Origin of the sequence: Cellulosilyticum sp. ST5 (genome assembly GCF_046529625.1) — a bacterium.
GTDB lineage: Bacteria > Bacillota > Clostridia > Lachnospirales > Cellulosilyticaceae > Cellulosilyticum > Cellulosilyticum lentocellum.
Window position 1 is genome coordinate 4304217 of the sequence record NZ_CP132338.1, and the last position, 115343, is coordinate 4419559.

Sequence of the window (115343 nt, forward strand, 5' to 3'; positions counted from 1 at the left end):
ACCTGAATGCTAACATTATATGTATTTGCTTATACAAAAAAGGAATAGACTAATAATATTATTAGGGCTATTCCTTTTTTTGTTTTTTTACTCATTTTCCGTACCTTGTCTTGTGATCTCTAAGTAGTTATATAGGGTAAATTTAGAGATGTTTAAGAATTCACAAACACGATCCCCAGATTTAGTAATAAGGAAGGCTCCCTTACTATCTAAGAAGCGAATAATTTGCATTTTCTCATCTTTATTAAGATGATTCATTGACTTTTCAAACATGTTTTCACATTGGGTAAGAAGATTGTCCATGAGCTGATTAACATCTGTGGTGAAAAGCTCATTGGAAGAAGGTGATGGTGTAGAATATCTATTGAACTGTTTAAGGTATTCTTCACATTTAAGTGTATCTGTAATATCCATGTTGATACAAATGGCACCAATATTTGTTCCAGCATCATCTTGTATAAACATAGAGGAGCCACGAATAATTTTACCATTTCTCATATGTACTATTTTATTATAGATGTGTGTATCAGAGGTCATCTTGCTCAGTACCTCTAAGCCCCAGTTACCACCACAATCACCAATCTTGCGGCCTGTAATATAGCCATTACGAATATCTACTATGCTATGTTCATATTCTTTAGTATTGTCATGAAGTACGATCTCACAGCTAGTACCAAGATGATTTTCTAATAAATCTAAGATACTTGTAAACATCTCAATATTATCATAAATGGTTTGCATAGTTACCCCCTATAGTATGATTTATAACCATAAGTATAGCATAATTGGTGCACAAATAAATAAAAAAGTATGATTTTGTCTAAAAATAATAATACATTAAATAAAGAATAATAAGCAAATTATTAAGGATGATTTTTAAAATAAATAAAAATAAGTAAGAAATATAAAATAAAATATTAGAATCGTGACGAATACGTAGCAATTTATATCAAAGTTTATATAAATCGCCAACATACGTCTTAAAAAAAGTGTTAAAATAACTATACATATAAAAAATAATAATATATAATTTGATTATAATCAAAATAGTTAGATTTAACTTAATTGAACAAAATAATTTAGGAGTCTACAAGGAGGCAGGGGTAATGAGTAACGTTCTTGAACAAATTGGTGCATATGGTATTGTGCCAGTAGTAGTAATTAATAAAATTGAAGAAGCAAAACCACTTGCGAAAGCATTATGTGATGGAGGTCTTCCAGTTGCTGAAGTAACATTCAGAACAGCATGTGCAAAAGAAGCTATTAGCATTATGGCAAAAGATTTCCCAGAAATGTTAATTGGAGCAGGTACAGTTCTTACAACTGAGCAAGTTGATGAAGCAGTAGAAGCTGGTGCTAAATTTATCGTAAGTCCAGGACTTAATCCAAAAGTAGTGAAATACTGTGTAGATAAAGGTATCCCTGTTACACCAGGTTGTGCTAATCCTTCAGATATCGAGCAAGCTATCGAGCTTGGTCTTAATGTTGTAAAAATCTTCCCAGCTGAAGCAGTTGGTGGTATTAAACTTATTAAATCAATGGCTGGTCCATACACAAACATGAAATTCATGCCTACTGGTGGAATCAATGCTAAAAATCTTAATGATTACTTATCATTTGATAGAATCATCGCTTGTGGTGGTAGCTGGATGGTAGATCCAAGCTTAGTAGCAGCAGGTGAATTTGATAAAATCACAGAAATGACAAGAGAAGCTGTAACACAAATGTTAGGCTTTGAGCTTGCACACGTTGGTATCAATGCAGAATCAGAAGCAGCAGCTTCAGAAATCGCAGCTGGTTTCGATGGTTTATTCAATACATCAATCAAAGAAGGTAATAGCTCAATCTTTGCTGGTAAAGGTATTGAAGTTATGAAATCACCATACCTTGGCGCAAAAGGTCATATTGCATATAAAACAAACTACATTGAAAGAGCAGTAGCTTACCTTAAAGCAAAAGGTGTTAAAATCAATGAAGAGTCAGCTAAATATAACGCAAAAGATAAACTTGCAGCTATTTACTTAGAAGAAGAAATCGGTGGATTTGCTATTCATTTATTACAAAAATAATAGCTTTCTAAAACATAAACAAGCAATTTAAAATGCTTAATTAAAACACTTAATTAAAACACAAATTATAAAAGACGTGACTAACAACAAAGAGTCTTTTAACTTATCTAAACACTGTTAATTAACTCACTAACAATGACAACTAAGACTAGATAAAGTACTAGTACTATAAAAAGTGATTCTTAGCTATTGGACTCTAAGGAGAAGCGGCTATAGTATGAGTAAACTTAATCAATAAATTTTAATTCAATAAAATAGGAGAATGAACCATGAACAATAAAGTAGTAACTTTCGGCGAAATTATGTTAAGACTTGCACCAAACGGATATTTAAGATTTAATCAAGTAGATCAATTCCAAGCTACATACGGCGGTGGAGAAGCTAACGTAGCAGTTTCTCTTGCTAACTATGGTGTAGATGCAGAATTCGTTACAAAATTACCAGCACACGAAATCGGTCAAGCAGCTATCAATGACCTTCGTAGATACGGTGTAGAAACAAAACATATCGCTCGTGGTGGAGAAAGAATCGGTATTTACTTCTTAGAAAAAGGTGCTTCTCAAAGACCTTCAAAAGTAATTTATGACAGAAATCACTCTGCAATTATGGAAGCAACAACAGCTGATTTCAACTGGGATGAAATCTTTGAAGGTGCGACATGGTTCCACTTTACAGGTATCACACCAGCATTAGGTGACAATGCAGCAGCTATCTGTTTAGAAGCATGTAAAGCAGCTAAAGCTAAAGGCATCAAAGTAAGCTGTGACCTTAACTACAGAAAAAAACTATGGACTAGAGAAAAAGCTGGTCAAGTAATGGCTGGACTTATGGAATATGTAGATGTATGTATTGCTAACGAAGAAGATGCAGCAGACGTATTCGGTATTCACGCAGCAAACACTGACGTAACAAAAGGTGAAGTTAACCATGATGGTTATAAAGATGTAGCTAAACAACTTAAAGATAGATTTGGATTTGAATATGTAGCAATTACTCTTAGAGAGTCAATCTCAGCTAGTGATAACAATTGGGCAGCAATGTTATACAATGGCGAAGATTACTTCTTCTCTAAAAAATATGCTGTACGTATTGTTGACCGTGTAGGTGGAGGAGATTCATTTGGCGGTGGTCTCATCTACTCATTAGTTAACAACTATGAACCACAAGCAGCAATCGAATTTGCAGTTGCAGCTTCATGTTTAAAACACACAATCGAAGGCGACTTCAATCGCGTATCAGTAGCAGAAGTTCAATCTCTTGCTGGTGGAGACGGTTCTGGACGTGTTCAAAGATAAGTTATTAGCGAAACATATTACCCCTTATCTTAGTGCAATGCACTAAGGTCTCTATACTAACAGTACCATATAGAGACACTCCTAAAGAATTAGGGTGCATACCCTTATTATGCACCCTAATTATGAAAGACGATTAAAACACACAGAAAAATGAAATGTGGCTTTAGTCGTATTTTTTTTGACAATTAATAGACAATGTTACATTAAATGAAACAAAATCGTGGGCGAATGGAATAATTTTTATAGTAACAAACATGTTTGGAAGATATTTAAGGAGTAGACATCATCGTACCTAAATATAAAAGCTAGTGGACTATAAACTATTACCAATATAAAAAAATAGGAGGACGTAAAATGTCAAAAGTAATTTTAGTAGGGGAACCTATGGCATTATTTATTGCAGAAACAGAAGGCACTTTAGATACAGTAACAAGTTTTACAAGATCAGCAGCAGGAGCTGAAATGAATGTAGCCATAGGTCTAAAAAGACTTGAACATGAAGTATGTTACATTACTAAATTAGGGAGGGACCCATTCGGCAAATACTTAATTGATTTCTTAAAAGGTGAAGGCATTGATACAAGTTTTATCTGTTTTGACGATCATTACCCAACAGCATTCCAACTTAAAGGGAAAACTTCAGTTGGAGATCCAGATGTAGCTTACTATCGTAATGGTTCTGCGGCTTCTAATTTAAAAGTGGATGATGTAGATGAAATTGATATGTGTGGTTTCAATCACTTCCATTTAACAGGTATTTTCCCAGCTATTTCAGATATTTCAAGAGCCACACTACTTTACCTTATAGAGAAAGCAAAAAATAATGGTTTAACAACTTCATTTGATCCAAACTTAAGACCAAGCTTATGGAAAGATTCAACTGACATGGTAGCTACTATTAATAAAATTGCATTTAGATGTGATACAGTACTTCCTGGTATTTCAGAAGGGAAAATCTTAACTGGCTTTGATCATGAAAAAGATATTGCAGATTTCTATTTAAGCCATGGTGTAAAAAATGTAGTTATTAAGATGGGACCAAAAGGTGCATACGTAAAGACTCAAACAGAGGAAGCATACATAGATGGTTACCACGTTGAAAAAGTAATCGATACAGTAGGCGCAGGAGATGGTTTTGCTGTTGGTTTCATCAGTGGGCTTTTAGAAAATAAAGATGTACGCGAATGTGCAGACAGAGCTAATGCTATTGGTGCACTTCAAGTTATGCATAAGGGAGACAATGAAGGTCTACCAACAAGAGAACAGCTATTTGGGTTTATGGAGAAAAAATCTTTATAATACTTTTACTTTTCGACAGGGTAAATCATAAAGAGTCTCTTAAACATATAGGAGTAGTAACATTTAAATTAGTAATCTATGTGAAGTCTCTTTATTTTAGAAGATCTTATTCTAAAATAAAGAGACTTTTGCCGTGCAAAAATAGCTTAGTTGACAAAAGGGGATAATTCTAACTAAACTTATATTAGTAGAAAGAAGAGTTATTTAAATTACAAATCAAGATAAAGCAGTACAACTAAAAGACAAGAGAGGAAAAGTCATGAATAACATATTAATTTTACTAGGATATCTCCTATTAGTGAATATTTTAGGCTATGTAACGATGTGGTCAGATAAACAAAAAGCAAAAAAAGGAGAATATCGCATTTCAGAAAAAGCTTTATTTACAGTAGCTATTCTAGGAGGAAGTATCGGCAGTATAGCTGGCATGAAGAAATTCAGACATAAAACAAAGCATTGGTATTTTAAATACGGCATGCCAGCCATTCTTCTTTTACAACTTATAGCAGCATTTTATTTGGGGACGGTTCTTAATGGGTAGCAAGTAGGGACGGTTCTTAAAATAAAGGCGTTTAAAAAGCGAATGATTAGTTTTATTAAAATTATATGTATACAAAATCATAAGTAGCAAATAATACCTACAAGAGGTGATTTTGATGCAAGATAAAAAAGATACATTCGAAAAATACAAACAAGATGTACAAAACATGGCTCATCATGTAATGGATGATGCTGAGGATCTAGGTCACAAAGCGTTAGGTAGCATTGAAGACTTAGGACACAAAGCCATTGCAGGAAGTGAATATCTTAGCCAAAAAGCAACTGCAGGCGTAAAAGCTATGAAAAAAGGTGCTGAAAAAGCTATTGATAAAACAATGCAAGGCATAGGAAATCTTGAGAATAAAATGAAACACAAATAGTGTATTATTGGAGTATGCTTAATTGGCGAAGTCAAGATGATATGAGAATAAACTAAATAAGGTAGTCTATAAAACACTAAAATAAATAAAAATTAGCAAACAAATAATAGGCATAGCCATTAATGTATAAACATTTAAAGGCTATGCCTATTATTTTTACGAAACGTCTAAAATAAGCCTATAGGTTATTTGCAGTCTAAGGAGCGATACTTAGAAGGGGACATTCCAGTAATTTGTTTGAAAGCCTTGCAGAAGTTACTTTGGTCACAAAAACCTAATAAAGTAGCAATTTCTAAAATACTATAGTCTGTACCTGTTAGTAAAACCTGTGCGCGTTCTATTTTAATCTTTTTATTATAATTCATGATAGACATGCCCAAAGCCTCTTTAAAACACTGGCACATATAGCCTATAGAAAGATTAACGGCAGCAGCCATATCGGATAAGATAATTTTGTCTTCAATATGTAGATAGAGATAACTAATCATTTTATTAACCATGGTATGTCCAGCAGCTTCTAAAGAGTGAGTGAGAATATCAAAGTAGGAATGAATCATTTTACACTCGATATCTTGAAGCTCAGCTAGAGAGGAAAGTAGTTGAATAGACTTATAGTACTTATTATAAACAGGATGAAGATATTGTTTGGATACACCATTTTTAATGATTTCCTGAGTGTACAAGACATTCCATATGAGTAGGTCGTTACGTTTAGTCGAAGCAGATAAGTTGTCTTGGATTTCCCAGCTATGCTTTTGTTTGACTAGCTTTAACAATTTCTCTTTATCTCTTGTCTCCATAATAAGAGAAACCTCTAGATTAAAAAAATAGTCGTCAGAAACAAATATTTCTCGCATAATTCTCGTCCTTTACTTGGTATGTTCTTTTTCATAAAGTTAATTTTATTAAACCAATCGCTATTTCAATATAAGTTATTTTTAGTATACATCTTTTAAGTTAAATGAAAAAGAAACAAATTATATAAATTATAAACAAAAATACAAAGGTTACTTTGTTATAATCAAATCAAATTCAAACCAATCGGGGGAAAAGAAATGAATAAATATGCTATTTACCATACAACAGATATACCTTATGCCTATGGCAAAAATAAAGATACTTTAGCACTTCGTTTAAGAGCAGCTAGAGGCGACTTAAAAGCGTGTAATGTATACTTTAGAGACCGTTACGATGATAATGGTGAATTTAAAAAGAAACCTCTAGAACTTTATACAAGTACAGAACTCTTTGATTTTTGGAATGTAGACATCTCTTGCTTTAGAAATAGATATAAATATTTCTTTGAGCTTATAGATACACAAGAGAAAATAGTCTTCTTAGATGAGCGTGGTCAAGAAGAGGTCAGCTCTTTTGAATACTTAACACCATTTCAGTATGCCTATATTTGTGAAGGGGACTTATATAAGGAGGAAGAATGGTTGCAACAAGCTGTTGTGTATCAAATCTTTGTAGATCGCTTTGATAACGGAGATGAAACAATTAATCCGGAAAATACCTTACCTTGGGGCAGCAAGGTTGGACTTAGAACTATGTTTGGTGGAGATTTAAGAGGCATTATCAATCATTTGGATTATCTAGAGGATTTAGGGGTTAATCTCTTATATTTAACGCCTATCTTTGAATCTAATTCAAATCATAAGTACAATACTAAAGATTATTATAAGATTGATCCTCAGTTTGGGGATGTAGAAATTGCTAAAGAGCTTGTGAGAAAGTGCCATGAGCGTGGTATGAAAATTGTTTTTGATGCAGTGTTTAATCATTCTGGAGATGACTTCTTTGCATTTAAAGACGTTATAGAAAAGGGAGAGGATTCACCTTACAAAGACTGGTACCATATAGATAACTTACCTATTGATCAAGAAAAAGTTAATTATTACACCTTTGGAGCTTGCCATAAAAAAATGCCTAAGTTTCAAATACATAATCCTGAAGTAGAAGCTTACCTATTGAAAGTAGCTAAATACTGGATAGAAGAAGTGGATATAGATGGTTGGAGATTAGATGTTTGTGATGAAGTAGATCATGAGTTTTGGAAAGCATTTAGAAAGGTAGTTAAATCCGTTAAAAAGGATGCCATTGTCATAGGCGAAATTATGCATGAAGCAGCTTCTTTTCTAAAGGGAGATCAGCTAGACGGTATCATGAATTATCCTTTCAAATGGGCAGTAACAGATTTCTTTGCTAGAAGAAGTATTAGTGTAGAACGCTTTGATCATGTTCTGGCAGAAAATAGAGCGATTTATATGGAGAGTATTACAAGGCAACTCTGGAACCTTTGTGATAGTCACGATACAAAACGATTTTTAACAGAAGCAAGTGATAATAAAAAACGTATGCTTCTTATGCTTGCCTTTCAATTTACTTACATTGGCGTACCCTATATTTACTACGGAGATGAAATTGGTTTAAATGGCGGAGATGATCCAGAATGTAGAAAGTGTATGGAGTGGGATCCTAAGAAGCAAGATCAAGAGCTTCTAAGCTTTTACAAACAAATGATTAGACTTAGAAAAACACATGCAGCACTTCAGACAGGAGATTATAAAACTATCCTTTGTGAAAATAACTGTCTAGGTTTTACAAGAAATACAGGCTCAGAGAGCATTCTAGTTCTTTTAAATAATAGTGATGACCATGAGCAAGTAAGATTGCCAAAATCATTAAAAGGAATAGACCTTTTCACAGATAAGGAAGTTAAACTAGCTTCAACCATTACTTTAACTCCAATGACAGCCCAGATAATCAAACTTATATGATTTTACTATGGGGACGGTTCTTAAGAATAAAAAGGGACAAACAAATGGGGACGGTTCTTCAAATAACTAAATATGACGAGATAATTAAATATGGGGACAGGTCTTAAAAATTGCTTTTAAGACCTGTCCCCATAGTATTAGATGAGTGATATCGTTTCATCTAAACCAAGCATAATATTCATGTTTTGAACAGCAGCGCCAGAAGCACCTTTACCGAGGTTGTCTAAACGCGTAAGGAGCAAGATTTGCTCATCATTACCGAAAACAAAGATTTCCGCATTATTTGTGCCGTTACATGCAACTGGATTATAGAAATTTTCATCTAAACATTGTGAAGGGTTAAAAGGCATTACCTTTACAAAATTTTGGCCTTCATAGTGCTTAGCCAAGTAAGTATGTACATCAAGTGGAGTCACTTTTTTACCTAGTAGTCTTGTATGAATTTGAGTAGCTACAGCTAACCCTTGATAGTAATCAGCAATAATAGGTGAGAAAATAGGTGGATAGGTTAATCCTACTTTTTGCTGCATTTCTGGTACATGTTTATGATGAAGTCCTAAAGCATAATGTCTAGGTGTACCATAGGTAGGGTAAAGCTCATCTCTGTGAGGGTCAGTATATTCTAATATAGCTGACTTGCCAGCACCACTATAGCCAGATATACCATGAGAAGAGATGGGATAATCTGCAGGAATGATGCCAGATTGCACTAGTGGATATAGAGGTAAGATAAAAGCACTCGCATAGCAGCCAGCCACAGTAGTACGTGTAGAATGACTAATTGCTTCTCTTGCCTGGGCGCTTAATTCAGGAATACCGTAGGTCCATTCTGGATGAGTACGGTGAGCTGTACTAGCATCAATGACTTTAGTGCGTGTGTTAGCAGGGTCAATCATTGAGACTGCTTCTATAGAAGCAGCATCAGGAAGGCATAGAAAAACGATATCAGCAGCGTTAATCATTTCTTTACGAGCAGCTGGGTCTTTTCTTTTATCTTCATCAATCTTAAGAATATTAATATAGGGGTGAAGTTTTAAACGTTCATTTATCTTAAGGCCAGTTGTACCAGCTTGCCCATCCACATAAACATTAAACTTTTGAGTATCCATAGCATCCTCCTTATGAATAAAAATTTAAAATATATAATATTTATTCATTATATATTAAAAAATAAACTATTTCAATGAAAAATATTCGAAAAAGTAAAACTACTATTTCTAAACTCTTTTTAAGGTACAAACCATAAATAAGCTTCATAATATAATATAGATAGGGAAGGAGGTACATTTAAATGTCAGATTCTACAATGAAACTCGCTAATTATCAGTTGATAGAAGTTCAAAAAGAAGTATATAAATTACCTAAAGGAGTAGATTTGATAGGGGCCTCAAAGCTATGGGAACAGGGAGAAAAAGGACGAGGAGTTACTATTGCTGTTATAGACACGGGGTGTGATACAGAACATATAGAGTTAAAGGATAGGATTATTGGTGGAAGAAATTTTACAGAGGAGGATGAAGGAAATGCAAATATATATAAGGATTATAATGGTCATGGTACCCACGTATGTGGCACAATTGCTGCTAGTATGAATGGGACAGGTGTGGTCGGAGTGGCGCCAGAAGCTAGTTTAATTATTTTAAAAGCCAGTAATAAAAAAGGGATAGCTCGATACAGCTCAATTATTAATGCAATTTATTATTCTATAAAGATTAAGGTGGATATTATTTCTTTATCGCTAGGAGGAGAAGCAGATAATGAAATGCTTCATGAAGCTATTAGAGAAGCAATTAGACATAATATTTTAGTTGTATGTGCGGCAGCAAACGAAAATGCGGATGGTCTACCTATGATATCTTATCCTGCAGATTATGATGAGTGTATTTCTGTGGGTTCTGTAGATTATGGAAACCTTAATAAACAAATGAAGAGAGAGCGCCATTTGGATCTGGTGGCACCAGGAGTAGGCATTTTGTCTACTTATCTAGATGGAACTTATGCCAAGATGTCTGGTACTTCCATGGCTGTACCTCATGTAACAGGGGCGCTAGCGCTTTTAATGAACTATTGTAAGAAAGAATTTGGTAGGAAACTAACTGAAAGTGAAATGTATGCCCAACTTATTAAAAGAACAATTAATTTTGGTTATACACCGGCGGAAGTAGGTAATGGTTGCATTTTCCTAACAGCAATAGACTTAGTACGTGATTGTTATAATCAGACACTGAATGATATAGAAAAGTGTAAAAAAGATTCCTCCAAATCAGATAAGAGCACATAAGATTTTTATGTAAAAATGATAATATAAAATAAAGACAAAATATTTTATAATGAAACGATAAATACTATATGAGTAGAGGTGGATAAATGAAACACTTTGAGAAAAATATTACTATAAAAACTGAAGGGGCTTCAGAAAATACGGCAAGACTATTAGCATATATTCCAGATACGCATGAAGCACAAGGAATATATCGTATTCGCCCAGCGGTCTTGATACTGCCTGGAGGTGGCTATGAATATACCTCTGAAAGGGAGGGCGAACCTATAGCACTTAAATTTTTAACAGAAGGCGTATGTGCTTTTGTTTTACACTATAGCCCAGCACCAGCACGTTTTCCACAAGCTTTATGTGAAGCTTTAACGGCTATTGGTTATATTAGAGAGCATGCAGAAGAATGGAAAATCGATAAAGATCAAATTGCTGTATGTGGTTTTTCAGCTGGAGGACATCTATGTGCAAGCGTAGGTACATTTTGGAATAAGTCTTTTCTAGAATCCTATATTGGAACTGATCGTGAAAAAGTAAAGCCTAATAAACTTATCTTATCTTATCCAGTAATTACAAGTGGAGAATTTACTCACCAAGGTTCTATGGACAACTTATTAGGGAATAATAAAGAAGCAGAGCTGCTAGAGCTTGCATCATTAGAAAATCAAGTTACAAAAGATGTGCCTCCAAGTTTTATATGGCATACTTATGAAGATGAGACAGTACCTGTTCAAAACGCTTTACTCTTTGCTAGTGCATTAGTTAAGGAACAGGTTCCAGTGGAATTACATGTGTATAGAAGAGGTGGCCACGGCCTATCTTTAGGCAACCACTTAGTACAAGGAGAAATGCAATACGGAGAAACTCATATATCTAGTGATTGGATTGATAAGGCCATAAGATTTATTTTTGATTAAAGAGTGGGAGAAAGGCTTGATGAGAAGAGTATTAAATTTTATTTTTAGTCGAATGGTTATTGTAGGGCTGTTAATTCTTTTTCAGCTTGCTTTAATCATAGGGGTTATTTGGAAATTAAGTAACTATTTTATTTACTTCTATGCTATTTCGATATTGATTAGTACAGTTGCAGTAGTTCATTTAGTAAGTAAACAGGATAATCCATCTTATAAATTAGCTTGGGCCATTCCTATTATGTTATTTCCTATGTTTGGTGGGTTCTTTTATATTTTAGCTGGCAATAATAGATTGGGTAAAAAGCTAACGAAACGTTTAGAAGTGATTTACTATCGTACTGCGCCTCAGCTTAAGCAAGATCCTAAGATTATTGAGGAATTAGAGAGAAAAGATAAGCAAATTGCTAATCAAACAAAGTATATTAAAGACTATGCACTTTTCCCGGTGCATCAAAATACAACTACTAAATACTTAAGTCCCGGAGAACGTTTTTTTGATAGCCTTATAGAGGAACTAGAGAAGGCAGAACATTTTATTTTTATGGAGTACTTTATCATTCATGAAGGGAAGATGTGGGATACCGTTCTAGAAATCCTAGAAAGAAAGGCAAAAGCAGGTGTTGATGTTAGAATACTTTATGATGACATAGGTTCCTTACAAACCTTACCTTATAAGTATGAGGAAAAAATAAGGAAGAAAGGCATTCAGTGTGTTGTCTTTAATCCTCTTGCGCCTGTACTTAATGTTATTCTTAATAATCGAGACCATAGAAAAATAACGGTTATTGATGGATACATTGGATATATGGGAGGTATTAATCTAGCAGATGAATATATCAATGCCATTGATAGATTTGGTCACTGGAAAGATGCAGCCATTATGCTCAAGGGAGATGCAGTATGGAATCTTACAATGATGTTTTTGCAGACATGGAATTTCAGTACCAATAAATATGATGATTATGAAATGTTCAAGCCTCATACCTACCACCCAGAGCCATTTGAATCTGATGGTTATGTGCAACCCTATGGTGATAGTCCATTAGACCGTGAAACAGTAGGTGAAAATGTGTACCTGAATTTACTACATAAGTCAAAGGATTACGTGTATATCAGTACACCGTATTTAATTGTAGATAATGAAATGGTCACAGCCTTAAGTTTGGCTGCTAAAAGTGGAGTGGATATAAGAATTGTAACACCGCATAAAGAAGATAAGTGGTATGTGCACATTGTAACAAGAGCTTATTATAAACAGCTTATTGAAGCTGGTATTAAAATCTACGAATATACGCCTGGTTTTATTCATTCTAAAACAGTGGTTTCAGATGATGAAGTGGCTATAGTGGGTAGTATTAATTTTGATTATAGAAGCTTATATTTACACTTTGAGTGTGCTACTATGGTTTATCAAAATAAAACTGTTTTTGAAGTTAAAGATGATTATTTAAAGATGTTAGAGATTTGTACACCTATTACACTGGAGGATTGTAAGAACGTTAGCATATGGACTAGATTAATGCGTTCCATTTTACGTTTATTTGCACCACTAATGTAATAAAAAACAGGTAATAAGAGAGGTTGCTTAAAAGTAAAAGCAATCTCTTTTTATTTAATAAGTGAAATCATATTCGTGTGAATCGTTAGAGTTCTAATCTAAAAAGTGCCTTGTAGCTTTTTAAAAAAGTTTTTAACAAGCTTTTTAAAAAGCTATATATGAAAAAACATGAATAAAAACTGAAATTTTAGAGTAGTAGTTTACCTTTATGATGAAGTGTGATAAAATTCTCGTATATTTAGTGAAAGGATGTGGTCAGTATGATAAAAATAACAAGTCTAAACGAATTTTATATTTCATCTGTGACTACATCAAATAGGTATACTTGTATCTTGTAATGGGGTAGAGATATGCTGTATAAGTACCTCAAAAGGTCCTGAGTAGTCACATCTACTTGAGGGCTATTTTTTATGCCCGAAATAAAATGGAGGGAAAATGACTTATACACAATTATTAAATGAAACGATTACCTTATATTGTGAAGAAAAATATCTGGAAGCTTATAGCTTCCTTACGGAAAACTATAAAGAAGTGCAAGGTAATATGGCTCAAATTTATAATTTTAGATATGCCATAGCTAGTAAAGCAGGTTTATATGAAGAAGCAATCAAACTTATGAAAGAAGCTATATTAGAGAAAGGTCATTGGTATAGTTATAGCTACTTGCAAGGGGACGAAGACCTAGATGCCCTAAGAAGTCATGAACTATTCCATCAGCTTTGTGACATATGCAAGAAGAGAGAAGAATTAGCAGTAAAGCAAAGCTTACCTCAGCTGAAGCTGGTTGAACCAAGCCATCAGCAAAAGGCGTATCCCCTTGTAATAGGGTTGCATGGTAATGAAGAAAACATGGCTATAGCGGAGTACTATTGGAAGAATTTCAAAGAGAAAGGCTATCTTTTAGCCTTGCCACAGTCTTCAGAAATCAAATTTGATGGAGGCTATTATTGGAATGATATAGAGAAAGGTTATAAAGAACTGGGGAGCCATTATACTACCATAGTAGAAAATTTTAAAGTGCAACAAGAGAATGTCATTTTAGGAGGCTTCTCTTCAGGAGCAAGAGTAAGCTTGTATTTTGCTTTACATAGCAAAGTAAAAATTAAAGGACTGATACTAATAGCACCATGGCTGCCTGAAATAGAACAATGGTTACCTCTCTTAGGCAGATTAAAAGAAACAAAAGTCTATATTGTTTGCGGAGAAGACGACGTAGATTGCTTAAGTGAGACTGAGGCACTTGTTAAAGCACTGGAGCAAACTCAAATAGATTATATATATGAAAAGGTAGCACATTTGGGACATGATTTTCCTATAGATTTTAATACATATATAGAAAAAATATTAACTTTTACTAGGGAGTCTACTTGCAGCCCACATATATAGAAGTGTAAAAATAAATCAAACAACTTCCACGGCATAATCACCGCAGCTTCAACTTGAGGAACTGACCGGGTCGACCAAGTCTCAATCTGTCGTTACAGGTACCTCTGGCTCTAAGGAAAATGTTCACTAGTGCGCTGGCAGGGAGGCGCCATTTATAAGTTGTCAAAACGTTTTTACATTTATCATTACCAAATAAAGTTTTAAGCCAGAGTCTTAAGGTCTGAGCTTCCTAGCATAGGGTGCACCGGCTAAGACTTTAAGGAGCTCCTCACTCATTGGCTTGGCTTTCATAGTTGCTCTTAGTAGGCGCTATTCTAAATCATAGAAGTGCTGAGGAGCCATTTTATGCCTCGAATAAGGTTTACTTAAGTAGCCATGAAAGTTCATTTCAGGAGTCTGGAGCGAAAAAGGGGATGTAAAAAAACTCCCCTAACGAAAAAATCGCTGAGGTCGTAAGACTTCAGCGATTTTTTTGGTATAATTTATTTATGCTACTAAACAAAAATACCAATGATAATTTTACACCAAGACAGCTAAAATTACCATTGGATATCGAAAAAATAATTGATATTTCAGATCCAGTATATACTTTATGCGAAGTAATGGATCACATTGACCTAACACGATATTTTGTAGAGAAGGACTGCAAAATAGGTCGTCCAAGATGTGATTCAGATAAAATGCTTAAGATTATACTTTTCACTTTTATGGAGCATGGCATTAGTTCTTTAAGAAATATTGAAAAACTCTGCCGTACAGACATCAGATATATGTATCTTCTTGACGGAATGAAAGCTCCATCTTTTGCTACTTTCGGCAACTTTATTCGTAATGAATTAACGACTTCAATTGAACAAATCTTCATTGATATCAATTCTTATATTTTTGATCAAGAGCATGTGGATTTACATCACACTTACATCGATGGAACAAAGATCGAAGCTAATGCTAATCGCTATACCTGGGTATGGAAGAAATCTTGCATCAAAAATAGAAACAAAGTGTTCGAAAAGATCTCATTACTCATCGATACAATGAATTCAGAGATTCTTAGTTTTCTTAATGTGAAGTTAGAAAAAAGAGATGAATATGCGATTGATTACGTTGAGGCATTGCTTGAAAGTTATCAGAAGGCAATAAATCTAGAGGTTTCAAAATTTGTTTCCGGAGCTGGGCATAAGAAAAGTATCCATCAAAAACAGTATCAGGAAATGCAGGGGTATCTAGAACGCCTCAAGAAATATGCAAAGCACATCGAAGTATGTGGAGAGCGAAGAAATAGTTATTCAAAAACTGATTACGATGCAACTTTTATGAGAATCAAACGTGATTATATGGGAAATGACCAACTCCTTCCTGCTTACAATATGCAGGCTGCCATATGTGATGAATATATAGCTGTAATAGACGCAAAACCTTATGCTTCAGACATGGAATGTTTTCAACCCTTAATGGAAAAGTTTAATGCTACTTATGGTCATTATCCAACGTATCCTGTTGCTGACGCAGGATATGGTTCTTATAACAATTATCTTTATTGTGAGGAACATGGCATGGAAAAATATATGAAATTTACTATGTTTGAGAGGGAAACTAAGAATCAAAAATATCATTATGATCCATATCGTGCAGTAAATTTCAAAAGAGATGAACACGGAAACCTGATCTGTCCTAATAATAAAAAGTTTATATATAAATGTGATAGGCATATATATAAAAATCAATATGGTAGAACAGAAGAAATATATGAATGTGAAGACTGTGCAGGATGTCTATATCGTAGTGAATGTTGCAAAAGAGCACATGGAAATAGAACAATACGCCTTAATCGAGAATTAACAGAAATACATAAGGAAGTAATAAATAATCTAGAATCAATTCATGGTGCCTTATTGTGTATGAACAGAAGTATTCAATCAGAGGGGACATTTGGGATAATTAAGTGGGATAGATCTTATAAAAGATTATTTCGGCGAGGTGAAAAAGCTGTCATTTTAGAATTCACGTTAATTTCTTGTGGATACAACCTCTATAAGTATCATAACAAGAAACATCGGACATCCATAGCTGCATAAAAAACGGATATAATATCATCATTTAAAGCCTATAAAACCATAGGCTTAATAAGTGACTTCTAATTTTGTGATAATGACAATAAATCTATAAAAAAACAAGGAGCAGGTCGCTACAGGCGACCTGCTCCTTGTTTCGAGGCTGTTTTTTTACAGCCCCTTTTTTGTTGCTCAAATATTAAATCCAATCCATCCTCATCATAGAGCAGCTAGCTGCTGCATTAAGTGCATAATGAGCATAGATAATATTTAGTGAGTTTACCTATACAGTATACTGACCAATTTGCGTCTCCAAATACTGCGAGCTTTGAGTTAAGCTTTCAGAGGTTGAAAGAAGTTCTTGCAGGGTAGCAAATTCAATATTACCATAGTCTTCACTAGAATGAGTGAGGTTAATGATTTTTTCAGCAATATGAAAGATAGTTTGCATGTCTACATGGATAACGTCTTTGGTGAGGCTAACGGAAGTTAAGATATCATTAACAGCTTTAATGGATTGCTCAACTAAGGTGGTAGCCCCTTCAATGGAATCAAATTGTTTTTGAACTTCACCTAAAACATTTTCGGTAGTTTGCTCAGCAAGGATAACTTGCTTCATATTATTAGAAACATAAGAAACGGATGCAATATTATCCTCTACGATGGTTTGAATATTTTGTGTGAAGCTAAGGGCAGTATCAGCTAATTGTTGCATCTCTTGTGCAATAACGGAGAACCCATTGCCTTGTTGACCAGCTCTAGTAGTTTCTATAGAGGCATTAAAGGCTAGAAGGTTGATTTTTCTGGAGATAGCTTGAAGGGTGATAAGTATAGAAGCAATCTGAGAAGATTTTTCTCCTAAATCTTTAACCTTAATACGAAGCTCATAAAGCTTGTCACGTTGTGTATTAATGGCAAGTGTAAGGTCCTTAGAAGTTTGAAGACCTTGTTGCACATAGGAAATGACGTAAGTAGAGTGCTCATTAAGTTGTTCTTTGATCGTATCCCCATTTTCGCATTGGCAATGAAGTGTAGAGATGGAAGCAATAGCATCTGTAACTTGGGTAATCTGTTCTTTAGCACCCGCCTTAATTTCGTTTATAGCATTTAAAGTAGCGGTGGCATAATGATTACATTGTGTACTTACTTGATCGACAGCAGAAGCATCCTTTAGCAGCGAACCGGAAGTTTTCTTTAAATCATGGATAGAGGTACTTAGATGATGAGTAAGTTCGTTAGTAGCAAGGGCAATTTCTAATAAATCCTTTGTTTTGATTTTACTAGTATCAATATGAATGTTAAGGTCGTTGGCTTTTAATTTAATTAGTGTGTGTACAATATATTGAAGTGGTTTTAGGAATCTTGTAGTATAAATGAGTCCTATAATGAGTGAAATCATGAAGATAATCGTAATAGATAAAACAAGAGGCTGAAGCATATCTACAACTAGACTATTTATTTTATCTTCAGCAATATAGGTGATAAAATTCAATTGATTAATGGTTTGACCACGATAAAAATAATAAGGAATATCTTTAAAGCTTGCTGAAAACTCCTCATCATGAGTATTGACGATGTGATATCCCCCGGGAAGTAAAACAAGCTTTGTATTGATAGCTTCACCAGCTGTAGAGGCAAGAATATTACCATTAGAAAGATAAATCATGGATTCTAAGGGAAAATGACCTTTATACTTTTCCAAAGCAGAATTAAGATACTCAGAAAAAGTACCCATACTGATATCAAGATTAATTGCTCCTAGAAATTCATTAGAATTGTTTAAAATAGGAGAGGTTATAGTAATGACAAGTTCTTTAGATAAACTATCAAAATAAGGGGCTGATACAGCAGTCTTCTTATTTTTTTTGGCTAATTTATAAAAATAGGTACCATCTAAATCCTTACTGGTAAGCTTACCTTGTGTATTATCAGGGTAAGAAAAAGATTCTTCTTGATCCTCCGCTTTAAGAGAAATACCAGAAATAAAAGGACTCTCATCTACAATATATTTAAGCTTATTAGTAGTGAACTCTTTAGCATTGTTAGAATCTTCATAGTTAAGTAGTGAGGTATCATTACTTAATACAGTAAGGACAGAGGATTCATGTTCTAAAAGTGTTGCTAAAGTAGAAGAGGTTATATCGTTAATTTGTATGGCGGTATTAGTTATGTCACGTTTTAAGTTTGAAGAGGTATTTTGAATAATGGTAGAAATCAATAGAAAAATAGGGAAAATGGAAATCATAAAGATGAGTATGATAATACGACTCATTAAATTGAAACGCACTTTTTTTGAAGAATGACATTTCCATAAAGGTACATGTTTGATGAACTTTTTCATAAAATCTCCTTGAATATTTTTAATTGGGTAAGTAAGAGTATTGTAAAGAAATAGCATCAAACTAGTATTAAATTAAGGTTAAATCTATCTAAAATTAGTAAAATTAGGGACAAAATTAGGGACGGTTCTTAAAATAAAAAGAATAAAGAGGAATAAAGAGGGACAATAAAGAGGGACAGGTCTTGTGAATAAGAGGATAAATGTGATTGAAATTGGGGACAGTTCCTAAAATTAGTCGGCTATCTGTGGATAAAATAAAAAGAGGAGATAGTAATCTCCTCTTTTTATGGTTAAACTATTTGTTTAATGGTTTCTTTAAGAATCCAAGAATGACAGCACCTACTACTGAGCCAACTACTAATGATACAAAGTACCAAAGTGGCTGACCGATTACTGGAAGTACGAAGATACCACCATGAGGTGCATTAAGTGTACATCCAAAGAATGATGAAAGTGCACCGGCAATACCTGAACCAATAACACAAGCAGGAATAACCTTTAATGGATCAGAAGCCGCAAAAGGAATTGCACCTTCAGTGATGAAGGAAAGTCCCATAATGTAGTTAACAATACCTGATTGACGTTCTCTTTCTGTAAATCTATTCTTGAAGAAAGTAGTACAAAGTGCAATAGCTAATGGAGGTACCATACCACCGATCATTACAGCAGCCATAAGAGAAAGATTACCAGCCTCTAAAGCAGCAATACCTACCACATAAGCAGCTTTATTAAATGGACCACCCATATCAATAGCCATCATAGCAGCAAGAATAGTACCAACTAATACAGCACTTGTTGTACCCATATTTAAAAGAGTATCTGTAAGCCAAGTGTTAACAAAAGCAACTGGTGGGTTAATGATGAATGTAATAGCAACACCAATTAGACCAACACCAAGGACAGGGTATAGTAAAGTTGGTTTAAGTCCTTCTAGTGATTGTGGTAAAACAGATAGTACTTTTTTGAGGCCAACCATTAAATAACCACCAGCAAAACCAGCAATAAGTGCACCTAAAAAGCCTGAGCCTCCTGAGTTAGCTAACATACCACCGACAAAACCGACTACAAGGGCAGGACGCTCACCAATACTCATAGCAATATACCCTGCAAGGACAGGTAGCATGAATCCAAAGGCAGCGTCACCAATAGATTTAAACCACACAGCCGCAGCGGCATTAGAACCAAGGGCATCTGTATAACCAAGTAAAGAATCAATTAAGAAAGCAAGTGCAATGAGGATACCGCCCCCAATAACGAATGGCAGCATATGAGAAACACCATTCATTAAGTGTTTGTAAAGTTGACGGCCAAGACCTTCGCTTGTTTGTGTTTCACTATCACCAGCAACTCCAGCAACTCCAGCATTTTTAGCATGATAAATAGGTGCATCACCTTGAGAAGCTTTGGTGATAAGTTCTTCAGCTTTATGGATACCATTAGCTACTTTAGTGATGATTACCTTTTTACCATCAAAACGGTTCATCTCTACGTTTTTATCTGCAGCTACGATAATACATGTTGCATTTTTGATGTCTTCATCAGTAAGTGCATTTTTAATACCGCCAGATCCATTTGTTTCTACTTTACATGAAATACCCATTTCATCTGCTTTGTTTTGAAGTGCTTCAGCAGCCATATAAGTATGCGCGATACCAGTAGGACAAGCTGTAACGGCAAGGATAGTATAACCCTTAGTTTCTTTGGCATCATTACTAGAAGTAGAGGTCTTGGCTGTATCTACTACATCACCAAATTTTTCAGTTTCTTTTACGTTAATAAGTTTTAAAAATTCTTGTGGACTATTAGCATGAATAAGTTTTTCTCTAAACTTAGCATCCATAAGAATTGTAGATAATCTAGAAAGTACATCTAGATGTGTATTATTAGCTCCATCTGGAGCAGCAATCATAAAGAATAAGTGTGAAGGAGCTCCGTCTAAAGCTTCATAATCAACACCATCTTTACTTACAGCAGCTACAAGTGTAGCTTTTTTAACAGCACTTGTTTTGGCATGAGGAATAGCAATGCCCTCTCCTATACCAGTTGTGCTTAAATCTTCACGTGCTAAAATAGCTGATTTGTAAACTTCTTTATCACTGATATTACCAGTAGAATACATTAAGTCTACTAAATGATTAATTGCTTCTGATTTAGAATTTACTTTAAAATTCAAGTCGATACTTTCGGTCGTAAGTAAATCTGTAATTCTCATTATAGCCTCCGAGTTTTATTATTATAGCTTAGAAAGTAAGTCATCAATTTTATCGCTAGTAGCAAGCCATGTAGAAAAGGCAGTTGCACTACCAGTTGCTGTAGCGAATTTAAGAGCTTGTTTTAAATCTTTAGTTTTAAGGTAGCCAGCAATAAATCCTGCTACCATAGAATCTCCAGAACCTACGGTATTAATTACGGTACCTTCAGGAACAGAGATTTTAACTACTTCACCTTCATTGGTGATTAAGATAGAACCGTCCCCACCCATAGAGATAAGTACATTTTGAGCACCCATTTCTTGTAGTTTTCGAGCATAGGTAACAATATCATCATCTGAACTTAATGTGACATTGAACATCTCAGCTAGCTCAATATGATTTGGTTTAATAAGGAATGGTTTGTATTGAAGTACATTAAGAAGCAAATCTTTAGTAGCATCTACTACCACATTAATATTTTTATTAGCTAGCATTTTCATGATGTCTTTGTAAATACTATCAGGGACACTTTTTGGAATGCTTCCAGCTAAGACTAAGAAGTCGCCTTCTTCGATTTGTTCTAATTTGACATAAAGGTCCTTTAAATCACTAGGTGTAATTTGAGGTCCCATACCATTAATTTCAGTTTCTTTATCTGCTTCAAGTTTTACATTAATTCTAGAAATACCACGATCGAGCAAGATGAAATCAGTGTCTCCACCTAATTGCTTCATGACATTCTCAATTTCTTTCCCTGTAAAGCCAGCAATAAAACCTAGTGCTTTATTAGGAATACGTAAATTATTAAGTACAATTGAGACATTAATACCCTTACCACCAGGATAAATCTCTTCTTTATTACTTCTATTAACACAGTGAGCATTCATTTGGTCTAAATGCATGACGTAATCTAAAGATGGGTTTAAGGTTACGGTATATATCATTTAACTATCCTCCTTGTATAAAAAACTAAAAATGTAAATAACTTCAAAATAGGGCCGTAGCTACAATTATAATAATTGTGTTTGTATAAGTAAAGAAAAAAATAAGGCTAATTATTAAATTTATTTTAACATTTATCTTATATAACTCTATAGTTCCCATTAGAAAAAAATTATATGAAAACAAATAGAGGCATTAATAGAAGAATATAGAAAATTAATAAGCAGAAAGATTTTATGAAAAGTAAAGTTTTACAAGGTTGGAAACGATGCAACATAAAAACAATGTACAAAATGAACAATAAATTGGAATGATATTTTCTGTAAAAATATAATAAATTAATGAAAAGTAGTTGATTTTTAGATTAAAGTAGTTTATTATGATATTGAAAACGGTACCGATAAGGGTACCGGACAGCAAAGTATACTAAACTTCAGACAATAATTAAATTGAAAGAAAGATAAGTTAATAAAAGATTGGGAGAAATGCCTATGAACATTAAAGACATAGCGCAAATTGCCAATGTTGGTGTGAGCACTGTATCTAGAGTGTTAAACGGGCATCCAGATGTAAAGGATGAAACAAGGGCGAAAGTGCTAGAGGTTATTAAAAAGAACAACTATATTCCCAATAATAGTGCTAGAGTATTAAAACAAACCAACACAAGAAATATTGGCATTTTAGTAAAAGGTGTTTTTAACCCTTTCTTCTCTGAAATCTTAAAAACAGTAAGTACAGGAGTAGAAAATGCGGGATACACAATGATTTTACAACATCACAATAATGAAAATGATATTGATACATTACTAGGCTTTATTAAAGAAAAGAAACTTCAAGGTGTTATTTGCCTAGGTGGAAACTTCTTAGATTTAACAGATGAAGTATTAGCAGAAATAAGTGCAGCCATTGTACTGGTGTCAGTAGATTCAGTTACTAGAAAAAACTTGAAAAGATGTTCCTCCATTAGTATCGATAATCAACAAGCATCCTATATGGCAGTTAACTATTTAATTAATAATGGACATCATGAAATAGGACTTATGTTAGGTGAGGTAGTTGACTTTGGAATTGGCAAAGAACGTTATGAAGGATATAAAAAGGCCTTAGCAGATCATCAGATTCCTTTTAACGAGAAATATGTTCTTTATGGAGGTTTTGAGTGTAAAGGGGCATATGACAAAACAATAGAATTTCTAAAAAAGGAAAAACAAATCACAGCCATTTTTGCTATATCAGATATTATGGCTGTTGGAGTAGCTAAAGCAACAGCTAATCTTGGATATACAATAGGAAAAGATATTTCCATTATGGGATTTGATGGAATGGATTTTGCTACATATTATGAACCATCAATTGCAACAATAAAGCAGCCTAAACAAGATATGGGATTACGCAGTGTAGATTTACTTCTCAAGCTGCTGTCTGGTAAGGCTGAGAATGCACACATTTTCTTAGATGTTAAGTTGGTTGAGGGAGGATCTTGTCAATCAATTTAATATATATAATTTTATTATTTCTCAAATGAGAGAGGGGAATGAATATGAAAAAGAAATTTATTAGTGTATTATTAGGAACAGCAATGTTATCAACAATGCTAGCAGGATGTGGCAATAGCAATAATGCAGGTAATAATGCAGCAACTAGTTCACCTTCAGCTAGCGCAAGCACAGAAGCTTCAGAGGCGCCAGCTACAGAAGAATTAGCAGGTGGAGAAAAAGTTGATCTTTACATTTTACAATATAAAGTAGAGATTCATGATGCATTACAAGCAGCAGTAAATAAATATATGGAGCTTCATCCAAATGTAAACATCACTTTAGAAACTGTTGGTGGTGGAGATGATATCGGTGTTGTTTATAAATCAAAAGCAGCAGCAGGGCAAATGCCAGATATCTTTAATGCTATTGGGCCAGAAGAATGTGGCACATACATGGAATACTTAGAAGATTTATCAGATCAACCTTGGGTATCTCACGCTAACGCAGGTATGTTAGACCTTAATACTATTGATGGTAAAGTATATGGTCTTCCAGTATCAGCAGAAGCATTTGGTCTTATCTATAATAAAGCTATTTTTGAAGCAGCTGGAATCGATGCCAGCACACTTACATCATATGATGCAATCGATTCAGCTTTCGCTACATTACAAGCAAAAATTGATGCTGGTGAATTAAAAGATAAATTCCCAGATCTTAAAAATGTAACAGCAGTTCAAGGTGCTGAAAAATGGGTACTTGGTGACCATGCTGTAAATGTTGCCTTAGCTCCAGAATTTAATGAAGATGTATTTGCTGTAGCAAACGCAAAAGAACTTCAATTTAATTTTAAAGATGCTTACAAAGCATATATGGAATTACAACTTAAATATTCTGCAAACAAAGATGATTACAAAGGTGCTGTAGCAGTTGATTATAGTACAGCTGTAAAAGAATTATTAGGTCTTGGTCAAGTTGCAGTTATCCAACAAGGAAACTGGATCTATGGCGACGTATCTAGTATTGATCAAGAAGTTGCTGATAACTTAGCATTCTTACCAGCTCCAATTAAAGGTTACAAAGAAGATAGTATCATCACATTAGTTGCGAACTACTGGTGTGTAAATTCACAATCAGATGCTAATAAGAAATTAGTTGCTAAAGACTTCTTAAATTGGTTATATCAATCAGATGAAGGTAAACAAATCGTTGTTAATGAATTTGGTTTCTTACCAGTATTCGATAACTATGGTGATTTAGCTCCAGCAGATGGTTTATCAAGATCAATCCTTGATTTTGCAGCTCAAGGTAAAGCTGTAAGTGCTGTATTCAAAGGAACACCAGGTGCATCTTGGTTACAAGACGTATTCGGTGCAAAAGTACAAGGTTTCTTAACAGGAGACTTAACTTGGGATCAAGTATTTGATGAATCAGCAGCTGAATGGGCTAAAATGAGACAATAATAGTCTAAATGGTGATAATGTAGCATTACTAGAGTAACAATTAGTGGGTGTGATAACAAATAAGAATCGCACCCACTAATATTACCTAGTAAATATAAAAGACATAATAATTTAGTCTGAAATGTATAAAGAAATATATAGGTAATACCAAGTAAATATGGCCCCAGGTGATACAGCTTATGTAGTGTCTAAAGAAAATTTAAGTTACATAAAGGGGTTAAGAAGTAAGACAGAAAGAAGAAGCAAATAAGAGAGGGGATGTGCTTATATGAAACGCTCAAAAGTAGGGTTTTGGCTGTTTTTAGCACCATGTTTATTAGCATTTTTAACAGTAGTATTTATACCTATGCTTGGTGGATTTTACTATTCATTCACAGACTGGGATGGTATGGCTTCAAGTGTTAATTTTGTAGGTCTTGATAACTTTGTTAGGCTATTCACTGAAGAAAAACAGTTTTGGATATCCTTTAAATTTACAGCATTATTTACTTTAGCTTCAGTTATCCTAATTAACATTGTAGGTTTTGCATTAGCATTACTTGTTACAAAGAGATTTAAAGGTGCAAACTTATTAAGAAGTATATTCTTTATGCCAAACTTAATCGGAGGATTACTCTTAGGTTTTGCATGGCAGTTTATTTTCACAAAAGTATTTCCAGCTACAGGAATTCCTTTCTTACAAAACTGGCTTACTAATAAAGAAACAGGTTTTATGGCTCTTTTAATCGTAATGGTATGGCAAATGGGTGGATACATGATGATTATCTATGTGGCAGCTCTCCAAGGTATTCCAGATACAGTATTAGAAGCAGCTGAATTAGATGGAGCAAAAGGTCTCACTAAATTAAGAACCATTATTATGCCAATGGTATCACAAGCATTTACAGTAGGTTTATTCCTAATGCTTTCTAACTCATTTAAGTTATTTGACCAAAACTTAGCTCTTACTGGTGGTGGTCCTAACCGTTCAACAGAAATGCTAGCTCTTAATATTTATCAGACAGCATTTAGTGGTAATGAGATGGGATATGCACAAGCTAAAGCTTTAGTGTTCCTAGTTACTATAGCAATTATTTCAATTATTCAACTTACAATTTCAAAGAGAGCAGAAATAGAAGCCTAATAGTAGGTAGTGGAGGGAGGTAATTTTTATGGAAGAAAGAGAAAATGTGGTATCAAGAACAATCAAGATTGTTATAGGCTGTATTTTAGCTGTATTATACCTTGTACCAATTATAATGCTATTATCCGCAGCATTTAAAACACAAAAAAATATTTTCAAAGATATATTTGGTTTTCCAGATCCTATCGTATGGACTAATTTTGGCGAAGCCATGGCACGTATGGATTACTTAAGAGCATTATTTAACTCTGTATTTTTCACCGTTATATCAACAATTTTAATCATTTTCTTTGCCTCTATGGCAGCATGGGTACTTGTACGTTATAAAACAAAGATGTCAAACTTCATCTTTACATTATTTGCAATCTCCATGCTTATTCCTTTCCAATGCGTTATGTTACCAATGATGAGCATTATGGGAAAATTGAATATGTTAAATCCAGTAGGTTTAATATTTGCTTATGTTGGGTTTGGATCTGCATTATCTATTATGCTTTTCCATGGATTTATAAAAGGAATACCAGTAGAGTTAGAAGAATCAGCGATGCTAGATGGATGTAGTATGTTTGGTGTTTATAGACAAATTGTGCTTCCATTATTAGGACCTATCGTAACAACAGTAGGTATCTTAAATATCATGTGGATTTGGAATGACTACTTATTACCAAGTCTTGTAATTGGTTCGAACATAGAGTGGCGTACTTTACCACTTAAGACTTTCTACTTCTTTGGTCAATTCTCAAGTCGTTGGGATTATGCATCAGCAGCACTTATCTTATCTATGTTACCAATCGTAATCTTCTACGTATTTGCACAAAAGAAAATTATTAAAGGTGTTGTAGATGGCGCAGTAAAATAAGAGCTAGTAGGGACGGTTCTTAAAGTAGTAGGGACGGTTCTTATGCTTAAAACTCAAAAATAAATAGTTTCAAAATAAAATTTTCGAAAAATACGATTAAGTAATTGTGTTTTTCGAAAATTTAATATATAATAACTGAAAACGGTACCAATAGCATAAATCAAGGATTTAGCAAGAGGTATAAACTAGAAGTTAAACATATAAGCATCAAGATTAATCATACATTAAATTGGGAGCGTGATTAGCAGTGAGCAGAAAAAGCGGTATTATAATGCATATATCTTCCCTTTCAGAAAAATATGGTATTGGTAGCTTTGGTAAAAAGGCATATGAATTTGCTGACTTCTTAAAAGAAGCAGGACAAAGTTATTGGCAGATACTACCATTAGGACCTACAAGCTATGGAGATTCTCCTTACCAATCATTTTCAGCTTTTGCAGGAAATCCTTACTTTGTAGACTTAGAGACCTTAGAAAAAGAAGGGTTATTAAAACCGGAAGATTATGTAGATGTTGATTTTGGAAGTGACGAATATGTAGATTATGAAAAATTATTTACAGAAAGAAATAAGGTATTACATATAGCTTATAAAAATTCAAAAGGTAAGCTAACAAAACAAATCGAAGCGTTCAAGAAGGAAAATGCATCTTGGCTTAAAGACTATGCAATGTATATGGCCATTAAATTTAAAATGGAACTTCGTAGTTGGCAAGAATGGGATGAGGATATTAAACTCAGAAAGCCAGAAGTTATGAAGGCATATGAAAAAGAGCTTAAAGATGAAATTGAATATTGGATTTTTGTTCAATATGAATTTTATAAACAATGGGAAGCTCTTAAAAGCTATGTAAATAGTTTAGGTATTAAAATTATTGGGGATATTCCTATCTATGTTTCAGCAGATAGCTCAGATGCTTGGGCCAATGATAAACTTTTCAAATTAGATGAGAATAAAAATCCAATTTTTGTTGCAGGTTGTCCACCAGATGCTTTCTCTGATGATGGGCAATTATGGGGAAATCCAATTTATGATTGGGACTACCTTGAAGAAACAGGTTATGAGTGGTGGATTGAAAGACTTAAAGCTAGTTTAAAACTTTATGATGTAATCCGTATTGATCACTTCAGAGGTTTTGAGTCTTACTGGCAAATTCCATTTGGTCATAAAACAGCTAAAAAGGGTAAATGGGTTAAAGGACCTGGCATCAAGCTCTTTAAAGCAGTTAAAGAAAAATTAGGAGACATCGATGTTATAGCAGAAGATCTAGGTTATATGACAGATAAAGTGATTAACTTTAGAGACAAAACAGGTTATCCAGGTATGAAAGTGCTTCAATTTGCTTTTGATACCAGAGAAGAAAGTGATTATTTACCACATAACTATACTAGAAACTGTGTTGTATATACAGGAACTCATGATAATGACACAGTTATGGGATGGATTGATACAACTGGTAACCCTGAAGATGTTAAGAATGCAAAACATTACTTGAAGTTAGATATTTGTGAAGGCTATCATTGGGGCTTCATTAGAGGTGCTTGGAGTAGTGTAGCAGATACAGCAATAGCTCAAATGCAAGATTTCCTTGGGTTAGGTAATGAGGCACGTATGAATTTACCTTCAACATTAGGTGGAAACTGGCAGTGGCGTATAAAAGACGGCGCACTTACAAAAGAACTTGCAAAGAGAATTTATGACTTAACCAAAATGTATGGAAGATTAGAGGAGGATTTAAATGAATAAGGAAGCACTTAAAAATAGCATAAACAAATATTGTAAAGTTAAATATGGAAAATCTTTGGCAGAAGCAAAAGATTATGAAATTTTTAATGCGCTATCTTTAGCGTTACTTGAAGAAGTAGTTGATGACTGGAGTGAAACAAAAGCATTATACAACCAAGGGAAAAAAGCATACTACTTATCAGCTGAATATTTAATGGGTCGTGCACTTGGTAACAACTTAATCAGCATGGGTGTATATGATGAAGTTAAGGAAGTACTTAACGAACTTAACATTGATCTTAATGCTATTGAAGAAATTGAAGAAGATGCTGGACTTGGTAATGGTGGTCTTGGTAGACTTGCTGCTTGTTTTATGGATTCAGGAGCAACAACAAACATCCCACTTCAAGGATACGGAATCCGTTACTCTAACGGTTTATTCAATCAAAAAATGGTTGATGGAGCTCAAATGGAAGAGGTTGATACATGGCTTAAATATGGTGATCCATGGAGTATCCGTAAAGATGACGAAGCTGTTATTGTAGAATTTAGTGATTACAGTGTAAAAGCTGTACCTTATGATATGCCAATTATTGCTTATGGTTCTAAAAATGTAAACACACTTAGATTATGGCAATCAGAGTCTCTTGAAAGCTTTGACTTTGACCTATTTAACAAACAAGAATATACAGAAGCTTTAAAATGCAAAAATGATGCAGAAAACATTTCAAGAGTACTTTATCCAAATGACTCAAAAGAAGCTGGTAAACTTTTAAGACTACGTCAACAATACTTCATGGTAAGTGCAAGCTTAAAAGATATTATCCGTACACATAAAGCTAAATTTGGTAGAGACTTTAGCAGCTTTGGCAAAGAACATGCAGTTCAGCTTAATGATACTCACCCAGTTCTTGCTATCCCAGAATTAATTAGAATCTTAGTTGACGAAGAAAATGTAAAATTTAAAGATGCTTTAAGTATTGCCAAAACAGTATTTGCTTATACAAATCATACAATCTTAGCTGAAGCTTTAGAAAAATGGGATGTCAAACTTATTGAAAAACTTTTTCCACGTATTCTTGAAATCATCCGTCACATTGACTTTGTTTTCGTACAAGAATTAGAAGATAAAGGTTATGATAAAGAAGCAATCAATGAATTTAAAATCGTAAATTACAACCAAGTAAGAATGGCTAACTTAGCGATCTATGTTGGTTTCGCTGTAAATGGTGTTGCTGCACTTCATACAGATATCTTAAAAGATACAGAATTACACAACTGGTATGAATTATATCCAGAGAAATTCCAAAATAAAACAAATGGTATCACCCCAAGAAGATGGATGAGACTTTGTAACCAAGAATTATCAGCATACATCACTGAGCTCTTAGGAACAGAAAGCTGGGTAAATAATTTATCAGAGCTTAAACAATTAGAAAAATACATCGATGATGAAGCTGTACTTAATAAACTTATGGCTATTAAGAAAACTAAGAAAGAACAGCTTGCAGCTTACATTAAAGAAGTAGAAGGCGTAGAGCTTGATCCAAACTCATTGTTTGATATCCAAATCAAACGTTTACATGAGTACAAACGTCAATTACTTAACGCATTTTATATCTTAGATTTATATAATAGACTTAAAGCTAATCCATCAATGGATATTCCAAATGTTACATTTATCTTCGGTGCAAAAGCATTCCCAGGTTATGTAAGAGCAAAAGCTATCGTTAAATTTATTGGAGAAATTGCTAAGAAAGTTAACAATGATCCAGTAATCGGTGGCAAAATGAAAGTTATCTTTGTAGAAAACTACCGTGTATCTTATGGTGAGAAACTCTTCCCAGCTGCAGATATTTCAAAACAAATTTCAACAGCAGGTAAAGAAGCATCAGGTACAGGTAACATGAAATTCATGATGAATGGTGCTTTAACATTTGGAACATACGATGGAGCAAACGTAGAAATCGTTCAAGAAGCAAAAGAAGAAAATAACTTCATCTTTGGTCTTCGTGTAGAAGATATCGAACAAATTGGTGGTAAATACAATTCAAAAGAATACTACGAAGCAGACCTGTCCCTTAAAACAGTAGTAGATGCATTAGTAGATGGTACATTCTGCGATGGTGGTACAGGTGAATTCCAAGATTTATATAATTCATTAGTAAACGAAGGAGATACTTACTTCTTATTAGCTGACTTTGTAGCATTTAAAGAAGCTGAAGATAAAGTATTTGCAGCATATAAAGATCAAAAACATTGGGCACAAATGAGCTTAATGAACATTGCAAACTCAGGTATCTTCTCAAGTGATAGAACCATTATGCAATATGCTAACGAGATTTGGGGTATTACACCAAAAACAGTTAAGTAATAATTTCCAAAAGTAACAAAAGAGGAACTAAGTTAAAGAACCGTCCCTATGTAAAATATGGGGACGGTTCTTTAACTTAGTTAGAAAGAGAAATAGTTAACAATCTGAAAAAAGTATGCTAGAATAACTTAACAGTATATGTACCAATAGGCAAAAGGGTATTAATTAAACAGGAAGAGTAAAATTCCAGAAAGGAAAGAGGATACATCAGATGGGGATGACAATAGTTGATATTGCTAGGATAGCAGGGGTAGGGGTAAGTACGGTTTCTAGAGTAATAAACAATCATCCAGACGTAAAATATGAGACCAGAGAAAGAATACTAGATATAATACGTGAGAATAATTATATTCCAAATAACAGTGCTCGGGTACTAAAGCAGACAAACACAAATAATATAGGAATACTCATTCGAGGGGTTTTCAATCCTTTTTTTGCTGCGCTATTAAAAAATATCAGTATGAGTATAGAAAAAGCAGGATATTCAATTATTGTACATTATCATAATAATGTGGATGATGTCTCTACATTGGTTGGTTTTGCAAAAGAAAAGAGACTTCAAGGGGTTATTTGTTTAGGAGGAAACTTTATAGGGGTAAATGAAGAAAGTTTTCAGGGGTTAGACATAGCAATTGTTATGATAAGTGTAGATTTTAAGCAGCCGAAGACCTGGAAGAACTTTTCTACGGTAAGTATTAGTAATGAGAAAGCAGGTTATAAAGCCACTTCTTATTTAATTGAGAAAGGGCATAAAGAAGTAGCTATTATTTTAGGTAATAAACAGGACTATAGTATTGGAAAACTAAGATATGAAGGCTATAAAAATGCTTGTAAGGATTATAAGATTAAACATAACTTAAATTATGTTATTTATGGTAACTATGATACGGCTTTGTCCTATGAAAGAACAAAAAAGTTTTTAGCAGTTAATCCTCAAATAACAGCTATTTTTGCAACTGCAGATACAATGGCTATAGGAGCAGCAAAGGCTATAGTAGATTTAGGATATAAAGTAGGAGATGATATATCCGTAATGGGATTTGATGGTATTGATATTGCAAGCTACTATAATCCTAGTATCACAACTATTGAACAGCCACAAGATGAACTATCAGCAGTGAGTGTAAAGTTATTAATTGGACTTTTAGAAAATAAGGTAGAAAACCAACATATTGTTCTAGAAACAAAATTAGTAGAGGGCGATAGTGTTAAAGAAAAGAAAAATTAGAAATTAAAAGAGAGGGACGGTTCTTAAAATGCATAAGCATTTTAAGAACCGTCCCTCTCTTTTTGCATAAAAATTACTTAATTACAGATAATGGTTATGTATATAGAATTGATTTTGATAAAAAGGGGTGTAGGGTATGACACAGCTGAGTGGCTTATTTTCTGTTTATATAGATAGTATTATGCTAGTTATTGGATTATATATGGCGTTTGTTCAGAGTAATAACTTAATACGAGTAGATCACATGGATAGAGAGGGAAGGTTCTCAAAAGTGGTGGGTTGGATCTACATCATTGTAGGGATACTGGGATTCATAATCACCAGTATTTAACTAGATTAAGGAGGTGTAGCATGATTGAAGAAAAAAAAGAGGTTAAAGCAAGTAACGAGGATAAATTTCATGACCGGGATAATAAAATATCCTTAGAGATATTCACAGATTTAGATGAAAATATAAAGTGTATTGAATACTTATTTCATGACTGTATGGATGTTGTTAAAAGAGAAGTAAATATTTGCAAAGATGCCAAATTTAGAATATATGGTGTTTATGTAGATGGTCTTGTAAATCGTGATATTCTAGAAAACTATTTGCTTAGTAAGGTGTTTGAGTACAAAAATCTAAATGGAGAGGTATTTGATGCAAAAATTACACCTACGAAGTTGGTAATGCAACACTTTTCAGCAACATTTGATGTAAAAGAAGTTGAAGGCATGGATGCTATGGCAAATGCAGTACTATCAGGAGATAGTGCTATTTTTGTAGAAGGTTCAAAAACAGGACTTGTAATTGCTACTAGAGGATGGCCCGCTAGAGGTGTAAGTGAACCTGCTACGGAAAGCGTAGTAAGAGGTCCAAGAGATGGGTTCACAGAAACCATACGATTTAATACAGTTTTAGTTAGAAGACGTATTCGTGATACTAAACTAAAAATAAAAATGGTCAGTGTAGGCACTAGGAGTCGAACTGATGTAGCTATTGTTTATGTAGATGACATTGTTAGGCCTGAACTAGTTGAAACAGTGGAAAAAAGAATTGATAAATATGTTATAGACGCCATTTTCGATAGTGGCTATATAGAACAACTTATTGAAGATAGTTGGAAAAGTCCATTTCCACAGACGCAAGCGACAGAAAGACCAGATAAGTTTGCAGCGAGTTTGTTGGAGGGAAAGGTAGGAATTTTAGTAGATAATTCTCCTTTTGGAATTATAGTACCAGCTACACTTAATGCATACTATCAAGCCTCCGAAGATTATTATCAACGCTGGCAAATCATGACTTTTACTAGAATATTAAGATATATAGTTTCTTTTCTTTCTTTTGCACTTCCGGGACTTTATATTGCTACACTTAATTTTCAACCCCAAATGTTACCAACATCTTTTGCGATATCCATCGCTGCATCTAGGGAAGGTATAACCTTTTCTACAGTTATGGAGATTATAGTCATGGAGCTTATTTTTGAATTGTTTCGGGAAGCTGGTATACGAGCGCCTGGGGCAATAGGACATGTTATTGGTTTGGTGGGTGGTATTGTTATAGGGCAAGCTGCTGTTGATGCCAACATTATTAGTCCAATGATTATTATCATCATTGCATTTACTGCTATATGTACTTTTGCAATACCTGATTATAGTTTAACTTCAGCATTTAGGTTGATTAGGTATTTATTTATTGCCTTCTCTGCAGTATTTGGTTTATATGGATTTTTAATTGCTGCATTATTAGTATTAACACATCTCTCATCTTTAGAGAGCTTTGGAATTCCGTATTTAGCGCCATATAATATATCTGATCAAAATGATTCTAGAGATTTAAAGGATACAATTTTAAGATTTCCTACATTTATGCAGACTACAAGGCCTATTTTTGCAAGACATACACAACGAACAAGGTTAAGAGTAAAATCGGGAATTAATGCGCAAGATGTGGCACCAGGACCTAATAGTGGAGTAACTAATGGTCAAGTTAAGGATAAAAATAATAAGAATGGTGGAGGTGAGTAAATGTTTACCCATAATGGAAAGATATCGGTTAGACAGGTTACTATGCTACTTGTCTTGCAGATGTTTAATATGACTATTCTTATATTACCGAAGATGGCAGCTGATTTTGTAGGAAGAAATGGATATATATTGCCTATAGTAGCCTTAATCTTTGGTGTGATTTATGTGTGGTGTATTACAGGATTGACTAAAAATTTCCCAGGTGATACTTTGGTAGAATTTACGCCTAAGGTTGTGCCTAGATTTGTAGCATATATTATCGTCATTGCATTTGCTATAAAACTTATTGTAACAACAGGATTAGAATTACGTATGTTCGGAGAAATGATTACTCAAGTGATGTTACCTAAAACACCTTTAGTAGTGATTATGTTGGTTATGCTTTTATCAACAGCTTACCTTGTGAAATCAGGAATGGAAGCAACAGCCAGAATGGGAGAAGTTTTAGTTTATTTTGTATTTATTCCTTTAGGAATCGTTTTTTTTAAAATTCTTATAAGTGCAGATTATAAGCAAGTTATGCCTTTTTTTCAGACTAACCTCACGCAGGTGGGTTGGGGAAGCTACTATATTAGCTTAAGTTTTATGCCTATTGAATTTATGTTGATGATGACTGGATTAATGGAAAAACCAAAGAAGGCAAGCCGAGCAGCATTTAGGGCTATTCTTATTATTGCAATATTAGAGGTGCTTATTATTCTGCTAACCATATGTAGTATTGGAATTGGTGAAGTTGATAGGCAGATATGGCCAGTATTAACGCTTATGCAAAGTATTGAAAATGCCGGAAGAATCATAGAAAATCAAGAGATTTTTATGATGACAGGCTGGATACTCAGCATATTTATGTATATTAGTTCAGGTCTTTATTTTACTTCACTTATAGGAAGCAGAAGCTTCAGATTTAAAAGAGAAAATGTATTTGTATTACCTCTTGTGCCAATAGTTTATTTCATAGCAGTATGGCCTACAAGTTTAGTTCAAACATACGATTACTATATTAAGTTCCAGCGCTGTTTTGGAGCATGGTTTTTAATATCTGTCCCTCTTTTATTATGGTTAATTGCTAAAGTGAGGAGAGTTGGTTATGATCATTAATAAATTAAAATATATCATAATTATCTTTTTACCTTTTATTTTAACAGGGTGCTGGGATAGTGTAGAGATTAATGAGAGACATGTGGTTTTAGAGGTTGCAATAGATAAAAATGACGCTTTAAAACAAAGTAGTACAGAAGCACAAGATAAACGATATGAAGTCACCTATACAATACCAGATATAGCAAAGTTATCAGGCCAAGATAGTTTATCAGAAGATGTAAAAACAGCGATAATAACAAAAAGCTCAACGATAGCCACAAGTGTTGATGAAGTAGAACGTAAAACACAAAATACAGTTACCTTCAGCCATACTAAAGCTTTAGTATTGGGAGAGGAATTGCTAAAAGATAAGGAACTGTTTAAAGCAACTATTGATGGGCTTATTAGAAATATGCAGATAGGGAGAGGAACAAGCATTTTAGCTGTGAAGGGAAAGGCTGGAAAGTTAACACAAGCTAAAAATCCTCAGAATCCTATCATAGGACTTTATGTTATGAAATTCTTTAATAATTCAGAACGGCCAACTAGCTATGCAAAGCAACAAACGTTAGGCAATCTGATAAAAGAGTTGCAAAATACAGGCGTAACCACCATTCCTGTAATAAGTGATCAAGAAGGGACGGTTCTTATTCAAGGTGCTGCAGTAATTAAAGATTATGAGTTAGCAGACTGGATAAACAAGGAGCAAGTAAGAGGAGAATTGTTCGTTGAGGGAAAGATTAAAGAAGTGCCTATTGTTGTGAAATATAAAGGGGAGAACTTGACCTACAATATAGAGGAAGAAGAATCTAAAATTTCCTTTAATGCAAATAATGGTGAATGGTGTGCAGAGATAGAAATAAAAGTAAAAGGAAATATAACAGAGTTTGTATCATCAGAGCAGAACGAATTGTTTAATGAATCAAGCATAAGAGAAATAGGCAGTTTAATTAAAGCAGAAATTAATAGGCAAACACAAGAGAGTATTGTCTATTCAAAAGAAATAAACGTGGATTTTCTAAATATAGGATTAGAAATGTATCGTAAGCATCCTAAAGTATGGGAGTCTTATAAAAATCAATGGCTGATAACAGGATATAAAAATATACCAATTAAAGTAGTAACAATAGTCACTATTCATAATACGGGAATGCTTGAATAAAAGTTGAGTAGGGACAGGTCTAAAAGATTAAAAATTATTTTCTTAGTCAATACTTCTTCTAAACAATAGAATGGAAGGAGTATTATACATGCCTAGAAAAGCTAGAGAAAAAGCTGAGTGTAGTATCTATCATATTAGTGTTCGTGGGAATAATAAGCAAAGTATTTTTCTAGATGATGATGATCGAATAGAATATCTAGCAAGATTAAGAAGATATAAAGAAAGCTATAAGGTATGTATATATGCTTATTGTTTGATGACAAACCATGTTCATTTGCTAATATTTGATAATGGTCAAGATATATCTAGATTTATGCAAGGTTTGAATCTAAGTTATGCCATTTATTTTAATAAGAAATATAAATGTTCAGGACACTTATTTCAAGATAGATACACTAGTAGTATAGTTAAGAATGAAGCATACTTTGTAAATGTATCTAAATATATACATCTAAATCCAGTAAAAGCACAACTTGTACAAAAGCCAGAGGAATATGAGTGGAGTAGTTATTCTGTATATATAGCAGATAAGAAAGATGATATTGTTGATGTTGAGTTGCTACTGAGCTATTTTGCACCTCAATATACACAGAGTAAAATTTTATATAAACATTATGTAGAAGAAAAAGAATTGGTAGATGAAGAAGTAGCAAGTACAGAAGAAGATAAAATAAATGATATTTGTTTAAAGGGAATGATTAAGTTAGAGCATGAGGAACTCATGAATAGATTATCTGGTCATTGGAAAACAAGTGTTGGAGAAATAATGTTCAATAGGATTCAAGGATTTAGGAAGGAAATGTTAATTTATTTCATAGCATTGATTGAAAGACTTTCTTACAAAAAGATTGGACAATTGTTAAATATGAGCGATGTATATATATCCATGAGTATTAAGAAAATAGTAGAAGCAATGATTAATGACAAAATGATAATGAACGAAAGGGATGCTATAATAGCATCTCTACAAAAATAAATTAATATAAAATAATAAACATTTGTATAATAAATAATAAGCTGGCAATAATTTAGTTACACAAAACTTATAAAATAAATTATTGGCGGTGAATATAATGAAAAAAGTAAGTAGAACGAATACGATAAAACAAAAATACAGAGAATTTATTAAAGAAGATGAAAGAATGATTCGAATTAGTTTTATTATGCTTATGAGTCTGATACTGGTAACTATATGCTTGACGGTGGCTGTGAGCTATTCTAGTACTACCACGAGTTCTTTAGCTGATAAAGTTATTAGGTTTCATGTCGTAGCTAATAGTGATTCGACGCAAGATCAACTTTTAAAACAACAAGTAAAGGACGAGGTTATAGCTTATATGGAACCTTTGCTTAAGGAGTCAACAAATATAGAAGATAGCAGGTATATTATAAAAGAATCCATTCCACTTATCAAAGAAGTGGCGGAGGAAGTGGTTGCTAACTGGGGAAAAAATTATTCGATATATGTTGCACTTGACCAAGCTAACTTTCCAACAAAGTCTTATGGTGATGTAGTGCTACCGGCAGGAAAATATGAAGCATGTAGAGTAGTTATTGGTGAAGGAAAGGGAGAAAATTGGTGGTGTGTTATGTTCCCACCTTTATGTTATCTAGATGCTTCAACAGGAGTAGTGCCGTTAGAAGGGAAAGAACAATTAGAACAGCAGTTAAATACAGAACAATACAAATTAATTACTAGTAAAAGCAGACCTTATCAAATACGTTTTAAGCTAATAGATGAAATAAACTCCTTCTTTAATCCATCTGATTATAAGGAGATTAAATAGGACACATGTAAAGGTTGTTGCTGTTACACATAATTAGGCAATAACCTTTTTATTTGCAGTTAAAAATAAGACCTGTCCCTAACATATACTAAGACCTGTCCCTAAAACAATTATTGAATATTGAAGGATTAAGTAATAAAATATAGTAAGCAATGAAGTTATTAAGGAATATGATATGGTTAGAGGATATAACTAGGAGGATAATAATGAAGAAAAGTGTTTTACTACTATTTGGAGGTTGTTCATCTGAACATGAGGTATCTCTGAAGTCAGCAACTACTATCTTAAATAATATTGATAGAAGCATATATGAAGTACATCCAGTAGGTATTACTAAAGAAGGTAAGTGGTTATTATATACAGGAACTAATAATGATTTATCAAATAATGAGTGGCAAAAAAGCGGTATTTCTGCTTTTTTAAGTCCGGATGCAACTCAAAAAGCATTATGGATTTTCAAAGGTGAAGGCCAAGAATCTATCAAGATTAATATAGACATTGTATTTCCTGTATTACATGGTAAGAATGGAGAAGACGGAACTATACAGGGCTTATGTCAGCTTGCACAAATTCCTTTTGTGGGTTGTGGTGTTTTAGCCTCAGCAGTATCTATGGATAAGGCGTTTACAAAAATAGCAGTGGCAACTAAAAATGTTCCTCAAGCACGTTTTGTTTTAGTTAAAGAGCCAGATTTAAAACATATGGAGGAAACTATTAAGAAAATAGAATCAGCCTTTTCTTATCCTTATTTTATCAAGCCAGCTAATGCAGGGTCTTCAGTTGGTATTTCAAAGGCAAATAATAAAGAAGAACTCATTAGTGGACTATATGAAGCAGTTAAACATGACCGTAAAGTATTAATTGAGGAAACTATAATAGGACGTGAAGTAGAAACGGCAGTTATGGGAAATGATGAGATTATAGTCTCAGGTGTTGGAGAAATTTTAGCAGCGGCAGAATTTTATGATTTTGATGCTAAGTATAATAATGCGGAATCCAAAACAGTAGTAGATGCAGATTTGCCAAATGAGATAAAGGAAAAAATTCGAGGTTATGCCAAAGATGTATTTGATGCAGTAGAAGGAAAAGGACTATCCAGAGTAGATTTCTTTGTTAAAGAAAACGGTGAGGTTATTTTTAATGAAATTAATACACTTCCTGGATTTACGTCTATCAGTATGTATCCAATGCTATTTACGGCAACAGGACTTAGTGTAAAAGAAATCATTACAAAATTATTAGAGCTAGCCAGTCTATAATATATGTTCAACTATTGTGATAGTTTATTAGTAGAATATGTATATACTATAAGAAAATAATAAGATGTATAAGTAAGGTTATTTGTGGGCAGGAAAGTCGCAAGTAACCTTATTTATAACTAAGCTTATACTCAATAAAAGGAGGGTGAAATGAAAGAAACACAAATTACAGTATATGACAAACAAGTATATCCAACTCATAGTGATGAAGCTGAAAATAAGTTTTCAGGAAATCTTACTTTTAAGAATGAGAGCATTTATATTACCTATAAAGATCAAGAACAAGGTATAACTACAGTCATAAAAACTAGGGATAACATGGTTTCGATTAAAAGGCTAGGTGCAATGAAAGGAAACTTAGAGTTTGATAGTAATAAGCCACATAAAACACTTTATAGTACTCCCTATGGAGATATGGAGATAGAAATTATTACAAATAAATGTGATATATATTTCCTAACAAAAGGGGTAAAGATATACATCGAATACAAGATTATGATGCAAGGTGAAAAGGTTAGTGATAATATATATTTAATAGTGGCTAACTAATATAAAAATATACTAGTTAGATAAAAATAGAAGTATAAACTAAATGGAGAGAAATAAGGGGGATATAATGAGTAAAATAAGAAAAGCAATCATACCTGCAGCAGGATTAGGGACAAGGTTTTTACCTGCTACTAAAGCACAGCCAAAAGAAATGTTACCAATAGTAGACAAACCAACAATTCAATATATAGTAGAGGAAGCTGTTGCATCAGGAATAGAAGATATTATTATCGTAACAGGAAGAACTAAAAAAGCAATAGAAGACCATTTTGATAAATCGGTAGAATTGGAAATGGAACTAGAGAAGAAACAAAGTAAAAAGCTTTTAGAAATTGCAAGGTCAGTGTCTCAAATAGCTAACATTTATTATATACGACAAAAAGAACCAAAGGGCTTAGGTCATGCAGTCCTAACAGCTAAAACTTTTGTGGGAAATGAGCCATTTGCAGTACTACTTGGTGATGATGTCATTGATTCGGAGAAGCCAGCGCTTAAGCAAATGATAGATGTATATGAAAAATATAATGCCTCTGTTTTGGGTGTCCAAACAGTAGAAAGAAAAGACGTCAATAAATATGGAATAGTAGATGGAGTTCAATTAGATAGTCGTATTTATGAAGTAAAAAATATGGTGGAAAAACCACCTATAGATGAAGCACCAACCAATGTAGCAGTACTAGGAAGATACATTATTACTCCTAGAATATTTGACTACCTTGAAAAACAGGAAATAGGAGCAGGTGGAGAAATCCAACTTACAGATGCACTTAATAAATTGGCTAAAGAAGAGCCGATGTATGCATATGATTTTATTGGACATCGCTATGATGTAGGTAATAAAATGGGATTCCTCCAAGCAACTGTTGAATTTGCGTTAAAAAGACCAGAACTAAATGAAGAATTTAAAGCATATCTAAAAGAAATTGTAAAAACATTTTAAAGGATAAGGATAGTCTCCTTATCTTTTTTATTATCCAGCCATAATGAAGCCACATAATTAGATCCATAATTAAGACCTGTCCCCATAAGCTATGTCCCCATAAGTTAGGCATGAGTAAAGACCTGTCCCTATAAAACAACATAATAAATTGAGACCTGTCCCTAAAGAAAGTAAAGAAGCAAGTCGATATAAATGTTAAGGTTAGTTTTACTTAGGAGGAATCAAAAATGGGAAAACGTTGGTGTTACATACTGGGGACAGTTATTTTAAGCGTTGGTATGGGTATGACAACATTTGCAGAGATACCTGCATATCTTACAGAATCAGAATACAATGATATGTTATATGATAATTATACAGAAGATAGAGGAATCGTCGTAGAAAATTATCCAGAGCTAGGATATTTAGTATATAAGAATAGCCAAGGTAGAGAGATAACTTGTAATTACTATAAAGATGAATTAGTAGTTGAAAAGCAACCCTACTATGAGATGGAGGATAGGATAGGATATATTGATGAGATGTTTCCTAATTTTGAATATGACCCTAGAGATTCATCTATAACAAGTATTCAAGCAGGTGACAGCATTTATATTAGATTAAATAAAGATGGAATTGCAACTTATATCAGCGCATACAATGACTATTTAGTGCGTTATGGTAAGGTTGTTTCTTTCCAATATAATACAGGAGAAACAGCAAGTTTGCAGCTTCAGGATGACCAAGGAAACGTCTATGTTTATGATGTAGGACTTAATACACCCGTAACTAAAGGTAGTACATCAACTGCTTTAAGTGCTATTAAAACTGGAAGTTGGGTGAAAGTATTAGTCTGTCAAAAGATTTTAGGGGAAGGCATTATAGATGAGACTGTTCAAGAAATTGTAATTGATAATGATACAAGATACATTTCTAATATTTATAGGGGCCAGGTTACCTCTGTAGATACATTTAAGAAGATGCTTAACTTAAAAAATGCTCAGGCATTAGGGAAAACTAATTGGGGAGCATATAATAGTTTACTACGTATAGGAATAGATACTACTAATGTAGCAGCGTACCTTATTGGAAATCGTGTATCGCTAGATTATGTAAGTAGAAGCTTAAAAAATGCGGATGGATATGTGTATGTAGCAGCAGAAAACTATAAAGGAAAAGAAAATGCAATCAAGCTAAATTTCCAGAGTAAGCTTCAAACTACATTAGAACCGTCCCTAGTAACCTATGCTTCTGCAAATACGGTGAAATTATTATCAGGAGAAACCATTTATATCGCAGAAGATGCTATTGTAGTAAGAGATAAACGTTTAGTTGATGGTAACAGCATTATGGTAGGAGATACCTTGCAGGCTGTTGTTACTGGTGAGAACAAGCTAGCCATTGGAAATATAATGAGTGAGAAAACAACAGGTTCTTTAGAGGTATTTAGAGGAAGAATTAAACAAATTAAAGAAAGAGAGTCTTTCCAATTTGAAACTTTCTCATTACTACAAGATAATACATGGTACTATCATCCAACACCACATACTTTCTCAATAGATGCTAATACTAAGTTCTATACAGCAGAGGGTATTGTAGAAGATGGAATTGAGGCATTCCTAGATTATGGAGATAAATCAGAAGTAAGTAATGTTTATACAGTAGTGGCTATAGGCGATAAAGCTTATATGATTATTGATATGCCATATATAACGGAGTCTGTTAAGGGACAGGTCTATAAGGCTGCTGATGGTAGCATTCAAATTAAAGATGCATATTATTACCATAAACAGCAAAAGAAATGGGTTCAATATAGCAAGAAAAATACAGGGGCTACTATTAATCTTCAGTCTAATACTGTTATTTTAAAGGATGGTAAAGTAGTTCCAGCCCGTAGCCTAGAAGAAGGCGATATCATCAGTGCTATGGTTGAAACTAACTTAAAAGATTCTGCAGGCACGGTAAATGGTTATATCATCATTGTAGAGAACTAGGAGGTCAAAATGAAAAAAATACTAACACTGGGAATAAGTTTTATGTTATTTGCAACCTCGACCTTTGCAGCCGAAGGTGAGATGGGAAGCTTTGGTGGGATTACACCAGGGGTTAAATTAGAAACTTTAACTTCTATGGCGCAAACAAGTAAAAAATCCACTACGTCAAAATATACTTTACCTTATAAAGAGAATATTTATTTGACTGGCAAGGCAGAATTAGTAGAAGGAACAGTAACTATTTCGCCGGGCAAGGGTGTAGATAAAGAAAAAGCTGAAGGAACATATACTGAGAGATATGTTATGGAAGCTGCTAATACAGATGGTACAGTAAAGCTGACTAGAGATATTACTTTTGAAACGCAATACATATACGAAGCCAATAGAAAACAGACTACAAAAGTTACCAAAGCTAAAAAGTGGAAAGAAATTATTACAGTAAAAGGACAAAGCTATACCTTAGATAATACAAAATCTCAATACTCCAAGAGTGTATTAGAAGATGAAACACCAGGTGTACTTTACTATAGAGGTGATGTACACTATGAAGCTGTTTATGAAGGTGTAGGGAATCCAGGAGAAGAAAAAAACATTGTAATAGCAGTTAATGCACCTGTTTATGGTTACGAACAAGCATTTGCAAAAACAGAAACACAAAAGAGAGAGATAACCATAGATTTAGCTAGTGGTAAAGGCTATGCGGTAGAGGAAACACCAACAGTTACTGTATATAGAGATATACAATATGGGGCTAATGAACCAACTGCTATAAGCATGGCAGGAAACTACAAAGAAATTATCAGAAGCGAAGGTGCACTAAGTTATAATGTTTTACAAGGTAATATTGGGTTATATGATGATGAACTATCTGGCATGATGAATATAGAAAGTAGCCCTACAGTGGAACAACTTTCTATACCGACATCACTCAACCTTAAAGGACATCCAGCAGAAACTCAAATTAAGAAAATGTATAGCATGAAGATCTTTGATGAAAATCCACTTACTTTTTCACCAAATCAAATTGTGACAAAGAAAGAATATATAAAGATGCTTGTAAAAGCTCTTCAAATCCCATTGCCAGAAGAAAACAGCAAAAGTACACGTAGTTCCTCTAAAAAACAAGTAGAACCGTCCCCATTTAAAGACATTAGTGAAGGGGATAGTTATTATCCATATGCTGTTGCAGCTTATAAGGCAGGTCTTATTGATGGAGGATATTTTAATGGCAATACGAGTATGACCAGAGAACTTATGTATTTACTTAATGTAAAAGCAATAGGTTTAGAAAGACTAGGACTAGGAACTATGGATAGCTACACACCATTTGTAGACGATGGACAGATTTCTAGTTGGGCTAAATCTTCTATTTATGCAGCAAGTAATTTAGGTATTATTACACCTAGTAACGGCTATATACTTCCTAAAAAGTTAGTAACTAAAGCAGAGTGCGCTACTTTCTTAGATCAGTTAATTAACTATTTAAGATATGAATTGCAAAAAGACTATAATGATAAAATGCTAATAGGTTAATGAAATAATATAGTAATAAAATAGAAAAAGAGGGACGGTTCTTAAATTTTACATTTAAGAACCGTCCCTCTTTTTGTCCCTCTTTTTCTATTTTAATTAGTTAGTTTTTCAAGCGTATTAATGAGTTCTTCAGGAGACATAGTATTAGGAACATTAATTCGCTTTAAATTAGAAGCATCAAGAACCGTCCCTCTTTTTGCAAGTTTGGTAATTTGAAGATCAATGCCGAGTTCGGATAAAAGCTTTCTTGTGTATCTGGTGTTACGAAATTGTGGGTAGGCTACCACAAATACATCGCGTGGGCCTAGATTCTTTTCTATAATCCCTTTAGAACGTGAGATATGATATTGTACATCTTTTAAAGAAAGATAAGGAAGAGGGGTGTGATTATAACCGTGTGATTGAATATCGATTAAACCACTGTCTTCCATTTCTTTAGCAGCCTTCCAACCAAAGTGCCTTTCTGTATTTTCTTCTTCCATGAAATAGGGAGAAACAAAGAGTGTAGCTGGAATATTATATTTCTTATAAATAGGATAAGCGTTTGTATAGTTGTTTAAGTAGCCATCATCCATAGTGATTAAAATAGGCTTTTCGGGTAAACCGCTTACGCCATTTATATAGTCGTAAAGTACTTTGAAATTAATAGGTGTATATCCGTTATCTATCAATGTTTTCATTTGAGCATCAAATAATTTAGTTTCAACACAACTATTATTCTCTTCCTTAGCCACTATATCTGTAACTGTATGATACATCAAAATAGGAATATAATTTGCGCCGTACTCAGGTTGGTCACTAAGTGGAAAATCTACTAAAGTACGTTTGGCGCGTGAAATTGAATTTTCATTTTGAAATGTTAAGTCTACACTTTGTACTTCTATGACTTCACCAGCATCATTATAACCAAGAGCTTTAAGTCTCGTTATGCCGTTGGGCTCCATAGTTGTATCTATTTTAACTACATAAGGATAATAATTTTGCATAGTTATTTCTTGTTCTTCTAATCTGTAGTTTATATAGCTAAGTGTAGAAGAAGTATCGACTTGCCCGGAAGAGAAGGGAGAAAAGGTTGATTCAGGGGAAAGAAGAATTTCTTCTGTACCAGTAAGCGTATCATAACTATTTAACAAGGTATAAGGCGAAACAGAGGCTAAAGGAACATCTTTGATAGTAAGCCAAGGTTCAGCTAATAAACGGCCATAGATACTTTGATAGATAGTGTAATTAGGATTCGAAGGTTTAAGAGAAAAGTCATTTTCTAACCCTAGAGGATTCTTCATAAAAGAAGAAAAAATTTCAGTGCATTGAGGATAGCGAATAGCCAATAGATAGTAAAATGCATTAATTCCTTTTGAAGCTTCTAGCGTGTTATCTTTATAAGCACCTATAAAATCTTCTCTTACATATAGTTTCTTTAATCCTTTGAAATGTTCATAAACACTAGTTAATCTATTTAAATCTTCCAAAGAATTAATATTGATCCCGATGCTATATGTTAGCTCTAACGCATTGTACTGTTGAAGCTGAGACAAATTCTGAGGATATAAAATGAACTCTATTTTAGAAAGTGCTTGTTGATCTAGAAGTGTATATAATTTTTCATATAAATTAATATAAGCTTGTTCATCTAAAGATGAGCTTGCCAATAAAGAAACGGTTAACTTAGAAACATAAGGAGATAGAGTGGATAAATGATTAGCAACGGCCTCTAAAGCAGTTTCTTTTATATCAACAGCGATATTTATATTTTGTACAGTTACCTCCTTCTCATTATCAAAAGCTACAGATTCTAAAGTATCTATAAGTTGATTCTCTAAATTTGTTGTATAAAGTAATTGTGGCTGGAGGCTAAATACGGGAGTAACATTCTGATTGAGTCTCATAACTTCTAAAGTATCTTCATTATTACGAGGAGGTAGAGAGATGGTGTAACGTATAATTAATCCAATTATTCCTAATGAGAAGAATAAGAGAATGATGTATTTATATTTGAGTAATCTGTTAATTAACATAGCGCCTCCTTTGATATTAAGCATTTATCTTCTATTATAAATCATTTCTAGTCAAAAAATATAAAGAGAGAGTGAATATAGACAAAGAGAATGTAGCATGGTAGGTCAATATATTAAATAAATATTAAAATTATTAAATGAAACGTAATAAATAACGGGTGGTAAAATATTTTTAATTTACATAATTAATTACTTTAGTTACAAATAAATATTAATAAAATAAAATATAAAGAATAATTAGAAGTATTAAAAGGAAGTAAAAACCAATAAATTCCTGTTGAAAAAACTTGATATAATGTATATAATAACATTATCGACTTAAACAAACGAGGTTTTGGTTGAAGATAAATTAGTTCATATAAAGAGTTTTGAAATGCTAATTTATTAACATAACTATTTTACAAAGTTATATTACATATTTATTAAATGACAATAATATATTACATAATCAGGAGGATTTGACAATGAAATTACGTCAAAAATTAGCAGTTGTTTTAGCATCTGCAATGGTAATCACTTCAGTTCCAGTAGTAACTATGGCTGCATCTAACACATCAGTGTCTAAAGTTATTACAGTATCAAACGAAAATGTATTAGGAAGCACAGCTCCAACATTAAAAATCGAATTAAAAGATGCTGTAACATCAGGAACACAATTTTACCTTACATTAGAAAATGCTAAATGGGATGGAATTGGTACAGCAACAGATGTAAAAGCTGATGGTACTAAAGTAGCAGAATTAACACCAACTAGTGAAACAGAAGCTACAGTTAAATTAACAGCAGACGTTGCTGCAGATAAAGATTTAGCTATCTTATTATCAAATGTAAAAGTTACAGGAGAAGCTAAAATCTCTGTAGATGGTAACGATACAGAAATCTCTAGCACATCATCTCCAATCGTATTCGCTAACAAAAGCGATTCAAAAGCTACAGTAACAGCTAAAGATGATACAAAATTCTACACAACTTCATCTGCAGGTGAAAAAGTTGGTACTGTTGTAATCACAGAACAAGTTGCTGGTTCTTTAGTAACTACAGATGCAGCTAAAAGAACAGTTGAAATCGACGTAGAACACAATGACTTTGAATTTGGTTCATTAGCAGATATTAAAGTTAAAGGTTCAAAAGGTTTCTCTTCTTTAGGAGAAGTATCAGTTGACGCTAGCTTAGATAACGGAACTCTTGTAGTTGTTCTTCCAGAAGTAACTACAGCAGCTGGTAAAGGTGCATTCGAAATCACAGGAATTAGAGTTAAATCTACAGATAAAGCTCCAGAAACAGGTGACTTAAACGTAACAGTAACTGGTAAAGGTGATACTAAAGTAGAATCTAAAGAAGTTAAAGTAGCTACAGTAACAGAATACGGTACAGAGCTTACAGTAGATGCAAAAGATGAAGTAGTAGCTGGTAAATCTACAAAAGTTAAATTAACATACAAAGAATTAACAGCAGATAGCACAGCAACAGGTGATGTTGAGTTCTTATTAAGCCAAGGTTTCATTAAAGAATCAACAGTTCCAGCTGGCGCAACAAAAATCTACAAAGATTCTAAAAAACCAAAAGCTGAAGAAATCATTGGTTTCGTAATCAATTGTAATGGAACATCAGCTGTTGATAAATTCTTAGATAAAGCAGAAATCGAAATCGTAACAGAAATCGGTATGACAGGTGAAATTAAAGTTTCTACAAGTGGTCGTTTCGTAGAAGATCAAGAAGTAGTAGTAGCAGAAGTTGCTCCAAACTTCACAGTTGATACAGAAGCTATGACACTTAAAGTTGGTCAATCTAAACAAGTTGGTGGTAAATTAGTTCTTACAGAAGAAAAAGCAGGAGCTTTCGCTAGAGGAACTAAATTTGAAATCGAAATCCCAGCTGAAGAAGGTATCACATTAACAGAACTTCCAGAAGTATCTGCTACAAATGGTATGACAGTTAAAGCTAGCTGGAAAACAAAAGGTACAGCTACTACAGCAGCAGTTATCGAAGTAGAAGTAACTAAAGCTTCTAAAGAAGCAGCAGAAATTACTATTGAAGATCTTGAAGTTAAAGTAGATAGAACTGTTCCAGAAGGTACATATGATGTTAAATTAACAGTATCTAACTTAAACGGTACATTAGAAGTAGAAGACTTCCTTGTAATCGGAACTCCAAATACAGAAGATTTAGCATCTAACGGTCTTGCTAGAGGTACATCTTCATTTGTAATTGGTGAATCTAAATACACAGTGAACGGTGTAGAAAAAACTATGGATGCTGCATCTTACATCCAAGATCCAGGTTACACAATGGTGCCAATGAGATATGTTGCAGAAGCATTCGGTGTTAAAGCTAGCGATATCTTATTCTCAAAAGGTGTAACAACAATCTTCGCTGGAAACAGAACTATCCAACTTACAAACGGTAGTGACGTAGCAGTAGTAAATGGTGCTCAAATTAAAATGTCTACAAAAGTAGCAATCAAAGAAGGTAGAACATACGCTCCTATCGGAGAAGTAGCTCAACTTCTTGGTATCCAAAAAGCTTGGGATGCTACATCTAAAACAGCTACATTTACAAATAAATAATAAATAGCCTTTAGTGAGAGCTATTTCATAAAATAAAGGACTTATTAATATTGATTCCTTCAATATTAATAAGTCCTTTTTATCTATATGTAGATTTACAGCTTTAACTATAATAATAAATAACTAATAAAAATAAGATTTAACTTAAGTATATAAAAATAAAATATTTCATTTATGTAACAAAATAAATGTTTATATTGCCTTTTAAAAATAATATGATATATTTTATTTAGATTATATATTTTAGTAATTTCATAATCTATGGAATATATTACAATGAAGTTACAAAAAAAGTTATTTTATTGACTTAATATATTTCTGTATATATAATCAATTATGAAATTAATTTAAAATATTAACTTTAGTATATTATTATAAAGGGGGACGTTTAAATGAAATTACGTCAAAAATTAGCTGTTGTATTAGCATCAGCAATGGTAGTAACAGCTGTTCCAGTTGTAACTATGGCTGCTTCTACAACATCAGTAACAAAAACTATTACAGTTGCAAATGAAGATCCACTTGGAGCTGTGGCACCTGCATTAAACATCAAATTAACAGATGCAGTTACAACAAGAACTCAATTCTATATTACATTAGAAAATGCTAAATTTAATAAAACTAATGATGTATTAGATGCTATAGCAATTGGTTCTGCGAATACAGCAAACGGAGTTAGCGTAGTAGCAACAAGTGAAACAGAAGCTACAGTAGTTGTTGATCCATCAGACAAAGATAAAATTATTTCAATTTCTTTATCAACAGTAAAAGTTACAGGAGAAGCTAAAATCTCTGTAGATGGTAACGACACAGAAATCTCTAGCACATCATCTCCAATTGTATTCGCTAACAAAAGCGATTCAAAAGCAGTAGTAACAGTTAAAGATGATACAAAATTCTTTACAACTTCATCTGCTGGAGAAAAAGTTGGTACAATTGTTATCACAGAACAAGTTGCTGGTTCATTATTAAAAGATGCTGATGCAGATAGAACTATTGAAATCGAAATGGAACATAGTGATTTTGAATTTGTTGCAGGTACAGTAACACTTAAAGGTTCAAAAGGTTTCTCATCTTATGGATCAACTACTCTTACAGGAACACTTGATAAAGATAAACAAACTCTTACTCTTGTACTTCCAAAAGTAACAGATCCAGCTGGTAAAGGTGTATGGGAAATCTCTAACCTTAGAGTTAAATCTTTAGATAAATCACCAGAAACAGGTGACTTAAATGTATCGGTAGAAGGTAAAAACGATACAAAAGTAGAATACAAAGAAGTTAAAGTAGCTACAGTAGCAGAATATGGTACAGAGCTTACAGTAGCTGAAAAGAAAACTATCAAATCTGGTAAAGATGAGAAAGTTAAAATCACATACAAAGAAGTAACAGCTGATAGTACAGCTAAAGGTGAAGTAGAATTCACTCTTGACAAAGGATACTTTGAAAAAGCTAATCTTAAAAAAGAATTAGGAATTAGTGATGATGACCTTATCTATAAAGATATGAAAGACAAAAAAGACGATGAACTTATTGGTTTCGTAATCAAAACAGCTGGAAAAGATTCTGATGTAGAAAAATTCATCGATGGTAAAGAACTTAAAGTAATTACTAAACTTGATACAGAAGGTGACATCACACTTTCTACATATGGTCGTTATGTAGAAGAGCAAACAGTAGTAGTAGCAGAAGCTAAACCAAACTTTACAATTAAAGCAGAAGCTATGACACTTAAAGTTGGTCAATCTAAACAAGTTGGTGGTAAATTAGTTATCACAGAAAATGAAAAAGGTGCATTTGCTAAGAATTCTGTAATTACACTTAACCTTGCAGATGAAGATGGTATCTCTTTCACAGAGTTACCAAAAGTAACAGTTGATGGTTCATCTAAAGTTAAAGTAGATTGGAAAAATGGTAAATCTACTACAAGTGCAATTGAAATTACATTAACAAAAGCATCTAAAGATGAACCAGCTACAATCACTGTTGAAGGTGTAGAAGTTAAAGTTGATAGAACAGTTCCACAAGGTACTTATGAATTAAAACTTGGCGTAAGTGATTACAACGGAGAACTTAAATCTAAAGATTTCTTCGTAGTAGGAACACCTAACGTTGAAGAACTTGCTGCTAATGGTTTACCAAAAGGTACAGCTGCATTCACTATTGGTAGCAAAGAATATACAATCAATGGTAAAGTAGCTACTATGGATGCTGCTGCATACATTCAAGATCCAGGTTACACAATGGTTCCTGTAAGATATGTTGCAACTGCATTCGGTGTATCTGAAAAAGATATCTTATTCTCAGCTGGTACAGCTACAATCTTTGCTGGTTCTAGAACAGTTCAACTTACAGCTGGTAGTGATGTTGCAATCGTAAATGGTGCATCTATCAAATTAGCTACAAAAGTAGTTGTTAAAGATGGTAGAACATATGCTCCAGTAGGTGAAGTTGCTAAAATTCTTGGTATCACACCTAACTGGGATGCAACAACTAAAGTTGCTACATTTGAAAACAAATAATTCTAGGATTATCTAGAATTCTATAAAGATAAGAGCTAAGCAATGGCTTGGCTCTTATTTTTATGTTCCATAATAAAATAGTATAAAATGTTAATTGCTAGGTTTTTCCGGAAAAATATGATAAAATAGGAGGAGGTTATTATAGGAATAAGTGCTATTTGTAAGCAAATATAAAATACAATAGACAATATATAAAAAGGAGTGTAAAGAATGTCGCAATTAGATAAAGAGCAAAAGCTGGCAAAGCAGGAGAAAATAACTTTTCAGATACTATGGATACCCGTTATTATTTTACTAAGTATTGTTCCTTTAATTGTAAGACTAACAGGAGTGACAGTTAGTAAGACAGTAGAAAATTTTATACAAACACCAATATATGGTGATTTCTTTTCTCAGTATAAATCTGTAGGAATTATCTTACTATGTATAGCTATGGTCATACTGCTTTTTTTACTTTATCAAAAGGGTACAATGAAGAAAGATAAGCAGCTTATCCTATATGCAGGTGCTGCAGGAGTATTTTTAGTACTTTCCTTCATATCTGCTATTTGTTCTAGTTATAAAGATGTAGCCTTTTGGGGGCTACCTGACAGAGCAGAGGGTTTTGTGATGTTAGCGTGCTACATAATGATGTTTCTATATACAATTTATGTGTTTAGAAATACAAAAGATTATACATATATATTAGTTTCAATAAGCGTGTTAGTTATTATTCTCACAATACTAGGAGCCTTTCAATATTTTGGTCATGATTTACTCATGCAAAAGGGGATCATCAATAAGTGGGTTATGCCTGAAAAATATGCTGATTTAGTAGGAAATGTACAAGCGCAATATGAATCAGGTAAAATCTACGGAACACTGTATCATTACAACTATATGGGTAGTTTTGCTGCTATTATGGTTCCATTATTCATGACACTTACGTTATTTGTAAGAGGTTATAAAAGAAAAATAGCATTAGGAGTTATTGCTATTTGTTCCTTATTTCTTCTGTTAGGGAGTACTTCAAGAGCGGGGTTAGTTGGTGTAGCTATAAGCGTATTAGTTGCAATCATTGTATTTGCCAAGGTCATTATAAGGAAGTGGAAATTGACAGTGCCAGTAGTGGTGGGTTTAGGTGTTGTGCTTATAGGGTTTAATATACTTACTAATGGCACTATGTTCCAAAGAATTCCTACTCTTGTTCAGGATGCCTTTGGTATCTTTATGCCTGCAGATAAGAGTTTTAACTATAAAGAACATATTCCTGTGAAATCAATCACTTCACAAGATGGAACAACAATTATTGAGATGCAAAAAGGAACACTTATACTTACATATGTTGAAGATCGTTTGTTTATAGTTGATAATCAAGGCGAGCCAGTGAAATTTGATATACAGGATAATATAGGAAGCACAACAGATTCTAGGTTTAGCGAGTTACAATTCCAACTTATTAGTTTACAAGAAGAAAGCCAAGTTGCAGATGGTGCTATATTAATGTTTAATGGGCAAGAATGCTTCGTAGTTAGAATTAGTGAAGAACAAGGTGTTTACTTAGCGGATAACTATACCAATGAACCTTTAGTATTAGAAGAAGCACCTTATTGGGGCTTTGAAGGAAAAGAAAAATTAGGTTCAGCTCGTGGTTATATATGGTCACGTAGTTTGCCAATGCTAAAAGATACCATACTAATAGGAAATGGACCAGATACCTTTGCATTAGAATTTCCACAAAATGACCGCTTAGCAAAATGGTGGGCATATGATACACCTAACATGTTAGTAGATAAACCTCATAATCTATACTTACAAATTGCTTTAAATGAGGGGATATTAGCTTTACTAGCATTCCTCGTGCTGGTAGGTGCATATATAATAGATAGCTTTAGGCTTTATGCGCTTAAAAGTTACTATGAAGGTAAACAAATTGTAGGAATGGCAACTAGTTTGGGTATTATAGGTTATTTAGGAGCAGGGGTATTTAATGACTCTATTGTATCAGTAGCGCCTATCTTTTGGATCTTATTAGGAACAGGCGTAGCAATCAATTATATTAATAATAAAGAGCAAGTAGAAGTTAAAAAGAGAGTTGCCCATGCTACAGTAGATATAAAAACAAGAGAACATATTTAGCAGAAAAACAAGAGGTGCATTTTAGAACAAATCAATTTTAATAAAAGGGGATGAGTACAATCTGTTAAAGTAGATTGTACTCATCCCCTTTATTGTCATTTATAGCAAGTGATCTCTGCTTAATAAGCATTTTTATTAATAAACCCTTTAAAAATAGTCATTAAAATAATTTTGAGGTCTAACATAAAGTCCCAATTTTCAATGTAATATAAATCATGTTCAATACGTTCTTCGATAGAGGTATCTCCTCTAAGCCCATTTACTTGTGCCCATCCTGTGATACCGGGACGTACCTGATGCTTAATCATATAACGAGGTATTTCTTCTTTAAATTTCTCAACAAAATAAGGTCTTTCCGGTCTGGGGCCTACTACAGACATATCACCCTTTAGGACATTATAGAATTGAGGAAGCTCATCTATACTTGTTTTTCTCATAATATTGCCCCACCAGGTTTTTCGAGGGTCATCCTTAGTAGTCCATTTGTCTTGTTCGTCATCATCGGTTTGAACACGCATAGAACGGAATTTATACATATAAAAACTTTGACGATTGATACCAACCCGCTCTTGCTTAAAGAAAATAGGCCCCTTAGAAGAAAACTTAATCATAAGTGCACTAAATAAAAAAAGAGGGCTAGTAATAGTGAGAGCTACGATGGAAAAGAGGATGTCGAAGCTGCGTTTTAAAAAGGCTTTGAATAAATTATCTAGAGGAATATGTCTTGTATCAATGATGGGAAGACCATCTAAATCATCTATGTAAGGTTTTGCCGGAATATATCTGTAATAGTAAGGAATAATGTGTGTTTTTATTCCAGCTTTCTCGCAGCATCGTAAAATATAACCTAATTGAGGCGTTTTACTTTCTTCCAGAGCAATCATAGCAATATCAATGTAAAATTGCTGAAAAATATCCGGTAATTCTTCTATATTACCAAGTATGCGATAGCCACAGAAAGCATTGCTTTTTCTTCCATCAGAACGAATACATCCTACAATATTATACCCCCAAGCGGGGTGAGTTTGTACCTTTTCAATAAGATGATTACTCATTGAAGAGGTTCCAATAATTAAACAATGCTTCAAATTATAGCCCTTTTTACGATATTTTCTAAGGATAAAACGTATAAAACCACGATATGAGATGGTTAAAGTACAGTTAATGATGACAAAAAATAAAAGTGTTTTTCTAGAAAAATGCATTTCTTTAAAAAGGTACAGAGCAACTATAAATAATAGGTTAGCAACAATATTAGTGCAAATAATAACTAAGGCCTCACTAGAAAAAGATTTTGTGCGCTTGGAACTATAAAGGTCGAACCAACTATACAAAATCAAATAAATAGGGATGCTTAAACAAATGGTGCCTAGAGATTGTAATAGTGTAAAAGTAGGAATACCGTCCTTTAATAGTTCGAATCTTATTTCATAAGCTATAATATAAGAAAGTATTAAAACAACTAAATCCAAAAAGATTTGTAGACCGTTAAAATACTTTTGATTTTCTCGAATCATGATTTCCTCCTATAAACAATAATATATGATAGAAACTCAAAAAATATCACTATATTATAGCATAAAATATAAAGGAAATGTCTAAAAACCTTATATTATAAAGGAATTGTAACTAGAATGTTATAGAATAATGCAGATTTAGATGGTATACTATATTATGAGAATATGTACATAATGTTAATAAAAGTGGAAAATAGTATTATTAATAATAAGTACGACTTACTAGGAGGTAGAAGATGAAAGTTGTAGCAGTAATTATGGCTGGAGGGAAGGGTGAACGCTTTTGGCCTAAAAGCAGACGTACAATGCCAAAACAATTTTTAAGTTTAACTGATGATGGTAAGACTATGATTCAACATACCATAGAACGCATCAAACCGTTAGTAGCTATTGAGGATGTCTTTGTAGTGACCAATAAGGATTATGCAAGTTTAGTGAAAGAACAACTTACAGGGCTACCACAAGAAAATATACTGCTAGAGCCTGCTGCTAGAAATACAGCACCCTGTGTAGGTTTAGCAGCTACATATATTAGAAAAAAATATAAAGATGCCATTATGCTAGTACTTCCTTCAGATCATTTAATTAAATTTAATGGTATTTTTATTAATACTTTAAGAGATGCCATTCAAGTAGCAACCGAAGGTCAGAATATGGTAACTATAGGAATTACACCTAACTATCCAGAAACAGGATATGGTTATATTAATTTTGGTGAAGAAAAAGAGGGAGCCAGTAACGTTTATAAGGTAGAACGTTTTGTGGAAAAACCAAACTTACAGTTAGCTAAGGAGTACTTAGATTCAGGCAAATATCTATGGAATAGTGGAATGTTTGTATGGAAAGCGTCTACTATTTTGATGCAATTTGAGAAATGTTTGCCTGATATGTATAAAGGTTTAATTAAAATAGAAGAAACCATTGGGACTAATCAAGAAGAAGAGATATTAACACAAGAATTCATTAATTTTAAGTCAGAATCAATAGATTACGGTATTATGGAAAAAGCGAAGGATATTTATACAATACCAGGAGGCTTTGGTTGGGATGATGTAGGCAGTTGGTTAGCTTTAGAACGTTTTAATAGAAGCAATGAGGATGGCAATGTAGTAAGTGGTAATGTTATTAGCATTAATACTAAAAATGCCATCGTACAAGGTTCAGACAAGCTAATTGCAACTATTGGGGTAGAAAATCTCATTATTGTAGATACAGAGGATGCTATGCTTATTTGTGCTAAAGATAGCACTCAAGATGTGAAGAAGGTCATTGAAAACTTAAAAATTTGTAATCGCAACGAATACCTATAGGGTTAGTACATACATAAACAAAAGGATAAGATGTTTCCTAGGAAATAAATAAAGGTGAAAGAGGTATCAAAAATGAAAAAAGCATTAATTACAGGAATCAATGGACAAGATGGATCATATTTAGCAGAGTTATTATTAGAAAAAGGCTATGAAGTATATGGCATCATGAGAAGAAAGAGTGTTGTGGACTATGGCAATGTGGAACATATTAAAGATAAAATTAAATTTATTTATGCAGATATGACAGATGCTATCTCTCTTATTAATGCAATGAGAATTTCACAAGCTGATGAAGTATATAACTTAGCAGCACAATCTTTTGTTGCAACTTCATGGGAACAACCAATTGCAACAGCAGAAATCGATGGTGTAGGTGTAACAAACATGCTTGAGGCAATTAGAACTGTAAAACCAGAAGCAAGATTCTATCAAGCTTCTACAAGTGAAATGTTTGGCCTTGTTCAAGAAACCCCTCAAAAAGAAACAACACCATTTTATCCAAGAAGTCCATATGGTGTTGCTAAACTATATGGTCACTGGATTACTAAAAACTATAGAGAAAGCTATGACTTATATGCTTGTTCAGGTATATTATTTAATCATGAATCAGAAAGACGTGGGAAAGAATTCGTTACACGTAAGATTACTGATGCAGTAGCACGTATCAAACATGGTATTCAAGATCACTTAGAGCTTGGAAACATGGATGCAAAGCGTGACTGGGGCCACTCAAAAGACTATGTAGAAGCTATGTGGCTCATGCTTCAACAAGATAAGGCCGATGATTATGTTATTGCGACCAATGAAACACGAACAGTACGTGAATTCGTAGAAATTGCTTTTAAAACTGTAGACATCGATGTAGAATGGCAAGGAGAAGGTGTAGAAGAGATTGGTATTGATAAAGCAACTGGTAAAACAATCGTTAAGATTAATCCAGTATTCTTTAGACCAGCTGAAGTGGAAATCCTACTTGGTGATGCAACTAAAGCAGAAAAGGCATTAGGCTGGGAAAGAAAAATATCATTTGCCGAGCTTGTAGAAAGAATGGTTAAAAATGATGTGGAACTTGTAGCTAAAGAAATTAAATATAATAACCTATAAGAGCTAGGAGAAAAAGATGAGAGCACTTATAACTGGAGTAGATGGTTTCGTAGGGTACTACCTTACAAACCATCTTTTAGAACAAGGTGATGAGGTTTTTGGAACCACTATTTTACCTAAATATAAAAACGAGGCCATACAGGTTTATAAGATGAATCTATTGGATGAACAAAACGTAATAAATGTTATACAAGAAATTAGACCTGATGTGATTTATCACTTAGCAGGACAAAGTGCAGTAGGGCTATCTTGGGATAAGCCCGTATTAACTATGAATATTAATGTTAATGGGACGATACATTTATTAGAAGCTATAAGAAAACATTGCATAGATACTAAAGTATTGGTGATTGGTTCTAGTGATCAATATGGGTTTATTAAAGCAGAAGAATGTCCTATTAAAGAAGAAAAGACTTTAAAGCCTGTTAGCCCTTATGGTATTAGTAAGATGACACAAGAGCAAATTGCTAGCCTGTATGTTAAGTCATATGGAATGAAGATTGTTATGGTAAGGGCCTTTAATCATATAGGGCCAAGGCAAGGAAAAAATTTCGTGGTTGCAGATTTTGCAAGTAAAGTCGCAGAGATTGAAAGAGGTGCCGATCCTATTATTAGAGTAGGTAACTTAGAAGCTTATAGAGATTTTACAGATGTACGAGATATTGTACGTGGATACCATTTGCTTATAAACCAAGGGCATATAGGTGAAGTTTATAATATTGGTTCTGGCAAACCGATTAAAATAAAGTATATACTAGATGAGTTAATAAAAAAATCAACATCTCCTATAAGGGTAGAGATTGATGAAAATAAATTACGCCCTATAGATATACCGATAATACAGTGTGATAATTCCAAGATTAGGGAACATGTAGGTTGGAAACCAATAAATTCTATAGATGATACATTAGAATCTATATTGGAATACTGGAGAACAAAGGGAGAGTAATACGTATGTTAAAAAGGTTAAAAGAAATTATTGCTTACAAAGAAATGATAAAAAGCTTTGTAAAAAAAGATTTAAATACAAGATATAAAGGTTCTTTTTTAGGATTTTTATGGACATTTGTCAATCCATTATTGCAATTAATAGTATATTCGATAATTTTTCCACAGATAATGAAATTTTCTCAAGATAACTACTCAATGTTTCTATTTGTAGCTTTAATTCCATGGAGTTATTTTACATCGTGTCTTCAGGGTAGTGCTAGCATAATAATAGGCAATAGCAATCTTGTAACAAAAATATACTTTCCTAGAGAGGTTATCCCTATTTCATTTACAATAAGTGGGTTAATTAATATGTTCTATAGTTATTTAATAGTATTTCCAATGTTAATTTTATTTAAAATACCTATTACATGGAACATATTATGGTTACCCTTTTTATTTATATTTCAAATGATAATGTGTTTAGGATTTAGTATGCTGATTTCAAGCCTAAATGTGTATTTTAGAGATGTGGAGCACATTATAGGAATATTAGTTTTAGCAATATATTTTATGACTCCAGTTATATATGATATTAATATGATGCCAGAGTCTTTTGGAACAATATTGAAATTAAATCCAATGACAGGTTTTATTACTGCATATAGAGAAGTTTTATATTATGGAAATGGGCTTGACATTCAACAAATTTCTTATTCTTTAATAATGTCATTTGTTATTTTTGGATTAGGTTATACTGTGTTTTCTAAATTGCAGAAAGGATTTGCTGAGATTTTGTAGGTGGGTGATAAAGAGATATGGATAATATTATAAGTATAAAAAATGTTTCTAAAATGTTTAGAATATATTCAGATAGGCCAGAGACAATGAAAGAAAAAATTGTAAAAAAGAAAAAAAGGAATTATAAAGAGTTTTATGCCTTAAGGAATGTATCGTTTGATGTAAAGAAAGGAAGTACAGTAGGTTTTATAGGACAAAATGGATGTGGTAAGAGTACGATGCTAAAGATTATTAATCGTACAATGTTTCCTAATGAAGGTGAAGTTACTATAAAAGGAAAGGTATCTAGTTTAATTGAGCTAGGTGCAGGTTTTCATCCTGAGTTAACTGGTAGGGAAAACATATATACAAATGCCACTATATTTGGTTTAAATAAAGAAGAGGTAGAAAAAAGGTTACCACAAATAATAGAATTTTCTGAGCTTGGAGAGTTTATAGACAATCCTGTGCGAACATACTCATCGGGAATGTATGCTAGACTAGCATTCTCAGTAGCGATACATGTTGATGCGGAGATATTATTAGTAGATGAGATACTAGGTGTAGGGGACATGAATTTTCAAGCAAAATGTGCGGCCAAGATTTATGACTTAAAAATGTCAGGAGTTACTATAATACTGGTTACACATGATATGGCTACAATAGATAAGCTATGCGATTATGCCATTTGGTTTGACCATGGCTCTATTGTAACGCAGGGAGAATCAAGAAAAGTTGAAAGAAAATATTTAGAATTTATGGCAGAAACACGTTTTGCTAATGAAATAAATAAAGATGCCTATGAGAATAAAGAGGATGATGAGAAAAATGAGAGCCTTTTAGCGGAAGAGCAGATAAAGCATCTAGGGGTACACCATGGAACTGGAGAACTTGTCTTTACAAGCATAAAATTATTAAACAAAGATGGAGAAGACAAAAGAACGTTTTGCACAGGAGAAAAGATGACATTAGTAGCTACATATAAGTGCAGAGACGGATATGATAAATTATTTCCGAATATAGGATTTGAAATTAGTAAGTTAGGAGAAGCACATATTTACGGGACTAATACAGCAAGGGAGGGGTTTAAAAAAATCCCTTTAAAACAACAAGGAGTAATAGAAATTGAGATTGAAAAGTTACAATTACTTTCAGGTGAATATGCAATTGGTATTGCTGTAGACTCTATAGATGAAAAAACAAGTTATGATCATTATTTTGATATAGCCCATTTTAAAATGTATTCCGAGATACCTGATATAGGTATATATAGGATGCCACATAAATTTAAAATCGATAATCAAGAGGTTAGCCTGGATTTAGGAAATAAAAATAAATTATAAGGAGAAAAAAATGAAAGGAATTATTTTAGCAGGAGGAGCAGGCACAAGATTATATCCATGTACACTTGCAGTATCAAAGCAAATATTACCTATTTATGATAAGCCTATGATTTATTATCCAGTATCTACTCTAATGCTTGCAGGCATTAAGGAAATACTTATTATTTCTACACCTAGGGATATTGAGGTTTTTAAGGCGTTATTTAATGATGGTCAAGAATTGGGTTTAAACATAGAATATGCTGTACAAGAAGAGCCAAGAGGACTAGCAGAGGCTTTTATAATAGGTGAACAATTTATAGGTGATGATAGTGTTTGTTTAGTATTAGGAGATAATTTATTTTTTGGATATGGCTTTACTAAGATTCTATTAAAAGCAAAATCTGATATTATAAATGAAGGTGGCGCAAAAATATTTGGGTGTTATGTTAATAACCCACAAGAATTTGGTGTAGTGGAGTTTGATGAATATAATAGAGTTATTTCATTAGAAGAAAAGCCTAATAAACCTAAATCACACTACGCAGTTCCGGGTCTTTATTTTTATGATAATGAAGTAATTAAAATAGCAAAAAATATTACTCCATCTTTAAGAGGAGAAATAGAAATAACTGATATTAATAAGACGTATCTAAAAGCTGAAAAGCTAAATGTTGAATTACTGGGAAGAGGATTAGCATGGCTTGATACAGGAACTCATAGATCAATGTTGGCAGCTTCGAACTTCGTTGAGGCAATACAAAGTAGGCAAGGCCTATATGTGGCGTGTCTGGAAGAGATAGCATATAGACAAGGATTTATTGATAAGAACCAATTAATAAAGCTCGCTAGTAGGCTAAAGAGCACAGAATATGGTCAATATCTTCAAAGTGTAGCTGATAATTTTTAAACGTGGAGGTTATAAATGAAGGTTCTAATAACAGGAGCGGATGGACAATTAGGAAAAGAGATTGTCACTGCAATACAAAAAGGTGAATGTGAATTAGGAACAATACCAGAAGAATATAAAAACTGTGAAGTGATTAGTGCTAATAAGCAAGAGTTAGATATATCAAATTACGAGAAAGTAAAATTATTTTTTCAAAAGCATACTCCCAATATAGTGATTAATTGTGCGGCTATTGCAACAGCTGATATATGTGAAGAGAAGGTAGAGGATACCTTTAGAGTAAATTCACTGGGAGCAAAAAATCTAGCGGTTTTGTCCGAAACATTTAATGCCAAGTTAGTCCATATTTCTACAGATTATGTTTTTGGAAATGATGGATTTTATAGCCCGATTTGCGAACTAGAAAAGTGTAATCCAGTAAATACATATGGAAAGTCTAAATTATTAGCAGAAGAGTATATAAAAATATTTTGTTCTAAGTTTTTTATAGTAAGAACAGCTTGGCTATATGGAAAGTATGGAAAGAATTTCGTTAAAACTATTAGGAAGTTAGGTAGTGAGCGAGAACAATTGAAGGTAATTAATGACCAAATAGGAAGTCCGACAAGTGCGAATGATTTGGTATTTCATATTCTGAAATTAGCCCTAACAGAATACTATGGAGTATTTCATTGTACTAATAATGGAAGCTGTTCATGGTATGAATTTGCTTGTCAGATTATTGAGAGTTCAAAAATGAAATGCAGAGTGTACGGATGTACTACAACTGAATATGGTGGGAAAGCTCCTAGGCCATATTATTCAGTACTTGATAATATGATGTTACGTAATACTATTGGTGATGATATGAGAGATTGGCAGAGTGCATTAAGTTCATATATTAAGCTTATCATAGAGGAGGGTGAAAATGCAGATAATTAATACAGGCATAGATGGAATGTTGATAATTGAACCGGAGGTATTTCAAGATGCAAGAGGGTGGTTTGTTGAGAGTTATTCAGAAACTAAATTATATAATTTAGGGATTAAAGACAAGTTTATACAAGATAATCATTCTTTTAGTTATAAAAAGAATACATTAAGAGGAATACATTTCCAGGCATATCCTAAGGCGCAAACTAAATTATTGAGATGCACATATGGTAAAGTATTGGATGTGGTAGTTGATATAAGAATAGATTCTCCAACTTATCTCAAAGTAGAAAAAGTAGAATTATCTAGAGATAATTTTAGACAATTATATATGCCCAAAGGTCTAGCACATGCTATATTATCTTTAACAGACCAAAGTGAAATTCAGTATAAGGTGGATGAAGAGTTTTTACCGGAATATGAATTGGGGATACGGTACAATGATCCGCAATTAAACATTGATTGGGAAACAGAGGAATTAATATTATCAGATAAAGATAAAAATCTTCCCTATTTATGTAGTATCGAAAAAAAATATTTATATAGATATCAAGAAAAAGAGTAAGGAGGGATGGAATTGACATATTACTATACTAGTGTAAACTGTGCATATATTCCGAGGGCTAGAATCTTAGCTAAAACAATAAAAGCACATAATCCAAATGCTAAAGTATGCCTTGTATTATGTGATAAGTTACCTGAGCAATGGAAGACTGGTATAACGCCATTTGATTTAATTTTGACTATACAAGATTTAAAATTACCGGTTGAAAATTTAGATTTGTGGATTTTTAAACATACAATTAGGGAAATTTGTACAGCAGTAAAAGGACAGGCTATACTAGATTTATTTGAGATACAAGGAGCAGAAAAGGTAATTTATCTTGATCCTGATATTGCAGTATTTGACAAGTTAGACGAAATAGAAGAGATTTTAGATGAATATGATGCAGCTCTAACTCCGCATATAACTCAGCCGGCAACATCAAGTGAAGATATTATGAACCTAGAGCATCCATTATTAACTGCGGGATTGTATAATTTAGGGTTTATTGCTGTTAAAAATAGCAGAAATGGGCTAGAAATAGCTCGCTACTGGAGAGATAGATTAGTTGAATATTGCTATGATGATTACAGTACTCACAATTTTATGAGGGGGTTATATGCTGATCAAAAATGGTGCAGTTTACTTCCAGTGTTATTTGAGAATATAAAGATATTGAAATCTCCTGGATATAATGTGGCTAGGTGGAACTATCCTACAAGAAGTATCACACAAGATGAGCAGGGAGATTATTTTGTTAATGGAGAAAAACTTAAGTTTTTCCATTTTTCTTACTGGGAGACGGCAAAACATGAAGGATTTAAAAATGAAATGAATGACTGGTATTCGGTTCAGGGGAGAAAAGATAAATGTTTAAAAAATTTAGCGCAATGGTATCATGAACAGAATATTTTATCAGAAGAAGAATATACAAACGATAAAGATTATAAGTTCATTTATAATTATTTTTCTAATGGAGAAGTTATTACAGATCAGCACAGACTGGTTTTAAGAAATAATATAGAAATATGGGATAAGTTCAAGTATACAAACCCGTTTCTGGTAAATGACGACATAAACTGCTATTATAGTTGGTATAAAAAAGAAGCAGAAAAGAATGAGATAGAAACTAATAAAATTCAAGAAGGCAAAAATAATCAGCAGGTATCCGATAAATCTAAAGCTAAAAAAATAATTAAAAGGGTTGTTAGGGGAACTTATCATATATTACCAATTTCAGACACTTTTAAGGTTAGAATTAAAAATAGTATATATACTATGCTTGCACCTTGTATTAGGAATACTTTTATGTATAAACAATGGGAAGAAGCAAGAGTATTACCCCAAGTTAGTATTGGTAATAAAGTGACAAACCTGAAAGCAAAAGATGAAATACTTTTACCAGGATTAAATATTACAGGATTTATAAAAGGTGAATTCGGGACGGCTCATTCGGCTAGAATTTTCATAAATGCTGCGCAAAGTGTTGGTATCCCTTTAAATATAATCAATTCTAATATACCTATTCCACATAAATGTAATGATATAACATATGATAATATATTATCTGATAAGTTTTCACGTTGTGCAACATTATGGTGTTATAATGCAGACATGGTTCCTGTTACTAAGCAGTATGTAGGAAATGAAAATTGGAAAAACAGATATAACATAGGGTTATGGTATTGGGAGTTACCAGATTTTCCTGATGAATGGGTAGGCTCATTTGAAGAGTTAGATGAGATTTGGGTAACATCTAAATTTACATTTAATGCTGTATCAAAGAAGTCAACAAAGCCAGTATATTATGTACCATTGTCTATTAATATGAATTTAGAAGAGATAAAAAATGATAGAAGTATATTTGATTTACCTGAATCTCCATTTTTATTTATTACAATGTATGATGTATTTAGTATAAATGAAAGAAAGAACCCTAAAGCAACAGTGAAAGCCTTTTTGGAAGCGTTTGATGTAAATGATATGAATGTGGGACTAGTATTAAAAGTAAATAATGTAGAGGCTAATCAAAAAGAAGTTGAAGAACTAAGGGAATGGATAAAACCATATAAAAATATTTATATTGTGGCAAAAACATTATCTCAGAATGAAGTATATTCATTGATTAATTCATGTGATGCACTTATATCATTGCATAGATCTGAAGGTTTCGGCTTATCTATGGCAGAAGCAATGTATTTAGGTAAACCTGCTATTGCAACGAATTGGTCGGGAAATGTTGATTTTATGAATGCAGAGAATTCTTGTGTAGTAGATTATAAATTAATTCAATTAGATAAAGATTATGGTCCATATAAAGCTTATCAGAAATGGGCTGATCCAGACACTAAGCATGCAGCACAATACATGAAAAAGTTATATGAAGATAAGGAATATTATGAAAACATATCTATTAGAGGGAAAGATACAATAAGAAGTCAGTTTTCGCCTGAAGTAGTAGGAGAAAGAATAAAACAAAGGCTTATAGACTTAAAGGTATTATAGCGAGTATTACTTGAATTTAGTTTTTAACAATAGAAATATTAAAGTCACTATATACGAAAGATTGGAAAGGAGTATTATGAACAGTAATTTTGAAAGCGTAGAACAAGAAGTGCTTTTTGAAATGTTTTCTGAGCAAGTATCAGTTCCTAAAAAGTATGATAAAAATTCAATAGAGTATCATTTAGACACAATGTGGAATCTTAGAGAGCAACCGTTACAAGTAGAGCAGTTAAATAATGATGGAATTAAAAACAAAATTACGAAGTATATAAAAAAAATAATTAGAAAATTGATTAGATGGTATGTAAGGCCAATTCCGGAGCAACAAACTCATTTTAATAATGCTACATTTAATACTGTAAAGGCGTTAAAGGAGCAACAAGAAACATTAAATCTTAGAGAAGAACAAATTACTATTCAAGAAAAAAATATAAGAGAAAAGCAACGCTGTGTGCAGATGGATTTAGATATTTTAAAGTATGAAAATAATGAACTGGATAAAAAATATAGTATGCTACAAACTAGTGTAGAAGAAATAAAAGCTATTCTAGATAATACGATGTATATGTCAAACTCTAACTTGGAAAGTATAAAAGTACTGGTAAAAGATAAGTGCCAAGAAGGTTTAGAAATACAAACAAACAAATTTAGTGGATATGATGAAAAAATAAGTATGAATACATCTAAGATAGATGAGTTATTCCAACATATTAATAATTTAGTATCTATGTATCAACAACATCAAACTATTATTGATATGTTACCACAATCGAGAAATAGTTTTAATTTAGCTAGAAAGATGACATATTCTCAATCAGGAGAAGATGCTATTTTAGCTTATGTAGTAATTATGCTGGGACTAAATTTTAAAGATATAACATATGTAGATTTAGGAGCTAATGACCCAATTGAAATAAATAACACCTATATGTTTTATGAACAGGGTAGCAGAGGAATTCTTGTAGAAGCCAATCCAGGATTAATTGACAATTTAAAGAAGAAAAGACAGGGTGATACGGTACTAAACTTTGCCATTGATACGAGGGATGGAGAAGAAATACCATTTTATATTATGAATGTGAGTTCCATGAGTACTATGAGTCATCAAGGTGCTTTAGATGCTATTAAAGTTAACCCAGACCTTTCTATTGAAAAAATAGAAAAAGTACAGACTATTACTATAAATACGCTGTTTGAAAAGTATAATAAAGGAAAAGCACCAGAAATATTAAATATTGATATTGAAGGTGAGGATATGGATATCATAAAAAGTATAGATTTCTCTAAGTATAGGCCAATATTAATTGTTGTAGAAATGATAGAATTTGGAAATGAGTTGATGTATTCTACTAAGAATCAGCAAATAGTACAGTATATCAAAGAACAAGGGTATAATGAATATGCATTTACAGGAATTAATTCGATTTTTATAGATGCGGCCTTCTCAAATAATGTCGATAGAACACAATTTAATTAATCTATGTTTAAATAAAACAAAACGGAGAGGAAGTTAGTAAAGTGAACATAGCTATTGATTTAGGTGGGCTATTAGCTCCACCAATAAGAAATAGAGGAATAGGAAATTATGTATTTGATCAATTAAAAGAGTTATTTCAACAAGATGTACATAATAATTATTACCTGTTAAATTTATTTGAAGACATAGATTTAAAACAACTATTAGAATATGGTGATAATGTAAAGAGTTTTTATTTTTATACTGGTGAAAATAATGAACTGTATTATAATAAATCATATAAAGATGTTATGAATAATATTTATTTCAACTTTATTAGAGAAAATAACATAGATTTATTCTGGCTTACATATACATTTAATCCTTTATTTGAATATGATAGTAAGGTGTTTAAAGAAACAAAAGTTATTGTTACAGTATATGACATTATACCTTATATTTTTCAAAAAGAATATTTAATGGATAAAAATGTACGTAAATGGTTTATAAAATGTATAGAGTTTATTGAGCAAAGTGATTATTTATTTGCAATATCAGAGAGTGTAAAAAGGGATCTAATAGAGTATTTGCAAATTGAAGAGTGTGTAATTAGCAACATTTCCACGGGTGTAAGTGATAAGTTTAAAAAAATACCAATTTTAGAAAATGATAAAATGAAATTATACACACAATATGGAATTAAAGATGAGTATATTATGTGTACTGGTGGAGAAGATTTTAGAAAAAATATTGATGGACTAATTATTGCCTACTCTAAATTACCTAAAGAATTAATTAATAAGTTTCAATTAGTTATTGTATGTAAAATGAGCCCCCATATTATGGAAGCACATCAAACTTTAGCCATCAGTAAGAATGTAGGTCATAGAGTTATATTTACTAATTTTGTAACAGAAGAAGAATTGATATTATTATATAATGGAGCTAAAATAATGGCATTTCCTTCAAAATATGAAGGTTTTGGATTACCTGTTATTGAAGCAATGAAATGTGGAACACCCGTATTGACATCGCAAAATTCGAGTTTAGGAGAGATTGCTGAAGGAGCGGCATTTTTAGTAGATCCTTTTGACATAACGGTAATAGAATCAAAATTAGAAGAAGCTTTAAATTCTGATGATCTTGCAAAATATGTAGATTTGGGTTTTGCTAGAGCTAGCCAATATACTTGGAAAAGAACAGCTGAGCTGACTAAACAAGTATTCTGTAAAATAGAGTCAGAGGAAAAACAGACAATTAAATTAACTAGAGATTCAATTGCGATATTTTTACCCGGGACAACTAAAAATGTATTATTTGATGAGTATGTAAGTTATATAATAAAAGAAAGTAATAAAAAAAATAATATACAAATATTTACTGATAATTTAGGGTGCACAGAATATATAGATGAAAAAAGAATAAAAAATTGTAGTGAATTTTACCCTGCAAATTTTGATAAGATTATTTATATAATAGCTAATCATAAAGAATGCGCTTTTATGTTACCTTATATTTACTATTATAGAGGCTTCATCGATACACATGATTTATATCTACCTATTCCATATTTGCAAATAATAAAAGAAGCAAAAGATGAACTAGAATTAGATGAGTTAAAAAACAGATTTTTTAAAGAGTATATAAGTAGTTCATATAATAAAATCCCGCCATATTTATTTGGTAAAAACTTTGTGACTGAATATTCAGATGTAATAATTGTGCATAATAATCTAAATAAAAAAGAAATACTTCAACAAAGTATTCATAAAACGATAGTGAATATTTTGGAGGGTATAAGCGATAGTTCATGTATAATTGAAGATTCAAGTATAAGATTAGTTAATTTAGTTAATGAAGAGTTTAACATAGTAGGGAATGATGTAATAGAAAAAATAATAAACTTTCTAGGCAATAATACCAGTGTAAGATATGAGGAGTTATTGAATTTATCTAAAACGGTTGCTTATGCAAAGAGATATTGTTTTAAAAATTAGCAGGATATGAATCATACGTTATCTTTGGTACAAGAATAATATATTAGTTTTTATAAGTAGAATGAAAGGAATAACCATATATGAAAAATATACTCGTAACAGGAGGGGCAGGCTTTATTGGATCCAATTTTATAAAGCATATGCTTAATACATATAAATATCACATTATTAACATGGATGCGTTAACCTACGCTGGTAATCTAGAGAACCTAACGGATGTAGAACAACATTCTTGTTATACTTTTATTAAAGGAGATATAAGAGATAGAGTGTTGTTAGAAGAAATCTTTAAAAAGTATAACATTGATGCTGTCGTAAATTTTGCTGCTGAATCTCATGTAGATAGAAGTATAGAAAATCCAGAAATATTTTTAACTACCAATATATTAGGTACACAGGCTTTACTGGATGTAGCTAAGAGATACTGGAAGGTTAATCCTGATGATAAGTATTGTAGAGCATTTAAAGAAGGAGTTAAGTTCTTACAAGTCTCTACAGATGAGGTTTATGGAACACTTGGTAAAGAAGGAATGTTTACGGAGACCACTCCTTTAGCGCCAAATAGTCCCTATTCTGCATCTAAAACTAGTGCAGATTTAATTGTTAGAGCTTATTATGAGACATTTGGAATGCCAATTAATATTACAAGATGCTCTAATAACTATGGTCCTTATCAGTTTCCAGAAAAACTTATTCCATTAATGATTAACAATTGCCTAAATGATAAGTGTCTTCCTGTCTATGGGGACGGCATGCAAATTCGTGATTGGTTGCATGTGAAAGATCATTGTACAGGAATTGATACGGTTTTACATAAGGGTGTCTTAGGAGAAGTTTATAATATAGGTGGAAATAATGAAAAGGCTAACATTGATATTGTAAAATTAATTATCAAAGAATTGAGCAAATCAGAAGAACTTATTGAGTATGTTCAAGATAGGCCAGGACATGATAGACGTTATGCTATTGATAATAGCAAAATTACGAGTGAGCTAGGTTGGAGCCCATCTTATACTTTTGAGCAAGGAATTAAAGAAACTATTCAGTGGTACTTGAATAATAAAGAATGGATTAATCACATAGTATCAGGGGATTATGAAAAGTATTATGATTCGATGTATAATAGTATCGAAATAGTTAGGACAGATGCATAAATATAAAGATTAGATATGAAAAAGAAGAGTTAATCTCTTCTTTTTTTGTGCTATACTATAGATATTATTATTTAAGGGAGTTTATAAAGTGAATAAAATATTACTCAATGGACTCCATTATGAAAAAAATGGAGCTGGAATTTCTAACTATACAAAAAATCTAATACATACTTTTATAAAAGACGAGTACCCAGTAGATATCCTCATGCGTGGAGAATTTGGGGATAAATATAAGGGAGAAAATATAATTCATGTGGATAAAGTACTTCCATCTAGTGCTAAGCGTATTATACAGGAACAATGGACGAGTAAACATTTATATAAAGCCTATGATTTGGTACATTTTCCTGACTATGCGACACCAGTGTTTTATCAAGGGCATAAAGTAGCTACTATTCATGATATGGCCATGCACACCATGAGGGATAAGTATACAAGAATGCAGAATATGACTAAGTATACCTTGTTACAGGCTACTATAAGAAATGCCAGTCATCTTATTTGTGATTCTGAGTTTACTAAGAAAGAATTATACTCTTATTATCCTAATGTAGCGGCAGATATCAGTGTAATTCATCTCGGAATAGAGCCACCTAAGGTAATGGTTGATGACAGAAAAGCTAAAGATATTTTAACCCATTTAGGTATAACACATAGATACCTATTGTATGTAGGTACTATAGCTCCTCATAAAAATATTGTTCAACTGATTAAAGCTTTTTATGAGATTAAGAAAATCCATAAAGAGTATAAGTTAGTCATTGCGGGGAAAAAGGGTTGGATGTACGAAGAGGTATTTAATCAGGTGAATGTTTTAGGCTTAGAAGAAGAGGTTGTATTCACAGGTTTTGTAGATGAATTAGAGCTAGAGGCTTTATATAAGGAGGCAGAGTTTTACGTTAGCCTTTCTTTATACGAAGGCTTTGGCTTACCCCCTCTAGAAGCGATGATAAGAGGTTGTCCAGTGCTAGTTTCTAATCTTGAAATCTTCAAAGAAACTTGCAGTGATAGTGCTTTGTTTTGTAGCCCTGCTGATTTAGAAGAGATTGTAAGAGGAATGAGGTCTTTAATAGAGCATCAGGATCTTAGAAATCAACTAAGAGAAAAGGGGCAAGTAAGAGTTAAACAATTTACCTGGGAAAAAACAGCTAGGAGAACTTATGAGGTATATCAAAGTGTATTGAAGTAAAAAGGGAGCGAAGGTATGAAGATTGCAATAGAATTACAACCTTGTTTAAAGAATAGGTCAGGGGTAGGTGTTTATACCTATGAACTTAGTAAAAGGCTACAAGCTTATGAACAAATAGAGTTACAAGGAGATGTATTTAACTTTTTAGAAAGAAATGATTTAAAGCAAGACTTAATGGGTATAGACTTTAATAAAGAGACCTGTAAACTATTTCCCTATGGGGTTTATCGTAGGATATGGCACTACCTACCTATTAAGTATAATCAACTTTTTAAAAGAGAGGCACAGTTAACCCACTTCTTTAACTTTATCGTACCACCTCGTATACAGGGGAAAGTGATGAATACTATTTATGACCTCACCTTTGAGTTTTATCCAGAGACCATGGATAAGCGTAATCTAAGACGTATTAAAAGGGATTTGGCGTACAGCTTAGAAAGGCCAGATAAGATTATTACTATTTCGGAAGCCACTAAACAAGACATGATACAGCATTTAAGAGTAGATCCAAGTAAAATAGAAGTGATTTATTGTGGCGTAGACTTTAAACACTTTAATGAGGCGAGAAATAATAGTCAAAGTGTAAGGGAAAAATATCAACTTCCAGATCAATATATACTCTATATAGGAACCCTAGAACCTAGAAAAAATATTGAAACGTTAATTGAAGCTTTTAAAAGGTTTAAGATTGAAGGGGACAAGTCTAATGCTGAAATTAAATTAGTGTTAGCAGGTAAGAAGGGTTGGCTTTATGAAGGAATATTTAAGAAGATACAGGAGCTAGGCTTAGAGGATGATGTAGTAGATTTAGGGTATATTGATGAGATTGATAAACCAGCACTTTATCAAATGGCACAGTGCTTTGTATTTCCCTCTATTTATGAAGGTTTTGGTATCCCTGTTATCGAGGCAATGGCAGCAGGTACGCCGGTAATTACCACCAATGTATCATCACTACCAGAGGTGGCAGGAGAGGCAGGGTTATTGGTAGATCCAAAGGATACTATAGCAATAGCAGAAAGCATGTATCAGCTAACGACAAACGAAGCAAAAAAGCAAGAGCTAATTCAAAAAGGTTATACTCAAGCTCAAAAGTTTAGTTGGGAGACATCTGCTGAAAAACTTTATAGGGTATATAAAGAATTACTTTAACAATGATTAATGATTGATTTATACAGGTTGTTGTTAGAGAAAATAAAACGATGAAATAGTTAATAGAGGAGTAAGATAATGAAAGTAGCAATTGTACATGAGTGGTTAAGTGTATATGGAGGGTCTGAAAGGGTAGTTGAAGTGTTACATGAGCTTTTTCCAGAGGCGCCTATCTATACTTTAGTATACGATAAAGATAATATGCCAGAGAGATTTAAAAATTATGATATACGGACGACTTTTGTGCAGAAGCTTCCATTTGCTAAAAAAAAGTATCCTCATTATCTGCCCTTCATGCCTAAGGCTTTTGAAGAATTGGATTTAACAGAATATGACTTGGTTCTTACATCCTCCTCATCTTGCTGTAAAGGTGTCATTACGCGCTCGGATGCTTTAAATATATGTTATTGCTATACGCCTATTAGATATGTTTGGGAATTTTATTATGAGTATACCAAGGAGATGAGGGGTCTTAAAAAATGGTTTATTTCTCATGTGATTCATAAGATTAGAATGTGGGATAGATTAGCAGCAGACAGGGTAGATTATTTTATTGCCATTTCTCATTACATACAAGATCGCATTAGTAAGTATTATCGTAGGGAATCGAAGGTGATTTTTCCACCTGTAAATACACACTTATATGAGATAGCACCTAAAAAGCAAGATTATTATTTGATAGTATCTAGATTGGTGACTTATAAACGAATAGATTTAGCAATAGCAGCCTTTAATAAATTAGGTCTGCCTTTGGTTATTATTGGAGGGGGCCCTGAGGAGAAGAAGCTAAAGGCTATGGCTAAGGAGAATATTATCTTCCTTGGTAGATTGAGTGATGAAGAGATTGCCAGATATTATGCCGAGAGTAAGGCGTTTATTTTCCCTGGTGAAGAGGATTTTGGTATTACACCAGTAGAAGCACAAGCATCAGGTACACCGGTCATTGCCTATGGTAGAGGTGGAGTAATGGATACTGTAAGGGATGGTGAGACGGGGATTTTATTCAGAGAACAAACAAGTGAAAGTTTGATAGCAGCTATTAAGCTATTTGAGGCTGTAGGTGTAAGATATGATTCGGCGCAGATTAAATTACATAGTGAGGCTTTTGCTGTAAGTAAGTTTAAAGAAAATCTATTACTTTATATTGAGCAGTGCATAGAAGAACAAACAAAAAGAAAATTACATCAACAACAATATGAGGCGCTTGAGAAGATAGCAAGGTGATGGGATTATCATTAAAACTACTATCAATGGAAAAATGAAATAATTAAGAATGCCATGAAAAGGTCCTCATCCAGTAATGTAACCATTACTGGATGAGGACCTTTTCAGCTTACTAAAGCAGTTATATATTTACTTAATTATGCAAGAGGCTAAATTTGTTATTATATTACTAAAAAATGAATGACATAAATACTTAAAAATCAAGTGATATATTTTATTATAAAATCAAGTAAAACAAAAACTTATGTAAATATATTGCAATTAACAACAAAAATATGTATAATTACTAAAAAAGATAAACAACTTAAAGTACTATATGAAGTTTGAGTTTATCTTTGTTGCAAGAAGCGTTTCAAAGATGGTTTGTTTAAGCTAATGACGAACGTATTTCTATGCAAATGATTTACATAATATTCAAGTTGGGGATACACTTGAACAAGAAAGTAGACATATTAAGAAGGAGAGGATTAAATATGAAAAAGAAATTGGCTTTAGTAATAGCCCCACTACTTGCAGTAACTATGCTAGTAGGTTGCGGCGGAAATTCATCTAGTCAAGCTGGTGATAAGCCAGCAGCTTCGGCTGAAGCAGGAACTGCTGCTGATGCTAATATTGCAGATACTTTAGTTTTTGCACAAGGAGCAGAACCACGTGGACTTGATCCTGCATTTGTTGATGATGGAGAATCATCAAAGGTTATCGTTAACGTATATGAAGGACTTTTAGCTTATGCTAAGGATTCAACAGAGCTTGAACCTTGCCTTGCAGAAAGCTGGGAAGTATCAGAAGATGGTTTAAGTTATACTTTTAAATTAAGACAAGGTGTTAAATTTCACGATGGTACAGACTTTAATGCAGATGCAGTTAAAGTAAACATTGATAGACAATTACCACCACAACGTCAAGAAGACATGCCATATGCAAGCTTCGTATATGCAGATGTTAAAGATGTAGTTGTAGTAGATGAGTACACAGTTCAAATTAACTTAACAAAGAAAAATACAGCATTCCTTGCTAACCTTGCAATGAGCCTTGCAGCTCCTATTGCAAGCCCTACAGCTCTTGAAGCTAATGGTGGTAACCTCAATGAGTCACCAGTAGGTACTGGCCCATACAAATTTGTAGAATGGAATCCTTCAGAAGATATCATTTTAACAAGAAACGATGAATACTGGAGAGAACCAGCTAAAACAAAAAATATTGTATTCAAATTCATTCCAGATAACTCAGCTCGTATCGTAGCTCTTAAGAGTGGTGAAGTAGATATGATTGATGGTATCGACTCTACAGGTGTTGATCAAATCAAAGCTGATGGTAATGAACTTTACAATGTTTCAGGTATGAACATTAACTACATGGCTTATAATACAACAAGAGCACCTTTTGATAATGTAGCTGTTAGAACAGCGCTTTCAAAAGCAGTTAATGTACCAGAGCTTGTTACAGCACTTTATGGTGATTATGCAGAATTAGCTACAACTATTCTTCCAACATTTATGCCAGGTTATAGTGCAGACGTTAAACAAGTAGAATACGATCCAGAAGCAGCTAAAGCAGAACTTGCAGCAGCAGGCTTCAATCAACCTATTAAAATGATCGTTTACAATAATCCAAGGCCATATAATGCAAGAAATAAAGCATTAGCAGAATCTATCCAATCTTACTGGAGCAAAGTTGGTGTTGAAGTAACAATTGAAGATTATGACTGGACTACATACAAAGATAAAGTTGTAGCAGGTGACTACGATGTATGTTTCTATGGTTGGATTGGTGATAATGGTGACCCAGATAACTTCCTCAACCTTTTATGTGACCAAAGTCCAGCGATGAACGTAGCAAAATTAAATGATGAAAAATTAAATGCTATGATTGCAGAAGGGACATCTACAGAAAAAGGTGACGCAAGAAATGCTATCTACACAGAAGCAGAAAAATATATTGCAAGCCTTGCAGTATGGCTTCCAATCAGCCATGCAAATAGTTTATCTGCATACTCACCAGCAGTACAGAACTATTCTTACCACCCAACAGGTAACATTTTCTTCAGAGAAATGTACAAAAACAAATAAAATTCTTAATTAAGAATAAATCCATAAGTACCATTCATTATCCTTATGAATGGTACTTATGCTATCCTCAACTTCTAAATGATATAAATTGTAGGTCTAGATTTAATATTGAAAGGAGTCAATACATGTTAAAGTATATTGCTAAACGCATCCTGCTATTAATTCCTGTACTTCTCGGCGTGTCCATCATCATCTTTGCGATGATGCGTGTATTCTCGCCAGATCCAGCTGGTATCGTACTTGGGCAACATGCCACAGAAGAAAAAATGGAAGAATGGCGTGAAGCCAACGGACTTAATGAGCCTATCGTTACTCAGTACATAGATTATATGAAAGGCATTTTTAAGGGGGATTTTGGTAACTCTTATTATACTAAAAAGCCAGTAGCTAAAGAGATTTTCTCACGTTTCCCAGCTACTATTGAGCTTGCCTTATGTGCCATCATTATTGCTTCACTATTAGGTATCACCTTAGGAGTTATATCAGCAGTCAAGAAAAATTCCATCATTGATAACCTAAGTATGATTTTATCTTTGGTGGGGGTATCTATGCCGATCTTCTGGCTAGGTATATTACTTATTATTCTTTTCTCAGGAATTTTAGGTTGGCTACCAGCACAAGGTAGAATCGAAACACTATTAAGACCGGAGAACGTAACAGGTCTTTATTTAATAGATAGCCTTATAGCAGGTAATATGGAATCTTTCGTTTCTTCCTTAAAGCATTTAGTCTTACCATCAGCAGCACTTGCCATGTATTCTATGGCGATTATTGCACGTATGACAAGAAGCACAATGCTAGAAACTTTATCACAAGACTATATTCGTACAGCTAGAGCAAAGGGTATTGCAGAAGGCAAAGTTATTCGTAAACATGCCCTTTCAAATGCCATGATTCCTATAGTAACCGTTATTGGTATCCAACTGGGGTATTTAATGGGTGGAGCTGTGCTGACTGAAACAGTATTTGCATGGCCAGGTATAGGCAAATATACCGTAGAAGCGATTATGAAATCAGATTTCCCTATTGTACAAGGTGTCGTTTTATTAGTAGCCTTCATCTTTGTTATGATGAACTTAATCGTTGATATTATCTATGCATTCCTAGATCCACGTATTAAATATTCTTAGAGAGGAGGAATAATAGTGGCAGCAGAGCAAATTGCAAATCAAAATAATGAAATAGCTAACGTTAAAATAGAAAAGCCAGAATCAGAATTTAAACAAATGTGGTATGCCCTTACAAGAAATAAAGCAGCTGTGGTGGGTATGGTTATCATTGGCTTCTTAATCTTCCTAGCCGTTTTTGGTAAGTTCCTTATGCCTTATGATCCGAATTATGGGGACATGTCCATTAATAAATTAACACCTTCCGCGGCCCACTGGTTTGGTACTGATGAACAAGGAAGAGACATTTTCTCTCGTGTTATTGATGGGACAAGAGTTTCTTTATCTGTAGGGGTGGCAGCCGTAAGCTTTGCCCTTGTTATAGGAACCTTGTTTGGAGCTATTGCAGGTTATAAGGGTGGTAAAATCGATACGATTATCATGAGATTTATGGATATTATGATGTCCATTCCAGATATTCTCCTTGCCATTACGTTTATGGCTGCTTTAGGTAGAGGTATTGATAAAGCTGTTATTGCTATCGGACTCGTATCTATACCAGAATATGCACGTATCGTCAGAGGTAGCATTATGTCTATCAAGGATAGTGAATATGTTCAAGCAGCGAAAGTTATTGGTAATAAAGATGGTGCTATTATCTTTAGGCATATTCTTCCTAATGTTCTTTCACCTATTATTGTTCGTGCAACTTTAGGTATTTCTAGTGCCGTTTTAAATACAGCAGCACTTGGCTTCTTAGGACTTGGTGTACAACCTCCTTATGCAGAATGGGGAGATATGTTAGGACGTGCCCGTGTGTTTATCTTTGAAGCACCTTATATGCTTATTTTCCCTGGACTTGCCATTACTATTACGGTACTTGCATTTAATCTATTAGGGGACGGGCTAAGAGATGCCTTTGACCCTAAGGCACGTCATTAAGGAGAGAGGTGAAAATATGTTATTAGAAGTAAATAACCTAAGTACTGTATTCAAAATGAAAAGAGGCACCGTAAAAGCAGTTAACGATATTAGCTTTAACTGTAATGATGGTGAGATACTTGCAATCGTAGGAGAAAGTGGTTCAGGAAAAAGTGTTACCTCTCTATCTATTATGCAGCTTTTAGCTGAAAATGCAGAAATAGCAGAAGGTGAGATTCTTTATAAAGGAGAAAATCTCCTTAAAAAGTCGCCCGCAGAAATGAGAGCCATAAGAGGTAATCAAATCTCAATGATTTTCCAAGAACCTATGACTTCGCTAAATCCTGTTCTCCGCATTGGTGAGCAGCTTACAGAAAGTATTCGTTTACATATGAAGCTTGATAAAAAAGCAGCCCTGGCAAGAGCTGTAGAAATGCTTGAACTAGTAGGGATTCCTTCCCCAGAGCAAAGGGTAAAAGACTACCCTCACCAAATGTCTGGAGGTATGAGACAACGTGTCATGATAGCTATGGCGCTTGCTTGTAATCCTGAGCTCCTTATAGCAGATGAACCTACTACTGCGCTTGATGTAACTATTCAAGCACAAATCCTAGACCTTATCTATAAGCTTCGTCAGAAATTAGGCATGGCAGTGCTTCTTATCACTCATGACCTTGGCGTTGTAGCAGAAGCTGCTGACAGAGTTATCGTTATGTACTGTGGTAAAGTCGTTGAAGAAGCTAAAGTAGATGCCCTTTTTGAAAAGCCACTTCATCCTTATACAGAAGGACTTCTAGCGTCTATTCCTAGAGCAGATGAAGATAGAGAAAGACTTTACATGATAGAAGGTATGGTACCTAATCCAATGAATATGCCAAGTGGCTGTAGCTTTAGTGATCGTTGCAGCAAATGCATGGAGATTTGTAAAACAAAAGAACCAGAAATGATAGTAGATGGTGAACGTAAAGTGCGCTGTCACTTATATACCAAAGAGCAGGAGGTGGCAAAATAATGGAGAAGGAAAAAGAAGTTTTATTAGAGATTAATCACTTAACCAAAGAATTTGTCATTGAAAAAAGCTTTTTTGGAAAACCTACTAAAGTACTTAAAGCAGTTCAAGATATTTCCTTTAAAATTTATAAACAAGAAGCCTTTGGGTTAGTAGGTGAAAGTGGTTGTGGTAAAACAACCATTGGTAAAATGTTAGCTAATGTTTATGCCCCAACAAGTGGAGAAATCCTATACAACGGTGTGGATCTTGCTAAATTAAATGCGAAACAAAGAAGAGCTTATTGTAAAGATATTCAGTTGGTATTCCAGGACCCTTATGCTTCACTTAATCCTAGAATGACTATTGGTGATATCATCGCAGAACCTATTAGAATCAATAAATTAATGCCTAAAGAAGATATTGAAAAGCGAGTTCTTTACCTCCTTAACTGTGTAGGACTAGCAAGCCATCAAAGAAATCGTTACCCTCATGAATTTTCAGGTGGACAACGTCAAAGAGTGGGCATCGCTAGAGCATTAGCAGTAGAACCTAAGCTTATTGTTTGTGATGAACCAGTTTCAGCGCTAGACGTATCTATCCAAGCTCAAGTACTTAATTTACTTGCAGACTTAAAGGAAGAGTTTGGCCTCACCTATCTCTTTATCGCCCATGGGTTAAATGTAGTTAAACACATTAGTGACCGAGTAGGCGTTATGTACTTAGGTAAAATCCAGGAGTTAGCAGATAAACATGAACTTTATGATTCACCTATTCATCCCTATACAAAGGCATTACTTTCTTCAACCCCTGTTATTGACCCTAAGCTGAAGAAAAGCAAAGAACGCATTATCTTAAAAGGGGATGTACCAAGTCCTATAGCACCACCACCAGGTTGTCTTTTTAACACACGCTGCTATTTAGAGAAAACAGAAGCTTGTACTAAAGAATGTCCAAGTTTAGTGGATGCTACAGGAGAAGGTCACTTAGTAGCTTGTCATCTTTATAAAGAGCAACTTGAGAAGTTAAAGAAAACTGTGTAAATTATAAGAGTGTAGGATGTTTAGAAAAAATCTAAATAGCCTACACTTTTTATATGGCTAGTTTTAATTGTATTAAAATAACATACAATGTACAATATAAGAAAATAGGATATAGGAGGTGGAGAAGATGAAACGAAAAGCAGTTTTACTTTACAATCCCAAAGCAGGTCATAGGGCTATTATTACACATCTAGACTATATTGCTAAGAAAATGCAGCAGTTTGATTATGAGCTAAGCTTATATAGAAGTATGGCTCCAGGAGATATTAAAAGCTATATCAAAGAAAATATAACAGTAGATAATACCCAGCTTATACTTATTTCTGGTGGCGATGGTACAGTTAATGATTGTATTACAGGCATGCTAGAAAAAGGACTAGATATTCCGCTTCTCATCTTGCCTCTAGGCACTTCGAATGATTTTGCAAACTCAGCAGGAATTCCTATGGGGATTAAGGAGTGCTTGGCTTTAGTAGAAGAAGGAGAACTTTCTTATATAGATGTAGGGAAGACTAATGAAAAGTATTTCATTAATGTGTGTAACATGGGACTTTTTAGTGGCGTATCTCATACGGTAGACTTGGAAATGAAAAAGAAGTTTGGAAGGCTAGCTTACTATGTTAAGGGCTTTGAAGAAATACAAAACTATCAAGCTATGGATATGACCATCACGACTGATAAAGAAATTCTAAAAGGCAAATATATTTTAGTACTTGTTTTTAATGGCAAAGGAGCTGGAGGACTTTTGAAGTTGGCTCAGGAAGCTGAGATTACAGATGGGGTATTTAATATGGTTTGCATCAAAGACATTGGTTTCTTTGATGTACCAGGTCTCTTCCTTAAAGTATTACAAGGAGAGCATTTAAAGGATTCAAAGGTAGATTACATTACTACTGACAAGGTAACCATTGAATGTCATAATCAAGAACAAAAGCATTTTGTAACAGATGTGGATGGGGAGGAAGGGCCTAGTTTCCCAATGAAGATAGAGGTAATTTCTAATAAGCTAAGAATATTTTTGCCTAAAAAAGAAGAGGAGGCATAATGAGTTTAGCCATTGATCTAAACGATTATAAAAGATAAATACTAAATGGGAAAGTACATTATATGTCCTCTTCTGCTAAACGGAGCTCGTCATTAAGTTAGAAGATCTATTTTAAAGAAAGATTTTGAGTATTAAAGTGATGAATGACTAAGTTATAAGCATATAAAAAAGGGATGAAGTGAACCAAGGTCTAGAACGCTTGGTTTGCTTCATCCCTTTTGTTTGCTAAAAGGTAATTAACCTATGAGAATAGGTGGTTTTCAAAGACTAGAATGTAAATAATATTTGAATATCAAGCCTTTAACTGATTGTTTAATAAGAAAAAATATAAAAAAGTTTCAAACATTAACTTGATTTTTAAAAAGTCATAGGGTATAACAATAGTACAACCTTTGCAAATGGTAAAAAAATACAAAAATACAAGTAAACAACCAAAAGTAAAAGAACAGTACATAACAGAGAAATTGACTGTAAATAAATGAGGGATACAGAAATGGAGGAAAAGATATGTTAATGGAAATGCTATTTAGTATGGTATTCTTTCTGCTACCGGTAATAGGTATGTTTGGAGCTGTTATAGCTAGGGGACTACAACCAGGGGAGAAAGCAGAGGAAAGGACCATGACTCATATAGGAGGAAGAAGGGAGAGACCTCTATTGGTCTCTACCTTAGCTGATAACCCAGTAATGAGATATCAGCTTGTAGAAAATAAAGTACATATGCCCTTAAAATTCATTGGTCACAAACGGATATTCCACCAGAGGGCAGGTCCTTAAGTTACTTTTTCTTTCCACATGAATTCAAATTGTTTTTTGTAATCTACATAAGCATAGCCAAGGAGCTTGGCAGCATTTTGCTTTTTGAGAATGTAGGATTTGGGGGACAAGGTGGTTAGTATTTGATTATTGATTAAAGTGAGTTGGTTATCTTCTATGGCTACTATGAAACTACTGTTGACATAGCCAAAGCAGCCATCCTGCTTACCTACACCTTTTCGGAGTTTAACAGGTAAAAAGATCAGATTATTATCAATCACCACAGGAGTATTTAATTTACTTCCTATAACCTGGTGAGTCCAGTGACGAATAGCCTTAGGGTCAAGGTGAAGCGTATAAAGCATACGATAGATATAGGTTTTGATGGAACAAGAAGCATATTCTTTAGAACCATCTTTAAATAGAATGCAAGTAGAGTTTTGTCCATAGGTATCATAAAAAGGAATAAGAGCTGCAATATCTGAATAGAACATGGAAAATCATCTCCTTAGTAATCGAACATATGTTCGCTTTGTGTATGATAAATTATATAACTATAGTGAGAGGTTTTCAAGTATCTATTAGTGAAATGTAGAAAAAATAGGGAGTTTTTCAAACTATTACATAACTAATGAAAACTGTTCAATTCGTTTTGAATAAAGTTCATGTTACCTTTGTGTTGCGCAAATAAACAGCTGCAGCAGAAAAGGTGAATAATGACAGAGGAACAAAGTAGGTTATCTTATGTATGGTGGGAAAAGATGAATCCCCTTGTAAAAAAGTTCGTAAGAGAAACGGTGCTGTATGGTTTTGACGAGGACGATTTAAAGCAGGAATGTTATATGCAACTACAAAAAGCGTTAGAAAGATATGATGAGCGTTTAGGGGTTCCCTTTGAAAGCTATTATAAAATTACTTTATATGGATGGCGGTCCAACCAGAATAAGAAAAGTAAACGTAGACTTTTAGAAGGAAATGAGATACTGCTAGAAGCAGTGGATGAGCGGGTGGATGTAGAAAAAGAAGTAGAAAAGGAGCTTCTATGGGAAGTGGCTCTAGGGGAGCTAAAGAAGCTAAGCGAGGTGGAGCAATACATCATTAAAGCTTATTATTTGGAAGGTAAGAAGCTGATAGATATTGCGAAAGCTTTAGGCGTTAATTATAAGACGATTGAATTTAGGAAAGGAGCAGCTTTAAAAAAGTTAAGAGAGCGATTAAGCTAAATAGAAACGAGTAAAATCATAAGACCACTTCAAGAGCCTGGGTCACTTTTGAAGTGGTCTTTTCACGTATTTGTATTCTATTTGTAATGTAGGTTTGTATTGTTTTTTAAGCATTTTTGGCATAGAATATAACTAAAGTAGGAAAACTATGTAAAACTTTAAACAATATGAGGAGGTAGGGAATTAATGAAGTTTAGAAAGTTTAATAAGAGTTTATTAGCACTGGGCTTAGCCACTTTATATACAGTTAGTACCTTTGCAGCAGTAGCAACTGATGTGCCTGCAAATCACTGGGCATACACAGCAATTACAGATTTAGAAAACAAGGGGATTGTTACTTATAATAGTAAAGGACAATTTTTCCCTAATAACCAAATGACATACTTTGAGGTAGCAGATATCTTGGCAAAGGCTACAGGCTATGTCAATGTAGAGATTGCTACAAACATTGATGAAACCTTTAAAAATCAAATCATCAATAATTATAACAATCAAAAGTCAACACTTGCGTCCTATGCGACTAAATATAGTACATGGGATAAGCTCTATGATCAACAGGTAGCGTACATACTAGGTAGAGGTTTTATTAGCAAAACTGACTTAGACAAATTTATTACAAAAGCTAATAATAAAGAAACTAAAGCCATCATGACTAAACAAGACTTAGCAGTATACATCGTACGTATACTAGGTAAAGAAAAAACAGCTCAAGCTGATTATGTCGCTGGTGCTTTTAAGGATGAAAGCTTAATAAGTGCTACGAATAGACCTTATATGGCTTATTTAAAGAGTATAGGTATGATTACACCTGATGCAAAGGGTAATTCTAATCCTAATACGCCAGTTACCAAAGCATTATGTGCTAAGATGGTAAGTGATGCCTTAAAAATAAAAGAAGCGGGCACAGACAATAATTCTAATAGTGGCACTAATGGTGGTCAAACTAATACCACAGCTGGTGAAACTGTTACCTTCAAAAAGATGATGTCTAAGAACACCTCTGAACAATACATAGCAGTACAAAAAGAAGGAGACAGTAAAACAATTTATTATACTGTAAAAAATACTTTAAAAGCTAAAGATGAAGCAGGTAATGAGATTAGTTTATCTTCTCTTACAGCAGAACAAAAGATAACAGTAACCTATGAACTAACTAATAATATAGAGTATGTTACAAGTATAAAAGTAGTAGGAAATGGTAATAGTAATTCAAATAGCAATTCTAATAGTGGTTCAGATACCACCGTTAATGCAAGTACAGTAACAGGGACATTGTTAGAAAAGGTTAGTAATGGTATTGTCCGTATAAGTCTTTCAGATGGACAAACAAGAACGTATATTTTAGATAGCAACTGCACCATCACTTTAAATGGTGTAACAGCTGATAGTAGTGCCCTTAATGCAGGGGATACGGTTGTTGTTAGCGTAGCAAATGCAACGATTACTAAAGTACAAGCTACTAAAGGAACAGGCAGCATTGTAAGTACTTTAAGCAGTGGTGAAATCACAGCTAAACAAGTTGTTTTAGATGGCTATAATGTAACCCTTAAACAAGGAACTAGCGAAGCTACTATATTTATACCAGAAAAAGCAACAATTAAACGTAATAATAAAATTAAAAACCTAGAAGATCTAAGAATAGGTGATCAAATTAGCTTAACAAAAACAGGAACTACCATTAGTGCAGTTACAGCAACAGGGGAGCAAAGCAATGTAACAGGTATGATTAAAGAGATTCATCTGGCACAACCAGGCAGGGTAGTAGTTAACACCGGTAAGGAAACTGTAACCTATACCTTAGGTACAGAAACAGAGATTTATGATATTAATTCACGTAAATACATTAATTTACGCGATCTTCATTTAGGTCAAGAGATTGAACTCTTACTTGAAAGTAAAGAAGTGGTTTCTCTTGATGTAGTTAAGAGTACAAGTGCCGTGAACTATAAAGGTATCATTAAGAATGTTTCAAGAGGCAGTGATTACATTGATGTGCTTGTAGATTATGACCCTATATCAGGACAAACTCAGATTTATAAACGTATAGAAGTACCTAATTCGCTTTCTATTATCAATAATAACAAAGAAGTAAATCGTAACACTTTAGATATAGGTATGGAAGTTGTAATTACTTATAAATATTTAGACGATTCTTCACCAGAAAAAATTCTAATTATCGGATAGAGCAAGGTGCAATAATGAGAGGGGACATGAAGAAAAATGTCCCCTTTTATGATAAGGTAGGAAGGTATGCTTTTTAAACTGGACTTAAATGAAAGGAGTAAAAGTGTGGCAAGAAGTAGTGGAAAAAAAGTAATTAAGCTTAATAATGCTAGGAGAAGACGGAGCCTTAATTTAAAACCGGATAGAAAAATTATGGTGATTGCGATTGTTATAGCAACTATTTTGGGTATATGGCTTGCATTTAGACCAAATGCTTATGAGATTAGTATTAATGGAGAAGTCATAGGTGCCATTAAGGATATTAAGGTGATAGAAGCAGCGAAAGAAACTGTTATCGCACAGCTTAGGACAGAGTATCAAAGTGATGTTAAATTTGAAGATGACTTAGAATTAAGAAGATATCGCGCCAAAAAAAGAGACTATATTGATCCTACTTATTTAATATCCAGCATGAGAAGTAATATGCAGATTTTAGTAGGGTTTAAAGAAATTTATGTGGAAGATGAACCTATAGGTATAGTAACTTCAGAAGCAGAGCTTGAAACACTTAAGACGGAGCTTAAAAAGAAGTATTATGGAGACAAAGCTGTTAAAGTAGAATTTGGCAAGAAGGTTGAATTAAAAGATATATTTGCCAAAGAAGCTGATTTAATTTCTATGGAAAAACTAGTACAAAAGTGTACGGTAACAACACCTAAAAGTATTAGCTATGAAGTACAAAGTGGTGATACACTTTCAGGAATTGCTAATAAGTACAATACAACCATTGATAGTATTATTTCAGCCAATCCAGAATTCACAGATAAAGTTGTATTAAGAATTGGGCAGGCTATTAAAGTGAATATAAATGAGCCATTATTGCCATTAAAGATAGTGAAAGAGGAAGTACCTGCCGAAGAAAATAAAGAAGCTTAAATATAAAAAGAGATCAAGTAGGGGGAGATTCAATGCAGCGTATTGGTATTATTGAAGATGAAAAAGCTATTTCGGACATTATTAAGTATAACCTAGAAAAGGACGGCTACGAGGTATATACAGCCTATGATGGTGAAGAAGGTCTAGATCTTATCAAAACAAAGGATTTAGACCTAGTCCTACTAGATATTATGCTGCCTAAGAAAGATGGCCTAGAAATTTGTAAGGAAATTAGACAAACCAAAGAAGTGCCTATTATCATTATTTCTGCAAAAGCAGATGAAATCGATAAAGTTTTAGCTTTAGAATTGGGTGCTGATGATTATGTCACAAAACCTTTTGGTATGAGAGAGGTTATGGCAAGAGTAAAAGCAAGACTTAGAAGAAAAATGACAGAGGGAAATAAAGCAGAAGCTAACGAGGATAACTTAGTAGAAGATAATTTGTGTATGGATCTTAAAAAGTATGAAGTAAGTAAAAATAATGAAGCTATTGATTTAACTCTTAGAGAATTTGAGCTTTTAAAATTCCTATGGCAAGCCAAAGGACAGGTGTTTTCTAGAGAAGAGTTATTAGAAAAGGTTTGGGGCTATGAGTATTATGGTGATGTAAGAACAGTAGATGTAACCATTAGAAGACTAAGAGAGAAAATAGAAGACGATGCCTCCAAAGCAGCTTATGTATTAACCAAAAGAGGTGTAGGCTATTATTTTAGAGGCTAAGTTATGAGAACAAGCATACAGCTTAAAATCGTATTGATTTATTTGTGCACTATTATCATCATTATGCTCATAAGCGGTACATACATTGTGTATAGTACAGAAGAAAGAAGTTATGAAAGCGTACAAAGCACCATCGAAAACATGGCTGAAAACATTGAAGAGAGAGGCAATTGGAATCTAGATGATTTGAGCAATCAGGTAGATGATCAATATGAAATTTATTGCTTAGATTCAGAAGGAAGAGTGGAAAGTACTACAGGTGGTAAATTAAGTATAGGTGAACGTGTAAAAGAGGAAGTAGTTGTTAGGGCTAAAAGAACCAAAAAGTCGGCTACAGCTGAAATTAGCCATTTTTCTGTTTTTACTGGCGGTGAATATACAGATCATGCAAGGGTTATCTTGAATAAACAGGGAGATATCGAACGTATTATTTATATTAAAGCCAATATAGTAGATGTACACAATAATATCTTTAGCATCATGAAAACGATTACCATAGGATTGGTGCTAGCTATGTTTATTACGGGTTTCTGTGGTATTGTATTTTCTAATATGATTACCTCACCTATAAAAGCACTTACTAATAACTCAAAGAAATTGGCTGCTGGTAATTCTATTAATAGAATACCTGTAGAAGCAGCAGATGAAATTGGAGAATTGACTCAGAGCTTTAACTACATGGCAAGTCAATTAAGTACTACTATGGAGGTCATTACTAGTGAAAAGAATAAACTAGAAAAAATCTTTGAACATATGGCTGATGGTGTTATGGCCTTTAATAGGCAAGGGGTTTTAATCCATGTTAATTCTGTATGTTATGAAATGATAGGTGCTACCAGTATGGCCCCTAATTTCGAAGAAGTTTTTGAAAATATAGGTCTTGAGGTTAACTTTGAAGAACTACTAGCAGGTAAGCCTTATGAAGGCGCAGATCAAACGTTAACTATAGGTGATAGATATTTAAAAATGCATTTTGATGTTTATCTAAATGCTAAAAAAGAAGCAGATGGCCTAGTAGTGGTTATCCAAGATGTTACGAAACAGCAAAAGTTAGATCAAATGCGTAAAGAATTCGTAGCAAATGTATCTCATGAACTTCGTACACCACTTACCACCGTAAAGAGTTATACAGAAACCTTATTAGATGGCGCTATTGATGAAAAAGAGACGGCTATGCATTTCCTTGGTGTTATGGAAAAGGAAGCAGATCGTATGACGGCCCTAGTGCAAGATTTATTGGAGCTTTCTCGTATTGATAACAAGCAAATTCAGCTAGAATTTATTAGACTTAACTTAAAGCCTCTTTTAGAGGAGGTGTTAGAAGCACAGTATATACATATTATTAAGCATGGTCACCAGCTGCAAGTAGGTTATGATAAAAAAGAAGAATATTTTATAGAGGGTGATCTTTCTCGTATAAGACAAATTCTACATAATATTTTATCTAATGCTATTAAATATAGCCCAGAGCCAGGTACCTTAGGTGTCTACATGAAGAAGGAAAATGCATATGTTATAGTAGAAATCACAGATACAGGAATGGGTATACCAGAAGAAGATTTAGAGCGCATTTTTGAACGTTTTTACAGGGTAGATAAAGCACGTTCTAGAAAGATGGGTGGTACTGGACTTGGTTTATCTATTGCCAAAGAACTCATGCTTCTTCATGGCGGTGACATAAAGATTGAAAGCCAGTTAGGACAAGGGACAAAGGTGATTTTAAGCTTTCCAGAAGCTGTTAAAAAAATGTTATAAGATGTAATCATATTGTAATATTGAAAACAGAAAATCTATATTATAATATAAGTAGATTAATAAATGACTATATGACAAATGGAAAGTTAATAATAGATGACTTTTAGGTTCGGAGAAAGGGGGATTGTAGTCATGAAAAGAAGAAAAGGTTTGGTTTTCTTATTTGTATTTGTAATGATGAGCTTATATGCTAGTGCCATTTATGCTAATGATACAAAAGAAGCAGTTAAAGGTGTTAATGTGAACGTGGTAACAGAGGAAAAAGATGATAAGTCCATCGATTATTTAGTAAGTGAGGATGGCTACGTTAAAATCGCCCGTAACAACTCAAGCTTAAAAGTAGCTAATACCACCTTTGAAGGTAAGCAGCTTTTAATAGGTAATGTGAATAAAGGAACAGAAATCACAATTGCTATTTATAATAAAACAGCTAATAAAGAAGAGTATAGTGAAGAAGCTAGTAACACCTATACTATAAAGGTTGATACCTCAGAAGGTTTTGAACAACTTATAGAACTTTTAGAAGGTGACAATAAGATTAAAATTACTTATGCAAATAAAGCAGATAAAAAAGAGGATGTAATGGTTTTTTATATCAAACGCGAAAGTGCAGAAAACAAAAAAGCAATTGAAAGTTTCGTGGTTAAAGCAAACTTATAATCAAAGCAAGATAAGGGTGAGCATATGAGAAATAATTTCATTAGATTTGGTATCCTAGGCACCCTCATTATATTATGCATATGGCAGACTACAATATTATGGCTTGGCGATACGTCAAGCCATAATTTTTTAGGTGAAACCTCCAGTGATGTAGTGACTCAGCCAAAGGAGATATGGGTTAACAAAAGCGGTCTGGCTTATAAAATTGATGGGGATAATGACCAAGGCAGATTAGGACTTTTAACAGAACTAGTTAGTGAGATGAAAAAAGGGCAATATAAAATTGCTTTAGAAGAACAATATACTTATGCCCAACTATTAGCAAGGCAGGGATTCGTATATGAATATGGACTAAGTTTAAGCATAGATGAAATTTTAGGTTTTACAGTCAATAAAGAAAATAGTAAAAAGGAAATGGATAAGATTTCTGAAATTTTTATAGATATTAGCGAGAGCGATAGTTATCGTAACTATATTTATCTTATCAATGAAAAGCAGAAGGTTACTGCAAAAATTACTTTAGAAGGCAGATTAGAGTTACATAATAAAACAATTAAACACTATAATGATGAAAATAAGATTGAAGGGATTAAAACCTATCAAGCGAGCTTATTAAATACTAATTACAGCTTATTTAATAATTATAGTAATGCGTTTTTAAAAAATGTATTTTATCCATTAGATAATCAAAATCTGCCAATTCCTTATAAAGAGCTGTATATAAAGCCGATTATTACAGGAAAAACAGAAGCCGAGCAGATTAATCAATTAGAAAGCTATATTAATGTTTTTTTTAAGAATCCATCATATAAGGATTACAGTATTACACCAGAGGGGATTATTTTTAGCGATTCTTTTAATTTGAATATTAGATATTCTAATGAGGGTGTTCTAGAGTTTAAAAAGTTAATAACAGGAGATACAATTAAGCTATCGGCAGTAGAAAAAATGAATAAGATTAATAATTTTATTGCTGAGTCAGAAGCTATTCCAGAGCAACTTAAAAAAGGACTTTATTTAAAAGAAATCGTTGAAGATGAGAAATCAGAAGAAACTATTTATCGCTTTGGTTATCGTTATGAAGACTTCGAAGTGTTACTTACAGACCATATAAAAACCGAGCTCAAGACCAATGAATTTTTAGAGTTAGCTATAAAAAGTAATCAAATTGTAAGAGGCAGTTGGCTTATGCTAGAATTAGAAATGATCAATAAGGATGTAGCAAGCTATAAGGAATTAACAAGAGAAGTTAAAGGTGCTATCAATGATACATTGCAGCTTTGTAATATAAGCGATTTAGAAGCAGAACCGTTAGATTATATAGAGTGTGCTTATATTATTCAAAGTGTAGAATCAAAGATAGATTTTGATTGGGCAACCTTATTTGAAGATGAGTGGTACTTTCCGTAGAAAAAATTGACAATGCGAAGTTACTTCACATTGTCAATTTTTTTTGTTATATTTATTTTATGGGAAATATAAAATCCTATATTTCCGGATATGGGGGATGGAAATGAATGGAAGAAAAATATTAGAGAGGCTTATTTTATTATTTATAGGCATTAATTTGATATTGTTTATTTTTATTAGCATTAGACGAGGGACACAATATCAGCTTTCACAAACCAGGATAAATAACATCGTAGGGTTATTAACAGAAAGTGGTATCACATTAGAAGCCGAATTACCTAAAGAATTTGCTCCTAAGATGTCAGCTACTTTAAGTTATACAGGCGATAATGTAGCAGTAAGAAGTAATTTAGTCAAAGTTTTTTGGGGGAATGATTTGTCTAAAGTAAGCCGTTCTACAGAGAATAGTAAGGAACACTTTGCGTCCAAAGTTTATTATTTTAATAAAGAAGATGAGCGTTTAGCATTTGATAAAGAAGAAATAACATATACGAATACGGGTGTCAATTTATTAGGTATTAAACCTAGTATTACAGAAGCAAAAGCAAAAGCAGAAGCATTTATCAAAAGGCTTGGGGTAGGCAAGCTTTATAAAAATGCTTACTTTGAAATAAAAGAAGAGGAGAATAGTGTAATCATAACCTATTATCCTATCTTTGAGTATATTCCTATATTTGATTTGCCTATTGAAATAAAGGTGTATGCAAATGGCATAGGAAGTGCAACAATTTACTTAGGAGAAGTGAATGCAGCAAATGGTAGAAAACAGAGAATTACGCCTATAGACTTAGTTCTTTTCGGTATTGAGGAATACATTCCCTTAGAAGGGAATATTGTTATAAAGGATATTACCTTAGGGTATAAAAGACTTGAGAAAAAGGGAAGCAATTTGTGGGGAGAAGAAATTGTACCAATGTATAAAATTGAGGTGGATGGTTTAGAAAAACCGTTATTTGTTAATGCTTATACCAATGAAATTGTCAAATAATGAAATTAAACTTTTTATTTACTAGTTTTAATGTTATAATCTAAGATGGCATAGAGTGCAATGCTTTGTTAAATAATAATTAAGAGGTGTTAAGGTTGAGCGAGTTGTATATAAGAGGTGGAAAGCGTCTGGTAGGCGATGTAGTAATTAATGGAGCAAAAAATGCAGCAGTTGCCATTTTACCTGCAGCTCTTTTAGTAGATGGAATTAGTGAAATTGAAAATTTACCATATATAGATGATGTTATTAAATTAAAAAGTGCTATGGAAGACTTAGGTGCTATAGCTCACTTAAAGGATGAACATACCTTAGAAGTAGATGGTTCTACCTTATATAGTTATAAGGCAACCAATGAAGCTGTTGGAAATATTAGAGCGTCCTATTATTTAATAGGGGCACTTTTAGGACGCTTCAAAAAGGCAGAGGTAGCCATGCCAGGAGGGTGTAACTTTGGTGTGAGGCCTATTGATCAGCATATTAAAGGCTTTGAAGCATTAGGAGCAACAGTAACCATTGAAGATGGTATTATTAAGGCTTATGCCGAAAAATTAGTTGGAACTAAAATTTACTTAGACGTAGTCAGTGTAGGGGCTACGATTAATGTCATGCTTGCAGCAACCTTAGCAGAAGGAACAACGATTATTGAAAATGCGGCAAAAGAGCCACATGTAGTAGACGTTGCTAACTTCCTTAATATAGCAGGTGCAAGCATTAAAGGTGCGGGGACAGATGTGATTCGTATCAAGGGGGTAGAGAGACTTACAGGTGGTAAGTATGCTGCTATTCCAGATCAAATTGAAGCTGGAACATACATGATTGCCGGTGCTATTACAGGTGGTGATGTATATGTTAGAAATATTATTCCAGAACACATGTATTCAGTGAGCTTAAAAATGATGGAAATGGGTATTAAGATTGAAGAAGGTGATGATTACATTAGAGTAACAGCGCCAGAGGTTCTTAAAGGCACTAATGTGAAGACACTACCACATCCAGGTTTCCCAACAGACCTTCAACCACAAATGGCAGTACTTTTAAGCATAGCTAATGGTAAAAGTACAATTATTGAAGGCGTATGGGACAATCGTTTCCAGTATATTGATGAGCTGAAGAAAACAGGGGCCCAAATCACAGTAGATGGACGTACAGCTACAGTTGAAGGCGTAAGTGAATTAACAGGGGCAGAAGTAGCTGCCACAGACCTTAGAGCAGGAGCAGCCTTGGTTTTAGCTGGGCTTCGTGCTAAGGGAGAAACACATATTAAAAATGTTAAATACATCGATAGAGGTTACGAAGCCATAGAGAAAAAGCTTAAGGTATTAGGCGCAGATATCGAACGTAGATAATATAAAGTATAAAAATATAATAAAAAATAAAAGGCGATACTAGAAAATTTTCTAAGTATTGCCTTTTATTTTTATTCTGAATAAATATCAATATTTATCCTATAAGTTGATGCTATAATACCTTACAAAATGGTGCTATGGGGAGATTATTACTATCAAATATTCTAGCCTCACAAGCGCTTTCAAGACAGTAGTGAACCTTTAGAGGCTTGGGAGTAGCTGTGCAATCTAAGAGGATTTTTCTATCCTCAACCTCTGCTAAGACGAGATGATTCTTTCCTAGGTCATCTACTACATTGATGTAAGTTGGCTCATTAGGTTTAGCAAGAGGTAAGCCGTCACCCTGGAAGAAAAGATGAATATAGGAGCCTATAAGCTTTGCATCTTGTAATCTAGGACTTTCAGCGGCACTATTTTCGTTGTAGAGATACTTTTGTACTAAATTTCCTAAACGAGTAGCTACAGGCCTTTTATCTTTAGGATGAATATCCTCCATTTCGCCAATATCAGTAGTTACCACCATGTAAGTATGAGGGACGGTTCTTGTTATTTGTTCCTGAGCTAAACGCTGTTTACCCCATAAATAAGGGTCATGAGGATCGGCTTGTGTATTAAAGTTAGGAAGCTGTACATAGAAGAAAGGTAAAATAGGATTTTCGAAGACCTCTCTCCAATTTTTAGTAAGGATTTTAAAAAGTTTAGCATAAAGATGAGAAATGAGTTCATCACTTTCTCCTTGGTACCATAGTACTGCCTTAAAATGAAAAGGAACAATGCGCTCTAGCATAGCATGATAAAGAACAGAAGGCGTATTGGTATCAAAGGGACCAAAAGGTTCTGTAGGCCAAATAGTAGTTTGTTTACTAATATAGTGACAGATATTAACGAGATACTCACCGAAGGCTTTCATGTAGGCAAGAGGGTCTACTTCCTTGAGTCTTTGTTCGAAGTCTTTATAGTAAGCAAGTAGCTCATCGTCTTCCTTAAAATAGTCCTCTCTAATCCAAGTGCAAATAGGGCGTCCACCAAAAGAACAATTGACTATACCAATAGGAATCTTGTAAGCGTTATATAAGTGACTCGCAAAATGGTAGCCTATAGAAGAAAAGTTATGAATATGTGGCCAGGTGCAAGGCTGCCACTTAAGATCAGAAGTTTTAATTTCCCAACCTATAGTATCATCAGGACTTATGTAAGCGGTGCTACCCTCATATGGCTTAACGACCATATCACAAATACGTATCTCAGGTAAGTTAATAGAATACAAATCTAAATCCCCATTATTTGTTTCTCTAAGTGGCATAGCCATATTAGACTGACCACTACAGAGGTAGACATCACCTACTAAAATATCAGCTATAATAATAGTCTCATCGCCACAAGTTACCTTCATCTCTAAACTGGGACCTAAACACAAAGGCTCTAAAGTAATACACCATTTATTATGACTAATCATTGTAGAATGTAACTGCTGGCTAATGGTGAGTATAACTCTACTCTTATTAGGCCCACTTCCCCATACCTTAATGGCAGCATCCCTTTGTAAAACCATATGACTATTAAAAATCTCTGCTAACTGAAAAACCTCACCCACGGCTTATCCTCCTTGTGATACGTAGTCTTTAGAAATATATTTTTATTATTAATGTGTATTTTCTTTTACTAAGCCCTATTTTATATCATAACCTCTCCTAATTGTTATTGACAAAAATGCTAAGGATAACTGGACAAAATTGTGGATTGTAATCTAAAAAAGTTCAAAAATGGGGATAAATATTCACCAATTTATCTGATAGGCATAAGGCAAGCCTTATGTTAGGATAAGTTTGATAGCAAAGGTGTAAAAAGAAAAGATAGATGACAATGGGAGGGAAAGTTATGATTAATGATGAGAAGGTAAAGAAAATTTTATTTGGTGGCGACTATAATCCAGAACAATGGCCAGAGGAAATACTAGAAGAAGATATGAAGCTTTTTAAAAAAGCTGGGGTAGATGTTGTAACGCTCAATGTATTTAACTGGGCTATGCTTCAGCCAAGTGAAGAAGAATATGATTTCTCAAGGTTAGATAAGGAAATGGACTACTTAAAAGCAAACAATATAAAGGTTTGTCTAGCCACTTCTACAGCAGCTCACCCAGCTTGGATGGCTAAAAAGTATCCGGAGATTCTTCGCACAGAGTTTAGTGGCATGAGGAGGAAGTTTGGTGGACGCCATAATTCTTGCCCTAATAGCTTAGTTTATAAAAAATATGCAGTGCGTTTAGCGGCTAAGCTAGCAGAACGTTATAAAGACTATGATAACATTGTAGCTTGGCATATTTCAAATGAGTTTGGTGGGAAATGCTATTGTGATACTTGTGAAAAAGCCTTTAGAGTATGGTTACAAAATAGATATAAGACTTTAGAAGCTTTAAATAAAGCATGGAATACAAGCTTCTGGGGACATACCTTTTATGCTTGGGATGAAATCGTTGTTCCTAATCTTCAAAGTGAGCACTTTGAATGGGAAAGAAGTATGTTCCAGGGTATTTCCCTAGATTATGCACGTTTTAGTTCAGATAGTATGCTAGAGTGCTACAAAGAAGAGTATGAAGCTATTAAACGTATAACACCAGAGATTCAAATTACGACTAATCTCATGGGCTTTTATAAAGAATTAGATTATCATAAATGGGCTAAATATATGGATTTTGTTTCTTGGGATAACTATCCTTCTACTGATGATCCTTATTATAAGATGGGGATGGATCATGATTTAATGAGAGGACTTAAAGATGGGTTACCTTTTGCTTTAATGGAGCAAACACCTAGTGTGACGAATTGGCAGCCTTATAATAACTTAAAAAGGCCTGGAGTAATGCGCCTCTGGAGCTATCAAGCTGTAGCACATGGTTCTGATACGATTATGTACTTCCAGATGAGAAGATCTATTGGGGCTTGTGAGAAATATCATGGTGCATTAATTGATCACGTGGGCACAGGGGAAACCAGAGTATTTAAAGAATGTGCAGCTCTAGGAGCAGAGCTTGAAAAGTTAGGTGATGAAATTATTGGCTCCGTAGTAAAGTCTAAGGTAGCTATTTTATTTGACTGGGATAACTGGTGGGCGCTAGAATATTCAGCAGGTCCAAGTAAAGAGCTGCGTTATATCAAAGAAGTCTCTAAGTATTATACAGCCCTAGCTAAACAAAATATCAATATAGATATTATCGGTGTAGATGCAGACCTGTCCCCATACCAATTAGTTATAGCGCCAGTACTTTATATGATAAAAGGTGATTACCATAAGAAACTAGAAGAGTTCGTAAGAGCAGGTGGTCAGTTTATAACGACCTTCTTTAGTGGCATTGTTGATGAACATGATTTAGTGACTATAGGTGGCTATCCAGGAAAATTAAGAGAACTTATGGGCATATGGGTAGAGGAGATTGATGCCTTACCACCAGGAGAAGCAAATAAACTTGTTATGACAGATGGACGTACATATAGTGCTGAGCTGTTATGTGATTTGATCCACTTAGAAACAGCGGAAGTAGTAGCGGTCTATGGTGAAGATTTCTATGCAGGAACACCTGCTATTACCATCAATCATTTTGGGCAAGGTAAAGCTTGGTATGTTGGCAGTAGCTCTAGCCAAGAATTTTTCTTTGATTTCCTTAAAGAACGTCTAGAAGAAATAGAAATTAACCCTATTATGACTTTACCCGAAGGGATGGAAGTTACAAGACGTTATAAAGAAGGAGTAGAATACACCTTTATTCTTAATCATAATCAAGAAGCTAAAGAAATAACATTTGACCAAGCATATGTAGATTTACTAAAGGACAGTATTTACAAAAAAGGAGAAGTCTTAAATCTTAGTGCAAAAGATGTTTTGTTATTAAAAGCAAGTTTCTAATAGAAATAAGACAGAGGATAAACTGTATCGTATGGATAGAGTGTAGTGTTTATGGCAATGAGAAGGATAACTACTCATAAGATAGTTATCCTTCTCATTTTCTGTGTTCTTCTACTATTCTCTTTCTTAAACTTGGCTAAATAGTTACAAATTTCAGTTTATTAATATATAATAAACATAAACAAAATAACATGTTTAGGGGAGAAAACTGTGGAAGAAAAGAACTATCGTTATGATGCGTTTATTAGTTATAGACATGGTGAGCTAGACGACTTTGTAGCAGCTAAACTTCATAAAAAATTAGAAACTTACAGTTTACCAAGACATATAGCCAAACAAATTGGTAGGAAAAAGCTTAATCGTGTGTTTAGAGATAGGGAAGAATTAATGAGTTCCTCTAGCTTAAGTCAGGAGCTAGAGGAGGCATTATGTGATTCTAAGTACCTTATTTTAATAGGCTCTTCTAGAACATCACAGTCGCCATGGGTGATGAAAGAAATTACTACTTTTAAAGCTTTAAATGGGCCAGAACGTATATTACTACTGATTATTGAAGGAAAAGTAGAAGAAGTCATTCCGGATATTTTAAGAGTACATATAAGGACTTACGAGGAGAACGGGGAATTAGTTACAGTAGAAGAAAAGGTAGAACCGTTAGCGACAGACATTAGAGGAGCAAATAAAAAAGAAGTAGAAAGAAAGCTAGAGGAGGAAATACTTAGGCTGATTGCTCCGATTGCAGGATGCCGCTATGATGACTTAAAACAGCGTCATAAGGAAAGACGAAAGAAGAAGCTAATGGGATTAGCCTTAGGTTGTGCGCTGCTTTTAGGAGGCTTTGGGGCCTTCAATGCTTGGCGTGTATGGCAAATTGGTGTACAGATGAGAGAAAAGCTGGCGACTCAGTCTAGAGCTTTGGCGGATCAATCCCTTAGATTATTAGAAAAAGGCGATAGAATGAAGGCCATTTTAGTGGGTAAAGAAGCTTTGCCCAAGAGTTTAGCTACGCCAGAAAAGCCTATTATGGATGAAGCTCTTTATGCACTGAGTGAGGCGCTCTATGTCTACAAATATGATTTTAAATTAGTGCCAGAGAAGACTTTAGATTATTCAAGACCCTTATATTTTTCTAAACTTTCACCAAAGGGAAAATGGGCAGCTACATTAAGTGAGGAAGGCTATATAGAAATTTGGGACCTAGAAACAGGGGAGTTAAAAAGTGTTGTTAAAAAGGGAAACAGCTATCTTAGGATGGATAGTTTTGAATTTATAGAAGATAAGCATTATATCCTTTCAGATGAAGAAGGCTTAAAGTTGACAGAAGTTGCTACGAATCAGCTCAGCTGGCAAATAGCAGGGGAATCCTACAATAAATTTTATTTGAGTCCTGATAAAAAGCAGATTTTAGTAGTAGGAGATACAGTTAGGCTTTATGATGCAGAAAAGCAGCAAGCAATAGGAGAGCTAGTAGGACTAGATATTGATAGTTATAGGGAGATGCAGGTGACTTGGAATCAAGATATGAGTGTGCTAGCTATAGGACAAGATGGTAAGGTACATATTTGGGATTTAATCAATAAAAGGTGGCTAACGACCTTTGAAAGCAAATATAAGATTTTATCTGGTTTAGTATTCATAGATGAGAGGTCATTAGCTGTTTCAAGTAATGATGAATATAAAGATGAGATGGAATATTTCTATGGCAATGGTCGAGGTAATCTAAGTTATATGCGTATTGGAGTTAATGGAGCAGAAGAAGTATGGCAGCTAGATTCAAGTGAATCTATGATAGAAATGCTTAGAGTTAACCCAGAAAATCCACAACAATTAGTGATGACAAAAGGAAATGTACTAGAAACTGTAGATGTTACTGTAGGCAAAGTCCAATATAGTCTAGCCCAGTCCTCCACGATTATGAATTATTGTTTACTAGGTAATCATTTGGCGCTTTGTGGGATGAGGGACGGTTCTGTAAGGACGCTTATGCTAGATGTAGGTGGTTTATATGATAGTGCTAGTTTTAATCATTCGTCAGGCATTACTGACTTAAACTATGCAGGTGGCAGAATCGTGATTACGACAGGTGAAGACAAGAAGGGTTATATTTATAAAGATATGTCTGGTTCACCTAAGGCTACCCTAGAAGGTTTTGAAGGGAGTATGGAGCAAGGGGCATATAGTAAAGATGGTAAGTGGGCATATACTATTTCAAATCAAGGTGACATGGCCTATATATGGCATATGGATAAGCAAGCACTAGTTACCAGTATTCCAATGGAAGAGTATGCAGGAAAGGCTGGCTTTCTAGAGGACAATCAAAGCATTTATATTTTTAGTGCTAGAAAAGGCATCGAGGTTTGGGGATTAGATGGTACTTTTAAAGAAGCTTTTAGTAATGAACTAGCTGAAGAAATATACTATAAAGCACCTTACTTTTACTTGGTTAGTGATACTGAGGTGCAGATTGTTAAAGAAGATAATCTAGAGCTTTATAAAACAATTGAAACAGTAGATGCAGTAAGCCTTAGTATAATAGATGAGGGACGGTTCTTAACTTTGGACAAAGCAGGACAGTTGAGCCTAGTAGATATACAAACTACCAAGGGACAGGTCTTAAAGGAAGAAGGTGTGCTAAACTGTATTGCCAATAAGGACACAATAGCTGTTTGCTTAGAGGATAATAGTGTAGAGCTAATTGATTTAAAAACAGGGAAGATAACAGATGTATTAAAAAACGATGGACTTGCCTTAAGCTATTTTGTTTTTGATGAAGAAAGTAAAACACTTTGGTTAGGGTATGAAGATACTACGGTATGGTATTATTCGTTAGAGACAAAGATGCGTGAGCAGTTAAAAGAAAATTTACCCTCTCCTATGACAGGTATTCATTTTTACAAGGAAGAAAATAGAATGGCAATTACTACTGAACAAAATGAACTACTAGTTTATAACTTACAAAATCAAAAAAGACTAGGGTATTTAAAAGCGATTATAGCTGTTAATGATAAGTGTGATGAATTTATAAGAGGAGATTATGAGAAGCTTTATGTAGTTCCTTTTTATACAGCAGAAATGTTAGTAGAAGAAGCTCAGAAGCAGTTAGTAGGTAGGACACTTACAGAACAAGAAAAGGAACAATATTTTATTCAAGAGTAAAAATAAGAGTAACTCATGCATAATTAACTGTATTAGGAAATGAGATAGATGGCTACCTACTAGGCGTTCATAGCGTATTTACATAGGCTCTAAATTTAAGGCCTAATGGAAATACTTAGAAGTCACTCCTTTAGGTAGTCATCTATTTTAATAGGTAATGAGATATTAAATCCTACCATAGGTTTTTAAGAAAATATCGCCTCTAATAATATAAATATCATGAGGATCATCACTACGTACGGCAATATAATCTCCTATGGCACCATACATATATTTGCTTTTATCCCAAGCGGTAAAGACTTTAGTGACTCTTGTAAGAGGCTTAGCATAGATTTGTACCTTTCCTCTAGCTAGGCAGGATTGTACGTGGTCTTTAAGGAGTAAGGTTTCTCCAGTTAATTTATTTTTAATAGAAGGGAAATACTGAGCGTCATCTAAAACAAAGCCACTAGATAACCTCTCATAGCTACGTTCAAATTTGTCTTTTTGAATAGGGTATACTTCGCCATCAATACCAATCATAATATATACATTTTCAGAGGCAGTAATGTCGATATCACCTTCTAAAGTTCTCACAATAGCTGGTGTATGAGGAGGTAAAAGCTTCATCGTTTCTACATAGCCAATAGGAATAGGAAGCTTTTGATAAAGTGGCATATCAAAGGTATCCATTACATAAGTACCAGCATCGACAATATCATAGCTCTTATGATAGCTGTCTAGTCGGTTTAAGAAATAAGCTTCTGAGGATAGACCAGGATAACTTTTCTCAAAAAGCTTTTGATTAATAAAGCCACCAGCTTTTTCAAGGTGTCCTCCGCCAGAACCAATTTCTTCAGTTAAATAAGCTGCCAGTTCACTAGCTTTAATTTCTTTCACGCAGCTTCTAACAGAAAGCTTAATGCCATTAGTAAGTTCACTATAGACCACACAGGTATTAACCGTATCTACTTGGAGCATCATATCACTAATAAGTCCTAAAATATTAGGGTCACAAGGACGTGCTTTGATAAGAGAGAAACGATAGACTTCATTATAGGTATAACGAATGAGTGCTAGGCCTGCAATCTCAATTTCGGCTAAAGAAAGGTTGGAATTTTTGAGGCGTTTAATAATGCTCTCATCAATATGTAAATGATCTCTCATATCTTTATCTAGTGGATGATAGAGTTCGGCGAATTGGCTAGTGTCTGTAAATAAACCATAGTATAGGGCAGTAGCAATAAGAGGAAATTCATTAACCTCAAAGCCGGCATCCAAAAACATTTGCCATACTAAAGTAGAGCAGCTGCCTAAAAAACTGCAGATTTCACTTTTTTCAACATTGGTTATCTCGATTTGATGATGGTCAATAATAGCAACATCATCAGCTTCTATGAGGGTTACATTGCCAGCGCCATATTGACAATCTATAGTGATGAGAAGCCCATTTACTTTGGTCATTTTGGTATATTCTATGGGAATATTTAAAAGGTCTATCATAGCCACAAGATTTGTTTTTTGGATTTGAAAATGCCCACTGTAGATGAGTCTAGTGTCACACCCCTTAAGCCTAAGATAGGTATATAAAGCATAGCCTGCACCTAAAGCATCTGCATCGGGATTATCATGGCATTGGATAGTAATGGGAGCAGTAGTTATTAAATCGGATAGTTTCATAAGCCCTCCTTATATATAGATTTATAACTATTATATAAATTTAGAATAAAATATACAATTATAATTGTAAAAGCTTTTAAATAAAGAAAGTATTTTAGAAGGAAATGTGTTGTATAATGGAAGAAGAATGAAAAGGGAAAGGGCCTAAAAAATGCGTATTAGTGAAGGACTAGTGAAAATCTCCGTTAGAGAGCTAGTAGAATTTGTACTCAGAGAAGGAAGTATCACCTCAGGGGTAACTAGTAGCAATAGGGCTGTTTTAGGAACCTTGGCTCATAAGAAGATTCAAGAAAGTATGGAGGCTAATTATGAGGCAGAGGTCAAAATGGTTCATGAGTGCGAAAAGGATGGCATCATCTTTGTGGTAGAGGGTAGAGCAGATGGGATTATTAGAGACCTAGTAGGGGTTACTATTGATGAAATCAAAACTACAACTAAAGACCTAAGCTTAATTGATGAGAATTACAATCCTCTTCACTGGGCTCAGGCTAAATGTTATGCTTATTTTTATGCTAAAGAAAATGCTCAGAAGGAAATGCAGGTACGCCTTACCTATTATCATATAGAAACAAAAGAAATCAAACATTTGCAAAGAGGCTTCTACTTTGAAGAATTAGAAGCTTTCTTTAATCAGGTTATTACGAAATACTCAAAATGGATTCGCTTTTACATGGAGTGGACTAAAAAGAGGGACGGTTCTTTAAAGGAACTAGCCTTTCCTTTTGAAAGCTACCGCAGGGGGCAAAGAGAGTTAGCTGTTAGTGTTTATAAAAGTATTCAGCAAACCAATAACCTTTATGTCAGTGCACCAACAGGCATAGGCAAGACCATGTCTACACTTTTTCCGGCTTTAAAGGCTATGGGAGAAGGACATGGCAGTAAGATTTTTTATCTTACTGCAAAAACCATTACTAGGACCATTGCAGAAGAAGCAGCTGTGCGCTTATACGAAAAAGGGGCTAAGATTAAAACGATTACTTTAACTGCTAAAGACAAGATTTGTTTTTGTGACAAAAGGCAGTGCCATCCTGATTATTGTGAATGGGCCAATGGCCATTATGACAGGGTAGATGACGCGGTTTATGAGATTATTAATGAGAAAGATTTAATTTCTAGAAGCATGGTAGAGGATTACGCTAGAAAACATCGGGTATGTCCCTTTGAATTAGCCCTTGATTTATCTATATGGGCAGATATTGTGATTTGTGATTATAACTATGTATTTGACCCTAGTGTAGGACTAAAGCGATTTGCAGATAACAGAGATTTTGTGCTTTTAGTAGACGAGGCACATAACCTAGTTGATCGTGCGAGAGAAATGTATTCTGCTAGTCTTTCGAAAAGACAGGTCTTAAGTGTGAAGAAAAACTTAGGGAAAGGCTACCCTACTATTTCTAAAGAACTTACAAAGCTTAATGAGTGGTTTTTAGATTTAAGAAGGGAATATATAGATGAATTAGGGGTTTATATTAGTAAGGAGGCCCCTAAAACACTTTATCAGATTAATAGAAGGCTCATAGCTGCATGTGATAAAAAGCTGCAGCAGGGGGGAGAAAATAATTTACCAGCTGATTTAATAGATTTGTATTTTGAGGCTTATAGTTTTAATCGTATCTATGAACTTTTTGATGAACATTATGTCGTTTATGGAGAAAGTAGTGGACAAGAAGTGAGATTAAAGCTGTTTTGTATAGATCCAAGTACTGCTATTAGTAGCATTACAAGTACTTGCAAAAGTGCTATCTTCTTCTCGGCTACCCTCTTGCCTATTGATTATTATAAATACATGCTAGGAGGTAAGGAGGATAAGGCCATAGCTTTTGATTCCCCTTTTATAGAAGAAAATGCTTTAAGGCTAATGACTACGGATGTATCCACTAGATATAGACATAGGGAAGGAAGTTACACAAAGATTTGCAACGCCATTTGTCAGTTAGTAGAACAAAAAATAGGACATTACATGGTGTTCTTTCCATCTTATAAATATATGTTAGAGGTATTTGAGCATCTAAGGGTCATGACTAGTCAAAAAAAAGAGGATTCTGACTTACAATCTGACTTACAAAATGAGAGTTACTTTTCAGTATATGATGATTTAGGAAGGTTAAAATATGAAGTCTATAAGCAAACCAGTGAAATGAGTGAAGAACAAAGAGAAGGCTTCTTAGAAAGGTTTGTCCCCAATCCAAATACCACCACCATCAACTTCTGCGTATTAGGAGGCATCTTTTCTGAGGGGATAGACTTAACAGGAGATAGGCTTATTGGGGTAGTGGTAGTAGGTGTAGGCTTACCACAGCTTGGCCTAGAAAGAGACCTTATTAAAAATCACTTTGATGAAGAAGAAAAAGACGGCTACCACTATGCCTATACTTACCCAGGCATTAACAAAGTACTACAAGCAGTAGGACGTCTTATTCGAACAGAAGAAGATAAAGGAAGTATCTTGCTAATAGATGACCGTTTCAATACCCCTCTTTACGAAAGTCTTCTAACACCAGAGTTTTACCAGGCTAAAAAAGTAAAAACACCAGAAATAGCATCCTATGTCAAACGCTTCTGGGAGCAAATAGAATGATCTCGGTTTTCTTTTATACCAACTTTACTTTGTAGCTCTCAAGCCATATATTAAGTTGAACAAGATAAGCAATAAGTTGTGGCCCTGTCATAAGCTGACCAAACCAAGGCCTTGTATAAGCTTCACCCTTGGTATCTACTAATTTCTGCGCAAACTCTTTATTAATAATAGTAAAGAGTGGCGCATTTTTATTTTGCAAAACTTCGCTAAGCATATCACTTACAAGCTGCGTATAAATAGGATTGTGTGTTTTAGGATAAGGACTCTTTTTGCGATAAATAATATCTTCAGGTAAAATGCCTTTAAGTGCCTTACGAAGGAGTCCTTTTTCTCTGCCTTGATAGAATAAATAGTCATCTGGCAAATTAAAAGCGTATTCGACTAAACGGTAATCGGCAAAAGGTACACGTACTTCTAAGCTATTAGCCATACTCATACGGTCTTTACGGTTTAAGAGGTTAACCATGAACCATTTCATATTTAAATAGAAAATTTCTCTGGTACGTTGTCTGTCAAGAGATTCATAACCTAATTGAGGGACAAGTTTTAGACTATCTAAATAATTTTCTTGGACCATTTCTTCAAGAGGAAGAGAGGCGTATTCAGGAGAAAGGAGCTGTTTGCGGCTTCGAACAAAATTGGACCAAGGGAAGGTCTCTAGGTTCCTAAGTTCAGGCCTAGTATACCAAGGATATCCACCGAAAACTTCGTCGGCACATTCACCAGATAAGGCAACTATAAAATCTTCTCGAATTTCTTTGCAGAATAAGAAGAGAGAAGAGTCGATATCTGCCATACCAGGTAAATCACGAGCTAAAACAGCAGACCTTAAAGCATAAGCTAGCTCATCGTGTTTGATCGTATAAGTACGATGGTTACTTTGGATAAACTCAGCCATTTGAAGTGCCCAATATTGATCGGAAGTAGGTTGATAGATAGAGGCTCTAAAGTATTTATCATTATCTTCGTAGTCAAGAGAATAGGTGGTAAGTACTTTATTACGCTTTTTATAAGAACGAGCAGCAATAGCAGAAATAGCAGAGGAATCTAAGCCACCTGACAGAAAAGTACATAAAGGTACATCACCGACTAATTGGCGTTCAATAGCATCGATAAGTAAATGTTGTAAATGTTCGGTAGCTTCCTCCAACGTTTCATGATTTTCAGTAGCCCTTAGCTGCCAGTATTCTTTAATGACGATATCTTTCTTATTAATAATAGCTAGGTGAGCAGGGGGAAGTTCACTTATTTCTTTAAACACAGCACTACCTGGTCTGACAGCAGGCCCTAAACCGAATATTTCTGTAAGTCCTTCTCTGTCCACGGTAGGAGAAATAGCGGGATGAGCTAAAACTGTTTTAATTTCTGAACCCAAAATAAGAGTGGTACCTTGAATGCTATAAAAGAAAGGTTTAACGCCTAGTTGATCACGTACTAATAAAACCTGCTCAAGTTTTTCATCATAAACTGCAAAAGCAAATATACCATTAAGCTTTTCGACGCAATTAACCCCCCAACACATGTAAGCTGTTAAAAGCACTTCAGTATCTGAGTAAGAATCAAATTGGTACCCATTATTAAGGAGTTCTTTTCTAATATCTTCTGTATTGTAAAGTTCGCCATTGTAAATAAGGGTGTACTGAAAGCCACCTTGTTCTTTAGTCATAGGTTGAAGACCACCTTTGGGATCTACAACAATGAGTCTTCTGTGCCCAAAGAGAACATGAGGATAAGATTTATAGCCATGTTGATCAGGGCCGCGCATTTTTAAGGTATCAGTCATGCTTTCTAGATGAACCTGTTCATTAGTAAGAATTTTTTTGAAATCTACAATGCCAGCAAAACCACACATAAGGGCTCACTCCTTTTTGAGTAATATAAACAGAGCTTTTTGAAATTAAGTTATCTCATAAACGCAGAAAAGAGGAAGCGAATAAATGCTTCCTCTTTAGTATATTTAGGATTTCTTAGCTTTATGAAACCATCTAGCGGCTTAAAGGGCTTTAACGCCTGTTTCGCCTGTACGAATTTTAACAACGTTTTGAACAGGATAAACGAAAATTTTACCATCACCAATTTTGCCTGTTCTAAGAATCTTAGTAGCTGTTTCAACAACTAAATCAACAGGTACTTCAGAGACACAAATCTCAACTTTTACCTTTGGAAGTAAATCCATGGTGCGAGAGCTCCCTCTGTAAAGTTCTGTTTTACCTTTCTGATTACCACAACCAAGTACTTGATAAACTGTCATACCAGTAATACCAATTTCATTAAGGGCATCTTTAAGCTCCTCGAATTTACTTTGTCTTGTGATAATATCAATTTTTGTAATTGCATCCATCATAGTTCCTCCTTTAAATTATTTGATTTCTGCATTGCTCTTTCCTATAGTTTATCGTCATAAAAACTTAAGCTTTAACCTCAAAATCTGCATAAGAGCTAGAAAGGCCATGTTCGCAGATATCAAGGCCTTCAATTTCTTCTTCTGGTGAAACACGAAGACCGATTGTTTTTTTAATGATAGCAAATAAAATAGAGATGCAAAGAATAGTCCAAGCTGCTACGGAAACCACACCGATAATTTGTGAAAGAAGAAGGCTGGCACCACCACCGTAGAATAAACCACCTTCTACAGCAAATAAACCAACACAGAGTGTACCAACAACACCGCAGCCACAGTGAACACCAACAGCACCTACAGGATCATCAATTTTTAATTTGTGATCAAGAAGTTCAATGACTATAACGACTACAATACCACAAATTAAACCAATAGCCATGGCACCCCATGCAGACACCATATCACAACCAGCTGTAATACCTACAAGTCCAGCAAGAGCACCATTAAGTGTCATAGAAACATCTGGTTTTTTGTATTTTACCCAAGTAACAATCATTGTCGTTGTAGCAGCAACAGCAGCGGCAATATTAGTAGTTACAAATACGCGGCCATTAAGTAGTACATTAGTACCATCTGCAGAAGAAGCAGGGTTAAAGCCAAACCAACCAAACCAAAGGATGAATACTCCCAAGGCACCAAGTGTTAAACTGTGTCCAGGAATAGGATTACTCTTGCCATCCTTACCATACTTACCAATACGAGGTCCAAGTACTTTAGCACCAACTAAAGCACACCAGCCACCAACAGAGTGAACTACTGTAGAACCAGCATAATCATGGAAAGGTGTAGAAAGATTAGCAAGCCATCCTCCCCCCCAAACCCAGTGACCAACAACTGGATAGATGAAAGCTGAGATGCAGAAGCTATAAATAAGGTAAGCAGAGAATTTAGTTCTTTCTGCCATAGCCCCTGAAACGATAGTAGCTGCAGTGGCACAAAAGACAGTTTGGAATATAATCCAAACAAAGTTTGAATTGCCACTCCAACCATCAAGGAGATAAGGTGCTCCAATGAAACCACCGATGCTGTCACCAAACATTAAGGAAAACCCAAGAATCCAGTAGATAATAGAACCAACAGCGAAGTCCATTAAGTTTTTCATAATAATGTTCCCAGCATTTTTTGCTCTAGTAAAACCTGTTTCTACCATTGCAAAACCTGCTTGCATAAAAAATACTAAACATGTGCCAAGTAAAAGCCAAATGGCATTTACCCAAGAAGTAACATCTTCCATAATAAAACCCTCCCTAATAAAAGTTGTGAAACAAACAAAAGGGGTCTATATATATGCAAAAGCATATATATAGACCCCTTTGTCTATGTCACGATATTTAATATGATTCATATAATAACCATGTGTTTAGATTTTGTCAAGATATTTTGAAAAATATATTTTTTTAATCTGATTTAAAATTAACAAAATAAAACTCTTATATTAAATATTAATTAAATAATGACTTATATAGTGACATAATTTCTTTGAAATGATAAAATAATTAGTAGAATAATATAAGTTAATTTATAAAACTAAGTGGTAGATTCTAGAGTTGGAGGAATAGAGCATGGGAGAGTTAGCTAGAGAAAAAATTATTATTCCATTGTCAAAATGTCTTCCAGGGATGGTTTTGCTTCAACCTATTGTAGATGAAAAGACAGGGGCGATACTTTTACCTAGAGGTGGAAAACTAACCAAGGAAAGTATTAAGAAGGTCCATCATTTTCAACATACGCAAGTATGGGTAGATATCAATACTGAGGAAAAAATCTGGCAGACGGATGAAACTATTGTAGAATATTATAAAGATTATGCTACTACCTTAAAACGTATTATTGAAGGAGAGAATAAGGTAGGCGAAGCACTTAATATTGAAGATCTAAAGAATTTAGCACAGTATATGATTAAAAATTTTAAAGATGACTTCAACCTGTTAGCATGTGTTAATCTTGTTACGCAGCTACAAGAAGATTGCTATACTCATAGTATTAATGTGGCATTTCTTTCTCTTATGATGGGGAGATGGAGAGCGTATAGTGAACAAAGATTAGAGCAACTTGTTTTAGCGGGCTTATTACATGATGTAGGGAAGATAGATTTAACCATCGCATTAAAAGAAAATGATATGGATGGAAGCCTAATGGAACGTCTAGCTTATAAGAGGCATCCAATCTTTGGATATGAAAAATTAGCACAGTTTAACGAGTTAGATAATGAAGTACTCAAAGCAGTACTAACACATCATGAACGATGTGATGGCTCTGGATTTCCACTAAGTTTAAGGGAAGATAAGATTAGCGATATAGCTAAGATTATAGGTCTAGCAGATACTTATGATGAGTTAAGACAAAAAGAACATATTTTTAATGTGATTAAAGAATTAAGAAGCACACAGCTTAGAGCTTTTGAGGTGGATTTACTCCTTGAATTTTGTAATAATATCATGAATTACTATATAGGTAATCATGTTTTATTAAGTAGTGGAGAAATAGCAGAGATATATGCTATTCAACCGCAATCGGTATATAGACCTATTGTAAAGGTTAATGACAAATTAATTGACCTTTATGTACAAAGCCAAATAGATATAGTAAAGGTTTTTTAAAGATAGATAAAAAGGATGCTTAGGCATCCTTTTTATTTTTGTTTTAAGAACACTTCATTTTCGGAAGGAATAAGAAGTTCAGCAACTATCTGCTTTCTTTCTTCAGAAGCGCTATCTAGACTATAGGATATTGTTAAATGAGAAGAAAGAGAAGACAAGCTTCTAGAAGATATAAACTTGTACTCGAAAAAAGCAGATTCTTCTGGAGCAAGGTTGCCTAATTCTAAGCAGTTTTCAGTAGGAGAAAAGTTTAAGGAGCCACGTTGTCTAATAATAGCTTGTTCTAGAATAGAAAAATCATTGCCTTGGATCAGTATCTTAAGATTATTAATATATCCAGATGAAGTGTTAGTAATTTCAAGCTCATTATTAATAAGTGTTTCAGTAGATACTTCTATAGTTTTATTGATTTCTGAGACCTTAATTGGATTTAACATGATGATCACCTCCTACTTCATACTATGCAGGAAAGTAACTATTAAGTTATTAAGATGACAACAAAGCAATAAAAAAGCAGAGACATGATGTCTCTGCAAGCAATTAAGTTAGAGTGGGTAATTATCTGCCCCAACAACTGCAGCTATGACGATTTTTTCTGGCAATGATTTCAAGCTTTTCTCTACTATCAAAGAAGTTGTTGCAACCACAGTTACAATCATCATTATTTGAGCAACGGTGACGACGATGACGACGATGACGGCGACCACAATCATCATCACTAGAACAACGACGACAATCACGACGACAACCACAGCCGCAGTCATCATTATCTGAGCAACGGTGACGACGACAACTGCAGTTACAGTCATCATCATCTGAGCAACGATGACGACGATGATTGCAGCCACAGTCATCATTAGAATGACGGCAGTCACAGTCATCATCATCTAAGCAACGGCTACAGTCGCAGTCATCATCATCTAAGCAACGGTCACAGCCACAGTCATGTTTATCATCATCAAAGCAATGACTATCATCACAATCGTCTTTTTCATCGTCATCTAAATCGTATTTATCGATATAGTTAAAAAGAATACATGCAGCATCTAAAATAGCTTTATTTGCATCAGAGAGTTGCTTTTGACAGCTAGATTTATGACAGCTGTGTTCACAGTTTGAGCTTTCATTATTACATCCACATGACATATTAAAATCCCTCCACTTAATTCGTTATATTTGAGTAGCGCCCTCAATGTCATAATATGCAGCAAAACAGAAATTGACATTATTTTTCCTGTACATACTTATGACATAAATGAAAAAAAATGGAATATATATATTAAAAGGATAAGACAAGCAAGGGGGAGGGCAATGAAAAATATTGTTTTGATCATGCAAATTGCTATGATCTTTATTGGAAGTATAGTGGGGGCGGGAGTATGCTCAGGGAGAGAATTAAATCAATTTTTTGCTACTTATGGTATAGGAGGGTTTGCAGGCCTTATTTTATGCGGTCTCTTATATATTGTTTTTGGTAAGTTAATTATTTTAATTACGGATAAGTTTAAGGTGAATTCATATAATGAATTTGTGGATTTAGTGTGTCCAAAGCCTGTAGCTAAATTTACTAATATAGTGCTAACTTTATTTTTGTTAAGTAGTACCTCTATTATCTTGGCAGGTAGTGGTTCCATTATGAATCAATATTTCCACGTTCCTAAATGGCTAGGGGTCATTATTATGATTGGGTGTAGTAGTATTTTTCTGCTTAGAAATACAGAAGGTTTATTTGAAGTGAACAGTCTTGTGGTACCCACTTTAATCGTAGTGATGACTGCCATTTTTTTTGCATACATAAAAGACAACCCTATGACTTCTACCTATTCCTATTTGCGATTAATGCCTAGGCAAAAAACAAATCTTCTTGTATCAACCTTAGTTTATGTAAGTTTTAACATCCTAACGATTATAGGTGTTATTGTACCGTTAACAAATGAACTAAAGAAACCTAAACAAATTATAAAAGGCATCATATTAGGAAGTATAGTACTTACGATTATTGGCATTTATATTACCTTTTTAATGCTAGTTAACCCGTTTCATCCTCAATTATATGAAGTGCCTCTGCTTGGACTAGCAATGGAAATGAATAAACTATTGCAACTAGGTATGTTAGGTATTATGTGGTTAGAAATGTTTTCTTCACAAGTGTCCAATGTATACAGCTTGTCGTATTTTTTAAAGAATAAATACAAAGTACCCTACAATAAAGGCATTTTCTTAGTAGTATTAATAGCAACCCCCTTTTCCATGATAGGGTTTGCTAAATTAGTGGAATTTCTCTATCCTATGTATGGTGTGTTAAGTCTCGTATTTTTATTTTACTGTACCTTATTTTTTATAAAAAACAAATAACTTAGGTTGGGGAGCTTTGAAGAAATAAAAATCGGGAAAAGGTAATTGGCTATTACCTTTTCCCGATTTTTATATTAGCGATTGGCACTTATAAGCTGGTCTTCTTCAAAATAGCATTCGTATTGTGTACCAGAAGCTTCTTGATAAATACCATTACCGTGCTTATAACCATTTTTAAAGTCACCTATATATTTTTCACCATTTGCATAGGTGATTGTCCCCTTACCCGTCATTTGACCTTCTAGGAAATCACCATAATAAGAAGAATCATTGTTCCAAATGAAATGGCCTTTGCCGTGAGGAAGTCCATTCACAACTTCACCTTCATAAATACCTGTAGAGATAACAAGCTTACCATGTCCATTTTCAATAGTATCTATGAATTCACCTATGTATTGATCCCCGTTTGGATAAGTAACACGATTAGGAGAAGCTGGAGCACCTGCACCCTGTAAGTGATTTTTAAGAAAGTTACCCTCATAAATAGTACCATCTGGTTTAGTAAGCTTACCCTTTCCTTCCATGGCACCATCTACAAAGCGCCCCTCATAAACTGAGCCATCAGAAAACTGTTTAGTACCTATACCTGTACGCTCACCTTTATGTAACTCACCTTCGTAAATACTACCATCCTCTAAATAGCATTTGCCTTGACCATGAGGCAGGCCATTAGCAAAATGCCCTTCATAGCAAAGTCTACCAGTTTCGTCATAATATTTACCCAAACCGTGAAAGTTAGAGCCTTTAACACTACCCTCATACATGACCTTACCATTTTTATGATACATTATTTCATTTTCATAAACATCTGAAGAACTCTTCAATAGAGATTTAATTTTATTTAACATCTGCATTTCTCCTTAAAATCTCATTTGTACGAAACAAACCCTATAGTTATCATTATTATAACATTATTATAGCAAAAACAATATAATAGAAAGGTAAAAAGTAACAGAAAAATTATAGAAGAGTGCATAAAATGTAAAACTTAAAACTTAACAGCCGAAAAATCTAAGTGTAAGAAGATAGGCAGCTACGATACCTACTAAAGAAGCAATAAGTGCGCCAGCCAAAGTATAACGACTTTTCTTCACTTTAATGGTCATAAAGTAAACAGACATGGTATAAAAAATAGTTTCTGTACAGCCAAACATAATAGAAACTAATCTACCAATAAAGGAGTCCGGTCCGTAGGTTTTAAAGATGTCAATAATAAGCCCTGTAGCAGCAGAAGAAGAAAAGGTACGCATTAAAGCTATAGGAATAAGCTCAGGAGGAAAGTTCGACCAGCCAATAAGAGGAGTAAAGAGCTTAGCTAAGCCAGTTAAAGCACCAGAAGCACGTAACATGCCAACGGCTATCATAAGTCCTACTAAGGTAGGGAGAATATCTATAACAACTTTTAAACCATCAGTAGCACCTTCAATAAAAGCCTCATATGCATTAACCTCTTTTAAAAGACCATAAATGATAATACCGACCATTATACAAGGAATCATCCAGTCGGATATACCTAATAAGATTACCATAGATTAATCCTCCTTTTTATACATGAGTTTACCAAAAATGATTGCAACTAAGGTAGAAACAGCTGTAGCAATTATACAAGGAACTAAAATTTCTGTAGGATTATGAGAACCATAAGCAGTGCGATAAGAAATCATACTAATAGGGATAAGCTGGATTGAAGAAATATTGATAATTAAAAACATACACATAGCATGAGTAGCTTGGCCTTCTTCTTTATTAAGCTTTTGAAGTTCTATCATGGCTTTTAATCCGGGAGGAGTAGCAGCCCAACCTAGGCCTAGAAAGTTTGCAATAAGATTAGTAGCAATATACTTCCTGGCAGGGTGATTTTTAGGAACTGAAGGAAATAAAAAATTAAGTATAGGAGACATCTTCCTAGCAAGTGAATCGATTAGGCCTGATTTTTCAGCAATACGCATAATACCCATCCACATAGCTACAATGCCTAAGGTCTCTATACAAATAGTAACGGCTTCTCCAGAGGCTAAGAGGGCTGAGTTGGTAATAGTTTTCATACCACCTGTAAAGCCAGAGATAAGTACAGCAAATATAATCATAAAGCTCCAAATATAATTAAGCATAAGCTTCCTCCTTAAATATAAATACTGAAGCACTGAAGTGGCTTGTCTTTCTATATATATGCGTTAATAAAAAGAACATGTACATATTTTTATAATGATGATTACAAAACATTTGCTGTCGTTTTTTAGTATAGTAGTTACTGGTAAAATTGGAAAAGGAGAAAACTGTAAAAAATAATAATATATATGTAAATGTAAAATATTTGTTGTATTTTTGAAGGGCGTTTTAGTGATGATTCTACAGCAAATATCAATAAAATATGCACACTATTAAGTTTCGACAAATATTATATTGTATAATATAGATTTTTTATTTTAAAAAGTCTAAAAAAATACAAAAGTTAATTGACTTTAATTGTTAATTATGGTACTTTATAATCAGGACATGGAAAAATATGAGAAAAAAGTGTAAAGGGAGAGGATATTAGTGAAATCAACAGGTGTAGTAAGAAAAGTCGATGAATTAGGAAGAGTAGTATTACCTATCGAATTAAGAAGAAATTTAGACATTAATGAAAAAGATGCTTTAGAGATTTTTGTTGATGAAGACAGAATTATTCTTAAGAAATATGAACCAGCTGATATCTTTAATGGTAGCATGGATGACCTTATTGATTACAAAGGTAAAAAAGTTGCTAAAAAGACAATCTTAGAATTAGCAAGATTAGCAGGATTAACAATTACAGAATAAGAGTATAAAAAAAGCCAGAAGATGAAAGAATATTTTCTGGCTTTTTTTATGCGCTTTTTATGCTTTTTTTACAATTCGATGTAAAATTGATAAATTTTATATTACTTTAACTTGAGTATAGTATAATAAAAGAAATAGATTGGCTAGAATAGCACAAGGGTAAGGAGGCAAGAAAAGTAGATGGAATTAAAACTATTTGGATTTATTGAGAGTGTATTAGAACAGTTAGAAGAAATGAGACCTATGTTAGAGGAGGTAGGCAATGAAATAGAAGGGTTTTTCGAGAATTTATTGCTCACTACCAATAAGGGTTATCTCAATATAAATACAAGAGTAAAATCACAAAAAAGCTTAAAAGAGAAAATCATTCGTAATCAATATTATCAAAAGTATGATACAAAAGAAGCGCTTTTTGAACATGTACCTGATATTATTGGTATTCGATTAGAATGTAGGTTTATTCAAGATGAAACAGATTTATACAAATTTATCAAGCGTTCCTTTGGTGAAAAAAGTGAAATTTATGAAGACTTTTTCTATAGCAATACTAATGAAAAAATTTTACTTAGCTTAACATGCAAACAACCACAAGAACAAAAAAATGGAATGAAGATTTATAGAATAGATGGTAAATATGTAGATGATGGACAGGTTGTAAATTTTGAACTGCAAATCAAATCCTTGGTTAATATTTTCTGGGGAGAGATTGAACATAAAGTCATATATAAAAATTATAATTACGTTATTGCAGATAAGTTTTATAAGGACATTATGAAATCTATTAAGAATAGTTTGACCACTATTGATCAGCAGCTTTTATTAATATCTAATCAATTTGACCAAGGTGACGAGAAAAGTTATGAAAGACAAGAACAACAGTTAGAAGCTATACTATCTAAACTTATTTATGATATTTTCGCAAAACACATGAAGGAAACTCTAGGTGTATTAGTAGATTTTAAGAGTTCATGTGAAG

The 115343-nt window shown here is 33.7% G+C and carries 88 protein-coding genes and 2 pseudogenes (2 of these 90 cut by a window edge); 71 read left to right on the top strand and 19 right to left on the bottom strand.

The window, feature by feature from the left end; translation table 11 throughout:
• Window positions 1–13, top strand: the 3' end of a protein-coding gene (locus tag QTL86_RS20770) for an NUDIX domain-containing protein (protein WP_127064702.1). Its footprint begins 515 nt before the window's first position; 13 of the gene's 528 nt are visible here — the last part of the coding sequence; its start codon lies beyond the left edge, outside the window; its stop codon occupies window positions 11–13.
• A 74-nt stretch (window positions 14–87) separates the two neighbouring features.
• Here the strand turns inward: QTL86_RS20770 and QTL86_RS20775 are convergent, their stop codons facing one another.
• Window positions 88–741 (bottom strand): transcriptional regulator, encoded by a 654-nt coding sequence (locus QTL86_RS20775; RefSeq protein WP_127064701.1) that lies wholly within the window; start codon window positions 739–741, stop codon window positions 88–90.
• Window positions 742–1106: 365 nt separating this feature from the next.
• On the opposite strand from QTL86_RS20775, the gene QTL86_RS20780 reads away from it, so the two are divergent.
• The 5 genes from QTL86_RS20780 to QTL86_RS20800 all read left to right on the top strand — a co-directional run bounded on the left by QTL86_RS20780 (window position 1107) and on the right by QTL86_RS20800 (window position 5583).
• On the top strand, window positions 1107–2069 hold the full coding sequence (locus tag QTL86_RS20780) for a bifunctional 4-hydroxy-2-oxoglutarate aldolase/2-dehydro-3-deoxy-phosphogluconate aldolase (RefSeq protein ID WP_127064700.1): 963 nt from the start codon (window positions 1107–1109) through the stop codon (window positions 2067–2069).
• A 269-nt stretch (window positions 2070–2338) separates the two neighbouring features.
• Window positions 2339–3364 carry a sugar kinase gene (locus QTL86_RS20785; RefSeq protein WP_013658810.1) on the top strand — a complete coding sequence of 342 codons (1026 nt, stop codon included), beginning with the start codon at window positions 2339–2341 and terminating at the stop codon, window positions 3362–3364.
• Between the two features lie 354 nt (window positions 3365–3718).
• Window positions 3719–4663, top strand: a complete 945-nt coding sequence (locus QTL86_RS20790) for a sugar kinase (protein ID WP_127064698.1) — start codon at window positions 3719–3721, stop codon at window positions 4661–4663.
• A 259-nt stretch (window positions 4664–4922) separates the two neighbouring features.
• Window positions 4923–5204, top strand: coding sequence for a DUF1294 domain-containing protein (locus QTL86_RS20795; RefSeq protein ID WP_127064697.1), 282 nt, complete (start codon window positions 4923–4925; stop codon window positions 5202–5204).
• Between the two features lie 115 nt (window positions 5205–5319).
• Complete coding sequence (locus tag QTL86_RS20800; RefSeq protein ID WP_127064696.1) at window positions 5320–5583, top strand: hypothetical protein; 264 nt, start codon at window positions 5320–5322, stop codon at window positions 5581–5583.
• A gap of 185 nt (window positions 5584–5768) precedes the next feature.
• On the opposite strand, the gene QTL86_RS20805 is transcribed toward QTL86_RS20800, so the two are convergent.
• Window positions 5769–6440 carry an AraC family transcriptional regulator gene (locus QTL86_RS20805; RefSeq protein ID WP_127064695.1) on the bottom strand — a complete coding sequence of 224 codons (672 nt, stop codon included), beginning with the start codon at window positions 6438–6440 and terminating at the stop codon, window positions 5769–5771.
• Window positions 6441–6638: 198 nt separating this feature from the next.
• Here QTL86_RS20805 and QTL86_RS20810 point away from each other — a divergent pair, with 198 nt between their 5' ends.
• The gene (locus tag QTL86_RS20810; RefSeq protein ID WP_127064694.1) at window positions 6639–8363 is read left to right on the top strand and encodes a glycoside hydrolase family 13 protein; all 1725 of its coding nucleotides are present in this window, start codon (window positions 6639–6641) and stop codon (window positions 8361–8363) included.
• Between the two features lie 137 nt (window positions 8364–8500).
• Here the strand turns inward: QTL86_RS20810 and argC are convergent, their stop codons facing one another.
• Window positions 8501–9472, bottom strand: coding sequence for an N-acetyl-gamma-glutamyl-phosphate reductase (gene argC, locus QTL86_RS20815; protein WP_013658804.1), 972 nt, complete (start codon window positions 9470–9472; stop codon window positions 8501–8503).
• 182 nt (window positions 9473–9654) lie between these two features.
• Here argC and QTL86_RS20820 point away from each other — a divergent pair, with 182 nt between their 5' ends.
• From QTL86_RS20820 to QTL86_RS20840, 5 genes are all read left to right on the top strand, one after another.
• Window positions 9655–10644 (top strand): S8 family peptidase, encoded by a 990-nt coding sequence (locus tag QTL86_RS20820; protein ID WP_013658803.1) that lies wholly within the window; start codon window positions 9655–9657, stop codon window positions 10642–10644.
• 86 nt (window positions 10645–10730) lie between these two features.
• Complete coding sequence (locus QTL86_RS20825; RefSeq protein ID WP_013658802.1) at window positions 10731–11552, top strand: alpha/beta hydrolase; 822 nt, start codon at window positions 10731–10733, stop codon at window positions 11550–11552.
• 19 nt (window positions 11553–11571) lie between these two features.
• Window positions 11572–13107 carry a cardiolipin synthase gene (gene cls / locus QTL86_RS20830; RefSeq protein WP_127064693.1) on the top strand — a complete coding sequence of 512 codons (1536 nt, stop codon included), beginning with the start codon at window positions 11572–11574 and terminating at the stop codon, window positions 13105–13107.
• Window positions 13108–13542: 435 nt separating this feature from the next.
• A complete protein-coding gene (locus tag QTL86_RS20835) occupies window positions 13543–14493 on the top strand; it encodes an alpha/beta hydrolase (protein WP_013658800.1) in 951 nt (316 codons plus the stop codon).
• Window positions 14494–14981: 488 nt separating this feature from the next.
• Complete coding sequence (locus QTL86_RS20840; protein WP_410495382.1) at window positions 14982–16568, top strand: transposase; 1587 nt, start codon at window positions 14982–14984, stop codon at window positions 16566–16568.
• 259 nt (window positions 16569–16827) lie between these two features.
• Here QTL86_RS20840 and QTL86_RS20845 read toward each other — a convergent pair whose 3' ends face one another.
• The 3 genes from QTL86_RS20845 to pfkB all read right to left on the bottom strand — a co-directional run bounded on the left by QTL86_RS20845 (window position 16828) and on the right by pfkB (window position 22021).
• Complete coding sequence (locus tag QTL86_RS20845) at window positions 16828–18885, bottom strand: methyl-accepting chemotaxis protein (protein WP_410495952.1); 2058 nt, start codon at window positions 18883–18885, stop codon at window positions 16828–16830.
• Window positions 18886–19180: 295 nt separating this feature from the next.
• Window positions 19181–21097 (bottom strand): fructose-specific PTS transporter subunit EIIC, encoded by a 1917-nt coding sequence (locus QTL86_RS20850; RefSeq protein ID WP_410495953.1) that lies wholly within the window; start codon window positions 21095–21097, stop codon window positions 19181–19183.
• 21 nt (window positions 21098–21118) lie between these two features.
• The gene (pfkB, locus tag QTL86_RS20855; protein WP_410495954.1) at window positions 21119–22021 is read right to left on the bottom strand and encodes a 1-phosphofructokinase; all 903 of its coding nucleotides are present in this window, start codon (window positions 22019–22021) and stop codon (window positions 21119–21121) included.
• A gap of 489 nt (window positions 22022–22510) precedes the next feature.
• Here pfkB and QTL86_RS20860 point away from each other — a divergent pair, with 489 nt between their 5' ends.
• The 18 genes from QTL86_RS20860 to QTL86_RS20945 all read left to right on the top strand — a co-directional run bounded on the left by QTL86_RS20860 (window position 22511) and on the right by QTL86_RS20945 (window position 44557).
• Window positions 22511–23515: a LacI family DNA-binding transcriptional regulator gene (locus QTL86_RS20860; RefSeq protein WP_127064688.1), complete on the top strand. Its 1005-nt coding sequence runs from the start codon at window positions 22511–22513 to the stop codon at window positions 23513–23515.
• Between the two features lie 44 nt (window positions 23516–23559).
• Window positions 23560–24957, top strand: a complete 1398-nt coding sequence (locus tag QTL86_RS20865) for an ABC transporter substrate-binding protein (RefSeq protein ID WP_190283438.1) — start codon at window positions 23560–23562, stop codon at window positions 24955–24957.
• 268 nt (window positions 24958–25225) lie between these two features.
• The gene (locus tag QTL86_RS20870) at window positions 25226–26080 is read left to right on the top strand and encodes a carbohydrate ABC transporter permease (RefSeq protein ID WP_127064686.1); all 855 of its coding nucleotides are present in this window, start codon (window positions 25226–25228) and stop codon (window positions 26078–26080) included.
• 28 nt (window positions 26081–26108) lie between these two features.
• Entirely contained in the window at window positions 26109–26939 is an 831-nt protein-coding gene (locus tag QTL86_RS20875) for a carbohydrate ABC transporter permease (RefSeq protein ID WP_013658793.1), read from the top strand.
• A gap of 247 nt (window positions 26940–27186) precedes the next feature.
• Entirely contained in the window at window positions 27187–28683 is a 1497-nt protein-coding gene (gene malQ / locus QTL86_RS20880) for a 4-alpha-glucanotransferase (RefSeq protein ID WP_127064684.1), read from the top strand.
• Window positions 28676–31036 (top strand): glycogen/starch/alpha-glucan phosphorylase, encoded by a 2361-nt coding sequence (locus tag QTL86_RS20885; RefSeq protein ID WP_127064683.1) that lies wholly within the window; start codon window positions 28676–28678, stop codon window positions 31034–31036. The genes malQ and QTL86_RS20885 overlap by 8 nt, the downstream gene beginning before the upstream one ends.
• Window positions 31037–31247: 211 nt before the next feature.
• Window positions 31248–32264, top strand: coding sequence for a LacI family DNA-binding transcriptional regulator (locus QTL86_RS20890; protein ID WP_330547580.1), 1017 nt, complete (start codon window positions 31248–31250; stop codon window positions 32262–32264).
• A gap of 136 nt (window positions 32265–32400) precedes the next feature.
• Entirely contained in the window at window positions 32401–32595 is a 195-nt protein-coding gene (locus QTL86_RS20895) for a CLC_0170 family protein (RefSeq protein WP_013658789.1), read from the top strand.
• Between the two features lie 20 nt (window positions 32596–32615).
• Complete coding sequence (locus QTL86_RS20900; RefSeq protein ID WP_127064682.1) at window positions 32616–34274, top strand: spore germination protein; 1659 nt, start codon at window positions 32616–32618, stop codon at window positions 34272–34274.
• On the top strand, window positions 34275–35372 hold the full coding sequence (locus QTL86_RS20905; RefSeq protein WP_410495956.1) for a GerAB/ArcD/ProY family transporter: 1098 nt from the start codon (window positions 34275–34277) through the stop codon (window positions 35370–35372). It begins immediately after the preceding gene.
• Complete coding sequence (locus tag QTL86_RS20910) at window positions 35362–36516, top strand: Ger(x)C family spore germination protein (RefSeq protein WP_410495957.1); 1155 nt, start codon at window positions 35362–35364, stop codon at window positions 36514–36516. The genes QTL86_RS20905 and QTL86_RS20910 overlap by 11 nt, the downstream gene beginning before the upstream one ends.
• An 88-nt stretch (window positions 36517–36604) precedes the next feature.
• Window positions 36605–37492: a transposase gene (locus QTL86_RS20915; RefSeq protein WP_410495958.1), complete on the top strand. Its 888-nt coding sequence runs from the start codon at window positions 36605–36607 to the stop codon at window positions 37490–37492.
• A 97-nt stretch (window positions 37493–37589) separates the two neighbouring features.
• Entirely contained in the window at window positions 37590–38303 is a 714-nt protein-coding gene (gene spoIIR / locus QTL86_RS20920; RefSeq protein ID WP_410495959.1) for a stage II sporulation protein R, read from the top strand.
• Between the two features lie 206 nt (window positions 38304–38509).
• Window positions 38510–39562, top strand: a complete 1053-nt coding sequence (locus QTL86_RS20925) for a D-alanine--D-alanine ligase family protein (RefSeq protein WP_410495960.1) — start codon at window positions 38510–38512, stop codon at window positions 39560–39562.
• 150 nt (window positions 39563–39712) lie between these two features.
• Complete coding sequence (locus tag QTL86_RS20930) at window positions 39713–40111, top strand: DUF1934 domain-containing protein (RefSeq protein WP_410495961.1); 399 nt, start codon at window positions 39713–39715, stop codon at window positions 40109–40111.
• A 67-nt stretch (window positions 40112–40178) separates the two neighbouring features.
• Window positions 40179–41051, top strand: a complete 873-nt coding sequence (gene galU, locus QTL86_RS20935) for a UTP--glucose-1-phosphate uridylyltransferase GalU (RefSeq protein ID WP_410495962.1) — start codon at window positions 40179–40181, stop codon at window positions 41049–41051.
• Window positions 41052–41278: 227 nt separating this feature from the next.
• Complete coding sequence (locus tag QTL86_RS20940; RefSeq protein WP_410495963.1) at window positions 41279–43024, top strand: hypothetical protein; 1746 nt, start codon at window positions 41279–41281, stop codon at window positions 43022–43024.
• A 9-nt stretch (window positions 43025–43033) separates the two neighbouring features.
• The gene (locus QTL86_RS20945; protein WP_410495964.1) at window positions 43034–44557 is read left to right on the top strand and encodes an S-layer homology domain-containing protein; all 1524 of its coding nucleotides are present in this window, start codon (window positions 43034–43036) and stop codon (window positions 44555–44557) included.
• A gap of 92 nt (window positions 44558–44649) precedes the next feature.
• On the opposite strand, the gene QTL86_RS20950 is transcribed toward QTL86_RS20945, so the two are convergent.
• Complete coding sequence (locus QTL86_RS20950) at window positions 44650–46572, bottom strand: polysaccharide deacetylase family protein (RefSeq protein WP_190283436.1); 1923 nt, start codon at window positions 46570–46572, stop codon at window positions 44650–44652.
• Between the two features lie 464 nt (window positions 46573–47036).
• Between QTL86_RS20950 and QTL86_RS20955 the strand changes: the two genes are divergently transcribed.
• The 3 genes from QTL86_RS20955 (at window position 47037) to QTL86_RS20965 (ending at window position 53779) form a co-directional block, all read left to right on the top strand.
• On the top strand, window positions 47037–49139 hold the full coding sequence (locus tag QTL86_RS20955) for a stalk domain-containing protein (protein WP_127064672.1): 2103 nt from the start codon (window positions 47037–47039) through the stop codon (window positions 49137–49139).
• Between the two features lie 392 nt (window positions 49140–49531).
• A complete protein-coding gene (locus tag QTL86_RS20960; protein WP_127064671.1) occupies window positions 49532–51661 on the top strand; it encodes a stalk domain-containing protein in 2130 nt (709 codons plus the stop codon).
• Between the two features lie 210 nt (window positions 51662–51871).
• The gene (locus QTL86_RS20965) at window positions 51872–53779 is read left to right on the top strand and encodes an O-antigen ligase family protein (protein WP_127064670.1); all 1908 of its coding nucleotides are present in this window, start codon (window positions 51872–51874) and stop codon (window positions 53777–53779) included.
• Window positions 53780–53898: 119 nt separating this feature from the next.
• Here QTL86_RS20965 and QTL86_RS20970 read toward each other — a convergent pair whose 3' ends face one another.
• Window positions 53899–55296, bottom strand: coding sequence for an undecaprenyl-phosphate glucose phosphotransferase (locus tag QTL86_RS20970; RefSeq protein ID WP_127064669.1), 1398 nt, complete (start codon window positions 55294–55296; stop codon window positions 53899–53901).
• 236 nt (window positions 55297–55532) lie between these two features.
• Here QTL86_RS20970 and QTL86_RS20975 point away from each other — a divergent pair, with 236 nt between their 5' ends.
• The 22 genes from QTL86_RS20975 (at window position 55533) to QTL86_RS21080 (ending at window position 81734) form a co-directional block, all read left to right on the top strand.
• The gene (locus tag QTL86_RS20975) at window positions 55533–56606 is read left to right on the top strand and encodes a mannose-1-phosphate guanylyltransferase (protein WP_127064668.1); all 1074 of its coding nucleotides are present in this window, start codon (window positions 55533–55535) and stop codon (window positions 56604–56606) included.
• Between the two features lie 72 nt (window positions 56607–56678).
• The gene (gmd, locus tag QTL86_RS20980; RefSeq protein WP_410495965.1) at window positions 56679–57710 is read left to right on the top strand and encodes a GDP-mannose 4,6-dehydratase; all 1032 of its coding nucleotides are present in this window, start codon (window positions 56679–56681) and stop codon (window positions 57708–57710) included.
• A 16-nt stretch (window positions 57711–57726) separates the two neighbouring features.
• On the top strand, window positions 57727–58659 hold the full coding sequence (locus tag QTL86_RS20985) for a GDP-mannose 4,6-dehydratase (RefSeq protein WP_127064666.1): 933 nt from the start codon (window positions 57727–57729) through the stop codon (window positions 58657–58659).
• Window positions 58660–58664: 5 nt separating this feature from the next.
• Window positions 58665–59441 carry an ABC transporter permease gene (locus tag QTL86_RS20990; protein WP_127064665.1) on the top strand — a complete coding sequence of 259 codons (777 nt, stop codon included), beginning with the start codon at window positions 58665–58667 and terminating at the stop codon, window positions 59439–59441.
• A gap of 53 nt (window positions 59442–59494) precedes the next feature.
• Complete coding sequence (locus tag QTL86_RS20995) at window positions 59495–60763, top strand: ABC transporter ATP-binding protein (RefSeq protein ID WP_410495966.1); 1269 nt, start codon at window positions 59495–59497, stop codon at window positions 60761–60763.
• Window positions 60764–60773: 10 nt separating this feature from the next.
• Entirely contained in the window at window positions 60774–61652 is an 879-nt protein-coding gene (gene rfbA, locus QTL86_RS21000) for a glucose-1-phosphate thymidylyltransferase RfbA (RefSeq protein ID WP_127064663.1), read from the top strand.
• A 15-nt stretch (window positions 61653–61667) separates the two neighbouring features.
• Window positions 61668–62573, top strand: coding sequence for a dTDP-4-dehydrorhamnose reductase (rfbD, locus tag QTL86_RS21005; RefSeq protein WP_127064662.1), 906 nt, complete (start codon window positions 61668–61670; stop codon window positions 62571–62573).
• The gene (rfbC, locus tag QTL86_RS21010; protein ID WP_127064661.1) at window positions 62560–63129 is read left to right on the top strand and encodes a dTDP-4-dehydrorhamnose 3,5-epimerase; all 570 of its coding nucleotides are present in this window, start codon (window positions 62560–62562) and stop codon (window positions 63127–63129) included. The genes rfbD and rfbC overlap by 14 nt, the downstream gene beginning before the upstream one ends.
• A gap of 12 nt (window positions 63130–63141) precedes the next feature.
• A complete protein-coding gene (locus QTL86_RS21015) occupies window positions 63142–65613 on the top strand; it encodes a glycosyltransferase (protein ID WP_190283435.1) in 2472 nt (823 codons plus the stop codon).
• A gap of 76 nt (window positions 65614–65689) precedes the next feature.
• Window positions 65690–67090 (top strand): FkbM family methyltransferase, encoded by a 1401-nt coding sequence (locus QTL86_RS21020; RefSeq protein ID WP_127064659.1) that lies wholly within the window; start codon window positions 65690–65692, stop codon window positions 67088–67090.
• A gap of 41 nt (window positions 67091–67131) precedes the next feature.
• A complete protein-coding gene (locus tag QTL86_RS21025; RefSeq protein ID WP_127064658.1) occupies window positions 67132–69066 on the top strand; it encodes a glycosyltransferase family 4 protein in 1935 nt (644 codons plus the stop codon).
• Window positions 69067–69146: 80 nt separating this feature from the next.
• Window positions 69147–70220 carry a dTDP-glucose 4,6-dehydratase gene (gene rfbB, locus QTL86_RS21030; protein WP_127064657.1) on the top strand — a complete coding sequence of 358 codons (1074 nt, stop codon included), beginning with the start codon at window positions 69147–69149 and terminating at the stop codon, window positions 70218–70220.
• Window positions 70221–70308: 88 nt separating this feature from the next.
• On the top strand, window positions 70309–71409 hold the full coding sequence (locus tag QTL86_RS21035; protein ID WP_127064656.1) for a glycosyltransferase family 4 protein: 1101 nt from the start codon (window positions 70309–70311) through the stop codon (window positions 71407–71409).
• A gap of 15 nt (window positions 71410–71424) precedes the next feature.
• Entirely contained in the window at window positions 71425–72561 is a 1137-nt protein-coding gene (locus QTL86_RS21040; RefSeq protein WP_127064655.1) for a glycosyltransferase family 4 protein, read from the top strand.
• 78 nt (window positions 72562–72639) lie between these two features.
• Window positions 72640–73785, top strand: coding sequence for a glycosyltransferase (locus tag QTL86_RS21045; RefSeq protein WP_127064654.1), 1146 nt, complete (start codon window positions 72640–72642; stop codon window positions 73783–73785).
• 473 nt (window positions 73786–74258) lie between these two features.
• On the top strand, window positions 74259–75854 hold the full coding sequence (locus QTL86_RS21050) for an ABC transporter substrate-binding protein (protein ID WP_410495967.1): 1596 nt from the start codon (window positions 74259–74261) through the stop codon (window positions 75852–75854).
• A 125-nt stretch (window positions 75855–75979) separates the two neighbouring features.
• The gene (locus tag QTL86_RS21055) at window positions 75980–76984 is read left to right on the top strand and encodes an ABC transporter permease (protein ID WP_013658740.1); all 1005 of its coding nucleotides are present in this window, start codon (window positions 75980–75982) and stop codon (window positions 76982–76984) included.
• Window positions 76985–76999: 15 nt separating this feature from the next.
• On the top strand, window positions 77000–77902 hold the full coding sequence (locus tag QTL86_RS21060) for an ABC transporter permease (RefSeq protein ID WP_127064652.1): 903 nt from the start codon (window positions 77000–77002) through the stop codon (window positions 77900–77902).
• Window positions 77903–77918: 16 nt separating this feature from the next.
• Window positions 77919–78893 carry an ABC transporter ATP-binding protein gene (locus tag QTL86_RS21065; RefSeq protein WP_127064651.1) on the top strand — a complete coding sequence of 325 codons (975 nt, stop codon included), beginning with the start codon at window positions 77919–77921 and terminating at the stop codon, window positions 78891–78893.
• Window positions 78893–79912, top strand: coding sequence for an ABC transporter ATP-binding protein (locus tag QTL86_RS21070; RefSeq protein WP_127064650.1), 1020 nt, complete (start codon window positions 78893–78895; stop codon window positions 79910–79912). The genes QTL86_RS21065 and QTL86_RS21070 overlap by 1 nt, the downstream gene beginning before the upstream one ends.
• Before the next feature lie 127 nt (window positions 79913–80039).
• The gene (locus QTL86_RS21075) at window positions 80040–80957 is read left to right on the top strand and encodes a YegS/Rv2252/BmrU family lipid kinase (protein WP_127064649.1); all 918 of its coding nucleotides are present in this window, start codon (window positions 80040–80042) and stop codon (window positions 80955–80957) included.
• A 507-nt stretch (window positions 80958–81464) separates the two neighbouring features.
• On the top strand, window positions 81465–81734 hold the full coding sequence (locus tag QTL86_RS21080) for a hypothetical protein (protein ID WP_127064648.1): 270 nt from the start codon (window positions 81465–81467) through the stop codon (window positions 81732–81734).
• Here QTL86_RS21080 and QTL86_RS21085 read toward each other — a convergent pair.
• Entirely contained in the window at window positions 81731–82207 is a 477-nt protein-coding gene (locus tag QTL86_RS21085) for a hypothetical protein (protein ID WP_127064647.1), read from the bottom strand. The genes QTL86_RS21080 and QTL86_RS21085 overlap by 4 nt on opposite strands.
• A gap of 222 nt (window positions 82208–82429) precedes the next feature.
• Here QTL86_RS21085 and QTL86_RS21090 point away from each other — a divergent pair, with 222 nt between their 5' ends.
• The 9 genes from QTL86_RS21090 to QTL86_RS21130 all read left to right on the top strand — a co-directional run bounded on the left by QTL86_RS21090 (window position 82430) and on the right by QTL86_RS21130 (window position 92916).
• Entirely contained in the window at window positions 82430–82936 is a 507-nt protein-coding gene (locus QTL86_RS21090) for an RNA polymerase sigma factor (RefSeq protein ID WP_127064646.1), read from the top strand.
• A gap of 186 nt (window positions 82937–83122) precedes the next feature.
• Window positions 83123–85120, top strand: a complete 1998-nt coding sequence (locus QTL86_RS21095; RefSeq protein ID WP_127064645.1) for an S-layer homology domain-containing protein — start codon at window positions 83123–83125, stop codon at window positions 85118–85120.
• A gap of 105 nt (window positions 85121–85225) precedes the next feature.
• Complete coding sequence (locus QTL86_RS21100; RefSeq protein ID WP_410495969.1) at window positions 85226–86035, top strand: LysM peptidoglycan-binding domain-containing protein; 810 nt, start codon at window positions 85226–85228, stop codon at window positions 86033–86035.
• Between the two features lie 32 nt (window positions 86036–86067).
• Window positions 86068–86757, top strand: a complete 690-nt coding sequence (locus tag QTL86_RS21105) for a response regulator (protein ID WP_127064643.1) — start codon at window positions 86068–86070, stop codon at window positions 86755–86757.
• A 3-nt stretch (window positions 86758–86760) separates the two neighbouring features.
• On the top strand, window positions 86761–88512 hold the full coding sequence (locus tag QTL86_RS21110; protein ID WP_127064642.1) for an ATP-binding protein: 1752 nt from the start codon (window positions 86761–86763) through the stop codon (window positions 88510–88512).
• A gap of 132 nt (window positions 88513–88644) precedes the next feature.
• The gene (locus QTL86_RS21115; protein ID WP_127064641.1) at window positions 88645–89172 is read left to right on the top strand and encodes a hypothetical protein; all 528 of its coding nucleotides are present in this window, start codon (window positions 88645–88647) and stop codon (window positions 89170–89172) included.
• A gap of 24 nt (window positions 89173–89196) precedes the next feature.
• On the top strand, window positions 89197–90582 hold the full coding sequence (locus tag QTL86_RS21120; protein WP_127064640.1) for a hypothetical protein: 1386 nt from the start codon (window positions 89197–89199) through the stop codon (window positions 90580–90582).
• Window positions 90583–90685: 103 nt separating this feature from the next.
• Window positions 90686–91570, top strand: coding sequence for a two-component system regulatory protein YycI (gene yycI, locus QTL86_RS21125; protein WP_127064639.1), 885 nt, complete (start codon window positions 90686–90688; stop codon window positions 91568–91570).
• A gap of 95 nt (window positions 91571–91665) precedes the next feature.
• Window positions 91666–92916 carry a UDP-N-acetylglucosamine 1-carboxyvinyltransferase gene (locus QTL86_RS21130; protein ID WP_127064638.1) on the top strand — a complete coding sequence of 417 codons (1251 nt, stop codon included), beginning with the start codon at window positions 91666–91668 and terminating at the stop codon, window positions 92914–92916.
• Between the two features lie 112 nt (window positions 92917–93028).
• Here the strand turns inward: QTL86_RS21130 and QTL86_RS21135 are convergent, their stop codons facing one another.
• Window positions 93029–94510 (bottom strand): sialate O-acetylesterase, encoded by a 1482-nt coding sequence (locus tag QTL86_RS21135; protein WP_127064637.1) that lies wholly within the window; start codon window positions 94508–94510, stop codon window positions 93029–93031.
• A gap of 284 nt (window positions 94511–94794) precedes the next feature.
• On the opposite strand from QTL86_RS21135, the gene QTL86_RS21140 reads away from it, so the two are divergent.
• Together QTL86_RS21140 and QTL86_RS21145 are read left to right on the top strand one after the other, a co-directional pair.
• A complete protein-coding gene (locus QTL86_RS21140; RefSeq protein WP_410495970.1) occupies window positions 94795–96816 on the top strand; it encodes a beta-galactosidase in 2022 nt (673 codons plus the stop codon).
• A 210-nt stretch (window positions 96817–97026) separates the two neighbouring features.
• Complete coding sequence (locus QTL86_RS21145; protein ID WP_410495971.1) at window positions 97027–99972, top strand: TIR domain-containing protein; 2946 nt, start codon at window positions 97027–97029, stop codon at window positions 99970–99972.
• A 165-nt stretch (window positions 99973–100137) separates the two neighbouring features.
• Here QTL86_RS21145 and QTL86_RS21150 read toward each other — a convergent pair whose 3' ends face one another.
• Window positions 100138–101631: a DHH family phosphoesterase gene (locus QTL86_RS21150; RefSeq protein WP_410495972.1), complete on the bottom strand. Its 1494-nt coding sequence runs from the start codon at window positions 101629–101631 to the stop codon at window positions 100138–100140.
• A 151-nt stretch (window positions 101632–101782) separates the two neighbouring features.
• On the opposite strand from QTL86_RS21150, the gene QTL86_RS21155 reads away from it, so the two are divergent.
• Window positions 101783–104209 carry an ATP-dependent DNA helicase gene (locus QTL86_RS21155; protein WP_127064633.1) on the top strand — a complete coding sequence of 809 codons (2427 nt, stop codon included), beginning with the start codon at window positions 101783–101785 and terminating at the stop codon, window positions 104207–104209.
• Between the two features lie 13 nt (window positions 104210–104222).
• On the opposite strand, the gene asnB is transcribed toward QTL86_RS21155, so the two are convergent.
• Complete coding sequence (gene asnB, locus QTL86_RS21160) at window positions 104223–106061, bottom strand: asparagine synthase (glutamine-hydrolyzing) (RefSeq protein WP_127064632.1); 1839 nt, start codon at window positions 106059–106061, stop codon at window positions 104223–104225.
• A gap of 141 nt (window positions 106062–106202) precedes the next feature.
• Window positions 106203–107844, bottom strand: a pseudogene (locus QTL86_RS21165) (ammonium transporter).
• Window positions 107845–108172: 328 nt separating this feature from the next.
• On the opposite strand from QTL86_RS21165, the gene QTL86_RS21170 reads away from it, so the two are divergent.
• Window positions 108173–109210: an HD-GYP domain-containing protein gene (locus tag QTL86_RS21170; protein WP_127064630.1), complete on the top strand. Its 1038-nt coding sequence runs from the start codon at window positions 108173–108175 to the stop codon at window positions 109208–109210.
• Window positions 109211–109242: 32 nt separating this feature from the next.
• Here QTL86_RS21170 and QTL86_RS21175 read toward each other — a convergent pair whose 3' ends face one another.
• A complete protein-coding gene (locus QTL86_RS21175; protein ID WP_013658658.1) occupies window positions 109243–109647 on the bottom strand; it encodes a hypothetical protein in 405 nt (134 codons plus the stop codon).
• Window positions 109648–109768: 121 nt separating this feature from the next.
• Complete coding sequence (locus tag QTL86_RS21180) at window positions 109769–110356, bottom strand: hypothetical protein (RefSeq protein WP_127064628.1); 588 nt, start codon at window positions 110354–110356, stop codon at window positions 109769–109771.
• A gap of 165 nt (window positions 110357–110521) precedes the next feature.
• On the opposite strand from QTL86_RS21180, the gene QTL86_RS21185 reads away from it, so the two are divergent.
• Window positions 110522–111565, top strand: coding sequence for a transporter (locus QTL86_RS21185; RefSeq protein WP_127064627.1), 1044 nt, complete (start codon window positions 110522–110524; stop codon window positions 111563–111565).
• A gap of 74 nt (window positions 111566–111639) precedes the next feature.
• Here the strand turns inward: QTL86_RS21185 and QTL86_RS21190 are convergent, their stop codons facing one another.
• The 4 genes and pseudogenes from QTL86_RS21190 to QTL86_RS21205 all read right to left on the bottom strand — a co-directional run bounded on the left by QTL86_RS21190 (window position 111640) and on the right by QTL86_RS21205 (window position 113676).
• Complete coding sequence (locus QTL86_RS21190) at window positions 111640–111957, bottom strand: hypothetical protein (protein WP_410497326.1); 318 nt, start codon at window positions 111955–111957, stop codon at window positions 111640–111642.
• A gap of 99 nt (window positions 111958–112056) precedes the next feature.
• Window positions 112057–112419 (bottom strand): annotated as a pseudogene (locus QTL86_RS21195) (hypothetical protein); the annotation flags it as partial.
• A 141-nt stretch (window positions 112420–112560) separates the two neighbouring features.
• Entirely contained in the window at window positions 112561–113094 is a 534-nt protein-coding gene (locus QTL86_RS21200; RefSeq protein WP_127064625.1) for a spore maturation protein, read from the bottom strand.
• A gap of 3 nt (window positions 113095–113097) precedes the next feature.
• The gene (locus QTL86_RS21205) at window positions 113098–113676 is read right to left on the bottom strand and encodes a nucleoside recognition domain-containing protein (RefSeq protein WP_127064624.1); all 579 of its coding nucleotides are present in this window, start codon (window positions 113674–113676) and stop codon (window positions 113098–113100) included.
• A gap of 427 nt (window positions 113677–114103) precedes the next feature.
• Between QTL86_RS21205 and QTL86_RS21210 the strand changes: the two genes are divergently transcribed.
• Window positions 114104–114367 carry an AbrB/MazE/SpoVT family DNA-binding domain-containing protein gene (locus tag QTL86_RS21210; protein WP_013658652.1) on the top strand — a complete coding sequence of 88 codons (264 nt, stop codon included), beginning with the start codon at window positions 114104–114106 and terminating at the stop codon, window positions 114365–114367.
• Between the two features lie 180 nt (window positions 114368–114547).
• Window positions 114548–115343, top strand: the 5' portion of a protein-coding gene (locus QTL86_RS21215; protein ID WP_127064623.1) for a GTP pyrophosphokinase family protein. The gene runs 689 nt beyond the window's last position; 796 of the gene's 1485 nt are visible here — the first part of the coding sequence; its start codon is at window positions 114548–114550; its stop codon lies off the right edge, out of view.

Coding starts and splice junctions, on each gene's coding strand:
- QTL86_RS20775 (WP_127064701.1), bottom strand. CDS start 741: ATGCAAACCATTTATGATAATATTGAGATGTTTACAAGTATCTTAGAT.
- galU (WP_410495962.1), top strand. CDS start 40,179: ATGAGTAAAATAAGAAAAGCAATCATACCTGCAGCAGGATTAGGGACA.
- QTL86_RS21045 (WP_127064654.1), top strand. CDS start 72,640: ATGAAAGTAGCAATTGTACATGAGTGGTTAAGTGTATATGGAGGGTCT.
- QTL86_RS21020 (WP_127064659.1), top strand. CDS start 65,690: ATGAACAGTAATTTTGAAAGCGTAGAACAAGAAGTGCTTTTTGAAATG.
- QTL86_RS20940 (WP_410495963.1), top strand. CDS start 41,279: ATGGGAAAACGTTGGTGTTACATACTGGGGACAGTTATTTTAAGCGTT.
- QTL86_RS20915 (WP_410495958.1), top strand. CDS start 36,605: ATGCCTAGAAAAGCTAGAGAAAAAGCTGAGTGTAGTATCTATCATATT.
- QTL86_RS20820 (WP_013658803.1), top strand. CDS start 9,655: ATGTCAGATTCTACAATGAAACTCGCTAATTATCAGTTGATAGAAGTT.
- QTL86_RS21040 (WP_127064655.1), top strand. CDS start 71,425: ATGAAGATTGCAATAGAATTACAACCTTGTTTAAAGAATAGGTCAGGG.
- QTL86_RS20910 (WP_410495957.1), top strand. CDS start 35,362: ATGATCATTAATAAATTAAAATATATCATAATTATCTTTTTACCTTTT.
- QTL86_RS21055 (WP_013658740.1), top strand. CDS start 75,980: ATGTTAAAGTATATTGCTAAACGCATCCTGCTATTAATTCCTGTACTT.
- QTL86_RS20930 (WP_410495961.1), top strand. CDS start 39,713: ATGAAAGAAACACAAATTACAGTATATGACAAACAAGTATATCCAACT.
- QTL86_RS20950 (WP_190283436.1), bottom strand. CDS start 46,572: ATGTTAATTAACAGATTACTCAAATATAAATACATCATTCTCTTATTC.
- QTL86_RS21095 (WP_127064645.1), top strand. CDS start 83,123: ATGAAGTTTAGAAAGTTTAATAAGAGTTTATTAGCACTGGGCTTAGCC.
- QTL86_RS20990 (WP_127064665.1), top strand. CDS start 58,665: ATGTTAAAAAGGTTAAAAGAAATTATTGCTTACAAAGAAATGATAAAA.
- asnB (WP_127064632.1), bottom strand. CDS start 106,061: ATGTGTGGTTTTGCTGGCATTGTAGATTTCAAAAAAATTCTTACTAAT.
- QTL86_RS21105 (WP_127064643.1), top strand. CDS start 86,068: ATGCAGCGTATTGGTATTATTGAAGATGAAAAAGCTATTTCGGACATT.
- yycI (WP_127064639.1), top strand. CDS start 90,686: ATGAATGGAAGAAAAATATTAGAGAGGCTTATTTTATTATTTATAGGC.
- rfbD (WP_127064662.1), top strand. CDS start 61,668: ATGAAGGTTCTAATAACAGGAGCGGATGGACAATTAGGAAAAGAGATT.
- QTL86_RS20885 (WP_127064683.1), top strand. CDS start 28,676: ATGAATAAGGAAGCACTTAAAAATAGCATAAACAAATATTGTAAAGTT.
- QTL86_RS20870 (WP_127064686.1), top strand. CDS start 25,226: ATGAAACGCTCAAAAGTAGGGTTTTGGCTGTTTTTAGCACCATGTTTA.
- QTL86_RS20780 (WP_127064700.1), top strand. CDS start 1,107: ATGAGTAACGTTCTTGAACAAATTGGTGCATATGGTATTGTGCCAGTA.
- rfbC (WP_127064661.1), top strand. CDS start 62,560: ATGCAGATAATTAATACAGGCATAGATGGAATGTTGATAATTGAACCG.
- QTL86_RS20875 (WP_013658793.1), top strand. CDS start 26,109: ATGGAAGAAAGAGAAAATGTGGTATCAAGAACAATCAAGATTGTTATA.
- QTL86_RS21110 (WP_127064642.1), top strand. CDS start 86,761: ATGAGAACAAGCATACAGCTTAAAATCGTATTGATTTATTTGTGCACT.
- QTL86_RS20795 (WP_127064697.1), top strand. CDS start 4,923: ATGAATAACATATTAATTTTACTAGGATATCTCCTATTAGTGAATATT.
- QTL86_RS21070 (WP_127064650.1), top strand. CDS start 78,893: ATGGAGAAGGAAAAAGAAGTTTTATTAGAGATTAATCACTTAACCAAA.
- argC (WP_013658804.1), bottom strand. CDS start 9,472: ATGGATACTCAAAAGTTTAATGTTTATGTGGATGGGCAAGCTGGTACA.
- QTL86_RS20955 (WP_127064672.1), top strand. CDS start 47,037: ATGAAATTACGTCAAAAATTAGCAGTTGTTTTAGCATCTGCAATGGTA.
- QTL86_RS20840 (WP_410495382.1), top strand. CDS start 14,982: ATGCTACTAAACAAAAATACCAATGATAATTTTACACCAAGACAGCTA.
- QTL86_RS20785 (WP_013658810.1), top strand. CDS start 2,339: ATGAACAATAAAGTAGTAACTTTCGGCGAAATTATGTTAAGACTTGCA.
- QTL86_RS20905 (WP_410495956.1), top strand. CDS start 34,275: ATGTTTACCCATAATGGAAAGATATCGGTTAGACAGGTTACTATGCTA.
- QTL86_RS20835 (WP_013658800.1), top strand. CDS start 13,543: ATGACTTATACACAATTATTAAATGAAACGATTACCTTATATTGTGAA.
- QTL86_RS21065 (WP_127064651.1), top strand. CDS start 77,919: ATGTTATTAGAAGTAAATAACCTAAGTACTGTATTCAAAATGAAAAGA.
- QTL86_RS21120 (WP_127064640.1), top strand. CDS start 89,197: ATGAGAAATAATTTCATTAGATTTGGTATCCTAGGCACCCTCATTATA.
- QTL86_RS21205 (WP_127064624.1), bottom strand. CDS start 113,676: ATGCTTAATTATATTTGGAGCTTTATGATTATATTTGCTGTACTTATC.
- QTL86_RS20895 (WP_013658789.1), top strand. CDS start 32,401: ATGACACAGCTGAGTGGCTTATTTTCTGTTTATATAGATAGTATTATG.
- QTL86_RS20900 (WP_127064682.1), top strand. CDS start 32,616: ATGATTGAAGAAAAAAAAGAGGTTAAAGCAAGTAACGAGGATAAATTT.
- QTL86_RS20945 (WP_410495964.1), top strand. CDS start 43,034: ATGAAAAAAATACTAACACTGGGAATAAGTTTTATGTTATTTGCAACC.
- QTL86_RS20960 (WP_127064671.1), top strand. CDS start 49,532: ATGAAATTACGTCAAAAATTAGCTGTTGTATTAGCATCAGCAATGGTA.
- QTL86_RS20790 (WP_127064698.1), top strand. CDS start 3,719: ATGTCAAAAGTAATTTTAGTAGGGGAACCTATGGCATTATTTATTGCA.
- QTL86_RS21155 (WP_127064633.1), top strand. CDS start 101,783: ATGCGTATTAGTGAAGGACTAGTGAAAATCTCCGTTAGAGAGCTAGTA.
- QTL86_RS20970 (WP_127064669.1), bottom strand. CDS start 55,296: ATGATTCGAGAAAATCAAAAGTATTTTAACGGTCTACAAATCTTTTTG.
- rfbB (WP_127064657.1), top strand. CDS start 69,147: ATGAAAAATATACTCGTAACAGGAGGGGCAGGCTTTATTGGATCCAAT.
- QTL86_RS20975 (WP_127064668.1), top strand. CDS start 55,533: ATGAAAGTTGTAGCAGTAATTATGGCTGGAGGGAAGGGTGAACGCTTT.
- QTL86_RS21140 (WP_410495970.1), top strand. CDS start 94,795: ATGATTAATGATGAGAAGGTAAAGAAAATTTTATTTGGTGGCGACTAT.
- QTL86_RS21150 (WP_410495972.1), bottom strand. CDS start 101,631: ATGAAACTATCCGATTTAATAACTACTGCTCCCATTACTATCCAATGC.
- QTL86_RS20850 (WP_410495953.1), bottom strand. CDS start 21,097: ATGAGAATTACAGATTTACTTACGACCGAAAGTATCGACTTGAATTTT.
- QTL86_RS21050 (WP_410495967.1), top strand. CDS start 74,259: ATGAAAAAGAAATTGGCTTTAGTAATAGCCCCACTACTTGCAGTAACT.
- QTL86_RS20890 (WP_330547580.1), top strand. CDS start 31,248: ATGGGGATGACAATAGTTGATATTGCTAGGATAGCAGGGGTAGGGGTA.
- QTL86_RS20800 (WP_127064696.1), top strand. CDS start 5,320: ATGCAAGATAAAAAAGATACATTCGAAAAATACAAACAAGATGTACAA.
- cls (WP_127064693.1), top strand. CDS start 11,572: ATGAGAAGAGTATTAAATTTTATTTTTAGTCGAATGGTTATTGTAGGG.
- QTL86_RS21085 (WP_127064647.1), bottom strand. CDS start 82,207: ATGTTCTATTCAGATATTGCAGCTCTTATTCCTTTTTATGATACCTAT.
- QTL86_RS20965 (WP_127064670.1), top strand. CDS start 51,872: ATGTCGCAATTAGATAAAGAGCAAAAGCTGGCAAAGCAGGAGAAAATA.
- QTL86_RS20925 (WP_410495960.1), top strand. CDS start 38,510: ATGAAGAAAAGTGTTTTACTACTATTTGGAGGTTGTTCATCTGAACAT.
- QTL86_RS20860 (WP_127064688.1), top strand. CDS start 22,511: ATGAACATTAAAGACATAGCGCAAATTGCCAATGTTGGTGTGAGCACT.
- QTL86_RS21180 (WP_127064628.1), bottom strand. CDS start 110,356: ATGTCATGTGGATGTAATAATGAAAGCTCAAACTGTGAACACAGCTGT.
- QTL86_RS21200 (WP_127064625.1), bottom strand. CDS start 113,094: ATGGTAATCTTATTAGGTATATCCGACTGGATGATTCCTTGTATAATG.
- QTL86_RS20865 (WP_190283438.1), top strand. CDS start 23,560: ATGAAAAAGAAATTTATTAGTGTATTATTAGGAACAGCAATGTTATCA.
- QTL86_RS20805 (WP_127064695.1), bottom strand. CDS start 6,440: ATGCGAGAAATATTTGTTTCTGACGACTATTTTTTTAATCTAGAGGTT.
- QTL86_RS20995 (WP_410495966.1), top strand. CDS start 59,495: ATGTTTAGAATATATTCAGATAGGCCAGAGACAATGAAAGAAAAAATT.
- QTL86_RS21075 (WP_127064649.1), top strand. CDS start 80,040: ATGAAACGAAAAGCAGTTTTACTTTACAATCCCAAAGCAGGTCATAGG.
- QTL86_RS21175 (WP_013658658.1), bottom strand. CDS start 109,647: ATGTTAAATCCAATTAAGGTCTCAGAAATCAATAAAACTATAGAAGTA.
- rfbA (WP_127064663.1), top strand. CDS start 60,774: ATGAAAGGAATTATTTTAGCAGGAGGAGCAGGCACAAGATTATATCCA.
- QTL86_RS21090 (WP_127064646.1), top strand. CDS start 82,430: ATGACAGAGGAACAAAGTAGGTTATCTTATGTATGGTGGGAAAAGATG.
- pfkB (WP_410495954.1), bottom strand. CDS start 22,021: ATGATATATACCGTAACCTTAAACCCATCTTTAGATTACGTCATGCAT.
- QTL86_RS21170 (WP_127064630.1), top strand. CDS start 108,173: ATGGGAGAGTTAGCTAGAGAAAAAATTATTATTCCATTGTCAAAATGT.
- gmd (WP_410495965.1), top strand. CDS start 56,679: ATGAAAAAAGCATTAATTACAGGAATCAATGGACAAGATGGATCATAT.
- QTL86_RS20985 (WP_127064666.1), top strand. CDS start 57,727: ATGAGAGCACTTATAACTGGAGTAGATGGTTTCGTAGGGTACTACCTT.
- QTL86_RS20845 (WP_410495952.1), bottom strand. CDS start 18,885: ATGAAAAAGTTCATCAAACATGTACCTTTATGGAAATGTCATTCTTCA.
- QTL86_RS20810 (WP_127064694.1), top strand. CDS start 6,639: ATGAATAAATATGCTATTTACCATACAACAGATATACCTTATGCCTAT.
- QTL86_RS20825 (WP_013658802.1), top strand. CDS start 10,731: ATGAAACACTTTGAGAAAAATATTACTATAAAAACTGAAGGGGCTTCA.
- QTL86_RS21115 (WP_127064641.1), top strand. CDS start 88,645: ATGAAAAGAAGAAAAGGTTTGGTTTTCTTATTTGTATTTGTAATGATG.
- spoIIR (WP_410495959.1), top strand. CDS start 37,590: ATGAAAAAAGTAAGTAGAACGAATACGATAAAACAAAAATACAGAGAA.
- QTL86_RS21185 (WP_127064627.1), top strand. CDS start 110,522: ATGAAAAATATTGTTTTGATCATGCAAATTGCTATGATCTTTATTGGA.
- QTL86_RS21080 (WP_127064648.1), top strand. CDS start 81,465: ATGTTAATGGAAATGCTATTTAGTATGGTATTCTTTCTGCTACCGGTA.